The organism is Erythrobacter colymbi (assembly GCF_002155685.1).
Classification (GTDB): Bacteria; Pseudomonadota; Alphaproteobacteria; order Sphingomonadales; family Sphingomonadaceae; genus Erythrobacter; species Erythrobacter colymbi.
Genome location: NZ_MUYK01000006.1, coordinates 1 through 112731, shown reverse-complemented (window position 1 = coordinate 112731; position 112731 = coordinate 1). Strand labels below are relative to the sequence as shown.

103 protein-coding genes, 2 tRNA genes and 1 pseudogene (1 of these 106 only partly in view) are annotated in these 112731 nt (G+C 68.1%); 48 read left to right on the top strand and 58 right to left on the bottom strand.

From position 1 onward, the window contains the following. The 5 genes from acnA to BZF57_RS20815 form a co-directional block, all read left to right on the top strand. On the top strand, nt 1–1651 hold the 3' portion of the coding sequence (gene acnA / locus BZF57_RS13485; RefSeq protein WP_086738814.1) for an aconitate hydratase AcnA. The gene continues 1022 nt to the left of window position 1, outside the view; only the last 1651 of its 2673 coding nucleotides appear in the window; its start codon lies beyond the left edge, outside the window; its stop codon occupies nt 1649–1651. Nucleotides 1652–1659: 8 nt separating this feature from the next. Beyond that, on the top strand, nt 1660–2202 hold the full coding sequence (locus BZF57_RS13480; protein WP_086738812.1) for a rhodanese-like domain-containing protein: 543 nt from the start codon (nt 1660–1662) through the stop codon (nt 2200–2202). 93 nt (nt 2203–2295) lie between these two features. Further along, nucleotides 2296–2955 carry a hypothetical protein gene (locus tag BZF57_RS21540; RefSeq protein WP_206073265.1) on the top strand — a complete coding sequence of 220 codons (660 nt, stop codon included), beginning with the start codon at nt 2296–2298 and terminating at the stop codon, nt 2953–2955. A 147-nt stretch (nt 2956–3102) separates the two neighbouring features. Next, complete coding sequence (locus BZF57_RS21535) at nt 3103–3402, top strand: hypothetical protein (RefSeq protein ID WP_206073264.1); 300 nt, start codon at nt 3103–3105, stop codon at nt 3400–3402. A gap of 195 nt (nt 3403–3597) precedes the next feature. Further along, complete coding sequence (locus BZF57_RS20815) at nt 3598–3858, top strand: hypothetical protein (RefSeq protein ID WP_143738501.1); 261 nt, start codon at nt 3598–3600, stop codon at nt 3856–3858. A gap of 144 nt (nt 3859–4002) precedes the next feature. Here the strand turns inward: BZF57_RS20815 and ruvB are convergent, their stop codons facing one another. The 3 genes from ruvB to ruvA are packed head-to-tail and all read right to left on the bottom strand — an operon-like array spanning nt 4003 to nt 6094. Further along, a complete protein-coding gene (gene ruvB, locus BZF57_RS13465; protein ID WP_086738810.1) occupies nt 4003–5031 on the bottom strand; it encodes a Holliday junction branch migration DNA helicase RuvB in 1029 nt (342 codons plus the stop codon). Beyond that, nucleotides 5028–5486: a hypothetical protein gene (locus BZF57_RS13460; RefSeq protein WP_086738808.1), complete on the bottom strand. Its 459-nt coding sequence runs from the start codon at nt 5484–5486 to the stop codon at nt 5028–5030. Before BZF57_RS13460 ends, ruvB begins: the two co-directional genes overlap by 4 nt. Further along, complete coding sequence (gene ruvA, locus BZF57_RS13455; RefSeq protein ID WP_086738806.1) at nt 5486–6094, bottom strand: Holliday junction branch migration protein RuvA; 609 nt, start codon at nt 6092–6094, stop codon at nt 5486–5488. Before ruvA ends, BZF57_RS13460 begins: the two co-directional genes overlap by 1 nt. Before the next feature lie 79 nt (nt 6095–6173). Between ruvA and aroC the strand changes: the two genes are divergently transcribed. Continuing rightward, nucleotides 6174–7244 carry a chorismate synthase gene (gene aroC, locus BZF57_RS13450; RefSeq protein WP_086738803.1) on the top strand — a complete coding sequence of 357 codons (1071 nt, stop codon included), beginning with the start codon at nt 6174–6176 and terminating at the stop codon, nt 7242–7244. Nucleotides 7245–7247: 3 nt separating this feature from the next. Here the strand turns inward: aroC and BZF57_RS13445 are convergent, their stop codons facing one another. Further along, nucleotides 7248–8204: an NAD-dependent epimerase/dehydratase family protein gene (locus BZF57_RS13445; protein ID WP_086738801.1), complete on the bottom strand. Its 957-nt coding sequence runs from the start codon at nt 8202–8204 to the stop codon at nt 7248–7250. A gap of 63 nt (nt 8205–8267) precedes the next feature. Next, nucleotides 8268–8540: a hypothetical protein gene (locus BZF57_RS13440; RefSeq protein ID WP_086738799.1), complete on the bottom strand. Its 273-nt coding sequence runs from the start codon at nt 8538–8540 to the stop codon at nt 8268–8270. 436 nt (nt 8541–8976) lie between these two features. Here BZF57_RS13440 and ahpC point away from each other — a divergent pair, with 436 nt between their 5' ends. From ahpC to katG, 3 genes are all read left to right on the top strand, one after another. Further along, complete coding sequence (gene ahpC, locus BZF57_RS13435; protein ID WP_086738797.1) at nt 8977–9543, top strand: alkyl hydroperoxide reductase subunit C; 567 nt, start codon at nt 8977–8979, stop codon at nt 9541–9543. Nucleotides 9544–9781: 238 nt separating this feature from the next. Next, entirely contained in the window at nt 9782–11371 is a 1590-nt protein-coding gene (gene ahpF, locus BZF57_RS13430) for an alkyl hydroperoxide reductase subunit F (protein ID WP_086738795.1), read from the top strand. Between the two features lie 266 nt (nt 11372–11637). After that, the gene (katG, locus tag BZF57_RS13425; protein WP_086738792.1) at nt 11638–13857 is read left to right on the top strand and encodes a catalase/peroxidase HPI; all 2220 of its coding nucleotides are present in this window, start codon (nt 11638–11640) and stop codon (nt 13855–13857) included. Between the two features lie 64 nt (nt 13858–13921). On the opposite strand, the gene BZF57_RS13420 is transcribed toward katG, so the two are convergent. Continuing rightward, entirely contained in the window at nt 13922–14767 is an 846-nt protein-coding gene (locus tag BZF57_RS13420; RefSeq protein WP_086738790.1) for a LytTR family DNA-binding domain-containing protein, read from the bottom strand. Between the two features lie 166 nt (nt 14768–14933). On the opposite strand from BZF57_RS13420, the gene BZF57_RS13415 reads away from it, so the two are divergent. Beyond that, a complete protein-coding gene (locus tag BZF57_RS13415) occupies nt 14934–15473 on the top strand; it encodes a DUF2306 domain-containing protein (RefSeq protein ID WP_086738788.1) in 540 nt (179 codons plus the stop codon). 39 nt (nt 15474–15512) lie between these two features. After that, nucleotides 15513–17360, top strand: a complete 1848-nt coding sequence (locus BZF57_RS13410) for a gamma-glutamyltransferase family protein (protein WP_086738786.1) — start codon at nt 15513–15515, stop codon at nt 17358–17360. Nucleotides 17361–17626: 266 nt separating this feature from the next. Here BZF57_RS13410 and BZF57_RS13405 read toward each other — a convergent pair whose 3' ends face one another. After that, on the bottom strand, nt 17627–19585 hold the full coding sequence (locus BZF57_RS13405) for a hypothetical protein (RefSeq protein WP_086738783.1): 1959 nt from the start codon (nt 19583–19585) through the stop codon (nt 17627–17629). A 159-nt stretch (nt 19586–19744) separates the two neighbouring features. Between BZF57_RS13405 and BZF57_RS13400 the strand changes: the two genes are divergently transcribed. Continuing rightward, on the top strand, nt 19745–22174 hold the full coding sequence (locus BZF57_RS13400) for a trypsin-like serine protease (RefSeq protein ID WP_086738781.1): 2430 nt from the start codon (nt 19745–19747) through the stop codon (nt 22172–22174). Between the two features lie 133 nt (nt 22175–22307). On the opposite strand, the gene BZF57_RS13395 is transcribed toward BZF57_RS13400, so the two are convergent. Continuing rightward, nucleotides 22308–22544, bottom strand: coding sequence for a hypothetical protein (locus BZF57_RS13395; protein WP_086738779.1), 237 nt, complete (start codon nt 22542–22544; stop codon nt 22308–22310). Between the two features lie 49 nt (nt 22545–22593). Next, entirely contained in the window at nt 22594–24576 is a 1983-nt protein-coding gene (locus BZF57_RS13390; protein ID WP_162291015.1) for a TIR domain-containing protein, read from the bottom strand. A gap of 158 nt (nt 24577–24734) precedes the next feature. Here BZF57_RS13390 and BZF57_RS13385 point away from each other — a divergent pair, with 158 nt between their 5' ends. From BZF57_RS13385 to BZF57_RS13365, 5 genes are all read left to right on the top strand, one after another. Continuing rightward, entirely contained in the window at nt 24735–25640 is a 906-nt protein-coding gene (locus BZF57_RS13385) for an SPFH domain-containing protein (RefSeq protein ID WP_086738775.1), read from the top strand. 10 nt (nt 25641–25650) lie between these two features. Then, on the top strand, nt 25651–25866 hold the full coding sequence (locus BZF57_RS13380) for a type II toxin-antitoxin system antitoxin (protein ID WP_086738773.1): 216 nt from the start codon (nt 25651–25653) through the stop codon (nt 25864–25866). Beyond that, nucleotides 25859–26185 (top strand): hypothetical protein, encoded by a 327-nt coding sequence (locus BZF57_RS13375; RefSeq protein ID WP_086738771.1) that lies wholly within the window; start codon nt 25859–25861, stop codon nt 26183–26185. The genes BZF57_RS13380 and BZF57_RS13375 overlap by 8 nt, the downstream gene beginning before the upstream one ends. Nucleotides 26186–26329: 144 nt before the next feature. After that, entirely contained in the window at nt 26330–26707 is a 378-nt protein-coding gene (locus tag BZF57_RS21125; RefSeq protein WP_086738769.1) for a hypothetical protein, read from the top strand. Between the two features lie 104 nt (nt 26708–26811). Beyond that, the gene (locus BZF57_RS13365; protein WP_086738767.1) at nt 26812–27801 is read left to right on the top strand and encodes a hypothetical protein; all 990 of its coding nucleotides are present in this window, start codon (nt 26812–26814) and stop codon (nt 27799–27801) included. Between the two features lie 9 nt (nt 27802–27810). On the opposite strand, the gene bchJ is transcribed toward BZF57_RS13365, so the two are convergent. The 4 genes from bchJ to hppD all read right to left on the bottom strand — a co-directional run bounded on the left by bchJ (nt 27811) and on the right by hppD (nt 32105). Further along, nucleotides 27811–28416, bottom strand: a complete 606-nt coding sequence (bchJ, locus tag BZF57_RS13360) for a bacteriochlorophyll 4-vinyl reductase (protein ID WP_143738500.1) — start codon at nt 28414–28416, stop codon at nt 27811–27813. Beyond that, a complete protein-coding gene (gene bchE / locus BZF57_RS13355; protein WP_086738763.1) occupies nt 28406–30019 on the bottom strand; it encodes a magnesium-protoporphyrin IX monomethyl ester anaerobic oxidative cyclase in 1614 nt (537 codons plus the stop codon). Before bchE ends, bchJ begins: the two co-directional genes overlap by 11 nt. A 278-nt stretch (nt 30020–30297) precedes the next feature. Continuing rightward, nucleotides 30298–30858, bottom strand: coding sequence for a VOC family protein (locus BZF57_RS13350; protein WP_086738761.1), 561 nt, complete (start codon nt 30856–30858; stop codon nt 30298–30300). A 131-nt stretch (nt 30859–30989) separates the two neighbouring features. Beyond that, a complete protein-coding gene (gene hppD / locus BZF57_RS13345; protein ID WP_206073263.1) occupies nt 30990–32105 on the bottom strand; it encodes a 4-hydroxyphenylpyruvate dioxygenase in 1116 nt (371 codons plus the stop codon). Nucleotides 32106–32226: 121 nt separating this feature from the next. On the opposite strand from hppD, the gene BZF57_RS13340 reads away from it, so the two are divergent. Then, a complete protein-coding gene (locus BZF57_RS13340; RefSeq protein WP_086738759.1) occupies nt 32227–32769 on the top strand; it encodes a VOC family protein in 543 nt (180 codons plus the stop codon). Next, entirely contained in the window at nt 32769–33407 is a 639-nt protein-coding gene (locus BZF57_RS13335; RefSeq protein WP_086738756.1) for a carboxymuconolactone decarboxylase family protein, read from the top strand. The genes BZF57_RS13340 and BZF57_RS13335 overlap by 1 nt, the downstream gene beginning before the upstream one ends. 142 nt (nt 33408–33549) lie before the next feature. Here BZF57_RS13335 and BZF57_RS13330 read toward each other — a convergent pair whose 3' ends face one another. Both BZF57_RS13330 and BZF57_RS13325 read right to left on the bottom strand, forming a co-directional pair. Continuing rightward, nucleotides 33550–35076 (bottom strand): acetyl-CoA acetyltransferase, encoded by a 1527-nt coding sequence (locus BZF57_RS13330; RefSeq protein ID WP_086738754.1) that lies wholly within the window; start codon nt 35074–35076, stop codon nt 33550–33552. A gap of 10 nt (nt 35077–35086) precedes the next feature. Continuing rightward, a complete protein-coding gene (locus BZF57_RS13325) occupies nt 35087–36355 on the bottom strand; it encodes an acetyl-CoA C-acetyltransferase (RefSeq protein ID WP_086738752.1) in 1269 nt (422 codons plus the stop codon). A gap of 117 nt (nt 36356–36472) precedes the next feature. Here BZF57_RS13325 and BZF57_RS13320 point away from each other — a divergent pair, with 117 nt between their 5' ends. Together BZF57_RS13320 and BZF57_RS13315 are read left to right on the top strand one after the other, a co-directional pair. Continuing rightward, nucleotides 36473–37240 carry a crotonase/enoyl-CoA hydratase family protein gene (locus tag BZF57_RS13320; protein WP_086738749.1) on the top strand — a complete coding sequence of 256 codons (768 nt, stop codon included), beginning with the start codon at nt 36473–36475 and terminating at the stop codon, nt 37238–37240. 120 nt (nt 37241–37360) lie between these two features. After that, nucleotides 37361–38524, top strand: a complete 1164-nt coding sequence (locus BZF57_RS13315) for an acyl-CoA dehydrogenase family protein (RefSeq protein ID WP_086738747.1) — start codon at nt 37361–37363, stop codon at nt 38522–38524. 421 nt (nt 38525–38945) lie between these two features. Here the strand turns inward: BZF57_RS13315 and BZF57_RS13310 are convergent, their stop codons facing one another. Continuing rightward, the gene (locus tag BZF57_RS13310) at nt 38946–41540 is read right to left on the bottom strand and encodes a TonB-dependent receptor (protein WP_240505986.1); all 2595 of its coding nucleotides are present in this window, start codon (nt 41538–41540) and stop codon (nt 38946–38948) included. Between the two features lie 207 nt (nt 41541–41747). After that, nucleotides 41748–43790: a TonB-dependent receptor gene (locus tag BZF57_RS13305; RefSeq protein ID WP_086738745.1), complete on the bottom strand. Its 2043-nt coding sequence runs from the start codon at nt 43788–43790 to the stop codon at nt 41748–41750. Nucleotides 43791–43917: 127 nt separating this feature from the next. On the opposite strand from BZF57_RS13305, the gene BZF57_RS13300 reads away from it, so the two are divergent. From BZF57_RS13300 to BZF57_RS13285, 4 genes are all read left to right on the top strand, one after another. Further along, nucleotides 43918–45426, top strand: a complete 1509-nt coding sequence (locus tag BZF57_RS13300; protein WP_086738743.1) for a flavin-containing monooxygenase — start codon at nt 43918–43920, stop codon at nt 45424–45426. Nucleotides 45427–45604: 178 nt separating this feature from the next. Continuing rightward, complete coding sequence (locus BZF57_RS13295; RefSeq protein WP_086738741.1) at nt 45605–46366, top strand: competence/damage-inducible protein A; 762 nt, start codon at nt 45605–45607, stop codon at nt 46364–46366. A gap of 78 nt (nt 46367–46444) precedes the next feature. Further along, nucleotides 46445–47425 (top strand): polysaccharide deacetylase family protein, encoded by a 981-nt coding sequence (locus BZF57_RS13290; RefSeq protein WP_086738739.1) that lies wholly within the window; start codon nt 46445–46447, stop codon nt 47423–47425. A gap of 12 nt (nt 47426–47437) precedes the next feature. After that, nucleotides 47438–48340, top strand: a complete 903-nt coding sequence (locus BZF57_RS13285) for a GNAT family N-acetyltransferase (protein WP_086738737.1) — start codon at nt 47438–47440, stop codon at nt 48338–48340. Here the strand turns inward: BZF57_RS13285 and BZF57_RS13280 are convergent. The 3 genes from BZF57_RS13280 to rplK all read right to left on the bottom strand — a co-directional run bounded on the left by BZF57_RS13280 (nt 48299) and on the right by rplK (nt 49927). Next, entirely contained in the window at nt 48299–48604 is a 306-nt protein-coding gene (locus BZF57_RS13280) for a hypothetical protein (RefSeq protein ID WP_086738735.1), read from the bottom strand. The genes BZF57_RS13285 and BZF57_RS13280 overlap by 42 nt on opposite strands. Before the next feature lie 194 nt (nt 48605–48798). Continuing rightward, the gene (gene rplA / locus BZF57_RS13275; protein WP_086738733.1) at nt 48799–49491 is read right to left on the bottom strand and encodes a 50S ribosomal protein L1; all 693 of its coding nucleotides are present in this window, start codon (nt 49489–49491) and stop codon (nt 48799–48801) included. A 4-nt stretch (nt 49492–49495) separates the two neighbouring features. Then, nucleotides 49496–49927 (bottom strand): 50S ribosomal protein L11, encoded by a 432-nt coding sequence (gene rplK / locus BZF57_RS13270; RefSeq protein ID WP_086738731.1) that lies wholly within the window; start codon nt 49925–49927, stop codon nt 49496–49498. A 277-nt stretch (nt 49928–50204) separates the two neighbouring features. Here rplK and BZF57_RS13265 point away from each other — a divergent pair, with 277 nt between their 5' ends. After that, nucleotides 50205–50879 (top strand): PspA/IM30 family protein, encoded by a 675-nt coding sequence (locus BZF57_RS13265; RefSeq protein ID WP_086738729.1) that lies wholly within the window; start codon nt 50205–50207, stop codon nt 50877–50879. A 32-nt stretch (nt 50880–50911) separates the two neighbouring features. Here BZF57_RS13265 and BZF57_RS13260 read toward each other — a convergent pair whose 3' ends face one another. The 3 genes from BZF57_RS13260 to BZF57_RS13250 all read right to left on the bottom strand — a co-directional run bounded on the left by BZF57_RS13260 (nt 50912) and on the right by BZF57_RS13250 (nt 53791). Next, nucleotides 50912–51940, bottom strand: a complete 1029-nt coding sequence (locus BZF57_RS13260) for a patatin-like phospholipase family protein (protein WP_086738727.1) — start codon at nt 51938–51940, stop codon at nt 50912–50914. 94 nt (nt 51941–52034) lie between these two features. After that, the gene (locus BZF57_RS13255) at nt 52035–52241 is read right to left on the bottom strand and encodes a hypothetical protein (RefSeq protein WP_086738725.1); all 207 of its coding nucleotides are present in this window, start codon (nt 52239–52241) and stop codon (nt 52035–52037) included. Nucleotides 52242–52246: 5 nt separating this feature from the next. Next, entirely contained in the window at nt 52247–53791 is a 1545-nt protein-coding gene (locus BZF57_RS13250) for an alpha-L-fucosidase (protein WP_240505985.1), read from the bottom strand. A 121-nt stretch (nt 53792–53912) separates the two neighbouring features. On the opposite strand from BZF57_RS13250, the gene BZF57_RS13245 reads away from it, so the two are divergent. Next, nucleotides 53913–55538, top strand: a complete 1626-nt coding sequence (locus BZF57_RS13245; RefSeq protein WP_143738499.1) for a DUF5597 domain-containing protein — start codon at nt 53913–53915, stop codon at nt 55536–55538. Nucleotides 55539–55720: 182 nt separating this feature from the next. On the opposite strand, the gene nusG is transcribed toward BZF57_RS13245, so the two are convergent. The 3 genes from nusG to BZF57_RS21455 form a co-directional block, all read right to left on the bottom strand. Further along, nucleotides 55721–56257, bottom strand: a complete 537-nt coding sequence (gene nusG / locus BZF57_RS13240) for a transcription termination/antitermination protein NusG (protein WP_086738719.1) — start codon at nt 56255–56257, stop codon at nt 55721–55723. 49 nt (nt 56258–56306) lie between these two features. Next, the gene (gene secE, locus BZF57_RS13235; RefSeq protein WP_240505992.1) at nt 56307–56543 is read right to left on the bottom strand and encodes a preprotein translocase subunit SecE; all 237 of its coding nucleotides are present in this window, start codon (nt 56541–56543) and stop codon (nt 56307–56309) included. Nucleotides 56544–56746: 203 nt separating this feature from the next. Next, the gene (locus BZF57_RS21455) at nt 56747–56899 is read right to left on the bottom strand and encodes a hypothetical protein (RefSeq protein ID WP_169712971.1); all 153 of its coding nucleotides are present in this window, start codon (nt 56897–56899) and stop codon (nt 56747–56749) included. A 166-nt stretch (nt 56900–57065) separates the two neighbouring features. Between BZF57_RS21455 and BZF57_RS13230 the strand changes: the two genes are divergently transcribed. Next, nucleotides 57066–57788 (top strand): thermonuclease family protein, encoded by a 723-nt coding sequence (locus BZF57_RS13230; RefSeq protein ID WP_162291014.1) that lies wholly within the window; start codon nt 57066–57068, stop codon nt 57786–57788. Between the two features lie 54 nt (nt 57789–57842). On the opposite strand, the gene BZF57_RS13225 is transcribed toward BZF57_RS13230, so the two are convergent. Beyond that, nucleotides 57843–57918: transfer RNA gene (locus BZF57_RS13225), tRNA-Trp, on the bottom strand. Between the two features lie 130 nt (nt 57919–58048). On the opposite strand from BZF57_RS13225, the gene BZF57_RS13220 reads away from it, so the two are divergent. Continuing rightward, nucleotides 58049–58486 carry a hypothetical protein gene (locus BZF57_RS13220; protein WP_086738713.1) on the top strand — a complete coding sequence of 146 codons (438 nt, stop codon included), beginning with the start codon at nt 58049–58051 and terminating at the stop codon, nt 58484–58486. A gap of 5 nt (nt 58487–58491) precedes the next feature. Continuing rightward, complete coding sequence (gene aat / locus BZF57_RS13215; RefSeq protein ID WP_086738976.1) at nt 58492–59298, top strand: leucyl/phenylalanyl-tRNA--protein transferase; 807 nt, start codon at nt 58492–58494, stop codon at nt 59296–59298. A 35-nt stretch (nt 59299–59333) separates the two neighbouring features. Here aat and BZF57_RS13210 read toward each other — a convergent pair. The 4 genes and pseudogenes from BZF57_RS13210 to BZF57_RS13195 all read right to left on the bottom strand — a co-directional run. Further along, nucleotides 59334–59570, bottom strand: a pseudogene (locus BZF57_RS13210) (DUF2155 domain-containing protein); the annotation flags it as partial. 185 nt (nt 59571–59755) lie between these two features. Further along, a complete protein-coding gene (locus BZF57_RS13205; protein WP_086738711.1) occupies nt 59756–60184 on the bottom strand; it encodes an NADH:ubiquinone oxidoreductase subunit NDUFA12 in 429 nt (142 codons plus the stop codon). 307 nt (nt 60185–60491) lie between these two features. Continuing rightward, on the bottom strand, nt 60492–60992 hold the full coding sequence (locus BZF57_RS13200) for a DUF192 domain-containing protein (RefSeq protein ID WP_240505984.1): 501 nt from the start codon (nt 60990–60992) through the stop codon (nt 60492–60494). Then, nucleotides 60986–61564, bottom strand: a complete 579-nt coding sequence (locus BZF57_RS13195) for a regulatory protein RecX (RefSeq protein WP_240505983.1) — start codon at nt 61562–61564, stop codon at nt 60986–60988. The genes BZF57_RS13200 and BZF57_RS13195 overlap by 7 nt, the downstream gene beginning before the upstream one ends. A 225-nt stretch (nt 61565–61789) precedes the next feature. Between BZF57_RS13195 and BZF57_RS13190 the strand changes: the two genes are divergently transcribed. Then, entirely contained in the window at nt 61790–63523 is a 1734-nt protein-coding gene (locus BZF57_RS13190; protein ID WP_086738705.1) for a fatty acyl-AMP ligase, read from the top strand. A gap of 7 nt (nt 63524–63530) precedes the next feature. Here BZF57_RS13190 and BZF57_RS13185 read toward each other — a convergent pair whose 3' ends face one another. Together BZF57_RS13185 and BZF57_RS13180 are read right to left on the bottom strand one after the other, a co-directional pair. Then, nucleotides 63531–65090 carry an MFS transporter gene (locus BZF57_RS13185; protein ID WP_240505982.1) on the bottom strand — a complete coding sequence of 520 codons (1560 nt, stop codon included), beginning with the start codon at nt 65088–65090 and terminating at the stop codon, nt 63531–63533. 20 nt (nt 65091–65110) lie between these two features. Further along, the gene (locus BZF57_RS13180) at nt 65111–66697 is read right to left on the bottom strand and encodes a TIGR00341 family protein (protein ID WP_086738702.1); all 1587 of its coding nucleotides are present in this window, start codon (nt 66695–66697) and stop codon (nt 65111–65113) included. A 198-nt stretch (nt 66698–66895) separates the two neighbouring features. Between BZF57_RS13180 and BZF57_RS13175 the strand changes: the two genes are divergently transcribed. The 5 genes from BZF57_RS13175 to BZF57_RS13155 all read left to right on the top strand — a co-directional run bounded on the left by BZF57_RS13175 (nt 66896) and on the right by BZF57_RS13155 (nt 72531). Continuing rightward, a complete protein-coding gene (locus BZF57_RS13175) occupies nt 66896–68107 on the top strand; it encodes a toxic anion resistance protein (RefSeq protein ID WP_086738700.1) in 1212 nt (403 codons plus the stop codon). Beyond that, a complete protein-coding gene (locus BZF57_RS13170; RefSeq protein WP_086738698.1) occupies nt 68107–68925 on the top strand; it encodes a hypothetical protein in 819 nt (272 codons plus the stop codon). Before BZF57_RS13175 ends, BZF57_RS13170 begins: the two co-directional genes overlap by 1 nt. Before the next feature lie 3 nt (nt 68926–68928). Continuing rightward, nucleotides 68929–69228, top strand: a complete 300-nt coding sequence (locus BZF57_RS13165) for a polyhydroxyalkanoic acid system family protein (protein ID WP_086738696.1) — start codon at nt 68929–68931, stop codon at nt 69226–69228. Nucleotides 69229–69385: 157 nt separating this feature from the next. Continuing rightward, nucleotides 69386–69994: a biliverdin-producing heme oxygenase gene (locus tag BZF57_RS13160; RefSeq protein WP_143738498.1), complete on the top strand. Its 609-nt coding sequence runs from the start codon at nt 69386–69388 to the stop codon at nt 69992–69994. After that, on the top strand, nt 69991–72531 hold the full coding sequence (locus tag BZF57_RS13155) for an HWE histidine kinase domain-containing protein (RefSeq protein ID WP_086738692.1): 2541 nt from the start codon (nt 69991–69993) through the stop codon (nt 72529–72531). The genes BZF57_RS13160 and BZF57_RS13155 overlap by 4 nt, the downstream gene beginning before the upstream one ends. Before the next feature lie 92 nt (nt 72532–72623). On the opposite strand, the gene BZF57_RS13150 is transcribed toward BZF57_RS13155, so the two are convergent. The 3 genes from BZF57_RS13150 to BZF57_RS13140 form a co-directional block, all read right to left on the bottom strand. Next, entirely contained in the window at nt 72624–73397 is a 774-nt protein-coding gene (locus BZF57_RS13150; protein WP_086738971.1) for a class I mannose-6-phosphate isomerase, read from the bottom strand. A gap of 23 nt (nt 73398–73420) precedes the next feature. Then, on the bottom strand, nt 73421–74461 hold the full coding sequence (locus BZF57_RS13145; RefSeq protein ID WP_086738969.1) for a mannose-1-phosphate guanylyltransferase: 1041 nt from the start codon (nt 74459–74461) through the stop codon (nt 73421–73423). A 109-nt stretch (nt 74462–74570) separates the two neighbouring features. After that, nucleotides 74571–75350 carry an energy transducer TonB gene (locus BZF57_RS13140; RefSeq protein ID WP_240505981.1) on the bottom strand — a complete coding sequence of 260 codons (780 nt, stop codon included), beginning with the start codon at nt 75348–75350 and terminating at the stop codon, nt 74571–74573. A 324-nt stretch (nt 75351–75674) separates the two neighbouring features. Here BZF57_RS13140 and BZF57_RS13135 point away from each other — a divergent pair, with 324 nt between their 5' ends. After that, a complete protein-coding gene (locus BZF57_RS13135; protein WP_162291013.1) occupies nt 75675–78581 on the top strand; it encodes an ATP-binding protein in 2907 nt (968 codons plus the stop codon). Between the two features lie 116 nt (nt 78582–78697). Here BZF57_RS13135 and BZF57_RS13130 read toward each other — a convergent pair whose 3' ends face one another. The 3 genes from BZF57_RS13130 to BZF57_RS13120 all read right to left on the bottom strand — a co-directional run bounded on the left by BZF57_RS13130 (nt 78698) and on the right by BZF57_RS13120 (nt 84724). After that, the gene (locus BZF57_RS13130; RefSeq protein ID WP_086738685.1) at nt 78698–81997 is read right to left on the bottom strand and encodes a TonB-dependent receptor; all 3300 of its coding nucleotides are present in this window, start codon (nt 81995–81997) and stop codon (nt 78698–78700) included. Nucleotides 81998–82257: 260 nt separating this feature from the next. Then, nucleotides 82258–83187 (bottom strand): isopenicillin N synthase family dioxygenase, encoded by a 930-nt coding sequence (locus BZF57_RS13125; protein ID WP_086738683.1) that lies wholly within the window; start codon nt 83185–83187, stop codon nt 82258–82260. A gap of 55 nt (nt 83188–83242) precedes the next feature. Further along, on the bottom strand, nt 83243–84724 hold the full coding sequence (locus BZF57_RS13120; RefSeq protein ID WP_240505980.1) for a NupC/NupG family nucleoside CNT transporter: 1482 nt from the start codon (nt 84722–84724) through the stop codon (nt 83243–83245). A 214-nt stretch (nt 84725–84938) separates the two neighbouring features. Between BZF57_RS13120 and BZF57_RS13115 the strand changes: the two genes are divergently transcribed. Continuing rightward, on the top strand, nt 84939–85652 hold the full coding sequence (locus BZF57_RS13115) for a queuosine precursor transporter (protein WP_086738681.1): 714 nt from the start codon (nt 84939–84941) through the stop codon (nt 85650–85652). On the opposite strand, the gene BZF57_RS13110 is transcribed toward BZF57_RS13115, so the two are convergent. From BZF57_RS13110 to BZF57_RS13080, 7 genes are all read right to left on the bottom strand, one after another. Beyond that, a complete protein-coding gene (locus tag BZF57_RS13110) occupies nt 85649–86335 on the bottom strand; it encodes a hypothetical protein (protein WP_240505979.1) in 687 nt (228 codons plus the stop codon). The genes BZF57_RS13115 and BZF57_RS13110 overlap by 4 nt on opposite strands. Beyond that, nucleotides 86332–87141, bottom strand: coding sequence for a TerC family protein (locus tag BZF57_RS13105; RefSeq protein ID WP_086738678.1), 810 nt, complete (start codon nt 87139–87141; stop codon nt 86332–86334). The genes BZF57_RS13110 and BZF57_RS13105 overlap by 4 nt, the downstream gene beginning before the upstream one ends. A gap of 218 nt (nt 87142–87359) precedes the next feature. After that, nucleotides 87360–87435 (bottom strand) — tRNA-Lys (locus BZF57_RS13100). Between the two features lie 32 nt (nt 87436–87467). Next, the gene (folK, locus tag BZF57_RS13095) at nt 87468–87932 is read right to left on the bottom strand and encodes a 2-amino-4-hydroxy-6-hydroxymethyldihydropteridine diphosphokinase (protein WP_276206632.1); all 465 of its coding nucleotides are present in this window, start codon (nt 87930–87932) and stop codon (nt 87468–87470) included. Between the two features lie 26 nt (nt 87933–87958). Then, entirely contained in the window at nt 87959–88837 is an 879-nt protein-coding gene (gene aguB / locus BZF57_RS13090) for an N-carbamoylputrescine amidase (RefSeq protein WP_086738672.1), read from the bottom strand. A 9-nt stretch (nt 88838–88846) separates the two neighbouring features. Then, the gene (locus BZF57_RS13085) at nt 88847–89584 is read right to left on the bottom strand and encodes an SIMPL domain-containing protein (RefSeq protein ID WP_086738670.1); all 738 of its coding nucleotides are present in this window, start codon (nt 89582–89584) and stop codon (nt 88847–88849) included. Nucleotides 89585–89703: 119 nt separating this feature from the next. Continuing rightward, nucleotides 89704–90603 carry a class I SAM-dependent methyltransferase gene (locus BZF57_RS13080; protein ID WP_086738667.1) on the bottom strand — a complete coding sequence of 300 codons (900 nt, stop codon included), beginning with the start codon at nt 90601–90603 and terminating at the stop codon, nt 89704–89706. A gap of 101 nt (nt 90604–90704) precedes the next feature. On the opposite strand from BZF57_RS13080, the gene msrA reads away from it, so the two are divergent. Further along, entirely contained in the window at nt 90705–91256 is a 552-nt protein-coding gene (gene msrA / locus BZF57_RS13075; protein WP_086738664.1) for a peptide-methionine (S)-S-oxide reductase MsrA, read from the top strand. A 114-nt stretch (nt 91257–91370) separates the two neighbouring features. Here the strand turns inward: msrA and BZF57_RS13070 are convergent, their stop codons facing one another. Next, nucleotides 91371–92708: an RsmB/NOP family class I SAM-dependent RNA methyltransferase gene (locus tag BZF57_RS13070; protein WP_086738661.1), complete on the bottom strand. Its 1338-nt coding sequence runs from the start codon at nt 92706–92708 to the stop codon at nt 91371–91373. Between the two features lie 57 nt (nt 92709–92765). Here BZF57_RS13070 and BZF57_RS13065 point away from each other — a divergent pair, with 57 nt between their 5' ends. After that, entirely contained in the window at nt 92766–92924 is a 159-nt protein-coding gene (locus BZF57_RS13065) for a DUF1674 domain-containing protein (RefSeq protein ID WP_086738659.1), read from the top strand. 243 nt (nt 92925–93167) lie between these two features. Here the strand turns inward: BZF57_RS13065 and BZF57_RS13060 are convergent, their stop codons facing one another. From BZF57_RS13060 to BZF57_RS13045, 4 genes are all read right to left on the bottom strand, one after another. Next, the gene (locus tag BZF57_RS13060; protein ID WP_086738656.1) at nt 93168–94583 is read right to left on the bottom strand and encodes a cytochrome P450; all 1416 of its coding nucleotides are present in this window, start codon (nt 94581–94583) and stop codon (nt 93168–93170) included. A 78-nt stretch (nt 94584–94661) separates the two neighbouring features. Beyond that, nucleotides 94662–95696 carry a ferrochelatase gene (hemH, locus tag BZF57_RS13055; RefSeq protein ID WP_086738654.1) on the bottom strand — a complete coding sequence of 345 codons (1035 nt, stop codon included), beginning with the start codon at nt 95694–95696 and terminating at the stop codon, nt 94662–94664. A gap of 79 nt (nt 95697–95775) precedes the next feature. Next, entirely contained in the window at nt 95776–98061 is a 2286-nt protein-coding gene (locus BZF57_RS13050; RefSeq protein ID WP_086738652.1) for a xanthine dehydrogenase family protein molybdopterin-binding subunit, read from the bottom strand. Between the two features lie 4 nt (nt 98062–98065). Continuing rightward, the gene (locus BZF57_RS13045) at nt 98066–99073 is read right to left on the bottom strand and encodes an Mrp/NBP35 family ATP-binding protein (protein WP_206073262.1); all 1008 of its coding nucleotides are present in this window, start codon (nt 99071–99073) and stop codon (nt 98066–98068) included. A 75-nt stretch (nt 99074–99148) separates the two neighbouring features. On the opposite strand from BZF57_RS13045, the gene hflK reads away from it, so the two are divergent. The 3 genes from hflK to BZF57_RS13030 all read left to right on the top strand — a co-directional run bounded on the left by hflK (nt 99149) and on the right by BZF57_RS13030 (nt 102910). Beyond that, on the top strand, nt 99149–100324 hold the full coding sequence (hflK, locus tag BZF57_RS13040) for a protease modulator HflK (protein WP_420810208.1): 1176 nt from the start codon (nt 99149–99151) through the stop codon (nt 100322–100324). 4 nt (nt 100325–100328) lie between these two features. Then, a complete protein-coding gene (gene hflC, locus BZF57_RS13035; protein ID WP_086738649.1) occupies nt 100329–101174 on the top strand; it encodes a protease modulator HflC in 846 nt (281 codons plus the stop codon). Nucleotides 101175–101359: 185 nt separating this feature from the next. Next, the gene (locus BZF57_RS13030; RefSeq protein ID WP_086738647.1) at nt 101360–102910 is read left to right on the top strand and encodes a Do family serine endopeptidase; all 1551 of its coding nucleotides are present in this window, start codon (nt 101360–101362) and stop codon (nt 102908–102910) included. Nucleotides 102911–102994: 84 nt separating this feature from the next. Here BZF57_RS13030 and BZF57_RS13025 read toward each other — a convergent pair whose 3' ends face one another. From BZF57_RS13025 to BZF57_RS13010, 4 genes are all read right to left on the bottom strand, one after another. After that, nucleotides 102995–105139 carry a transglycosylase domain-containing protein gene (locus BZF57_RS13025; protein WP_240505977.1) on the bottom strand — a complete coding sequence of 715 codons (2145 nt, stop codon included), beginning with the start codon at nt 105137–105139 and terminating at the stop codon, nt 102995–102997. A 123-nt stretch (nt 105140–105262) separates the two neighbouring features. After that, a complete protein-coding gene (msrB, locus tag BZF57_RS13020; RefSeq protein WP_086738645.1) occupies nt 105263–105670 on the bottom strand; it encodes a peptide-methionine (R)-S-oxide reductase MsrB in 408 nt (135 codons plus the stop codon). A gap of 72 nt (nt 105671–105742) precedes the next feature. Next, entirely contained in the window at nt 105743–106411 is a 669-nt protein-coding gene (locus BZF57_RS13015; protein ID WP_086738958.1) for a glutathione S-transferase family protein, read from the bottom strand. A 78-nt stretch (nt 106412–106489) separates the two neighbouring features. Then, a complete protein-coding gene (locus BZF57_RS13010; RefSeq protein ID WP_086738643.1) occupies nt 106490–106888 on the bottom strand; it encodes a hypothetical protein in 399 nt (132 codons plus the stop codon). A gap of 109 nt (nt 106889–106997) precedes the next feature. Here BZF57_RS13010 and BZF57_RS13005 point away from each other — a divergent pair, with 109 nt between their 5' ends. Beyond that, complete coding sequence (locus BZF57_RS13005; protein WP_086738641.1) at nt 106998–107390, top strand: VOC family protein; 393 nt, start codon at nt 106998–107000, stop codon at nt 107388–107390. A 2-nt stretch (nt 107391–107392) separates the two neighbouring features. On the opposite strand, the gene metW is transcribed toward BZF57_RS13005, so the two are convergent. From metW to metX, 3 genes are read right to left on the bottom strand one after another with little or no spacing between them, the layout of a single operon-like run. Beyond that, nucleotides 107393–107983: a methionine biosynthesis protein MetW gene (gene metW / locus BZF57_RS13000; protein ID WP_086738639.1), complete on the bottom strand. Its 591-nt coding sequence runs from the start codon at nt 107981–107983 to the stop codon at nt 107393–107395. Then, on the bottom strand, nt 107980–108411 hold the full coding sequence (locus BZF57_RS12995) for a GNAT family N-acetyltransferase (RefSeq protein WP_086738636.1): 432 nt from the start codon (nt 108409–108411) through the stop codon (nt 107980–107982). The genes metW and BZF57_RS12995 overlap by 4 nt, the downstream gene beginning before the upstream one ends. Next, on the bottom strand, nt 108408–109508 hold the full coding sequence (metX, locus tag BZF57_RS12990; protein ID WP_086738634.1) for a homoserine O-acetyltransferase MetX: 1101 nt from the start codon (nt 109506–109508) through the stop codon (nt 108408–108410). The genes BZF57_RS12995 and metX overlap by 4 nt, the downstream gene beginning before the upstream one ends. A gap of 108 nt (nt 109509–109616) precedes the next feature. Between metX and hisC the strand changes: the two genes are divergently transcribed. From hisC to BZF57_RS12970, 4 genes are all read left to right on the top strand, one after another. Beyond that, complete coding sequence (gene hisC / locus BZF57_RS12985; RefSeq protein ID WP_086738632.1) at nt 109617–110714, top strand: histidinol-phosphate transaminase; 1098 nt, start codon at nt 109617–109619, stop codon at nt 110712–110714. Further along, nucleotides 110711–111619 carry a prephenate/arogenate dehydrogenase family protein gene (locus tag BZF57_RS12980; RefSeq protein WP_086738630.1) on the top strand — a complete coding sequence of 303 codons (909 nt, stop codon included), beginning with the start codon at nt 110711–110713 and terminating at the stop codon, nt 111617–111619. The genes hisC and BZF57_RS12980 overlap by 4 nt, the downstream gene beginning before the upstream one ends. Nucleotides 111620–112136: 517 nt before the next feature. Beyond that, the gene (locus BZF57_RS12975; RefSeq protein WP_086738628.1) at nt 112137–112379 is read left to right on the top strand and encodes a hypothetical protein; all 243 of its coding nucleotides are present in this window, start codon (nt 112137–112139) and stop codon (nt 112377–112379) included. A gap of 13 nt (nt 112380–112392) precedes the next feature. Continuing rightward, the coding region (locus tag BZF57_RS12970; protein ID WP_206073261.1) for a hypothetical protein at nt 112393–112731 on the top strand (339 nt) is incomplete at its 3' end.

Here is a 112731-nt window from a genome sequence, read left to right as displayed (position 1 = left end):
CGCGCTGGTCGAAGCCTATGCCAAGGCGCAGGGCATGTGGTTCGATCCCGCCAACGAGCCGGTCTTCACCAAGACCCTGTCGCTCGACATGGCGGCCGTCGTCCCCAGCCTCGCCGGCCCCAAGCGCCCGCAGGACAAGGTGATCCTCCAGGAGGTCGACGACCTGTTCAATTCCGACCTCACGAAGGTCTACGGCAAGAGCGCCCCGGCGCGTGTCGGCGTCGAGGGCAAGGACCACGACATCGGTGACGGCGACGTGGTGATCGCGGCGATCACTTCCTGCACCAACACCTCGAACCCCGACGTGCTGATCGCCGCCGGCCTCGTCGCCAAGAAGGCGAACGAGAAGGGTCTTAAGCCCAAGCCGTGGGTCAAGACCTCGCTGGCACCGGGCTCGCAGGTGGTGACCGACTACCTCGTGAAGTCGGGCCTGCAGGAGCACCTCGATGCGGTCGGCTTCGACCTCGTCGGCTATGGCTGCACCACCTGCATCGGCAACTCCGGGCCGCTGGCGGCACCGATCAGCGCCGCGATCAACGGCAATGACATCGTCGCCGCCTCGGTGCTCTCGGGCAACCGCAACTTCGAGGGCCGCGTCAGCCCCGACGTGCGCGCCAACTTCCTCGCCTCGCCGCCGCTGGTGGTAGCCTATGCGCTGAAAGGCACCGTGACCGAGGACATTACCACCACCCCGATCGGCCACGACCAGAACGGCGCGCCCGTCATGCTCGCCGACCTGTGGCCGACCAACGCGGAAATCGCCGAGCACCGCGCCGCCAATATCGACCGCTCGATGTTCGAAACCCGCTACGCCAACGTCTATGACGGGGACGAGCACTGGCAGGCGATCACCGTCGCCCCGTCGGACACCTACACCTGGCGCGCCGGTTCGACCTACGTCGCCAACCCGCCCTATTTCGAGGGCATGACCATGACCCCGGCGCCGATCACCGACATCGTCGATGCCAAGCCGTTGGCGATCCTCGGCGATTCGGTCACCACCGACCACATCTCGCCGGCCGGCTCGATCAAGGAAGACAGCCCCGCGGGCAAGTTCCTGATGAGCAATCAGGTCACCAAGAAGGACTTCAACTCCTACGGCTCGCGCCGTGGCCACCACGAAGTGATGATGCGCGGCACCTTCGCCAACATCCGCATCAAGAACGAGATGGTCCCGGGCGTCGAAGGCGGCTTCTCGACCTACGCGGGCGAGACCATGCCAATCTACGACGCGGCGATGAAGCACAAGGAAGACGGCACGCCGCTCGTGGTGATCGGCGGCAAGGAATACGGCACCGGCTCCTCGCGCGACTGGGCGGCCAAGGGAACGATCCTGCTCGGCGTGCGGATGGTGATCGTCGAAAGCTTCGAGCGCATCCACCGCTCGAACCTCGTCGGCATGGGCGTGCTGCCGCTGCAGTTCAAGGAAGGCGACACCCGCCAGACCCTCGGCCTTGCGGCGACCGACACCTTCTCGATCCGTGGTCTGGCTGACCTCGTGCCGGGTCAGGACGTCACCGTCGAAGTCACCCGCGAGGATGGCACGCAGTTCAGCTTCACCGCCCTGTGTCGCATCGATACCGCAAACGAAATGGAATATTACCGCCACGGCGGCATTCTCCATTACGTTCTGCGCAAACTTGCGGCATAAGGAGAGGCATGACGCGCGGTCGCACCGTATCTTCTTGGGCTCTTCTTCTGTCCCCCGCCCTGCCGCTGGCGCCGCTGCTGCTGGCGCTTTCGGCCTGCGGGGGCGAGCCGAGCGAGAATAGCGGCAAGCGTGATGCCCCTTCGGCCCCGCTCGGTTTCGAGCTGGCCTTTGCAGGCACGGCGGCGGATGGTTCGGCCGAACCCGCCGCCGATGCCGCCCCCGCCGAACCGCTGGTGCCGCTGACCCCCGAGGAACTCGCCGCGCGGATCAAGGCGGGCAATGTCCGCCTGATCGACGTGCGCACCGATGCCGAAGTGGCGGAGGGCACGATCCCGGGCGCAGAGCACATCGCGCTCGACCGCTTCAATGCCGAGAAGCTCGACCTGTCGGACGGGCGCGAGGTGGTGCTCTACTGCCGTTCGGGCCGCCGCTCGGCGATCGCGGCAGAGAAGCTCGCCGAAGTGACGGGCAAGCCGGTCGAGCATCTTGAGGGCGGGATCCTCGCCTGGGAAGCCGCGGGCCAGCCGGTCGACAAGCCGGACGCGAAGTAAGCCGCAAGGCAAATCATAGCGCGCAAACGAAAAGGGCGGCCCCGCAAGGCCGCCCTTTCGTTTTGCGCGTGGTGCCCTGCTCAGCCGACCAGCTTGCGGCGTCCGAGGATCGCAGCGGCGGCAAGGCCGAACAGGATCGTCATCGGCGGGGCCGGCACGTCGTGGCCACCCGAGGAGCCGCTGCTGCTGCTCGACGAGGAGGAGGAAGACGATGAGGACGACGAGCTGCTGCTGCCGCTCGACGAGCTCGATCCCGAAGACCCGCTGCTGCTGCCCGAGGAAGACGAGGAGCTGCTGCTCGACGACGACGAGGACGACGAGCCCGAGGTGCTGGTGCTGCTGGTCATGTCGCCCGACGAACCGCCGCTGGTCGCCCCGCCCGAGGACGAGGACGAGCTGCTGCCCGAGGAGGACGACGACGAGCTGCCGCTCGACGAACCCGAGGACGACGAACCCGATCCGCCCGAGCTGGTGCCCGGCTTGCCACTGCTCCCGCCCGACGAGGACGAGGAGGAGGAAGACGACGAGGACGAAGACGAACTCGACGAGGAAGACGAAGACGACGAGCCCGAGCTCGACACCGCGCCGGTCGACGAGCTGACATTGCCCGAGGAGCTCGACACATTGCCCGACGAGCTGACGTTACCCGACGAGGACGAGACCTGGCCGGTCGAGCTCGACACGTTGCCCGACGAGGACACCTGCCCGGTCGAGGACGAGACATTGCCCGACGAGCTGGTGCTCGACACCTGACCGGTGCTGCTGCTGACCGCGCCGGTGCTGCTGGTGCTCGACACCTGGCCGGTGCTGCTCGAGACCTGGCCCGTGCTGCTGGAAACCTGCCCGGTGCTGCTCGACACCTGACCGGTCGACGAGGTCACCACGCCCGAGGACGAGGTGGTGGTCGAGCTGAACTGGCCCGAGGACGAGGTCGTCGAGGTCGAATTGTCGATGTCGATATCGATCACCACGCCGCTCGAACCGCTGCTCGAACCGCTGGTGCTGCCCGAGGTCGAGGTGGTGGTGGAGACCGAAACGTCGCCCGAGGACGAACCGCCACCGCCGAAGAAGCCGCCGAAGAAGCCCCCGCCGAAGCCGAGACCGCCACCGAAGCCGCCGCCGAAACCGCCACCCCAGCCGCCGCCCGGGCCACCGCCGCCCGAAATCGGCGGAAGCGGCGGAAGCGGTGCGGGCATGTAGGCGATCTGCGCGAGCGGCGGGCACGCGGCCGCATCGTAATAGGCATTCACCGCGCCCGCAGGCAGGCTCGCAGCACCGCCCTGACCGGCCGGGCCGACCGGCTGGCATTCCACCGTGCGCTCGACGATGCGGCGGCGGCGCTCCTCCGGAACCGCGATCACCCGCTCGCGCGTCGTCTTGATGTAGCGCGCGCCGGTGACCGGATCGACCTGGATCAGCTTGCCGTCGATCTTGGTCGCGAAGTCGGGCTGGTCGGTGTTCATCGGCTCGGCCATGCGCACCGCGCCGCCTTGCAACAATGCGACACCCGCCGCAGCGGCGGACAGCTTCGCGATGGCCAGTTTGAGCGACATGGTCGTATACCCTGTTTGCCTGGGAGGGGCGCGGGGTGGCCGCAATTCCTCCAAATCCAGCTTTCTTTTGATGGCAGAAGCCGGACAGGGGCAATCGGGTTAACCAAGCAGCGGCCCGGGAAGTGGCCGGAATCGCCCCGGAATCGCGGGATTTCGGGCAGGCTGTCCCGAACTGGCACCGAAAAAGGGGGTGCCGTTAGCCGATTGGTTAACGCGCGGGGGCCGCCGATTGCCGGGCGGCGGCGACTCAGTCTTCGAACAGGCCGGACTGGGCCGGGGGTGATTCTCTGGGCGGGGTCATTTCGAGATGCGCCCATCCGGCATCGTTGAGAACGCGCCCCCTAGCCGTGCGCGCGACGAGGCCGAGCTGGATCAGATAGGGCTCGACCACCTCCTCGACCGTGTCGCGCGGCTCGGCGAGGCCAGCCGCCAGCGTCTCGATCCCCACCGGGCCGCCCTTGTAGGTGGTGGCGATCATGGTGAGGTAGCGGCGGTCCATCAGGTCGAGACCGAGGCGGTCGATCTCGAGCCGGGTGAGCGCCTCGTCGGCCACATGGCGGGTGACGGTGCTGCTGCCCGCAACATCGGCGAAGTCGCGCACACGGCGGAGCAGGCGTCCGGCCACACGCGGCGTCCCGCGCGAGCGGCGGGCGATCTCGTGCGCACCGTCGGGCGCGATGGCGAGGCCCATCAGCCCCGCCGCGCGGGTGACCACGCGCTCCAGCTCCTCGTGGGTGTAGAAGTTGAGCCTGACGGGAATGCCGAAGCGGTCGCGCAGCGGCGTGGTCAGCAGGCCTTGGCGCGTGGTCGCCCCGATCAGGGTGAAAGGCGGAAGGTCGATGCGTACAGAGCGCGCCGAGGGCCCCTCGCCGATGATGAGATCGAGCGCGCGGTCCTCCATCGCGGGATAGAGCACCTCCTCGACCACAGGCGAGAGGCGGTGGATCTCGTCGATGAACAGCACGTCATGCGGTTCGAGATTGGTCAGCAGCGCGGCGAGATCGCCCGCCTTGGCGATGACGGGGCCGGAGGTGGCGCGGAAACCGACGCCGAGCTCGCCCGCGATGATCTGCGCCAGCGTGGTCTTGCCGAGGCCGGGAGGGCCGAAGAACAAGGTATGGTCCATCGCCTCCCCCCGCGCGCGCGCGGCCGCGATGAAGACGGCGAGGTTCCCCTTGGCGGCTTCCTGCCCGACGAACTCGGCAAGGCGACGCGGGCGCAGGGCCGCGTCGGGGTCGCCGGGTTGGCGGGTGGGGGAGTGGAGGGGGTCAGTCAAGCGCTATACCCTACTGCATCCAACCGTGACCGTGCCGCATCCAGAGTAGTCTGCTCAAACTTGTCGGGAAACTTCAGCGCGACGGCCTCGAAAGAGAGGTCAAGCATATCTCGGTCGAGCAACATCTGGAATCCATCGGATGGTGGTCCGGTCACAAGGTCTGCGACACACCGGACTTCGCCATGCCGTGCGATTTTCTGGCGAGTTCGGGCGAGAAGAATGGTTTTCCCGCGCTCCTGCTTCAAAACGTCCTCGAGCGCGTAAATCGACTGCCAGACTGCGTGCTCAAGAGTACCGGGTTTCTCTGCGGGGAGCACCTCGTAAAGCCGAAGGCGCGCGGCCAAAGCCAGGGAAGGCTCGCCACCTGCCTCGGCGTTCTTGGCAATCTGCCTCAGCTTATCTGGTTCGGCACAGCGGGCGACAAACTCCATCATTTTGGAAACCTGATTATGCATCACCCAGCCGCCTTCTTCAGCGCCACGCGGATGAGATCGCCCTCGCTCGCACCCTCGCCCAACTCCTCCAAAGCCCGCGCCACGGCTTGCGCCGCCACCGCAGGCTTGAAGCCGAGGTTTTCGAGAGCGCTCGCCGCGTCCGCGCCTTTGCTACCTGCGGGGGCGGCGGCAGCCGAGACGGCAAACCCGCCCGAGCCGCCCGGCATCCCGCCGGCCTTGTCCTTGAGCTCGTTGACGATCCGGCCCGCCAGCTTCGGCCCCACGCCTTGCGCCCGCGCGACCATCGCCGCGTCGCCGCGCCCGCAGGCGTCGCGCAGTTCTCCGGTCGAGAGCGCGGAGAGGATTGCGAGGCCGACCTTGCTCCCCACCCCCTGCACGCCCGTAAGCAGGCGGAACCAGTCGCGCTCGGAAGCCTCCGCAAAGCCCAGCAGGCGCATGTCGTTCTCGCTCACCTGCAATTCGGTGTGGACGGTGCAGGCCTCGCCCACTTCGCCCAGCGCTGCCAGCGTGCGGCTGGAGCAATGGACGAGGTAGCCCACCCCGCCCACATCGACCACGGCCCAGTCCTCGCCGGTCGCATCCAGTCTGCCCGATAGCTTCGCGATCATGGTTTGTTCCTGCCCCAAGCCGCAAACGGCGTCCAGCCTTTATGGACAGATGCCCACACTTGCGCCAGATGGCACTCCCATGAGCTGGAACACCTTCGGGCGCGTGCTGCGCTTCACCACCTGGGGAGAGAGCCACGGGCCCGCATTGGGCGCGGTCGTCGACGGGTGCCCGCCGGGGCTCGCGATCAGCGAGGAGTTCATCCAGCCCTTCCTTGATGCGCGCAAGCCCGGCACCAGCCGCTTCACCACCCAGCGGCGCGAGGACGATCTGGTGCGGATCCTCTCCGGAGTGTTCGAGGGCAAGACCACCGGCACGCCGATCAGCCTGATGATCGAGAACACCGACCAGCGCAGCAAGGACTATAGCGAGATCGCCCAGCGCTATCGCCCGGGCCATGCCGACTACGCCTATGACGCCAAGTACGGCATCCGTGACTATCGCGGCGGCGGGCGCTCCTCGGCGCGCGAGACGGCGGCGCGGGTCGCGGCGGGCGCGGTGGCGCGGCTGGTGATCCCCGAGGTGACGATCACCGCCTATGTCTGCGAACTCGGCGGCGACCGGATCGACCCGGCCAACATCGACTACGCCGAGATCGCCAACAACCCCTTCTTCTGCCCCGACCCCGCTGCCGCCAAGCGCTGGGAGGAGAAGGTCGATGCCGCGCGCAAGGCCGGATCGTCATTGGGCGCGATCGTCGAATGCGTCGCCACCGGCGTCCCTGCCGGCTGGGGCGCGCCGATCTACGCCAAGCTCGACAGCGATCTGGCCGCCGCGATGATGAGCATCAACGCGGTCAAGGGCGTCGAAATCGGCGACGGTTTCGAGGCCGCGCGCCTCTCGGGCGAGGAAAACGCCGACCGGATGCGCCCCGGTGCGGACGGCAAGCCCGAATTCCTCGCCAACCATGCGGGCGGCACGGCAGGCGGCATCTCGACCGGGCAGCCGGTGGTGTGCCGCGTCGCCTTCAAGCCGACCTCCTCGATCCTGACGCCTGTGGAGTCGATCAACTCGGCAGGCGAGGCGGTGGAGGTTGTCACCAAGGGCCGCCACGACCCCTGCGTCGGCATCCGCGGCACCCCCGTCGTCGAGGCGATGATGGCGCTGGTGCTGGCCGACCACAAGCTGCTGCACCGCGCTCAGGTCGGCTGACGATCAGCGCCCCAGCTCCTTGGGCGGGACGTAAGCGGGATCGTGGGTGAAGGGCAGCGGGCCGCACGCCTTCAGCGCAGCCAGCACCGCCGCGAAGTCCGTCGAACAGCGGAAGCCGAGGTCGCGTTCGATGGCAGAAGGATCGTAGACCCGCCCGATGCTCTGCGGCAGCACCCGGCCGCGCGCGGCATAGAGGGCGGGGGCATCGGGGAAGCGCTCGGCGACAAGGCCCGCCGCATCCGTCTTGAGCCGTGCGGCGTCGGCGTTGGTGAAGGGGGGCGGGGCGCTCACGACATAGATGCCCCATCCCACCCGCGGCGCGGCCTCGAGCGCGGCGATGTGGGCGGCGGCGCAGTCCTCGACTGTCAGACGGCGGTTGAGGAACTCGTTCGCCTTGAGGTTCTCGCCCGCGGGGACGGCGTGGGTGTCGTCATCCTCGGGAAAGAAGCGCGCGACGCGCAGGGCGATAACCGGCAATCCGTGGAGGTCGTGCCACAAGCGGCACAGCTCCTCGGCCGAGCGCTTGGTGACGCCGTAGATGTTGCGCGGCGCCAGCGGCCCGGAGGTCTCGTCGAGCCACACCGCCGCATCGCCCGCCTCGGCGCGGATCGCGCGGGTGATCATCAGCGAGGTGGTGGAGGTGAAGACGAAGCGGTCCGCGCCGTGCCGCACCGCCGCCTCGAGCAGATTGAGCGTGCCAGTGACATTGACGTCGATGAAGGCCTGCGCGGGGTAGCGGACGATGTCGGGCTTGTGCAGCGCGCCGGCGTGGATCACGCCTTCGAAGCGGTGCGCGGCGAACAGGTGCCCGACCAGCGCGGCATCGGCGACGCTGCCGATCGTGTCGGTGTGCGCCCCCGGTGCGATGTCGAGCCCGTGAAGGTCATGCCCGGCGGCGCGCAGCATCGGCGCGAGGAAACGGCCGAGCCAGCCTGACGCGCCTGTCAGCAGAATTCGCATGGACAGCGGGATAGCAGCGAGCCCGCGACGGGCAAGGGGGCAGGCAAGCGCCTGCGCCGCGCGTCAGGCGCAGCAGGTGCAGCCCGCCTTGGCCGCACCGACGATCGCGGTGCGCAGGGCATGGGCGAGCTTTCCTTCGGAAACCTCGTCCATAACCGCGCGCTTGATCGCGACGATCTGCTCATTGGCGGGGCCGATTTCATTGAAGGCCGATTGCACGATACCCAGCACATCCATGCTCGATAAACCGATGGTATTCTGCCCCGCCTCGAGCCGCGAACCGTCGAAATCGAACGCGACCGGCGCAATGGCAGGCTTGGCATATTCCTCGGACATCCGGTTACTTTCGCATTTGTAAAGTTATTGGCCCCCGCCTTACGGACTTTCATTGCATATCGGGGCGTCAGTTGCAAATTTTACGATAGTTAGCCGATTGATAATATTACTTTTTGTTTTTCAATTCTTGGAATTATTGAAACAATATTATTGCGCAACCGTTTGCATGGCACCGCGCCTCTGACGCGATTACAGCGAGATCGCGATTTATGGCGCTTTCAGCACGCTTTGTCGCACACAAGAATAACATGGGTTAGATACCGGATGGCGCGGGCGGCTCGCCCATATTAGCGAAAATCCGATTGGTTCCCGCCCCACAGATTGAAAAAAGCGATTTTCGCAATCGCACAAATCCACTTTTGTGCAGCGCAAAACTTCCTATTTGGGCACCGTCAGTTTCAACCCTCTCAACCACCCGACAAAAGGACAAACTCCCATGGGTATCATCGGTTCGACCCTCAAGCCGTTCACCGCCACCGCCTTCCAGAAGGGCAAGGACTTCTTCACCGTCACCGACGCCGATCTCGCCGGCAAGTGGTCGGTGTTCTTCTTCTACCCGGCCGACTTCACCTTCGTGTGCCCGACCGAGCTGGAAGACATGGGCGAAAAGTACGGCACGCTGCAGGCGATGGGCGTGGAAGTCTATGCCGTCTCGACCGACACGCACTTCAGCCACAAGGCCTGGAGCGACACCTCGGACAAGATCGGCAAGCTGACCTTCCCGTTCCTGGGCGACCAGAACCACGTGCTGTCGAACAACTTCGGCGTGCTGCGTGAAGGCGTCGGCCTTGCCGACCGCGCGACCTTCGTGGTCGATCCGGACGGCGTGATCCAGATCATGGAAATCACCTGCGAAGGCGTCGGCCGCAATGCCAACGAACTGACCCGCAAGATCAAGGCCGCGCAGTACGTGCGCGCCAACCCCGGTCAGGTCTGCCCGGCGGCGTGGGAAGAAGGCGCGGAGACCCTCGCCCCCTCGCTCGACCTGGTCGGCAAGATCTAAGGCCACACGGCCACACCCTCGGCAGGCGCGGGAGCCTCTCCCCTCCCCCCAAGGCTCCGCGCCGGCCGCAAATCCCGAGAGCCATTCAAAGAGCCCTCGGGTCGTAGCCGGGACCGGATGTCCCCCGCCCCACCTCCCCCCTTTGCGGGCGGCGGCGGCATCCGGTCCCGCGTTACCCGATACCCGGATCACATCCCCATTGACCCGCGCGGCCTCTCCCCGCGCCCGGAGGACACCCATGCTCGACGCCGCCATGCAGGCCCAGCTCAAGACCTATCTCGGCAACCTTCGCGAAGGGATAGAACTGGTCGCCTCGCTGGATGACAGCGAGAAGTCGCGCCAGACCCGCCAGCTGATCGAACAGATCGCATCGCTCCACGACCTCGTCACCGCGCGCTTCGACGGCACCGACGCCCGCAAGCCCAGCTTCGTCATTCGCCGCGCGAGCGATGCGGAAAAATGGGTGCGTTTCGCCGGCCTGCCGATGGGCCACGAATTCACTTCGCTCGTCCTCGCCCTGCTGTGGGCCGGCGGCCACCCGCCCAAGGTCGATGCCGACCTGATCGAGCAGGTGCGCGCGCTGGAAGGCGACTACCACTTCGAGATGTTCTTCTCGCTGTCGTGCCACAACTGCCCCGACGTGGTGCAGGCGCTGACGCTGATGGCGCTCGAGAACCCGCGCATCACCGCGACCCTGATCGAGGGCGGCACCTTCCAGGAGGAAGTCGAGCGCCGCGACATCATGGCCGTGCCCGCGACCTTCCTCAACGGCGAGCCGTTCTACAACGGCAAGATGGAGCTGGCCGAGATCCTGTCGAAGCTCGACACCAATGCCGATGCGAAGCAGGCCGAAAAGCTCGCCGCCAAGGCGCCGTTCGAGGTGCTGGTGATCGGCGGCGGCCCGGCGGGCGCGGCGGCGGCGGTTTATACCGCGCGCAAGGGCTTCCGCACCGGCATCGCCGCCGAACGCTTCGGCGGGCAGCTGATGGACACGCTCGGGATCGAGAACCTCCCCGGCACACCCTATACCGAGGGCCCGAAGCTGACCGACAGCCTCAAGAAGCACGTCGGCGAGTATGACATCGACCTGATGGACCTCGCCCGCGCGGTGGAGCTGCGCGCGGCGAAGGACGTGGGCGGCTATCATGAAGTCGTGATGGCGAACGGCGCCACCCTCAAGGCGCGTTCGCTGATCCTCTCCACCGGCGCGCGCTGGCGCAATCTCGGCGTGCCGGGCGAGGCGGAGTATCGCAACAAGGGCGTGGCCTATTGCCCGCACTGCGATGGCCCCCTGTTCAAGGGCAAGCGCATCGCGGTGATCGGCGGCGGCAACTCCGGCGTCGAAGCGGCGATCGACCTTGCGATGATCGTCGGCCACGTCACCCTGATCGAGTTCGACACCAAGCTGCGCGCCGACGAGGTGCTCCAGCGCAAGCTGCGCTCGCTCCCGAATGTCGAGATCGTCACCAACGGCCAGACCACCGAAATCCTCGGCGCGAACGGCAAGGTCAGCGGCCTCGTGGTCAAGAACCGCGCCAATGGTGACGAGCGCCGGATCGATCTGGAGGGCGTGTTCGTCCAGATCGGCCTCGTCCCCAACACCGAATGGCTGCGCGAGACGGGTCTGGAGCTGTCGAAGTTCGGCGAGATCGTCACCGACGATCACGGCGCAACCAACATCCCCGGCATCTACGCCGCGGGCGACTGCACCACCGTGCCGCACAAGCAGATCGTCGTCGCGATGGGCGAAGGCGCGAAGGCGGGCCTGGGCGCGTTCGACTTCCTGATCCGGAATGAGCCGGTGGAGGAAGTCGCGCAGGCTGCGTAAGCTACATTCCCACCCCTAACCCCTCCCGCAAGCGGGAGGGGGACTGGTGGCGCTGATACTCCCCTCCCGCTTGCGGGAGGGGTTAGGGATGGGCCTGAAAAAGGCTCGTCCCTTTTTCATGACCGCCCCTCGATTAATCGCCCCGCTCAATCAAAAAACGCGCATTAATCGATTGGACGCACTATCCTGAAAGCGTCATTCTCTCCCCATAGGCTACGCGGCAGCGACGCGAGTCTGCATTTTCGCCATGTGAGAGGAGACACATCATGGACGCAAAAACCGGAGAGATGAGCGGGGGTTGCCCGTTCCACGGCGGCGTGGATCTGCGCAACCTGCTGGGCCGCACCAACCGCGACTGGTGGCCGCAGGCGCTGCAGGTCGACATTCTCAAGGAAGGCGGCAAGAGCGCCAATCCCTATGGCGAGGACTTCGACTACGCCGAAGCCTTCAATGCGCTCGATTACAACGCCCTCAAGGCCGATCTGACCGCGCTGATGACCGACAGCCAGCCCTGGTGGCCGGCGGACTATGGCCATTATGGCCCGTTCTTCATCCGCATGGCCTGGCACGCAGCGGGCACCTACCGCACCGGTGACGGGCGCGGCGGCGCCAACAGCGGGCAGCAGCGTTTCGCCCCGCTCAACTCGTGGCCTGACAACGGCAACCTCGACAAGGCGCGCCGGCTCCTTTGGCCGATCAAGCAGAAATACGGCAAGAACATCAGCTGGGCCGACCTCTTCATCCTCGCCGGCAATGTCGCGATCGAGAGCATGGGCGGCCCGGTGTTCGGCTTCGGCGGCGGCCGCGCCGACGTGTTCGAGCCCGAGAGCGTCTACTGGGGCACCGAGGAGCAGTGGGTCAACGAGGGCGTTCCCACCCGCATCCACCCCAAGGAAGGCCGCGCGCTCGAAAACCCGCTCGCCGCGATCCAGATGGGCCTCATCTACGTCAACCCCGAAGGGCCGCAGGGCAACCCGCATGACCCCGAGGGCATGGCCCGCGACATGCGCGAGACCTTCGCCCGCATGGCGATGAACGACGAGGAAACCGTCGCGCTCACCGCTGGCGGTCACGCCTTCGGCAAGGCCCACGGCGCGCACCCCGCTGACACCTTCGGCGGCGCTCCGGAGAGCGAGGACCTGCACCTGATGGGCTTCGGCTGGCTCAACGACGCCGACGAGATCGCGAAGGGCAACATCACCACCTCGGGGATCGAGGGCGCGTGGACGCCGAACCCGACCCAGTGGGGCAACGACTACTTCCGGCTGCTGTTCAAGTATGACTTCGAGCTGGTGAAGTCGCCCGCCGGTGCCCACCAGTGGCAGCCGATCAACCCCGATCCCGAAGACATGGCCCCCGACGCGCGCGACCCGTCGAAGAAGGTGCCGACCATGATGACCACCGCCGACATGGCGCTCAAGAACGATCCGGAATATCGCAAGATCTCCGAGCGGTTTCTGAACGATCAGGCGGCATTGGACGATGCCTTCGCCCGCGCGTGGTTCAAGCTGTGCCACCGCGACATGGGCCCCAAGATCCGCTACCTCGGGCCGGAAGTGCCGGAAGAGACGCTGATCTGGCAGGACCCGGTTCCGGCGGGCACCACGCCCTCGGACGCCGAAGTGGCGCGCTTCAAGGACGCGATCCTGAACTCGGGCCTGTCGGTGCGCGAGCTGGTCAAGGCGGCCTGGGCCTCGGCCTCGACCTATCGCAACTCCGACCACCGCGGCGGGGCCAACGGCGCGCGCATCCGGCTCGAGCCGCAGCGCTCGTGGGCGGTCAATGACCCGGCGGAGCTTTCGAAGGTGCTCGACACCATCGAAGCCCATCGCGGCTCGCTGAGCATGGCTGACGCGATCGTGCTGGCGGGTTCGGCCGCGGTCGAGAAGGCAGCGAAGGACGCGGGCTTCGATGTCACCGTGCCCTTCCTCGGCGGTCGCGGCGATGCGACCGAGGAGCACACGGATGCTGCGAGCTTCGAGCCGCTCGAGCCCTTCGCCGACGGCTTCCGCAACTACCTCAAGACCAAGGCGCAGGTCCGCACCGAGGAAATGCTGATCGACCGGGCACACCTGCTCGGCCTGTCGATCCCCGAGATGACCGTGCTGGTCGGCGGGATGCGGGCGCTGGGCGCGGTGAGCGATCACGCCCACCACGGCCACCGCATCGGCGTGCTGACCGAGACCCCGGGCAAGCTCACGCCCGACTTCTTCCGCAACCTGCTCGACATGGGGACCAAGTGGTCGCCGGTCGATGACAGTGGGGACGAGGAATATGTCGGCGTCGACCGCGCGACGGGCGAGGAAAAGTGGCGCGCGACCCGCACTGATCTCGTCTTCGGCTCCAACTCGATCCTGCGCGCGCAGGCCGAGGTCTATGCCGAGAGCGGGAACGAGGGCAAGTTCGTGTGCGACTTCATCTCGGCCTGGACCAAGGTGATGAACGCGGACCGCTTCGACGTGAGCTACGCCAAGTACCACGCCTGAGCGGTGACAGGCTGACGCAAAAGGGCCTCCGGTGGCGACACCGGGGGCCTTTTTCTTTGGCGCGCTAGATCCAGCGCGCGTCCTTCAGCGCCGCGACATTGGCGCGGGCGACGGGAGCCTCGATCCCGCGCGGCAGCTTCAGGCGGACATTGCGGCCCTCGCGCAGCACATCCTCGACCGCGGCGCGCGCGACCCACCAGCTGCGGTGGACCTGCATCCCCTCGATCTCCCCCACCAGCGCCATCGCATCGCGCAGCCGCATCAGCACCAGCGCCGATCCCAGCATCGTGTGGACGCGGACATAGTGGTCCTCCATCTCCAGTGCGACGATGGTGCTGCCGAGTTCGGCGGGGAGCTGGTCGAGCAGCGGATTGGCGGGCGGCGCCGCAGGGGGAGGCGGCGGAGGCGGCGCGGCAGGCTCGGGCTCCGGCGCGGGGGCCGGCATCGGCATCGGCACCGGGGCAATCTCGGACGCAGGCCGCCCCTGCACCAGATTGAACAGCGCCGTCACCGCGCCGCCGATCACCAGCACCGAGAAATAGGTGCCCGTCCAGACCTCGAGCCCCGGCCAGCTCCAGCGGCCCGTGCCAAGGCAGTTCACCGCGATCACCGCAAATGTCATCGGCACCGTGCCCACCAGCACCGCCGCCACCAGCACGCCCCAGCGCGGCAGCGCTAGCGCCCGCTCGCCCCAGGTGGCGATGCTCTGCATCGGGCGGTAGCAGGCATAGCCGAGCCACGCGAAGCCGAGCCAAGTCACCAGCCGCTCGGCAAAAGGCGCGGCGATGCTGCCGAAGGGGCCGAGGATCGCGAGGAACACCCCGATCACGGTCATCGCCGCCAGATCGACCACGATCCGGCGCGCCAGCGTGTGGCGGGGCGTGACCTGCGGGAGCTCTGCTTGCGACATGGCCCGCATTCCTGACCGCCCGTTCGCGCTTCGTAAAGTGGCAGGCCCCGCGATTTGCGGACATTTCACGCATGGCTGCGCCCGCCCGCGAAGGCGCGGTTGCCCGCAAGCGGCGCGGCGGCATTCCGGTTGCCAGACAGTGCCAACCGCCACCGGGAGTAACGCCATGACCACCCTCGCCCTGCCCTTCACCACCCGCGCCGCCAGTGCAAAGCCCGGCTTCGACATCGGCCCCGCCGCCCGCACCGCGATCAGCCTCGCCTGCTTCACCATGAGCTTCGCGATCATCTGGGCGCTGGGCCGCGCGGCGCTGGGGCTGGCGCCGGATGTCGGCTATTACGCCAAGCTCCCGATCGTCATCCACGTCGCCGCCGTGCTGCCGACCATTCCGCTGGGCGGATATCTGCTGCTGGCGAAGAAGGGCACCGCGTCGCACAAGCAGCTCGGCAAGCTCTGGATGGTGCTGATGCTGGTCACCGCCACCTCGGCGATCTTCATCAAGTCGAGCGGGAGCTTCAGCTGGATCCACCTCTTCGTGCCGCTGACCTTCCATGCCGCGTGGAAGGTGATGGCGACCGCGCGGGCGGGCGACCTCAAGGCGCACAAGAACCATCTGGCGCGCACCTATCTGACCGCGCTGATGCTGCCCGGCCTTGCCGCCTTCCTCGTCCCCGGCCGGTTGATGCAGGTGCTGGCCTTCGGCTGAGACTTGCGCGAGGGCGCGGCGCGATTAGGGTGCCGCGCCATGCTGAAACCCGCCATGATGCTCCTTGCCGGAGCCGCCGCTCTCGCCGCCACGCCGCTGATCGCGCAGGAGGCCGCAAGCCCCGCCCCCGCGCACGCCGACACCACGCCGCAAGCGACCCAGGGCATCGGCCCGGGCGCGCGGCCGGTGGGGGCGCAGTGGAGCCGCAGCCCCGTGATCGCCCCGCACGGCATGGCCGCGACCGCCCACCCGCTGGCAACGCAGATCGCGCTCGATATCCTCAAGGCGGGCGGTTCTGCGGTCGATGCGGCGATCGCCGCCAACGCGGCATTGGGCCTGATGGAGCCCACCGGCAACGGCATCGGCGGGGATCTGTTCGCGATCGTGCTCGATCCGAAGACGGGCGAGCTGGTGGGCCTCAACGGCTCGGGCCGCTCGCCATCGGGGCAGACGCTGGCGCAGCTCAAGGCCAAGCTCCCCGAGGGCGCAACCAATCTGCCGCCCGTCGGGCCGCTGCCCGTCACCATCCCCGGCACGGTCGATGCGTGGTTCGAGATGCACGCGCGCTACGGCAAGCTGCCGATGGAGCAGGTGCTCGCCCCCGCGATCCGCTATGCGCGCGAGGGCCATCCGGTGGCGCCGGTGATCGCGATGTATTTCGAGCGCAACCTGCAAAGCTTCGAGCGGTTGCAGAAGAGCGTCCCCTTCGACCTCGCCAACGCCCGCGCGACCTATTTCAAGGATGGCCGCGCGCCGAAGCCGGGCGCAATGTTCCGCAACCCCGACCTCGGCAATACGCTGGAGACGATTGCGAAAGGCGGGCGCGATGCCTTCTACAAGGGCCAGCTTGCAAAGGTGATGGTCGACTACCTCGGGCGGCAGGGCAGCGCCTTCACGCTCAAGGATTTTGCCGCGCACAAGAGCACGTGGGTGGACGTGGCCTGCGTCACCTATCGCAAGGGCTACGAGCTGTGCGAACTGCCGCCCAACTCGCAAGGCTTCGCGGCGCTGCAGATGGTCAACATTCTCAAGAACGTCGATCTGAGCCAGTGGGAGCGCGGTAGCCCGCAGGTGCTCCACTACATCACCGAGGCCAAGCGCCTCGCCTTCGAGGATGCGGCGCGCTTCTATGCCGATCCCGATTTCGCGAGGACTCCGGCGGAGCTGCTGACCGATGAATACGGCAAGCAGCGCTTCGCCCTGATCGATCCGGCCCGCGCAACCCCCGCCTTCTCCCCCGGCGCCCTCGTCGCCCCGAAGCTCGAGGGTGAGGGCGACACCACCTACATGACCGTCGCCGACAGCTCGGGCATGATGGTGAGCCTGATCCAGTCCAACTATCGCGGGATGGGGAGCGGGCTGGTGCCCGACGGGCTCGGCTTCATGTTCCAGGACCGCGGCGAGCTCTACAGCCTCGATCCCGCGCACCCCAACGCCTATGCGCCGGCAAAGCGGCCGTTCCAGACGATCATCCCGGCCTTCATCAAAAAGGACGGCAAGCCCTGGGCGAGCTTCGGGCTGATGGGCGGGGGGATGCAGCCGCAGGGGCATGTGCAGGTGCTGGTGAACCTCGTCGATTACGGGATGAACCTGCAGGAGGCGGGCGATGCCGCGCGGCTCCACCACGATGGCGGCCGCCAGCCGACCGATGCGCTCGCCGGCACCCCCGCCGACACCGCGCCGGTCGACATGCTCGGCGTGCTGCAGGTCGAGCCCGGGATTCCGGCGGCGACGGTCGAGGCCTTGAAGGCGATGGGCCACAAGGTCGAGGTCGAGAGCACCGGCATCCCCTTCGGCGGCTACCAGATCATCGCCCGCGATCCCGCGACCGGGGTCTACACGGGCGCGACGGAAATGCGGAAGGACGGGCAGGCGAGCGGGTATTAGAGCCTGTCTCGACGGGGTGGAAGCGTTCGCATCGCCTCAGGAAGTCCGCTGGACAGGAGTGGTGCGCAGCAGGGGCTGGTTGCCCCTGCAAGTGCCGCGACGAAGCCAGCGGACTTCCTGAGGCGACCCCGCAGGGGCGGGCCGATTTTGGCCCAGCGCAGCGTCGATCGTCGGTCACTATGCTTCGGCATGGCTCCCTCCTCTCTCCTCGCGCTGGGCCAAAATCGGCTCCGTGCCAATGCTTACACCCCGCCGAGACAGGCTCTTTAGGCGGGCAACGCGAGGTGCTTCGCGCCGAACACCGCCTGCCAGCTCGCGATCTCCTCGACCACGGCCTCGTCGAGCGCGTGGATCAGGTCGGCCGTCGCGGCGTAGGTGAGCGCGCTTTCGTTGCCTGACAGCAGCAGCTCGATCCGCTCGCTGATCGCCCACAGCTTCTCGGCCGCCACCCGCGAAATCGCGGCGAAGCGCTCGAAATCGCCGAAATAGCGGATGCCCGAAAGGTTCGCGCCCAGCGTCGGGAAGGCGACGCCGAAGAAGGTGAAGACCGGCGACAGCTCGCTCGCCAGATGCTTCGGCACCACGCCGGCGATCCCCAGCCCCTTGAGCGCGAGATAGGTCGCCACCGAAGCGACCGCGAGCGCGAAGCAGGCCTCGGCGACCTTGTCGATGCGGTGGTGGACGGTCTCGAGGTGCTCGGCCTTCAGGGTGTGATAGGCGGCCTGCGCGATCACGTGCGGCAGCACCACGCCGGCAAGGCCGCTGCGCAGATAGTCGCGCGTCACCGCCACCTGCGGCAGGCCGACATCGCGCAAGGCGTGGCGGGCGAAAAGCTCGGGCCATTCGGCGCGGTCGCTGCGGGGCCAGCGCCCGGTCGGCCGCGTCACCCCCAACAGCAGCAGCGAGGGGGAGTGGCGCAGATATTCCGACACCCGCCGCATCGCAAACCAGCGCCGGTGCCAGCCCAGCCGCGATCCCGCCGCGGTCATCACCAAGATCCCCGCAAGCAGCAACAGCTCGATCCCGGCGAAGACCCACTTGTAGTCGATCATCCCCGTCGGCAGGAACAGCACGCCCACCATCACCGCCAGCGCCGCCAGCGCGAAGTTGACCGTCATCCCGCTGCGATAGGCATCGGCGAGGCGGTTGGCGATGCCATCGGCCCAGGCGAACATCGGCAGCACATCCTCGGCCAGCTGGCGCGTGACCTGCGGATCGCCCCCCGGCATGGCGGCGGCGGCGGCCACCAGATCGGCCTCGCTGCCACTCGCGATCGCGCCGGGCGCTTCGTAATCGACCCTGAGCGAGCCAAACGCCGATCCCCCGTCGCCGAACACCCGCTCGATCCGGCGATAGAGCGTGAAGACGCGGCTGGAACGCGGGCGCCACTGCTCCTGCGCCAGCTGCGCGGGGCTCCAGCCATCCACCACCACGGCAGCGCGGATGATCGCCTCGAGCCGCTGCCAGTCGGGCGCGCCGCCGTCCCACGGCTGGGCGAGCTCCTCGGGCCGGCCGAGGATGCGCCACGTATCGGGCCGCGCGGGATCGATCAGCAGCACCGGCGCGCCCATCGCGAGGGCCGCGGTCACCGTGTGCCCCGTCCCGCCCGGCAGGTTGGCGACCTTCCCGTCCCACACCGCAATCACGAGATCGACCCGTTCGATCATCACGCGCCCCGCCAGCGCGACATTGTCCGACGCCAGCGCCTCGAAAGCGCGGGCCGCCGCGCGGTCATCGGGCGCGGCGAGGCTCGCGCGCCACAGCGCCTCGACCTCGGCATCGCGGTCGGCCAGCGCGAAGACGCTCGCGCGGGCGGTGATCGCGCGGATCGCGGCGGCCTTGGCCTCGACCGCAGGGTCCGCCGCCACGCGCCCCGCCAGCAGGGCATCGACATCGGCAAGGCCTTGCGGATGGGCGTTGATCGCGCAGTTGAGCGCAGCGCCGAAGGGCAGCGGCACCGCCACATCCCACCCCCGCGCCAGCGCGCGTTCGGCGGCGATCTGGTCCGTCCCGTCGACCAGCAGGCTGTGGAGCCGCACCGCCCCGCGCGTGCCCGGCAGTGCCGCCGTCATCGCGTCGATCCGCGCGAACAGCGCCTCAAGCGCCGCGCCGATCGCGGTGGCATGGGCCGAATAGGAGGGGTTGCTGGCGCGATGCCCGGTGATCCCGAGCGCCAGATGCGGCTGCCAGCTGTCGCGGACCGGAGCAGGCTGGCTGGCTGGCATCGCTGTCGTCTCTCCCCCGGCCGCGCCCCCCGCGAGCCATCACGTTTGCTTAGTCGCTCGCCCCGCCCGCTTACAAGCGCCAAGCGCGCGGGCGCCCTTCGCAATTGACCCTATGCTGCAAAAAGCGCATCTTTCCGGAGCGTTGGGGAGGCGCACGCCATGGGGAACACCGTCACGCGGCTGGCTGCCGCAGGTCTGGCCTTGCTGGGAGCGCTGCTGCTCCCCGCCGGGGCTGCGGCGCAGGATTATGGCGACCTGCCGCATGTCTATCCGGAGGCAGACGGCCGCTACAATCCGCCCGAGGAAATCCCCGCGGCCTACACCGAACATTACCGGCAGCAGGCCGATGCCGCCGCCGCCGCTTGCGAACAGGGCACCATGCCCGCCTGCACCGCGCTCGGCCTTGCCTTCCGCAACGGCGAGGGCCGCCCGCAGAACCGCCCGGTCGCCGAAGTGCTGCTGCGCCGCGCCTGCAATGCGGGTGAGGCCACCGCCTGCCACGAACTCGGCAAGCTGCTGCGGCTCACCGCCGATCCGCCCTACCCGCCCGACATCACCGATGTGACCCTGCGCGGCTGCCAGCTCGGCGCGGTCGAGGCCTGTCTCGACCATGCCAATTTCCTCGAAAGCAGCGTCGGCAAGCTCGGGGATGTGCAGGCTGCCGATGCGCTGCGGCGCGGTGCCTGCGGTGCGGGGATGACCGAGCTGTGCATCGCACTCGTCGATTCCCTGCTGAGGGGACGCCGCCTTCCCGCCGCGCGCGCCGAAGGGCTCGATCTGGCTGACCGCCTGTGCAATGCGGGCCACCAGCAGCCCTGCGAACAGGCAGCTGCCTACCGCCGCAAGATCGAGGAACAGGCGAACCCGCGCCTCCTCGCCGAGCAGGAACGCCTGTGCGGAGCCGGGGACGCCGGGGCCTGTGCGGCGCTCGGCGCGGCGGCGCTGCGCGCGGACAGCGACAATCTCGGCACCGGCGACGACCGTGCCCGGGCGCTCGCCTATTACGATAAAGCCTGCGCCGGATCGCCTGATTTCTGCCGGACGGCGGGTGCGCTGCGCAGCGAGTCGGAGGTCCTCGCGCGCTGCCGCAGCGGCGTGCTGGCATCGTGCAACAGCCTGCTTGCGGCCTATCAGAACACTGGCGGACTTTTCGCCGATTCCGAACGCGCGCTGATGGTGCAAAGCGCCCTATGCGAAACGCAGGCCGACCCTGCCGTGATCGTAGCGGCCTGTCGTGACGCGGCGGACGCGCTCTTCAATAACGCCGGAAGCGATGCGACCAGCGACCCGGCGCGGGCCGAAGCCTATCTGATGCGCGCCTGCCAGGCCGGGGTGGAGGGGCTTTCGGGCGAGATCTGTTACGAACTCGGAGTCCGACTGGTGCTCGGCGGGGACCTGAAGGCCGATATCCCGCGCGGCTACGAGATGCTCGACGCGCAGTGCGCCGGCCCGCCTGATGCGGGGCAGCAGATGGCCTGCGCGTGGCTCGTGGACCGTCTGGTCAAGGATCCCGCCGCGCCGCTGGCCGCCGCCAGCAGCGATCCCGAGCTTTCGGCCGACGATCTCGACGATGCGAGTTACGCCGCGCTGATCGAAGAGCCGCGCGATGCGCCCCCGTCCGAGGAGGCGGACGAAGCGCCGCAGGACGATCAGGACGAGGAAGAGGCACGCAAGCTCGCCTGCACCACGACCACCGTCAGCTTCGAGGGCCGCGAATATACCGACACGATCTGCCGGCGCGGCGTGAGCATTACGGCGGGCTCGGTCGTGAAAGGCGGCGATGCCCCCTGGCAGGCGCTGATCTGGCGACCCAGGAAGCTCGGCAAGGACCCCGTGCTGGCGCACCAGTTCGTGCTGTGCGGCGGAACCGTGATCCGCCGTGGCTGGGTGCTGACCGCGGCCCATTGCCTCAACGATCTGGGCTACGACATCCGCACCGCCGGACACCGCCTGCGGCTGGGGGTGAGCAATCCCAATGTGAACGAGGGCATCAGCTACCGCATCCTCCAAACCTGGCGGCACCCCGATTACACGGGGAAGGATGCCTATGCCTTCGACATCGCGCTGATCCGCTATGATCCGGCGAGCGGCGTCGTCGGTAGCAAGGTCTATGCGGTCCGGCCGATCGATACCGACCCCAAGCCCTTTACCAGCCGCAAGCTCGTAAATCGCACGCCGGCCTATACCTATGGCTGGGGCCGGACGCAGGTGGCCGAGGGGCCGATCCCGAAGACGCTGCTGAGCGGTCTGGTGCTGATGCGCGACACCACAAACTGCCAGGACACGATGAAATTCTCGGCCTACCGCAAGGACTCGGCAATCTGCGCGGATCGCGCCAAACTCCAACAGGCATGCAGCGGCGACAGCGGCGGTCCCTTGATCGTGCGCGAAGCGGGCCGGAACGGTCCGAATACGCCGGTGCAGATCGGGGTGGTCAGTCTGGGCAAGGAATGCGGCACAGCCGACCTGCCGAGCCTGTTCACCCGCATTTCGCATCCGGTGGTGAAGGCCTGGATCGACGAGGTGCTGACGGGCAGGCGGCAGGCGGATCCGATGCCGCGGCCTGCTCCGGCGCCGCGGGCGCGCTAGGTCCGGTCCAGAGCGGCCTAGATCGGGCTCAGACCCCCTCTAGCCCCCGCTTCGCGCGGGTTCGGCCCCGGTCAGACGCGCCCCCGCGCGGCGTTTCACGTGAAACAATCGCGCGGGGGGCAGCTTTGGCGGATTACTGGGTGGTGCCGGCGCCGGTCTTGGCCGGGCCGATCGGGTTGTTGGTCGGATCCATCTCATTGACCGGCGATCCGGTCTCGTCAGCCGCCGGGGTGGCGTCGGCTGCCGGAGCCATCATCTCGGGCTCGGCCGCGGTGGGCTCGGCCGCAGGGGCCTCCTCGGTCTTGCCGCCGCACGCGGCCAGGGCCAGCGCGCCGCCAGCAACCATCGCAAAGGTAACGATTTTCTTCATGGTGATAACCCCCTCGCTCGCGCCCCTATCGGACGCAGGCGAAGTGCTATCATGACCCGAGGCGCGAAAGCAATTCCTTGAACCGGGCCTCGCCCCGCAGCGGATCGAGCAGGGGGTCGTTGCGCAGCCACAGGAGCCCCGGATCGCGCTTGGCATAGGCGATCTCGAGCCACTTGAGCGCTTCGGCGGGGCGACCGATCTGGGCGTTCACCTCGGCCTGCTGGTAATGGCTGCCGTCGAAATCGCGCTGCATCGTCGCCAGCGCCGCCTCGGCCCCGGCGGTATCGCCCATGCGGTGCTTGGCAATGGCCGCAGCGGTGAGCGCGAAAGCCTTGGCCGGCTCCGCCTCGGCAGCCTTGAGCGCCCCGGCATTGTCGCCCTGCATGAGACGCGCGATCGCGATGCCGAACTGGGCGCTCGCGAGGCTGGGATTGAGGACGATCGCACGCTCCATGTGCTTGATAACCTGCGGATATTGGCGCGCGAAGATCGCGATGTAGCCGGCGCTGCGAAAGGCGCGGGCGTTGAGCGGGTCGAGTGCCAGAACCTCGTCGATCAGGGCCTGCGCGCGGGCCTGCTCGGCTCCGTAGATCAGGAAGCTCGCCACCGCACGCTTGATGTCGGAATCGCCCGCCGCATTCTTCTCGGCGGCGCGGTAATGCGGCATGGCAGCGGCGATATCGAGCCGCCCGTGGCTCAGCGCATAGCCAAGCGCGAGATGCGCGCGGGGCAGCCGGGGCTCGATCGCCAGCGCCCGCTCGGCCGCAGCGATGGCGTCATTGAAGATCGTGTCGTGCTCGCCCTCACCGCTGGCGAGATTGATCCCGATCGATGCCAGCATCGTCGAACGCATCGCGTGGGCGATGGCATAATTGGGGTCCGCGGCGATGGCCGCGTCGAACTGCGCCAGCGCGGCGCGGTCGCTTTCCGAGCCGGACGACAGGTCGTACAGCGCATGGCCGCGCAGGAAGGCCTCGTAAGCCGCGACCGAGGAGGTGCCGCCGATCTCCTTCTGCGCGGCGGCGGCCTGCTTGGCCTCACCCTCGGTGGCAATCGTGGCGACGAGGGACAGGGCGACGGTTTCGGCGATTTCCGATTGCAGGGCGAAGACGTCGGACAGCGTCCGGTCGAAATTATCGCTCCACGGGATGCCGCCGTCCTTGATCTGCACCAGTTCAGCCGAGACCCGCACCCGTTCGTTATCGCGCTGCACGTTGCCGCGCAGGATGTGCTCGACCCCGAGCTTGCGGCCGATGGCGAAGTCGTCCTCCCCCTCGATCGCCGAGGAAGAGGTGGGCGCGGCCACTTTGAGCCGCGGGTTGCGCGACAGGATCGAGCGCAATTCGCGCGAGAGCCCGTCGGAAAAATACTTCTTCTGGGGGTCGCCCGTGTCGTTGATGAAGGGCAGTACCACCATCGAGGTTGTCGCATTGGCCGCCGAGCCGAACAGGCCGAATTGCCACGCGCCAAGCAGCCCAGCCGCCCCTGCCACGCCCGCGCCGCCGATCACCAGCGTCCGGCGCGACAGGGCAGGGCCCGTTGGCTTGGGCCCAGGCAGCGGAGCGACCGTTACCGGAGCAGGGGCCACCGGCGCCGGCCCGTCACCCGTCAGCCGTGCCCGCACCGCCACCAGAATGCGCTGCGCATCCGTGCTCGCCGCCGACCCGTCCCAGCCGCTGATGTCGAGCAATTGAAACTGCCGGAAGCCGAGCGGCGCCATCGTCCCGTCGATCGTCAGCGGCACCAGGCACCCGCGCTCGCGCCCGCGCTGCGCCTCGTCGCGCACCCAGTGCGATGCCACGGAGGTCGCCGACCACAGCACCACCACGCAGGCTGCCGTCTCGAGCGCGGTCTCGGTGGTCTGGAGGTAGTTCTCCCCGCCCTCGAGGCGGCCGTCCCACCACACGTCGAAGCCCGCGGATTCGAGCAGGTCGATCACCGGACGGGCGCGGGGAAGATCGGTGCGCGAATAGCTGACGAACAGCAGCGGCCGGGCGTCGGAGCGCGTATCGTCGCCGCTTTCCACTGGCACTGTCCCCCCTTCCCCGAGCCGGTCCGTGTCTTTTGCTACAGCCAAACCCCCCCCCGCGCCAAGTGATCATGCACAAGGCGCAATCCGAATCCGCTTGACGATCCCCTGCGGTGCTATAAAAATGATATCACAATTATATCGGGAAATGGAGATTCGTCATGTCATCTGTTGATACCCCCGCCCTCAATCGCAGCCGCGAGACCGCGGCTTCGACGCAGAGCGGCTATGTCATGCTGCTGGTCAGCCTCGGCCTCGTGGTCGTGGCGGGCCTGCTGTTCTTCCAGGCGACCGCAGGCGAGGGCCCGCCGGTCGGCGCGCTGCTGATCCCCGCGATCATCGCCGGGGTCGCGGGCCTGTTCATCCTCACCGGGTTCTACATGATCAACCCCAACGAGGCCGCGGCGATCCAGCTGTTCGGCGCCTACAAGGGCACCGACCGCAACGAGGGTCTGCGCTGGGTGCTGCCCTGGCTCACCCGCAGCAAGATCGCGGTGCGCGCCAACAACGTCATCAGCGAGAAGATCAAGGTGAACGACGCGCGCGGCAACCCGATCGAAATGGCGGCGCAAGTGGTGTGGCGCGTGACGGACACGGCGCAGGCTCTCTACGACGTCGACGACTACCGCGAATTCGTCACCGCGCAGATCGAGGCGGCGGTGCGCGCCATCGGCTCGCGCTACCCCTATGACGACATCGAGCATCTCGAGGTCACGCTGCGCGGCAACCACGAGGAAGTCAGCGCCGAGCTGCGCCTTGCGCTGATCGAGCGGCTGTCGGTCGCCGGGATCACCGTCGACGAGTGCGGCCTCACCCATCTCGCCTATGCCCCCGAGATCGCCGGGGCGATGCTGCGCCGCCAGCAGGCCGAAGCGGTGATCGCCGCCCGCGCCAAGCTGGTCGAGGGTGCGGTGACGATGGTCGAACTGGCGCTGACCCAGCTCAGCGAGAAGGACGTCGTCCAGCTTGATGACGAGCGCAAGGCGGCGATGGCGTCGAACCTGATGGTGGTGCTGTGCTCCGAACGGGACACCACGCCGGTGGTCAACGCGGGCTCGCTCTACTGACGAGCCCGTCATGACGGCCAAGAAAGCCTTTGCCCTGCGCCTCGATCCGGCGCTTCACGATGCGGTCCAGCGGCTCGCCGATGCCGAGCTGCGCAGCGTGAACGCCGAGATCGAGGTCTTGCTGCGCGAAGCGCTGGGGCGGCGCGGGGTGAAGGTGGATCGCACCGCCCCAGCCCGTCGCGGCCGTCCGCCGGCGCAGGCCGATGAAGGAAGTGACGATGCGTGATGCCGACAAGCCCTTTGTCCTCGTCCGCCGGGGCCGGTTCCTGTTCAATATCCGACCGCGCAATGCCCTGGGCTGGATGCAGATGGGTATCTGGATGGCCCTGTTCGCCCCCGCTGCCTACCTGTTCCAGCGCTATGCCGCCGGCCTTGCAGCGGGCGGAGCGCTGACCCGGGCGACCGTGATCTTCCTGCTGTTCTCAACACTCTGGGCGGCCGGCGGAATCGCCTGGATGAAGGCGCGCGCCGAGGTGATCGACGCGGGTCCTCTGTTGCACCCCAGCGACCGCGCCACACCCCGGAACGGACGCCGCCGACGCTGAGGGTAACTACCTAGGTGATTAAAAAGAGGATATAATTCGCATTCTTCACTTAGGTTAGATGACGTTCGGAGGGCTTGGTGCTAGTCGGCGCCCATCGAGGTCGAGGACCTGCACCAAAAATAAGGCAGGCCGTAGGAGTTTGAGATGCCCGCGGGCGACAAGCCATTCGTCATGTATCGGCGTGGGCCGATGCACTTCACCATCGTTCCCCGCGGCCCAAAGGGCTGGGCGCAGTTCGCGGTGTGGCTGGCGCTGCTGGTTCCTCTGGTCCTGTGGTTCACCGGTTACGTCGACAATCCCGACCATGCGGAGGATTTCGGTTCGGCGGTGTTCCTGTTCCTGTTCGGTATCGCGGGCTGGCTGATCTGCGGGCTTTGGTGGATGGGCTCCCATGCCGAAACGGTCGACGTCGTGGTGCTGCGGCGCGAGCAGCAGGCCCAGCGGCGCAAGCGCGAACGCCAGCTCCGGCAGGCCCAGCAGGGCCAGAACCAGCAAGGCCAGAGCGGCGGACAGAACGGATAGCTGCGCGTTCCCAGGCACCGGCGGGAACCCCGGGCTTGCGCGGCGGTTGACGGGCGTGGATGACAGGCGCCGTTAAAGGCTCCGCGCCGAAGGAAACCCCCGCGATGCCAAGGCCTGCGGCCCTTGCCCTGTCGATGCTCCTGCCCGCAGCCGCGCTTGCGGGCGATGCGGCGGCGCAGGAGTCTGCTGCCCCCCTCTCGAACATCACCGTCACTGCCGAGCGGGCGGCTCCGGCGGAGGAACTGGTGCTCCCGCCCGATCACATCATCACCGTCACCATCGACGGCCTGCCGCTCCGGCTGCTGGTGACGGCCGAGGCCTCGGGCCCGGCGGCGGTCAATCCCGAGATCGCCGCGCAGCTCGGCTGGGCCGGGACCTTCCGCATGATGTGGGATTTCGGCGCGGGCGATCCGCTGCGCTCGGACGGATTGTGGAAGGACGTCGATTTCGGCGGCCAGCTGAAAGCGGTGCCGGTGATGTGGAGCAAGAACCCGGCGAGCAACGTGGCGGACGGGGTGATCGGCATCCATAACCTGCCCTACCGCCGCGTGGTCTTCCCGCTCGCCGAAGCATCGGGCGAGCAGCACGTGCAGCGCTTCCCGATCGCGCAGATCGGCAGCGACCGGGCGCGGACGCTCGGCACCGAAATCGACACGGGCGACCGCCGGATCCAGGTGTACTTCGTGCTCGAACGCCCCGAAAACCTCGTCACCGCGCCCACCGCCAACTACCTCGCCACGCGCTTCGACGGGGGCTTCGAGCCGGGGAGCGAGGGCAAGGTGACGGTCGGCTTCGGCGTCGAGCGCCGCACCCGCGCGATGCGCCTCGCCCGCCCGCTCGAACTCGGCGACATGATGATCGACCGGTTCGCGGTCCGCTACGACGATCACGGCAAGGCCAAGTCCGTGGGCGAGATCGCTCCGAACGACCCGCGCTTCAACCCGCAAGAGATCATCGTCTCGCGCCGCAAGAAGAAGGGCAAGGCCGACTTCCTCACCCGCATCGGGCGCGCGCAGATCGCGCATTGCTCCTCGCTGACCTACGATCTGGCGGCGGGAGAAATCCGCCTCGCCTGCGGCCCCGCGCCGCACTGATCCGCCGCGCTAGGCCCGCGTGATGGCGAAGGCGCGGGCCATGTCGCAGGGCACGTCGGGCTCGGTCACGGTGCAGCGGCAGTCGGGGGCGACCAGTTCGCGGTAGAGCCGGGTGAAGACCGCCGCATACCACGCGAACAGACTCTCGGACGGTGGAAGTCCGTCGCCTGCGGCAGAGCGGTCGATGGTGAAGCGCCACGCGCCCTGCGGGGTGAAGGCCCCCGCCCCCACGAAGGTCCAGGCGTGCTTCCTGATCGCAGCCATCAGCAGCGGCGCGGCGACGCGGGCGGGCAGGCGGCGCAGCAGCCAGCACGCCGCGCGCGGGATGCGGTGGGCGATGATGTAATCCGCCGTCCGCGCGCCCGCCTCCTCGGCGATCACCAGCGCCCCCATCGGGTCGTGCAGCGCCAGCCAGCGATGGAGCCGCAGCGCCTCGATCTCGGGGATCATGTGCTCGCCCGAGGGGAGCCGCGTGATCTGCGCATCGGCGAGGATGGCGGCGGTCTCGGCATGGCCCAGCCGCTCCTCCATCACTTCGACCGCCTTCAGCACCGCGTTCGGCCCGATCAGCGCCTCTGCCCGGCGCCGTCCGAGAATGCGCGCCTCAATCGACATCGATCCGGTCCCGCCGGCGGTCTGCACCCCGCTGCTTCATCTGGGCGCGGACGGCCTCGCGGCGCTCCTGCGCCTGTGCGGCCCGGTCGGCGGCGGTCTCCCAGTCGCCCGCGGCATCGATCGCCGCGGCGCGGCTTTCATCGAAGTGGAACTCGACTTTCTTCTTGGTCTGCGGCCCCCAGTACCCCGCCTTGCCGAGATCGTAGAACGTCCGCTTGAACCCCGCGCGCAGGAAGGCCCACAGGCACCCGAGCAGATAGCGCCGCCGGAAGCCCGTCCCGCGCCACGGGTAATGGAACAGCGCCTTCCGCATGTAGAACCGCCGGTAGTTCTTCATCACCCCGTCGAGCAGCTCCCCGCGCTCCATCGCGGCGGGTTTCATGATCGGGGTGACGAAGTTGTACTTGCTGAAATCATGGACCTCGACCTGGTCCTTCAGCGTCTCGAACAAGGGCGTGTAGGGCCAGGGCGTATACATCGCCCAGTTGGCGAGATCGGGCTGCCAGTCCCACGCCATCTGGAAGGTGTCCTCGAGCGTCTCGGGCGTCTCGTTGTCCAGCCCGACGATGAACTGCGCCTCGACGAAGATGTCGGCATCGCGCAGCAGCTTGATCGCCTGCTTGTTCTCCTCGACCTTGGTCTCCTTGTTGAACCGGTCGAGCTTCATCTGCGCCGCCGCCTCTGTGCCGAGGCTGACATGGACGAGGCCCGCCTTGCGGTAGAAGGGCAGCAGTTCCTTGTCGCGGTAGATATCGGTGACGCGGGTGTTGATCCCCCACTTTACCTTGTCGGGCAGGCCGCGGTCGATCAGCTCCTGACAGAACTTGATGAACGTCTTGCGGTTGATGGTCGGTTCCTCGTCCGCGAGGATGAAGAAGCCGACGCCGTGCTTTTCGTGGAGCTCCTCGATCTCGTCGACCACGTCCTTCGGATCGCGCACGCGGTAATCGCGCCAGAACTTCCATTGCGAGCAGAAGGAGCAGGTGAAGGGGCAGCCCCTCGCCAAGTTGGGGATGGCGACGCGGGTGCCTAGCGGGATGTAGGTGTACTGGTTCCAGTCGAGCACATCCCAATCGGGCTTGATCGAGGCCATGTCCTTGATGGTGTCGGCAGCCTCGGTGGCGACGACCTGCTCGCCCTCGCGGAAGGCGAGGCCCTTGATGCTGCGGGCGTCCTGCGGCCAGCGGCCTTCTTCGATCGCGGTGAACAGTTCGACCGCAATCTCCTCGCCCTCCCCGCGCACGATCACGTCGATATGCGGGGCCTCGGCGAGCACCTGCGCATACATGAATGTCGCATGGATCCCGCCCAGCACCCGCACCGCCTGCGGCACGTGGAGCGCGGCGATCTCCAGCACGCGCTCGGCGGCGTAGATCGAGGGGGTGATCGCGGTGGTGCCGACCACATCGGGCTGGAGCGCGGTCATGCGCTGGCGCAGCTCGTCGTCCGACAGACCCTCGGTCATCGCGTCGATGAAGGTGATGTCGGTGAACCCGGCGCGCTTCAGCGGGCCGGAGAGGTAGGCGACCCAGGCAGGCGGCCACGTCCCTGCAATCTCGGCCCCGCCCGAGCGGTAGTTGGGATGGACGAACAGAATGCGCATGGGCCGACTCCCCCTTTTGGACGGTGCCAAGGTGGGGGAGTTGCGGCGCGGGGGCTTTGCGCTGGATCAAATGTTGAGGCGAGGGCAGCGCGTGGGGTCGTTTCACGCAGAGGCGCAGAGGAAGCAGAGGCGCGAAGATGTCGTGCGTGCCGAAGGCAATTTCATCATCTCCATCTTTGGCACTTTCCGCACCGTTCGAGGAAAAATGCGGCTTCGCCGCGGGCGAAACCCCTCTGCGCCTCTGCTTACTCTGCGCCTCTGCGTGAAACCCTTAAGCCTTACTTCGCCGCGTGTTCAGCGCGGGCAATCTCGTGCAGCCAGTCGGCGTGGCGCGGGGCTTTCTTGGTCTGCGACCATTCCTCCAGCATCACCGGAGCGACGCGGGCAAGTTCGGCGTATTGCTCCGCCGTTCCGATATCGGCGGCGAGTTCCACGCGGTGGCCATTGGGATCGAAGAAGTAGATCGACTTGAAGATGCCGTGATGCGTCGGGCCGAGCACGTCGATCCCCTGCGCTTCGATATGCGCCTTGGCCGCCAGCAGCGCTTCCTCGGAAGGCACCTTCAGCGCCAGATGCTGCACCCACGCGGGCGTGTTCGGGTCCTTGCCCATCTCCGGCTGGTTCGGCAGCTCGAAGAAGGCGAGGATGTTGCCGTTCCCCGCATCGAGGAAGATGTGCATGTAGGGATCATACTCGCCGGTCGAAGGCACGTGATCCTCGGCAAAGGCGGTGGTGTAGGTCATGCCGAGCACGCGGGCGTACCACTCCACCATCTCCTTGGCGTCCTTGCAGCGGTACGCGGCGTGGTGGATGCCGGCGAGGTTCACGGGGTGGGTCATGCTTTCATTCCTCTCCACTCGTCATTGCGAGGAGCCGAAGGCGACGCGGCAATCCATGGCCTGAGGGTGCCTCTTGCCGCGAGGCCTGTCCATGGATTGCTTCGCCTGCGGCTCGCAATGACGAAGCTGAATTACTCCGCCGGTTCCTCGACGTTCAGCACGCCGCGGATGATCTGGTCGCGCTCCATGCTTTCGAACAGGGCCTTGAAGTTGCCCTCGCCGAAGCCCTCGTCGCCCTTGCGCTGGATGAATTCGAAGAACACCGGCCCGACCTGCGCCTGCGCGAAGATTTGCAGGAGGAGGCGGGGGCTGCCGCCCTCGGTGGTGCCGTCCAGCAGGATGCCGCGCATCCTGAGCGCGTCCACATCCTCGCCGTGGCCGGGGAGGCGTTCGGCGAGCATCTCGTAATAGGTCGCAGGCGGCGCGGTCATGAAGGGCACGCCGAGCTTTTGCAGGCGGTCCCAGCAGGCCACCAGATCGTCGCAGATCAGCGCGATGTGCTGGATGCCTTCGCCGTTGAAGGCGCGCAGGAATTCCTCGATCTGGCCCTTGCCGCCTTCGCCCTCCTCATTGAGCGGGATGCGGATCTTGCCGTCGGGCGCGGTCAGGGCCTTGCTGGTGAGGCCGGTATACTCGCCCTTGATGTCGAAGAAGCGGATTTCGCGGAAGTTGAACAGGGTCTCGTAATAGTCGGCCCAGTACTTCATCCGCCCGCCATAGACGTTGTGAGTGAGATGATCGATGGTGTGGAAGCCCGCGCCTTCGGGGCGACGCTCGACACCGGGCAGATATTCGAAGTCGATGTCGTAGATGGTAAGGCCGTTGCCGCCAGCCGCGCCCTCGTAGCGGTCGACCAGATAGAGGATCGCCCCGCCGATGCCGCGGATCGCGGGGATGCGCAGCTCCATCACGCCGGTCTGCACCGCGACGGGCTCGGCTCCCTTGGCGATGAGGTGGTCATAGGCCTTGGCGGCATCGCGCACGCGGAAGGCCATGCCGCAGGCCGAGGGGCCATGCTCGCGGGCGAAATACCATGCGGCCGAGCGCGGCTCGTAATTGGCGATGAGGTTGATGCCGCCCTGCCGCCACAGGTGCACGTCCTTCGAGCGGTGCTGCGCGACGCGGGTGAAGCCCATCGCCTCGAACACCGGCTCGAGCACGCCCTTCTCCGGCGCGCAGAATTCGACGAATTCGAACCCGTCGAGGCCGGCAGGGTTGTCGAAGAGGTCGTGTGTGGGCGCGTTCATCGGCAGGGTCCCCGCTGGCGAGATAGTTTCAATTGAAACCATCTACCCGAAATGGCCGATTCGCGCAAGCATTGCCAGCCGCGCGGGATCGGGGCAGTCTGGCGCAAAAGGGGAGAGCGAGATGGCAGGCGCAACCGGAATCCGGACGATCGGCATCAACCACATCGCGCTGGTGTGCCGCGACATGGCGGAGACGACGCGGTTCTACACCGAAGTGCTCGGGATGCCGCTGTTCAAGACGGTGGAGCTGCCCGACGGGGGCCAGCATTTCTTCTTCGATTGCGGCGGCGGCAATGCGGTCGCCTTCTTCTGGTGGAAGGACGCGCCGCCCGCCGCGCCGGGGATCGCCTCGGTGCGGAAGTTCCCGTTCGACGCCAAAACCGCGGTCGGCTCGATGAACCACCTCGCCTTCACGATGGAGGAGGCCGAGCTGGAGGCGGCGCTGGATCGCTTGCAGGCGGCGGGCGTGCCGCACACGCACATGGTGTTCAACCACGACGACAGCCCCTCGGGCTATGCGAAGGAGACGCATGAGGGCGTGTTCGTGCGCTCGGTCTATTTCACCGATCCCAACGGCATCATGCTGGAATTCGCCGCGACCACCCGTGCCTTCGGGCCGGAGGATGTGCGCCACGCGCCCGCCACTCTGGCGGAGGAAGCCTGATGCCGCGCCTTCGGGAAGTGCCGCTGGCCGAGGCCGACGCGAAGGTCGCCGCCCCGCTCTACGCCCAACTGTTCGGGGAGCGCGATCCCGTGGCCGAGCCAGGCACCGCCACCGGCACGCGCGGCGACTGGTGGACGGCGTTCGCGAACTCCCCCGACACGCTGCGCCACGCCGCGCAGGGCTTTGCCTATTACCGCTCGCCGGAGCGGAAGCTCGATCCGGTGATGCGCGAGCTGGGACAGACCTGGGCGGGGTGGGCGACGGGCAGCCAGTTCGTGTTCTCGCAGCACTGCAAGTCGTTGCGCGGGCTGGGGGTGAGCGAGGCGAAGATCGCGGCGCTTCCGGTGTGGCAGACGTCGGACGTGTTCGACGCGAAGGAGCGCCTTGTCCTCGCCTATGCCGACCGGCTGGTGTGCCACGGCGGGCGCGTGCCCGACGCGCTCTTCGCCGAGCTGAAGGCGGCGTTCAGCGACGAGGAAATCCTCGAGCTCACCTACATCACCTGCCTCTACCACATGCACGCCATCATGAGCCGCGCGCTGCGGACCGAGTTCGACGATCGCGACGATCCGGTGGTCGAGGTGGCAGCGCCCGAGGGCTTCGATGCGCTCGATTTTCTGGGCGGGGCCAGGCGCTAGCGTCTCCCCTCCCGCCTGCGGGAGGGGGCGGGGGTGGGGCGAGGCCAAAGGCCTCGCACGTGGCTTGGCGTAGGCCCACCCCGCTGCGACTAGGCGGCAAGCCGCCAAGTCTCGCTCCCCTCCCGCAAGCGGGAGGGGGAAACTAGGCGACCCGACCCACAGTCCTTCCCCGCTCGTCCTGCTTCAGCGACAAGCGCTTGCCGAAAGGCTCGCCGCTTTCGAAAGCTTCTGCCGTCGCCGTATCCGTAAGATCGGCATTGCCCACCACCCGCTCGCCCGCGTCCGAGCGGCCGATGAAGATCGCTTCGGCGCCTTTGGGGCCGCGGTTGATGGTGTAGGTCTCCACCGTGGCGCTATCCACCGGCCCCTTCGCCACCGGAACCTTGTCGGTCGCCTTGGGGAGCACGGCGAAGCGGTCGTTGCCGCTCCAGTCGGCGGGCTCGGTCGAGTAGATGCCGGTCGCATACTTGCTCATCCAGCCGCCATTCGCACCGACCAGCGCGTAGGAACCGCGATCTCCGCGCACCCGCTGCACCGCTTCGGCGATGGCGTGGGCCGAGTAGTTGTTCCCCGCCCCGCCGAAGAACGGCAGGCCGCCGGTGAGCGTCAGCCCGCGCGGGTCGTCCGCCGACAGGCCGAAGTGATCGCACTGGTTGAACACGGGGATCGCGAAGCACGAGTAGAAGTCGAGATAGGCCATGTCGCCAATCCCCTTGCCCGCGCGCGCCAGCGCCGCATCGACGGATGCGAGGCTCGCCGGGTTGCCCGCGAGGTCAGGCCGCTGCGAGAGCTTCAGCTCGGTCGCGGCGGTGACGGCGTGGATGTGGACCCACTTGTCCTCCGGCACGCCGAGTTCGCGCGCGAGGCCCGCCGAGGCGACGATCACCGCTGCTGCCTGATTCACCTGATCGCGCGCCACGGTCATGCGCGGATAGGGTTCGGCGACGATGCGGTTGCGGTCGGTGACGGTGGCGAGTTCCTCCGCCGTGCGCTCCACCGGAGCCGCCGAATGCGGGTTCGCCGCCGCAACGCGCGTGAAGGGCGCGAACAACCGGCCAATTTCGAGCCGGTATTCCTCCAGCCCCATGCCCAGCCGGTGCCGCCGCGCGTTCTCCGCGAGGGCATAGAGCGGGATCGCCCCGCTTGCGCCGTGCATGAACAGGGTCGGCTCCATGAGTTCCTCGACCCCGAAGCCCTGGTCCTCGAAATCGCCGGGCACATCTTCCGACCAGTCGGGGATCTCGCCCTTTGCCGTCAAAGCCAGCACGGTCGAGATCGCCTCGCTGCCGACGATAACCGCACACCGACTTTCGCCCGCAGCGATGGCGGACGCAAACTCGCCCACCAGCTGCTGGTTGGTCTGGCCGCCGGTGGTGGTGAGGATCGCGCGCTTGGGATCGGCCCCTACGCGCTTGGCAATCGCGCGCGGCACATTGCTTGCCGCCCCGAAAGGCGGCTTGCGATCGGGCCGCGACATTTCGAAGGCGCGGATCGCGGCGAGGGTGTCGATGGCGCCCGCCACCGACCCGCTCGCCCCTGAATCCGCAATCGCCGCCCCCAGCGCCCGTCCGGCGAGGTCCATATAGGAGAGGGCTTCGTAGCCGGGCTCGCCGACCCTCTCCGAATATTGCCCGACCCCGATGATGACGGGCGTGTTGTCAGCGATCATGTGTGCAGCCTCAGTCGACGAAGCCGTCCACGCGCTCGACGATGATCGCCGGGGCCATGCCGCCCGCCGCGCACATCGTCACGAGGCCATAGCGGCCGCCGCGACGCTCCAGCTCGTCCACCACGGTGCCGATCAGGATCGAGCCGGTCGCGCCGATGGGGTGGCCCAAGGCGATCGAACCGCCGTTGACGTTGACCTTGTCCCAACCCAGCCCGAGGTCGCGCATGAACTTGGCCGTCACCACCGCGAAGGCCTCGTTGATTTCGAACAGGTCGATATCGTCGACGGTCAGGCCTGCCTTTTCCAGCACCTTCTTCGCCGCCGGGACCGGGGCGTTGAGCATCAAGGTCGGGCAATCGCCCATGTTCGCGGTCGCCACGATCCGGGCGCGTGGGCGCAGACCGTTCTTCTCGGCATATTCCTTCGAGCACACCAGCACCGCCGCCGCGCCATCGACCACGCCCGAGGAATTGCCCGGCCCGTGGAAGTGCTTGATGTCGACATCGGGGTATTTCTGATTGACCATCTGGCGGAAGGTCGGCTGGCCTTCGCCCATCGACATGTCGGCCATCTTCTCGAACGAGGCGGGCAGCGTGCCGAGCACCTCCATGGTCGTGCCAGGCTTCGGGAATTCTTCCTTGTCGAGCACGACATTGCCATCATCGTCCAGCACCGGGACGAGCGACTTGTCGAACCGCCCTTCGGCAATCGCCTGGGCGGCGTTTTTCTGGCTCATGAAGGCGACCATATCGAGCTCTTCGCGGGTGAACCCCTCGATCGTCGCGATCGCATCGCCGCAGATACCCTGCTGCGATTGCGGGTGCACCTTCGCCAGCCGCTGATTGTGACTGCCCATCACGCGCGGCGGCAGGCCCAGATGCATACGTTCCTTCGCCATTTCGGTGGTCAGACTCATCATTTCGGTGCCGCCCGCGACCACGCAGTCTTCCATCCCGCTCATCACCAGCGCCGCGGCAAGATTGACCGCGGTGATCCCGCCGCCGCAGAAGCGATCGAGGGTCATGCCGCTCGACCTCACGTCGTAGCCCGCATCGAGCGCCGCCATCCGGCCCAGATCGCCGCCCTGCGCGCCTTCCTGGCTCGAGGTCGACCAGACCACATCGCCCACGGTCGAGGTGTCGAGATGATTGCGTTCGGCAATCGCCTTCAGCACGGTGGCGGCGAGGTGCTGCGGATGCATGTGGGCGAGCGCGCCCTTGCCGACCTTGCCGATCCCGCGCGGGGTGCGCACTGCGTCGATGATGTAAGCTTCGGCCATGGTGATCCTCTCTCGTTTCTAGCGAAATTGCGGTTGACGTGTCCGTAAACCGACTGCACCAGTGGCACAAGGATTGCGTTTCGAAACGTAATCACATTTTCGATAGGAGAGAGAGCTGTGAGCGATACCCCCGAGGTGCTGACCGAAGTGGAGGACGGCGTCCTCATCGTCACCATCAACCGTCCCGATGCCAAGAACGCCATGACCCGCGCCGCGGCCGAGGGAATCGCTGCGGCGATGGACCGGCTGGACGCGGAAGACGATCTGCGCGTCGGCATCCTGACCGGCGCGGGCGGGACGTTCTGCTCGGGGATGGACCTCAAGGGCTTCCTGCGCGGCGAGCGCCCGACGGTCGAAGGCCGCGGGTTCGGCGGCGTGGTCGAAGCGCCGCCCAAGAAGCCGCTGATCGCTGCGGTGGAGGGCTATGCGCTGGCGGGAGGCCTCGAGCTGATGATCGCCTGCGATCTCGTGGTCGCCAATGCGGGCGCGAAGTTCGGCATTCCCGAAGTGAAGCGCGGCCTTGTGGCGGCAGCGGGCGGCGTGATGATGCTTCCCGACCAGATCCCGCAGCGCGTGGCGATGGAGCTGGCGCTGACCGGCGACTTCATCGACGCGCCCCGCGCGTTCCAGCTCGGTCTGATCAACGAAGTGACCGAAGGCTCCGCGCTCGATGCGGCGAAGGCGCTCGCTGCGCGGATCGCGGCCAACGGGCCTCTGGCCGTCCGCGTGTCGAAGCAGATCGTCAAGGAATCGCGCGGCTGGGCGATGGATGAACGCTATGCCAAGCAGGGCCAGCTGATCGGCCCGGTCTTCGTCAGCCACGACGCGCGCGAGGGCGCCGCCGCCTTCGCCGAGAAGCGCAAGCCGAACTGGACCGGCAAGTAAGCCGGTCGTCGCGGGGGTCTCGCCCGGCACCAGACGGAGCCAGACCCCCTCCAGACCCCGGTCAGACCCCTTCAGACCCCCGTTGCTCGGGGGTTTCACGTGAAACATCAGGAGAGAGACATGTCCGTCCTCAACGTCCCGCAGCCCGCCTTCATGGAAGACGAGGAAATCGCGATTTTCGCCGACGCGGTCGGCAAGTTCTACCAGCAGCACGCTCCGCAGAAGCGCGTCGACAAGTGGCGCGAGGATGGCCAGGTCGAGCGCGAATTCTGGCGCGAGGCGGGCGAGGCCGGCCTGCTCGGCGTCTCGGTGCCGAGCGAATATGGCGGCCACGGCGGCGATTTCCGGCATGACCTCGTCGTCATCGACCAGCAGGCCAAGCACGGCGTTGATGGATTTGCCGCCTCGCTCCACAACACGGTGATCCTGCCCTACCTCGTGCGCCACGGCACCGAGGAACAGAAGCACAAGTACCTCCCCCGCCTCGTCTCGGGCGATCTCGTCAGCGCGATCGCCATGACCGAACCGGGCGTGGGCTCGGACCTCCAGTCTATCACCACGACCGCGGTGAAGGACGGCAACGGCTACCGCATCAGCGGCTCGAAGACCTATATCTCGAGCGGCCAGATCGCCGACTTCATCATCGTCGTCGCCAAGACCGATCCGAACGAGCGCGCCAAGGGTATCTCCTTGATGTTGCTGGAAACTGAGGGCGCCGAAGGCTTCCAGCGCGGACGCAAGCTCGACAAGATCGGGATGGACGCGGCCGATACCTCGGAGCTGTTCTTCGACAACGTGTTCGTGCCGGCCGAGAACGTGCTCGGCGGGGTCGAGGGCAAGGGCTTCTACCAGCTGATGGGCGAGCTGCCGCAGGAACGCCTGATCATCGCCGTGGGCGCGATCAACGGGATCGAGAAGGCGCTCGAGACCACGATGGACTATGTCAAGAACCGCAAGGCCTTCGGCCAGACGATCTGGGACTTCCAGAACACGCAGTTCGTGATGGCCGACCTCAAGGCCCGCAGCACCGCGGCGCGCGTCTTCGTCAACGACTGCATCGCGCGCCACCTCAAGGGCGAGCTCGACGTCGCGACCGCCTGCATGGCGAAGTACTGGGTGACCGAGCTGCAGGGCGAGGTCGTCGACAAGTGCCTGCAATTCCACGGCGGGGCCGGGTTCATCAACGACTACCCGATCGCGCGCATGTACCGCGACAGCCGCATCACCCGCATCTTCGGCGGCTCGAACGAAGTGATGAAGATGGTGATCGCGAGGGGTATGTAAGGGAGTCTATGTGAGCGCAGCCGCCTCCGCGGCTGCGTCCTCGCTAGACAGCCTTCGCTGCGCTACGGCCCCGCTGCGGGCGGCCGTTCGGCCTTGCGGTCGCTAGAGCGACCGGAACAGCGCGAAGATCGACTTTGGAAAAGGCGGCCCCGCAACGGGCCGCCTTTTTCGTGCCAGCCCTCACCTCACTGTAAGCGCTGGTTCGACGCCGAAGGCGTCGCGAGCGCACGCGCGCGAGCCGCAGGGGCCCGGAGCGCAGCGGAGGAAATCCGGCCTCAAGTAGCGAAGCGGTAGGCCGACAAAGACTCACCGAGGACGAACCCGCGGAGGCGGGTTCGAAAAACAAAAAAGAAAGGAGCGACCCGGTCGCCCGAGCCGCCCCCCTCTCCCGCTCCTTTGCGGAGCTAACTGTTCTGCGCGATCAGAACTTCGCGCGCAGCGTCACGCCGTACTGGCGCGGCGGCAGGGTGAAGGCCGAACGCGAGTTGGCCGCACCCGAGCCGCGCAGGGTGGTGTTGAAGGTCACCCCGCGCACCACTTCGTCGGTCAGGTTGTTGACCCAGCCTTCGATCGAATACTTGCCGTCGGCAAAGCGCAGGCCCGCACGCAGGTTCACGAAGGCCTTGCCGTCCTGGATGTCGGCGATGATCGGCGGGGCGGCATCGACCGCCTGCTGCACGCCGCCCGCAGCGGTGATCGCCGCGGCATCGGGGATGATGATCGCCTGGGTCGAGGTGCGCTGGTCGCCCTCCGCCCGGACCTGACCGGAGATGAAGAACTCGGTCGTGTCGTTGATCGGCTTCTCCCACATCGCACCGGCGAGCGCGATGATCCGCGGAGCGTTGGTGAGATCGTTGCCGCACAGCGCCACCACCTGGACCGAGGTCTGGGTGCCGGCGCAATTGCCTGGATAGCTCGCCTCGAGGAAGGTCGCGGCGAGGTTGATGGTCAAGCCATCGGTCGGGCGCAGCAGGCTTTCGATTTCCACACCGCGGGTGTTCGCCTTGGGCACGTTGAAGGTGGCAAAGGCGGTGCCGGTGAATTCGAGCACCTGGAAGTTGGTGAACTTCTCGATGAAGGCGGCGATGTTGACCGTCAGCGCGCGGTCGGGGGTCTGGCCCTTCACGCCGATTTCATAGGCGTCCACCTCTTCCGACAGGAAGGTCGGGTCCGCGCCGTTCACCCCTGCGGTGGTATCGAGGTTGATCCCGCCCGCCTTGTAGCCGTGGGTGAAGCTTGCATAGGTGCTGACGAAGGGGCTGAACTCGTAGCCGAGCTTGGCCGTGTAGATCAGCTCCTCGTCCTTGAAGCTGTCCTGGAAGGTGCGCGGCAGCAGCGCGCGGAAGGTCGCGCCGACCGCACCGTTGCCCGCGGCTGTCGCCTGCGGCAGATCCGCCGGTGCGGTGAAGCCGAAGCAGCCGAGCTGGGTCAGCGCGCCAACCAGCGCGCCGGGCACGAAGCCGCCCTGGATCGAGCCGATCACGGCCGGGCAGATCGTGTTGTTGACCGAGGTCTGGGTGAACCCGCCCGACTTGTCTTCCCACGAATAGCGCGCGCCCAGGGTCAGTTCGAGACCGTCGGTGACTTCGAACGAGTTGTGGGTGAACACCGCGTAGCTCTTCGCGTCCTGCTGGAAGCGGTTGACGTTGCGGCTGCCGGCCGGATCGCGGCCGGTGAAGACGGTCAGCGGGTTGGCGCCGAGCGCGCCGCCGGTCGGCACGAACAGCAGGGCACCGACGTTCTCGCCGTAATCCTGCCCGAGCGAGAAGCCGACCGACTGGTCGATGGTCTCGTCAGAGAAGAAGCCGCCGATCATGTAGTTGAGCTTGCCCTCGGCCGCTTCGCCCTGGAGCCGCAGTTCGGCCGTCCAGTTGTCGATCTCGAGGTTGAGCCCGTCGACGTTGAAGATGTCGAGGCCGGTGAAGTCCGAATCGTAAGCCTCGAAGCTCTTGTACTTGCGGTAGGAGCCGATGAAGATGATGTCGGCATTGTCCGAGACCGGGAATTCGAGCTCGCCGGTGACGCCATAGTTGTCGACGTCGGCGCGGGGCGCGAAGTTGGCCGAGACCACGCGGTTGTCGAGCGCGCGTTCGAAGGCGCGCTGGTCACGCGGGGCGGTGCTCACCGAAGGCTGGCCGTTGCCGCCATTCGCGCCGAGCCCGACCGCCGCATAGACATTGTTGGTCACCAGCGGCGACTGGTAGAGCTCGATCGCGCCGCAGCAGCTCGAGGTGCTCTTCGAATAGTCGGCGATGATGCGCCCGCGCAGGCCGCTTTCGGTGTCCCAGCCGATCTGGCCGCGCACCAGCCACTGGTCGACATTGTTGGTCTCGCCGACCTTGGTGCCGGCACGGTTCACGACATCGAGGAAGCCGTCACGCTCGCGCCAGGCACCGGTGAGGCGCACCGCGACCGTGTCCTTGACGATCGGCACGTTGATCGCGCCCTGGAGGCTCTTCTCGTCGAAATTGCCGTAGTCGGCGTTCACGAAGCCGCTGAACTCGGTCACGTCCGGGCGGACGTTGGTGATGTTGAGCGCGCCGGCCGAGGTGTTGCGGCCGAAGAGCGTGCCCTGCGGGCCGCGCAGCACTTCGACGCGCTCGACGTCGACGAATTCACTGAGCGCCACGCCCGGGCGGGCCTGGTAGGCGCCGTCGATGAAGATACCGACCGCGCTTTCGAAGCCGATGTTGTTCGAGGTCGTCCCCACGCCGCGGACGCGCAGCACCACCGAGCCCGAGGCGAGCTGCGCCTGCGAGGAGGTGAAGGAGGGCGCGAGCGCCGCGACTTGCTGGATGTTCACCACGCGCTGGGTTTCCAGCTGCTGCGGCGAGATCGCGGTCACCGCGAGCGGAATGTCCTGCACGTCCTGCGCACGGCGGGTCGCGGTCACGATGATGACGTTGTCATCCTTGGCGACCGGACCGCCCTCGGTGCTGTCCTGCGCGAAGGCGGGGGTGGTCAGGGCGCTGCATGCCATCAGGCCACAGGCAAAGGTAGCGAACTTGCGCGTCATGGGGTCCCTCTCTCCAGATGCCAGCCGGTCTTTTCTGCCGGACTTGGTAGCGGGGACGGAACCTATCAGCGTCGCGCGGCCTCACAAGAGTCTCAGGCCAAGTTAATGCAGGATTGTAGCATAAATGCCACATTGTTCGCTGCGACGCAGCATGACGTCGCCATACAGAGTGGCCGGGCAACATTATTGCCCTGCCAGCGATGATGTTCAGAAGCCGTAGCGTAAACCCAGCCACAGCGTCCGCGGAACGCCCAGATCGATCGACCCGCCCTGGTTGCGGGTGACGATCGTCTCGCCGCCGAGATTTTCGCCGCGCAGCACCAGCGACAGCCGTCCGGCGAGCGGCGCGGCCAGAAATGCGTCGATCGTGGTCGCCGGTGCGAGTCGGTCGGTCTGGCGGTCATCCTCGAATTGCGAGGACACATGGCGCAGCGTTCCGGCCACCCGCCAGCCCGGCGCGGGCTCCCACCCGAGCGTGAGGGTGGCAGCCAATTCGGGAGTCTGCGCGGGACGCTTGCCGTCGAGATCGGCGGAAAGCCCGCTGCCCTGCACTTCGGCATCGGTCCAGGCGAGCGCGCCGTCGAGGCTCACCTGCCCGAACTTCGCCGCCACATTGGCCTCGATCCCGCGCGCGTCGATCGCGGGCAGGTTCGCCCGGCGGCGAAGGTTGGGGCCGATGGTGACGTTGGCGATAGCGTTCTTCACCTTGTTGTCGAAGGCGGTGAGCGAGAGCACCACGGCATTGACCGGCTGCCAGTCGAGCCCGATCTCGAACCCGCGCAGCCGCTCGTTGCCGAGATCGGCGTTGGCCTCGGTGGTGACGGGGAACACCACGAAGGGGCGGTAGAGCTCGTTGAGGGTCGGCAGGCGCAGGCCGGTATAGGCCGCCGCGCGCAGATCGAGCCGGCGGGTGGCATAGACCTGCGCGCCCGCGCGCCAGCTCAGCGACCAGTCTGCGCGGTCGGCGGCGTTGACCTCTCCCACCACGGCCCCGGTGGTGGCCGAGACCGCGCGGTAGAAACCGCCGGTGATGCTGGAACGGTCAGCGCGCAGGCCGCCGTTCACCGTCAGCGGCCCGATCTGCCAGTCGTCTTCGAGGAAGATCCCGAGATTGGCGGTTGCGCCCCCGGCGCGGCGGCGCTCGGTGATGCGGCCGGTGACGGCGTTCAATGCCTCTTCCTGCAACTCCCCGTCGGCACGGCGATAGTCGGCGCCGATGCGGATGTCGTGCCCTTCGAGGATCGGCGGGCGCAGCTCGAACTTGCCGCCGATGCCGGTGGAGGGCGTACGGCGCTGGTCGAGCGTGGGGGTGAAGCGGGTCGAGGAGATGACGATGTTCGAGAAGTCGCGGCTCTGGACATAGGCGAGCGCGTCGAACTGCCAGGCCCCGCGCCCGACGAAGCGGATCGAGGCTTCCTCGCCTTCGCTGGTGGAATCCGCACCCCGGAAGCGCAGCGTGCGGGCATCGCGGAACACGGCGACGCGCGCCTGCACCTCGACCGTGTCGGTGAGCGGCGCGGCGGTACGCAGGGCGGCGTTCCAGCTGTCAAAGGCGGCGCGCGCGGTGGCGGGGACGCGCTGGCTGTCAGGCGTGGTGAAGAACCCCTGCCCCCGGTCCCAGCGCCCGCTCGCGACCGCGAACCCGCGCCCGAGCCTTTGCGTCAGCACCCCGCTCGCCTCGGTCTCGGCGCGGCTGTTGATCGCGGCGCTGCCGAGGAAGGCCTCGCCCGGCTCCGCGCTTTCGAGCTCGATCGTCCCCGCCAGCGCGCCCGCGCCGAACGGCCCCGACCCGCCGCCGCGCGTCACGCGGATCGTGCCGAGGGTCTCGGGGGCGATGGCCGAAAGGGGGATATAGCCGAAGAACGGATCGGCAATCGGCACCCCGTCCAATAGCACCAGCGCGCGGCTCGTGGCGTTGCCGCCCAGCGCCCGCAGCGTCACCCCTTGCGCGCTCGGGTTCGAGGAGCGGCTATCCGAGCGGCGGAACTGCTGGAAGCCCGCGACGCCGCGCAGCACATCCTCGATCCGGCCCGAGGGGCTGGCGATAATCGTCTCGCGCTCGAGCGTGGTGGTGGCGTAGATCCCGGTCGAAAGCGCGGCATCCAGGCCCCTGCCGGTGACGATGATCTCCTCGGGGGCGTCTTCAGGCAGCTGCCCCTCGGCCGCCCCGTCCCCTTCGTCCTGCGCGGCCAGCGGCGCGGCGAGGGGGAGCAGCAGAACGCAGGCGAGCAGGCGGGCACGGAAAGTCATGGCGCGGCCTTAGAGCCTGCACCGCCACGCGTCACCACAAAGTCAGTTGCAATTTGCCATTCGAGACTCGCTTTTGCGAAAGGGGTGTGGTTACATCGGTGTCAACAAGGGAGAGAGAGGCCCCGTCATGCTCGCAACACCGCCTGATTTCGACGTCCTGATCGTCGGTGCCGGCATTTCCGGCATCGGCATGGCCGCGCATATGGGGATGAAGGCCCCGCACCATTCCTATGCAATCGTCGAGCGGCGCGACAATCTCGGCGGGACGTGGGACCTGTTCCGCTATCCCGGCATCCGCTCGGACAGCGACATGCACACGCTGGGCTTCGATTTCGAGCCGTGGCGGCATGAAAAGTCCATCGCCGATGCGCCCGCGATCCTCGAATATCTCGACCGGATCGTCGACGAGCGCGGCATCCGCCAGCACATCCGCTTCGGCCACAAGGTCGTCAGCGCCGACTTCCACCACGATGACGCACGCTGGCATGTCGAAATGGAAAAGGCCGACGGCAGCCGCACGCATCTGACGGCCAACTTCCTGTACCTCGGCTCGGGCTATTACGATTACGACGAGCCCTATGATCCCGGCTTCGATTTCGGCGAGTTCGAAGGGCAGGTGCTGCACCCGCAGTTCTGGCCCGAAAACCTCGATTACAAGGACAAGCGCGTTGTCGTGATCGGCTCGGGCGCGACCGCGGTGACCATCGTCCCCTCGATGGCACGCGAGGCGGCGCATGTGACGATGCTCCAGCGCACCCCGACCTGGATGTTCACCCGCCCCGCCAAGGATGCGGTGGCGAACTTCCTGCGCGCGGTGCTGCCGGAAAAGCTCGCCTACCGGCTGACCCGGTTCAAGAACATCAAGATGCAGGACTTCAGCTTCAAGCTGGCGCGCGACAATCCGCAGAAGGTGAAGGACGCGCTCTACAAGAAGATCGAGAAGTCGCTCGGGCCGGATTACAACAAGGACGCCTTCACCCCGCCCTACAATCCGTGGGAACAGCGCCTGTGTCTGGTGCCCGACGAGGACTTGTTCCGCGCGATGAAGGCGGGCAAGGCCGATGTGGTCACCGGCCATATCGCCAAGTTCGAGAAGGGCGGCGTGCGTCTGACCGACGGCACCTTCCTTCCCGCCGACATCGTCGTCACGGCGACGGGCCTGAAGCTCGCGGTCGCCGGCAAGATCGACGTGCGCGTCGATGGCGAGGCGGTGAAGTTCCACGAGCGGTTCTACTACAAGGGCTGCATGTTCTCGAACCTGCCCAACCTTGCGGTGGTGTTCGGGTACTTGAACGCCAGCTGGACGCTGCGCGCCGACATCAACTCGGACTATGTCTGCCGCGTGCTTGAGCACATGCGCGCGACCGGCGCGACCATAGCCACGCCGGTGCTGACCCCGCAGGGCGAGGCCGCGATCACCGAGGACGACGTGTTCGATTTCTCGAGCGGCTATATCCAGCGCGGCAAGCACATCATGCCGCGCAACTCGGTCAGCTATCCGTGGCGCCTCAACCAGGAATATGTGGTCGACCGCAAGCGCATGAAGGACGACCCGCTGACCGACGGCATCCTGACCTTCACCAAGCCCGGCGCGAATGCGCGGGGGGCCGACGAGCAGCTGGAAGCGGCGGAGTAGCGCTGGTCCGCCCTCCTCTTCAGAGGAGGGCCGCGAGACTTGGCGGCTTGGCGCCTAGTCGCAGCGGGGTGGTGCAGGCCGCAAGGCGCGAGCCTCCGGCCCGCGCAACCACCCCCAACCCCCTCCTTTGAAAAGGAGGGGGCTAGTCGTTTCCCCCACCTTCGCCTAACCTCCACCCATGACCTCTCCCGACAAGATCTGGACCGCCGGGCTTATCGTCATCGGCGACGAAATCCTCTCCGGCCGCACGCAGGACAAGAACATCGCGCAGGTGGCATCCTGGCTGCAGGTGCAGGGCATTCGCCTGGCCGAAGTGCGGGTGGTGCCCGACGTCGAGGCGCGGATCGTCGAGGCGGTGAACGCGCTGCGGGCGGCCTACGACTACCTCTTCACCACCGGCGGGATCGGGCCGACGCATGACGACATCACCGTCGATGCCGTCGCCGCCGCGCTCGGCGTGCCGGTGGTCATCCACCCCGACGCCCGCGCGCTGCTGGAGCGCTATTACGCCACCCGCGGCGGGCTCAACGAAGGGCGCCTGCGCATGGCGCGCGTGCCCGAAGGCTCCGAGCTGATCCCCAACCGCATGTCCGGCGCGCCCGGCATCCGGCGCGGCAACCTGTTCCTGATGGCGGGCGTCCCGCACATCACCGCAGGCATGCTCGACGCGCTCACCGGCCAGCTCGAAGGCGGCGCGCCGCTCCTGTCGGAAACGCTCGGCGGATGGATCCCCGAAAGCGAGGTCGCCGATATCCTGCGCCAGACCGAGGCGGCTTACGACACCTGCCAGATCGGCTCCTACCCCTTCTTCCGCGAAGGCCGGGTGGGCGCGAATTTCGTGATCCGCTCGACCAGCGCGGATGACCTTGCGGCCTGCTCGGCGACGCTGGCCGAGGGGCTCGCCGCGCAGGGTTACGAGACGACGCCCGGCGGCATCTGACCGCGCCCGTCCCATTGCGGGGCAGGGCAAGAGATAACATCACCTCCCCTTAACCCTCTGGTGCTACAGGCGAGTCCCATGACCCGCGTGTTCATCACGATCGACACCGAGTATTCCTCCGGGCTCTACACCGGCCCGGGTGCCGCCGACCGGGCGGACAATTTCGCCCGCTCGATTTCCTGCGACACCCCCGAAGGCCCCGCCGGCGTCAGCCACAAGCTCGCCTTGCTGCGCGAGCACGGCCAGAAGGCGGTGTTCTTCGTCGACCCCATGCCCGCGCTGGTGTGGGGCGTGGCCGCGATCGAGGATGTGGTCGGCCCGATCGTCGAAGCCGGGCAGGACGTGCAGCTGCACTGCCACACCGAATGGCTGCGCCATGCCGGTCCGGCCAATCCGCTCGCCTCGAGGGCGACAGGGCAGAACCTCGCCGATTTCCCCTTCGAGGAGCAATGCGCGATCCTCGACTATGCCCGCACGACGCTGATCGCAGCGGGCGCCCCCGCGCCGGTCGCCTTCCGCGCGGGCAATTACGGTGCGAACGACGACACGTTGCGCGCGCTGGCGGCGATCGGGATCGATTACGATTCGAGCCACTGCCCCGCCCTCGTCGGCGCCAGCGCGTGCCGCATCGGGCTGGGCCGCGACGACCGCGATCCGGTGGGCCACATGGGCGTGCTCGAAGTGCCGGTCGGCACCATCGGCACCCTCGGCGGCGGCCTGCGCCACGCCCAGATCACCGCGCTGACCCTGCGCGAAATGCTCTGCGCGATCAGCCATGCGCGCGACAGCGGGCGCGGCAGCTTCACGCTGGTGAGCCACTCCTTCGAACTCATCAACCGCCGCAAGATGGCGGTGAACCACATCGTGCGCCGCCGCTTTACCGATCTCGTCAGAGCGCTGGCGACGATGCGCGGGGTCGAGACCGGCACCTATGCCGAAAGCCCGCCGACGCTGCGCCTGACCGGCGGGGCCTATCAGCCGCTTCCGGCGAACCCGGTGCGCACCGGACGCAGGCTGGCCGAGCAGCTGGTCTCCAACGCGCTCTACGGGGCGCTTTAGGAGCGGGCGGACGTGGGCAGGGCGGCGATCGATTTCACGCTGGGTTCGCGGCGGCTCGTGAGTGTGCCGCGCGCGCTGTCGACCTGGAGCTTCAATCTTGAGGATGTGCTCGCCGGCACCCTGCCCCCCGCTCCTCCAAGCGGGCCTGACGGGGTGCGCGTGCTTTCCGCCCCGGCCGAGCGGCTGGCCGAGGTCGCCGCGCGCTATCCCGGCGTCATCGCGGGCGGGCGGCAGGACTACCGCCGCCACTATATCGACATGGGGCAGTCCTTCGATGCCTACCTCGCGCGGTTCTCGGGCAAGACCCGCTCGACCCTGCGGCGCAAGGCGCGCAAGCTCGCAGACGAGGTGCCGGGCGGCTACACCGTCACTGAACACCGAACCCCGGCCGAGATCGAGGCCTTCCTCGCCGCAGCCCTCCCGCTCTCGGCCCGCACCTATCAGGCGCGGCTGCTCGATGCAGGACTGCCCGATACGCCCGAAGCCCGCCGCACGATGCTGGAGGCGGCCGAGGCCGACCGGATGCGCGCCTTCCTGCTCCACGCGGGCGGACAGGCGGTCGCCTATCTATCGCTGCCGGTCGAGGGGGAGACGCTGGTCTATGCCCATCTCGGTTACGATCCCGACTGGGCGCGGCTTTCGGTCGGCACGGTGCTCCAGATGGACGCGCTCGAACGCCTGTTCGCGGAAAGGCGCTACCGCTGGTTTGACTTCACCGAGGGCGAGGGCGCGCACAAGGCGATGTTCGGCACCCACAGCGCAACTTGCGCGAGCCTCGTGCTGCTCGAACCGACGCTTGCCAACCGCACCCTGCTGGGCGCGCGGGCCGGGTTCGATGCCGGGGTGGCCGGCGCGAAGGCGCTGGCGGCGCGGTCAGGGGCGCTCGGCCGGATCCGCGCCCTGCTCCGGGCCTGACAGCCGCTCAGCCTTGCGCCGGTTGGCGGCCTGCAGGCGCGAACGCTCCATCAGCGGCGAGCGCACCGAGGGCACCCCGCTCAATGATCCGAACCGCAGCGCGATATAGATCCACACCAACGCCACAACCGCGATCAGCACCGCCGCGGCAAGGCCGAGGCGCAGGTCGTAGTTGAGCAGCAACGCGTCCGCCACCAGAGCCACGCCCGAGACCAGCCACTTGGTCGAAAGCCAACCGGACAGGCGTTCGGAGGAAACGGGCATGAAGCGGACCTCTTTCTCGAAGCGCGGCGGGGTGGGGAGAGGGGCGCCGCGCACTACGCATATTCACATGGGTTAGGCCGCGCCGATGACAAGGGGGCGGATGACTTATCCCTGAAACGCAAAGCAAAAGGGGCCGGAAGCGCGATGCTTCCGACCCCTGAAATGCTGTCAGCTGGGCTGCTGGATAAAGGAGCTTACGCCCCTTCGACCTCGCTCAGGTCGACCTTGAGGCCCGGGCCCATCGACGAGGTCAGCGAGACCTTGCGGACGTACTTGCCCTTGGCACCCGAGGGCTTCGACTTCACAACCGCTTCGGTCAGCGCCTTGAAGTTCGCCTTCAGCGCGTCGTCCGAGAAGCTGAGCTTGCCGATGCCCGAGTGGATGATGCCCTGCTTTTCCACGCGGAACTCGACCTGGCCGGCCTTCGCGTCCTTCACCGCCTGGGCGACGTTCGGGGTCACGGTGCCGAGCTTCGGGTTCGGCATCAGGCCCTTGGGGCCGAGCACCTTGCCGAGGCGACCGACGATGCCCATCATGTCGGGCGAGGCGATCACGCGGTCATAGTCGAGGTTGCCGTTCTGCATGTCCTCGAGCAGGTCTTCGGCACCGACCTTGTCGGCACCGGCGGCCAGCGCCTTCTCGGCGTTGTCGCCGCGGGCGAACACGGCGACGCGCACGTCCTTGCCGGTGCCCGAGGGCAGCGAGACCATGCCGCGGACCATCTGGTCGGCGTGACGCGGATCGACGCCGAGGTTCATGGCGACTTCGACGGTCTCGTCGAACTTGCCCTTGAACTGGCGCAGCACGCCGAGCGCTTCATCAATGGTGTAGAGCTTTTCGCGGTCGAGCGAGGCCAGAACCTTCGCCTTCTTGGTGATCTTTGCCATGTGCTTAGCCCTCCACCACTTCGAGGCCCATCGAGCGGGCGCTGCCGGCGATGATCTTGATCGCCTGATCGATGTCGTTCGCGTTGAGATCGGCCATCTTGGCTTCGGCGATCTCGCGCAGCTGCGAAACCTTGATGGTTCCGGCCGACACCTTGCCCGGCTCCTTCGAGCCCGACTTGAGGTTGGCGGCCTTCTTGATGAAGTAGGTCGCCGGGGCGGTCTTGGTCACGAAGGTGAACGAGCGGTCGCCGTAAACCGTGATCACGGTCGGAATCGGCATGCCCTTTTCCATTTCCTGCGTGGCGGCGTTGAACGCCTTGCAGAATTCCATGATGTTCACGCCGCGCTGACCCAGCGCCGGGCCGATCGGCGGCGAGGGGGTGGCAGAGCCCGCGGGCACCTGCAGCTTGATATAGCCTTCGATTTTCTTGGCCATGAGGCCTTACTCCTGTCGCACTGTTGCCCGGCTGTTTCCAGCAAGGCTCATGTTAAGCGGTCCAGCGCCCCTGCTGCGTGCAATGCAGCGGCTCCCGCACGGAATCACCCGGGGCTGGCCCCGAGCGAAGGCGCGCAGGTAGTCGGGCGAGGAGGAAAAATCAAGCCGTAACCCGCCATGCGGCGGGCGGCGGAGCGAGGCGGATGGTTTTCGCAAACGACTTCAATCATTAACCCTCGCGTGATACGAGATCTCCAGCAGTCAGCGGGGACTTTCCATGATCACCATCGCCATCCGGGTGCGCGAGCTTGTCTCGAGCAATGTCGACAGCCTCGTCAGCAAGGCGGGCGAACCGCGCAAGATGCTGCGGCTGCTGCAATCGGAGATCGAGGAAACGCTGATCGCGCTGCACGGCGATGCCGCCAAGGCCAAACGTCAGCGCGAGCGGATGGAGGACAGCGCCACCCGCCTGTCCGCCGCCGCCGAGGAATGGACCGGCAAGGCCAAGATCGCGATCGACCACGGGCGCGAGGATCTTGCCCGGGCGGCGCTGCTCACCCGCGAGGCCGAGCGCGCCAAGGCTGCCGATGCCACCGCCGCAGCCGAGGCGCTGGGCAAGCAGATCGCGGATGCCGCCACCGTGATCGCCGATCTCGAAGCCAAGCGCACCGCCATCGCCTCGCGCATCGCCGAACTCGCCAAGGCCGAAATGGCCGCGCCCGCCGCAGCTCCGGCCGCCGACACCCATGTCGACCGCCGCATCGACCGCATCGAAGAGCTCGAACGCCGCGCCGGCTTTGCCGAGGGCGCCGCCGAGGCCCCCTCCCCCGCCTCGCTCGACGACGAGATCGCCAGCCTCCAGCAGGCCAGCGCGATCGAAGCCGAACTCGCCGCGCTCAAGGCCGCTGCACCGGCTCCGGCGAAGAAGGCAGCGGGTCGCAAGGGCAAGTAAGGCGGGGCCCCTCAGCACCCCGCCCCGGCCGGCTACTCGGTCGGATACCAGACGGACTGGGCCATGCTGACGATGTTCTGCCAGTCCGGGCTGTCGATATAGGCCGCGACGTCATTCTCGAGCTGCGCGATGTCCTTGTAATCGTCCATCGCATAGGGCTGGATCACAGGCTCCGCCCGCAGGAAGCGCGAGCCCGGCTGGTTGGGCGGGCCGAACATCGCGGCCGCCGCCGCCGTCGACAGCTCCTCGTTCATCGACAGCGCCAGTTCGAGCAGCGGCAGCGCCGGGCGCGGGCCTGACGCGAACAGATCGAGCCACAGGTTCGCGCCCCAGCTCATCGCGCCATAGTCATGGTTGACCACGTCATCGGGCGTGATTCCGAAGGAGCTCGTGGCGGTACCGATCGAAATCACGCGGATGTCCGAGGGGCTCACGCCCGTCGTTCCCAGCACCTCGGCCACGGCGTAGGCGAGCGGGTTGTTGGCCACCAGGCCGCCATCGACGTAATAGCTGTCGTAATCGCTACCGACCCCCTCGATCGGCACCGGCGGGAAATAGATCGGCGCGGCCGAGGTCGCCAGCGCCGCGTCTACCGGGTTGAGGCCGGTGTAGGGGTTGCCGCTCAGGCTGGAGAGGAAGCGGGGCATCCACGATCCCAGACCGGTGCCGAGCGCATTCTGGTCCCACAGCTGGGCCGAGACGACCGCGACATCGCGCGTGGCGGTCGCCAGCGATGCCATCGTCGGGTAGTTCGCGAGCCACGCCGTGGCCATCTGGTTGATGCCGTCGTTCTTGTACAGGACCGAGGTCGCGCCATCGTCGTCGGAATAGCCCTGGAAGATCACCGCGCCATCGTTCTTGTAGACATCGAGCACCTCGGTCACCGATTGCCCTGCCGCCAGCGACAGGCTGATGAGCCCGCCAGTGGAGGTGCCGACCAGCAGATTGGCGTCATCGACCAGGCCGGACATGCCCGGCTGGCCGACCAGATTGTCGAGCAGCATCGCGCTCACCAACCCGCGGATGCCGCCGCCGTCGAACGATAGAATTCTGTAGGTCATGATATCCCCCCAAAGGTTGTGGTCCCGGGGGAAGTATCACTCGATTCCCGTTTATTTTCAAGATGAAGCGCGTTAGGCGCGGGTCAGCCGGAGGTCAGTCGCCGGGATTTACGGGATCGGGCCTGCTGTTTGCGCCGCGCGGCACCCGCAGCCCCTTGGTGCGGCTGGTGAGGTGGAACTGCTTGCACAGCGCGCACTTGTAGGCGCGCAGGATAACGTCCGCTTGGAGGGCGGCAGCCTCGGCTGCCTCGCGGGTGGCATAGCGACGTTTGCGGTTGCAGATGCCGGGGCGGGTTTGCATCGCCGTCAGGCCTGCCCGGGCGCGGCGGTGCGGCCCGCGATGCGCAGCACCAGCGGCATGTCGCCGATATCGCCGCTCTCGAGCGTCACGGTCAGCCCGGCATCGTCTGCGGTGAAGGCGAGCGGTCGGCCATTGGCGAGCCGCACCGCCTCCACCCCGCCACCCGCCAGCGCCGCCAGCCGCAGCGGGCCAGCCTGCGGGGTCAGCACGATGGCATTGAGCAGCGCGTCCTTGCACGTGTAGCGCACGCTCTCGCCCTCACCGAAAACCCGCCACGGACGCGAGCCATAGATCGCCGCCTCGCCTTCGCGCGCCATCCAGCTGCCCAGCGCGTCGAGGATCGCGCGCTCCTGTCCGTCCAGTGTCCCGTCGCCGCGCACCGGCACCGACAGGAGCAGTGTGCCGTTCTTGGCGACCACATCGGCAAGCAGCGCCGCGATGCCCGCCGCGGGCACATAGCTGCGCTGCTGAAACCGCGCGCGGTTGTAGTGCCAGTCGCCGATGCAGGTGGCCGATTGCCAGGGCTCCGGCTCGATCCCCGCAGCGCCGCTGCGCTCCATCGTCACCAGCGTGCCCTGCCCGCGCGTGAAACCGGCCGTCATCACCCCCGAAAAGCTGCCGGTGCGGGCGATGGCCGCGTTGTAGAAATGCGCGGCCGCGATCCGCCCGATTGCGCCGAAGGGCAGACGGTGCCCGTCCTGATAGAGGAAATCGGGCTGGTAGCGCTCGACCAGCGCGGTCTGGCGCGCCAGCCAGCCCGCGGCGAAGGCGAAGTCGTCCGGCGGCACGTCCTCGCTCCACTGGCCGCTGGTGGCATCGTGCCAGGCGCGCATCGCCTCGGGGCTTTCGAGCCCGTCGGGGGGCACCATCCGCGCACCGGTGTAGAGCGCCTGCGGATCGAGCCCCTCCCACGGCTTACCGACCCCATCGGCGCGGGTCAGGCGGAAGGCATCGTAGCGCTCGCCCTTGCGCTGGCCGACCGTGTCATAGCCATAGGCGGTCTGCCACCAGTGCCAGGCATGACTGGCGTGGTTCGAAACCCCGAACGGCAGGCCCAGCTGGCGCGCGGCGGCGGCCCATCCGCCGACAATGTCGCGCCTGGGCCCGAGCCGCACGCTGTTCCATTCGTGGTGAGGGTTTGGAAACAGGTCGAAATTGTCGTGATGGCAGGCCATCGCCACCAGAAACCGCGCGCCTGCCGCCTTGTAGGCGCTGAACACCGCGAGCGGATCCCATGCCTCGGCCCGCCAGCCGGCGATGACATCGATGAAGCCTGTGTCCGCCGGGTGGCCGTAAAGCCGCCGGTGGATCGCCGATTGTTCCTCGGCCTCGAGATACATCCGCCGGCCGTACCAGTCGCCCGCCTCGGGCGCGCATTGCGGGCCCCAGTGCGCCCAAAGGCCGAGCTTGGCGTCGCGATACCAGTCGGGCACGGTGAAGGCATCGGCCAGCCCTTCGGCCGTCGGGGCAACCGGCCCGGCCCCGGCAGCGCGCAAGCGCTCCGGCAATGCGGCAAGGGCCGCCAGCCCCAGCATTTCCCTGCGCCGCATCGGTCCCTCTCTCCCCGCTCCCCCGGTCTCCTGCCGCACGCATGCGCGCGAAGAGTCGCGTTTGCAATTGCCGCTCGCCCTCCTATGGTAGCGCAAACATAGTTCTGGAGGGGGCGCGGGGATGGGCAGGTTCGGTGCGGCATTACTGGGCGCGCTGTTGCTAGTGCTGGCGGGCGCCGTGCGGGCCGAGGCCCCGCTCCCGCGCATCGCTGATGGCTCCGCCCGGCCGATGCTGCTGGTCGACGGCAAGCCCTTCGTGGCGCTGGCGGTGCAGGCCAATAACTCCTCGGGCTATCCCGCCGCGCTCGGCCAGGTCTGGCCCGCGGCCAAGGCAGTGCACGCGAACACGGTGATGCTCCCGCTCGGCTGGGAGCAGGTCGAACCCACCGAAGGCCAGTTAGACTTTGCCGATGTCGACGCGATGCTCGCGGGCGCGCGGGCGCACGATCTGCGGCTGGTGCTGCTGTGGTACGGAACGTGGAAGAACACCAGCGCGAGCTACACCCCGGCATGGGTCAAGCAGGACGGCAAGCGCTTCCCGCGGATGCGGCACCCCGATGGCCGTGCGCATGGCTCATTGAGCCCCCACGGCGCCGAGACCCTCAAGGCCGACGCGCGCGCCTTCGCCGCGCTGATGCGGCACCTGCGTGAGGCCGATCCGCAGCACACGGTCATCATGGTGCAGGTCGAGAACGAGGCGGGCAGCTGGGGCCTCGCCCGCGACCATACGCCCGAGGCCGAGGCGCTGTTCGAGGGGTTGGTGCCGTCCGAGCTGGCCCGCGCGCTCGGCATCCCGCGCCAGAGCTGGGAGGCGAGCTTCGGCCCGCGCGCCGAGCAGTTCTTCATGTCGTGGCACGTGGCGCGCTACATCGATCAGGTCGCGCGCGCGGGGCAGGCGGAGCTCGCCCTGCCGATGATCGCCAATGCGGCGCTCGGCAATGCCTTCACCGACGAGGGCGGCGATATCGGCCCCTCGGGCGGGCCGAACTGGAATGCCTTGCCGGTGTGGCGGGTGGCCGCGCCCTCGCTCGCGGCGATCGGCCCGGATATCTACACCCGCGATGCGGCGGCGGTGGTGCGCTATCTCGATCGTTATGCGGAAGGGCGCGCGCCGCTGATCGTGCCGGAGATCGGCAATGCGGCGGAATATGCGCGCTTCGCCTTCCCCGCATTCGGGCGCGGAGCGCTGCTCTATTCGCCCTTCGGGATCGATGCGACGGGCTATGTGAACTATCCGCTCGGCGCCAAGATGCTCGACAAGCCGACGCTCGAGGCCTTCGCGGCGCCCTATCGCCTGCTGGGGAGCGCGATGTCGGCCTGGCCGCAGATCGCGGCGGAAAAGCCGATCTGGGGCACGGCGCGCGGGAATGACGGGGCGGACCAGAGCACCACGATGGGCCGCTGGAGGCTCACCACCGCCTATGGACGCTGGGCATTCGGCGAGGACGAGTGGACATGGATCGCGCGCGACCCGCACCCGCTCGCCGATGTGCCGACCGGCGGGCTGGTGGCGGCGCAGCTCGATGCCGACACCTTCTTGGTCGGCGGCCAGAACGTGCGCCTGCGCCTCGCCCTCGCCACCCCCGCGAAAGGCGAGAGCGCACAGGTGATCGCGGCGGAGGAGGGCACCTTCGAGGGCGGCCAATGGGTGATGCGCCGCCGCTGGAACGGCGACCAGATCGACTACGGCTTCAGCTTCGGCACGGAGCCGGTGTGGCTGAAGATCACGATGGGCAGCTTCCGCTGACCCAAATGACTCTAAAGCCTGAAGGGAAGCGCAAGAACGGCCTCGCAGAGGCCGCGAGCGCACGCGCGCGAGCCGCAGGCGCCCCGTAGCGAAGCGAAGGAGGAATTCAGGCCTCAAGTAGCGAAGCGGTAGGCCGACAAAGACTCGCTGAGGATGCTCGCCCGGAGGGGCGAGCGAAAGACCTACTTCGACAATTCCACGTGCTCGAAATCGAGCTCCACCGGGGTCGCGCGGCCGAAGATCGAGACGCTGACCTTGACCTTCGCCTTGTCGAAATCGAGCTCTTCCACGATGCCGTTGAAGCTCGCGAAGGGCCCGTCGAGCACCTTGACCGAATCGCCGATCTCGTAATCGACGCTGATGTCGCGCTTGGGCGCGGCCTTGGCTTCTTCCACGCCGCCGAAATAGCGCGAGGCCTCACGCTCGGAGATCGGCTGCGGCTTGTTGCCCGAGCCGAGGAAGCCGGTCACCTTCGGGGTGTTCTTGACGAGGTGGTAGATGTCGTCGGTCATGTTCAGCTTGGCGAGCACGTAGCCGGGCATGAACTTGCGTTCGACCTGCACCTTCTTGCCGCGCTTCACTTCGGTCACAGTCTCGGTCGGGACCTGCACTTCCTCGACGCCTTCGCTGAGGCCGAGGCGCTCGGCTTCGGCGATGATCGCGTCGCGCACCTTGTTCTCGAAACCGGAGTAAGCGTGGATGATGTACCAGCGGGCCATGGGACGTCCTTGGGAAATAGGGATCTGTTAGGGCGACGGGCGTCGAGGGTTACTTGAGCAGGCCGATCAGCGCGTTGACGCTGAAGCCGAAGATGCCGTCGATGCCGAGGAAGAAGACCGACAGGATCAGCATGAAGATGAACACGAAGATCGCCGTGCGCACCGTCTCCTCGCGGGTCGGCCAGACGATCTTGTTCGTCTCGGCCTGCACCTGGCGCATGAACTCGCCGGGCGAGGTCTTGGGCTTCTTCGGTTCTGCCCCGTCCTTCGGGTTGGGGGCGATCATCTTGTCGGCCATGCCAGCCTTATCCTTCGCGTAATGCCGTCTCGTCTGTCCGGCCGGCTTTCAGGTAGGGCTCCGCGCCGCCCGGGACAAGGTCGCCGGAGGGGCTGGAGGATCTGCCGATGTCGGAAAGACGTTTGCGCCCTTACGCCGGGGGCAGCGCAAATGCAAGGGAGGCTTACGCGGCGTGAGTGCCGTGTGCGGCCTCAGCGCAGGCCGAGCAGGCGGGCGACAAGCCCGGGCTCGCGCGCCATCGGCTGCAAGGGCCCGTGGATCGCCGCCAGCCGCGCCGGATCGCGCGTGGGCCGCGGGCTGACCCAGTGGTCGGGACGCGAGGAACGGAAGGTGTAGGCGCTCATCCTTGGTCTCCTGTAGGGGTCGATGACTTCAACTCGTCGATAGGAATACACGGTTTGTCTTGCGGCAGGATGAATGGCCGCCCGCCCGCACCACACGGCGAGACGGTCAGAAGTTCTTAAGAACCTTGCGCAATGTAGGCAGGCAGCAATCTCGCAAGGACCGCCCATGCCCCTGCCCGCCGCATTCAGCCTCATCGCCGCAGCGCTCGCGCTCGGCCTTGCCCCCTCGGTCGCCTCGGCCAACATCATCGAAGGCCGCGCCGAAGTGATCGACGGGGATTCGCTCAAGGTCGGCGGGACGGAAGTGCGCCTGTTCGGGGTCGACGCGCCGGAATTCACCCAGACCTGCTCCAGCAACGGCACCCTGGTGGCCTGCGGAGCGATGGCGAAGGACGCTCTCGAGGGGCTGATCGCGGGCAGCACGCTGGTCTGCATCGCGCAGGACACCGACGGCTATGGCCGCACCATCGCGCGCTGCCAGACGGCGGGGATGGATGTCGCCCATGCGCTGGTCTCCTCCGGCTGGGCGACAGCCTTCCGGCGCTACGGCGACGATTACCTCGCCGCCGAATCGCAGGCGCGCGCGGCGCGGGCCGGAATCTGGCAATGGGATTTCCAGCGGCCCGAAGATTACCGGGCGAGCCAGCAGACGCTCGAGAAACCGGTCCGGGCCCATCGCACCGAGCGCGTCGCCGCATCAGCCGGCACGGCGCAGCGTAGCTTCGAAGGCGGCGGGATGTGCCTGATCAAGGGCAACCGTTCGCGTAGCGGCGAGTGGATCTACCACCTGCCCGGCATGCCCTACTACGACCAGACCCGCGCCGAGGACTATTTCTGCACCGAAGCGCAGGCCCAGGCCGCCGGATACCGCCGCTCGCGCGCACGCTGAGCGGCTGCCAGGTTGCGCCAGGCCTTGCGGGTCAATCCGTCGATAGGGAGGAAATGGCAGGGGTGACAGGATTCGAACCCGTGGCCCTCGGTTTTGGAGACCGATGCTCTACCAGCTGAGCTACACCCCTGCACTGGAAGAGCCGCGGCCTTTAACGGCACTGCCAGACTTAGGCAATCCTCTTTGCCTCGCAGGCTTTGCGCCTGTATCATCGCCCTAGCCATGCACGCGCCCGCCCGGGCGCCCCGCCCGAGGAGCCTATGCTGCCCGTCATCCTCCTGCCGCTCGCCGTGATGGCTCCGGGCACCGACCCGGCACACGTCGCCGACGGATGGGAGTTTGTCTGGGACAAGTGGTGCACCTTCGAGCAGGAGGCGAACGTGGGCGAGCCCGAGCCCTGCCGCGCCTTCGTGCGCCGGACAACAGCCAAGGCGGAGGACGGCACCGAGTATGCCGAAAGCGGATACATGTGGCACGCGAGGGATGGCCGCGAGGTTCGCTATGTCTCGAAAGTCGGCGCCGTCGGGATGAGCATCGCCACCATCGGCGTCGTCTCGGACAATCGCTACGAGGGCGGGGTGAGCTACGATCCGGCGGTCACCTATTCCCCGCATCGCAACAGCCTCATCATCGCCGTGCCCAATGAAGGCTATGAATTCGAGGTCTGCGACTTCGAACCGCGCAAGAAGGGGTGCTGAACGCCATGCACGCGCCCCATCGCCCTCCGATCCCGGTCGAGACCCTGCTGCTCGCCTATCGCAGCGGAATCTTCCCGATGGCGGACAAGCGCGAGGATACCGAGGTGTTCTGGGTCGAGCCGCGCGAGCGGGCGATCATTCCGCTCGACCGTTTGCACCTGTCGAAGTCGCTGAAGAAGGTGATCCGCGCCGACCGCTTCACGGTGACGGTCGACCGCGCCTTCGAGCAGGTGATCCGCGCCTGCGCCGAGCCGCGCCCCGATCATCCCGAAACCTGGATCAGCGAGCGGATCGTGCAGAGCTACCTCGGCCTGCACCGCGCAGGCCATGCCCATTCGGTCGAATGCTGGCAGACCGGCCCGGGCGGCTGGCCGCAGCTGGTGGGCGGGCTCTACGGGGTGAGCTTCGACCGGGTGTTCTGCGGCGAATCGATGTTCAGCCGGGTGCCGGATGCGAGCAAGGTCGCGCTCGCCTGGCTGGTGGCGCTGATGCGGCGGGCGGGGATGGTGCTGCTCGACTGCCAGTTCATGACCGAGCACCTGCGCTCGATGGGGGCGGCCGAGCTTGCGCAGGCGGATTATCGCCGGCTGCTCGAACGCGCGGCGGGCCAGCCGCGCTTCGGCCTCGGCATGGCGTGGCGCAGCTTCAGTTCGGGCTATGCCGCAGGCGCGGCGGGGGCTGCTGGCGTGGCGGCAGGCGCAGGCGCGGCCGAAGGAGCCGCAGACGGCTTCGCCGAGGGATCGGCCTTGGGCGCAGCCGGACCTTCTTCGCCCGGGAAGCGCATCGTGCAGTCCTTGACCCAGACATCGTAGACCGGGTGCTCGACCACATTGAGGCTCGGGCTTTCGAGGAACATCCAGCCCGAGAACACGCGGGTGTGCTGCGATGCCCCGCGCTCGCGGATGTCGACCTGGACGAAGGCCCCGGTCTGCTGCGGCAATTCCCAGGGCGCGGTGCGCTCGCAGGCCGAGACGCGGATGATGACGGGGCCGATCTCGCGCGATTCGCCCGGCTTCAGTCTGATCTCTTCCGAGACATTGTTGCGCTTGTTGAGGAGGCCGAGCACGGCGACGCGCTCGTTCATCGGGGTCGCGCCGTAATCACCCGCGGGCGAGGGGGCGGCGGCAGGCGCGGCAGCGGCCGGCGTGGCGTCGTCGATCGGCACCTTCACCGTCTCGGCCTTCTGCGGGGCGAAATAGTCGCAGCCCCCCAGCACCAGAGCGGCGGCGAGCGGGAGAGCAAGGCGCAAGGGGGCCTTCACGGCGCCCCTCAGTCCGCGCTGCCGGGCGTCCACGCCTCGTAATCGCCGACCGCGCGGGCCCGCTGGCCGCCGCGCTCCAGCGCGCCTTGCGGACGGTAGGCGGCGAGGGTGCCGGTGGCGTTGGGAGTGTAGTCGGCTTCCCAGATCTTCGCCGGGGGCAGGTGGCTTTCAGGCACCTCGTCATAGGTGCCGTGGAGCCAGCCGTGCCATTCGCTCGGCACGCGGCTCGCGTCGTTGGCGCCGTTGTAGATCACCCAGCGCTTCTCGCGGCTGGTGTAGGAGCCGTCATTGGCGGCGCGCGCCTTGGGCTTTTGGCGGTAGTACTTGTTGCCCGCCGCATCGGTGCCGACATGTTCGCCGCCCGCGCGGCTCGCCCACAGCTGGGTACCGAGCGTCGCGCCGTCCCACCAGGTGAAGATCTTCATCAGGAGTCCCATGGTCCACGCGCCTAGCCGAATTGGCGGGGAGGGAAAAGGGGGAGCGAGTCATTGTTTGCGTGCCCGCCTCCGCGGGCACGTCCTCGGCGCTGTTCCTCCACTTCGCTACGCTGCGTTCCGGGCACCTGCGGGCGGCCGTTCGGCCTTGCGGCCCGTCCGATGGCGGGCCGATCCAGCGCTTTCCTCTATGTGATGCGCTGACTTCGGTCGCGCCAGCGACCGCGAGCGCCCGACGCGTGCCGCAGGTGCTCAAGCCCGCAGGGCTTGAAACAGCACCGAGGACGAGGGCGCGGAGGCGCCCTCGCGATCAATAGGTCACCTTATCCCCCGGCACGATCCCCAGCGCCTTCGCCCGGCCCGCGCGCAGTTCCAGCACGCCGCTGGCGATGCCCTTGGAGCTCACCGAATCGAGCGAATAGGGCACGGTGTTGGCCGCGATGTTGAGGATGCGGCCGTCCACCCCGATGAAGATGATGTCGAGGCTGAGCGGGGTGTTCTTCATCCAGAAGCTGCGCGGCTGGGGGGTGTCGGAGGGGAAGATCATCCCCTCGTTGTCGCCTAGTTCGGTGCGGAACATCAGCCCGCGGGCCTGGGCTTCGGGGGTGTCGGCCACCTCGACGCGGAAGGGCAGCTTCTTGCCCCCGCTCTCGACGGTGAGGTCGATCACCCGGAGGCCCGAGACCGGGTGCGTCGCCGCCTGTGCGGCCGCCGCCGGGGCCGCAGTCTGCGCGGTCGCGCTCTCGCCGGAAGAGCAGGCCGTGAGCAGCCCCAGCACCAGTCCCGCGCCTGCCAGCATGTGCCTTACCATTGTCCGTCCGTCCCTTCCTCGTCCGCCGCCTCGGCGACCCACTCCTCGACATCATCGGCGTGGCCCGCGCCGAGGATGAATTTCACATGCTCGTACTGGTGGCCTGCGCGCAGCATTGCTGCAACGGCTTTTTCGTGGGCCTTGCGCGCCGCGAGTGGATCGGCCTCGGCGTCCCGTGCGCCGAACGGGCCGAGCCGGCGCTTGGCCGCCATCAGCGCGGCGGCGCGGCGGCCTGCGGCCTCGCCCGGAGCGTGCTGGCGGCGCAGGCCCTCGCCCACGCCGGCATGGCGCAGGCTCTCGTCGACCCGCCTTGCACCATAGCCGCGCCCGCCCAGATCGCGCGCGCGCATCCGGGCATAGGCGTCGTCATCGACATAGCCCAGCTCCACCAGCCGGGCGACGAGCGCGGGGACGTCGATCTCCACCGTCAGCCCCTCGGCATCCTCGGCGATCCCGCGTTCCCTGATCTTGCGCAAAAGATAGGCCTCGACCCGCGCGGCGGTGGTGGCAAAGCGGGCGGCATAATGCAGCGCAAGGTCGCGCAACTGCGCTTCGCCCAGCGGCGGTTTCACGCGGCTTTTCTCGCGCCGCCTGTCGCGGCGATCCTCCCCGTCGCCATGACCGGGGGATGACGAATTCGCTTTACGTGAAACCATTTCGCCTTATTCGTGCCACTTTCCTTATCAAATGCGCAACTCACGAAGCCGCCGGCAGGCCCGGTGACACGGGGTTACGCCAGAGCGCGAACGGGAGCATACCATGTATCGCGCCGCAAGTGACGGGTATCGCTGAAACTTATGACCGACGACGCTCTGACGCCGACGCCGAACGATTGCGATCTGCCGCGAATCCGTGCGCAATTTGCAACTTTCAACGAAGCGATCGACTACGCCGCGAAGAGCCGCAAGGGGCTTAACTTCCACGACATGCGCGGCGAGCTGGCGCGGGTCTATCCCTATTCCGAGATGCGCGCCGATGCGCTGGTGATGGCGCGGCGGCTGACTGGGGCGGGCATCGGGCGCGAGGACCGCGTGGCGCTGATCGCCGAGACCGGCCCCGATTTCGCCGCGCTGTTCTGCGCCTGTGTCTATGTCGGCGCATGGCCGGTGCCGCTGCCGCTGCCGACCACCTTCGGCGGCAAGGACAATTTCATCGACCAGCTGGCGATCCAGCTGATGAGCTCGGACCCCAAGATCCTGCTCTACCCCGAGGAAATCGCCGAAATGGCCGCCGCCGCCGCCGCGCGGCAGGGTTGTGCGGCGGAAAGCTGGCAGGACTTCGGCCAGCGCCCCGCTCCCGATTGCGAGCTGCCGCAGGCGAGCCCGGACGATATCTGCTACCTGCAATATTCCTCAGGCTCGACCCGCTTCCCGACCGGGGTTGCGGTGACGCACTCGGCGCTGCTCCACAATCTCTACGGCCACGCGACCACCATGAACCTCGGCGCGAACGACCGCTGCGTCAGCTGGCTGCCGTGGTATCACGACATGGGTCTGGTCGGCTGCCTGCTGTCGCTGATCGCCAACCAGGTCTCGGGCGATTACCTCAAGCCCGATGCCTTCGCGCGTCGCCCGCTGGCGTGGCTCGACATGATCAGCCGCAACCCGGGCAACACGCTCAGCTACTCGCCGACCTTCGGCTACGACATCTGCGCGCGCCGCATCTCGAGCCAGAGCCACGTGGCCGAGCGGTTCGACCTCTCGCGCTGGCGCATCGCGGGCAACGGCGCGGACATGATCCGCCCGGACGTGATGCAGAACTTCGTCAACGCCTTTGCCGAAGCAGGCTTCAAGGCCTCGAGCTTCACGCCCTCCTACGGCCTTGCGGAGGCGGTGCTGGCCGTCACCGTGATGCCGCCGGGCGAGGGCATCCGCGTCGAACTGGTCGAGGAAGAGCGCCTCTCGGGCGCCCCGCGCGATCTTTCGCGTCCGGCCCGCTACCGCGCGATCGTCAACTGCGGCAAGGCCCTGCCCGACATGGAAGTCGCGATCCGCGGCGAGAACGGCGAGACCCGCGGCGATCACCAGATCGGCAAGGTGTGGTGCCGCGGGCCTTCCGTGATGCATTCCTACTTCCGCAACGAGGAAGCCACGAACGACTGTCTGGTCGACGGCTGGCTCGACACCGGGGACATGGGCTACACGGCCAAGGGCTATCTGTTCATCGTCGGCCGGGCGAAGGACATGATCATCATCAACGGCAAGAACCACTGGCCGCAGGATATCGAGTGGGCGGTGGAGCAGCTCCCCGGCTTCAACCACGGCGACATCGCGGCCTTCTCGATCGAGATGGAAAACGGCGAGGAAGCGCCCGCGGTGCTGGTGCACTGCAAGGTCTCCGACCCCGAAGAGCGCGTGCGCCTGCGTGACCAGATCGCCGACAAGGTCCGCTCGGTCACCGGCATGAGCTGCATCGTCGAGCTGGTGCCCCCGCGCACCCTGCCGCGCACCTCCTCGGGCAAGCTCTCCCGCGCCAAGGCGAAGAAGCTCTACCTCGCGGGCGAGATCGTGCCGATCGATCTGGCGGCCTGAGACCGCGTTACTGCGCTTCGAGATCGCGCAGGCTGCGGCCTTGCGTCTCGCGGCCGAACCACGCGATCAGCCCCGCCGAGACGACTGTCGGCACCAGTAGCGTGACCGCCGCGCCCACCAGCGTCGGCGCGAAACCCGCGAGCGCGGCGACCTGCACCGCCACCCCGCCGAACTTGCTGCTTCCCGCCACCAGCCCCGTCGCCCGCCCGCGCGTGCCGAGCGGGTAGTTTTCGGCCGTATAGGGCAGCAGCACCGCGATCGTCCCGTTGGTGCCCACGATCAGCACCGCGATCACGGCGACCAGCAGCGGCTCCCAGCTCAGCACCGCAGGCGGCAGCAGCGCACCGACGAGGCCGAGGACGGTGAGGCCGACCGTCCCCACCAGCGTCCACTTGCTGCTCTGGCGCGCATAGAAATAGGCGGCCAGCAGGATCGTGGGCAGGGCGAGCAGCGAGGACTTGGCGAGGATCCCGCTTGCCACCGCGGCGCTGTAGCCGCGCGCCTGCAGGTCCGAGGGCAGCCACAGCAGCAGTCCGAAATTGACGAAGCTCCAGCACAGCGCGGTCGTCACCAGCGCGGCGGTGATACGGCTGTGATCGGCGGCGGCGGGGGCGCCCAAATCCGCAGGGGCAGGCGCGGATTGCGGCCGCGGCTTGGGCACCAGCCCGAAGCGCTGCTGCATCCGTTCGAGTTCGGCCACGCGCCCCCGCTCGGCCAGAAAGCGCGGGGTTTCGGGAATGAAGCGCCCGAGGGCCAGCAGCAGCAGACCGCTCGGGAAACCCTGCAACCACAGCGCCCGCCAGCCATAGACCGGCTCGAGCACATAGGCAGCGCCGCTCGCCGCAAGGTAGCCGCCCACCAGACCCGTGCCGCCGACCAGCACCAGCACCCAGCTGCGATGGCGCGGCGGCATGACCTCGGCGAGCAGGGTGTAGATCACCGGCAACATTCCCCCTGCGGATATGCCCATCAGGAAGCACATCACGAGGTTCCAGACGAAGGCCGGCATCGCGCCGCAGATTGCGGTCGAGACGAACAGGATGGTCGAAAGCAGGATCGACACGCGCCGGCCATAGACGTCGGCGAGCCAGCCCCACAGGAAGGATCCCACGGTCGTCCCCGTCAGCGCGACCAGCGGCAGTAGCGCGGCCTCGGACTTGGCGATGCCGTATTCGGCGGACAGGCCCGGCAGCACGAAGCCGAGCGTGGCGGGCTTCATCACGTCGATCACGAGGCCGAGCGTCAGCACCGCCAGCGTCGCCGCGTGCCAGCGGCCGAGCGGGGTGCTGTCGGGCGCCTCGTAATCGGTTCCGGCGTCGGCGCCGTGCTGGCCGCGCCCCTTGGGCAGCGCGCCGAAGCAGGCGAGCGGTACCCCGATCGCGATCAGCGCCATACCCAGCCACATCCCGCCGTCCATCGGCATGCCCTTGAGCTGGTTGCCCATCGCATGGGCCATCGCCAGCATCGGCAGGTGCAGCAGCACGCCGGCGCTGATCGCCGCGCACCCCGCCCAGAAGAACGGCGCGCGCTCGCCGACGATCGAAATCCTTGCCCCTGCTGTCGTCATGGCTCCGGCCTAGGGGGAAGCTACCGGTCGGGCAAGCCGCCCTCGTCCGCCCAGCCCGCCCGCAGCGGCGCTCCGCCCGCACTGACCTCGACCGTCACGCCGCCTTCGCGCAAGACCTCCGCCGCCGCTTCCGCCTCGCCCTCCGGCCCGGTGAGCAGCACACCGCGGTCCAGCCGCTGCGCGGCCCACTGCACCAGCGCGAGGGCCGCCTTGTCCGGTTCGCCATCCCTCGCGGCAATCGTCACCGCAAGCGGGGCCGACGGCGGGACGAGTTCGATCCGCCAATCGGGCTCGCTCGCCGCGATCCGCGCTTCGAGCGCGCGGTAGGTTGCGAGGCTCGCCCCCGGCAGCGGCTTGGCGCGCACCAGCGCGCGGCTGCGGGGCTCGTCGATCAGCACCTCGTTCTCGGACGTGCCTGCGGCGAGAGCCAGCCGCACCGCCAGCGCCGCCGCGCGGCCCGATGCGGCGCGCTCGCCCTGTTCGCGCGCGGCGGAAAGCTGGGCGCGTTCGGCAGCGGTCGCGGCGGTGCCGACCTCGTATTGCACCAGATCGAGCTTCACCGCCTCGCCCAGCCGCTCGGAGAGAGCGCGCGCGAGGCCTGCTTCGACCTCGGGCCTCAGCACGGGGGTGAAGACCACCGCCTCGATCCCCACCGGCTGCGCGGCGAAATCGATCTCGAGGGTGTCGAGCTTCGATCCCGCATCGAACTGCGCGCGGATCTCGCCGCGCACGATGCGCTGGGCGTTGGCTTCCCACGCGATCCGCTGGAGCGTGAAACCGAGCGGCACCGCGAGCGCAACCAGCACCAGCGCGATCATCGCCGTCTGGAACCGCGATTGCCCGCGCGAAAGGTTCGCCCGGAAGCCGTAGAGCCGCGCCATGCCGAAAGCGGTCAGCGCGATGGTGAGGAAGTTGGTCACGAACAGCAGCAGCGCGCCCGAGAATACCGTCCAGTTCCAGGTCGCAAGGCCGAAGCCCACCACCGCGAGCGGCGGCATCAGCGCGGTGGCGATGGCGACGCCGACGATCGCGCCCTCCTTGCCGCGGATCATGGCGTAGGCCCCGGCGAGCGCCGAGAACAGCGCCACGAACAGATCGAACAGATTGGGCCGGGTGCGCGCGGCGATCTCGCTGGTGATGCTCTGGATCGGGGAGACGAAGACGAGGCAGGCGCACAGCAGCACTGCCATCGCGCTGCCCAGCAGGAGCGTGCGGAAGCTCGCCTTGAGCCAGTCCCAGTCGCCGATCGCGAGCGCGAAGCCCAGCCCCATGATCGGGCCCATCAGCGGCGAAAGCAGCATCGCCCCGATCACCACGGCGGGCGAGGAGAGTAGCAGGCCGAGCACCGCGATCCCGCCGCTCATCGCGGTCATGAACAGGTAGTGCTCCGACAGGCGGCTGTCCTCGCGCCGGCGCTCGGTCACCTCGGCCTGATCGACCGCGCCGCTGACGTGCACCTTCCACCACTGGCGAACCTGTTCCCACACACCTTCCGGCGGGGCCGGCGAGGCAGGCGCAGGCGCGTCCCCGGCAGCCGGGCTGCCGCCGGTCGCTTCGGCTGCAATCGCGGCCTCGGGCGAGGCGGCAGGGGTGGGATCGTCTGTCATGTCTCGCCTTCTGGCCGCTGCGTGCTGCCCGAGCGATAGCCCGACCCCGCCCGGAAAGCCAAGATCGCGCGCGCGGTGGACGCGGCGCGGGTTTCCGGCTTACGATATGCAGGCCCGCTTGAAAGGCGTGTCTTAGATCACTAATACAGTGGGGAGCGCGCGCGCGAGCTGCGGGCGAAAGGGAGCACGAGAGACGGCATGAGCACCGAGACGCAGACCGCCACCGCCACCGAATTCACCCTGACCCCGCCCGATCCGGTGCCGGTGGTCGCGCCCGAGAAGGCGGCGGGGCTGGTGCCGGTCACGACCGAGCAGAAGTCCAAGCTCGACACCAAGGTCGATGCCTTCGTCGAGGAGCTGGTCGCGGTCGATGCCAATTCGCCGCAGTTCGGCGAGAAGGTCGACCAGATCACCCGCATGGGGCAGGAACAGATCCGCGCGGCGGCCGCGATGTCGAACCGCTTCCTCGACCGGCCGGTGCGGGCGATGGATGCCGACGGGAGCGTGGGCAAGGACCTCGCCGAACTGCGCCGCACGGTCGAGGACCTCGATCCGGGCAAGCAGGGCAAGCTGTCGGGGCCGCGCAAGATCCTCGGGATCATTCCTTTCGGCAACAAGATCAAGAACTACTTCGACAGCTATACATCCGCGCAGGGGCATATCAGCGCGATCCTCAAGCGGCTGGAAAGCGGCAAGAAGGAGCTGCATCTCGATAACGCCGCGATCGATACCGAGCGCCAGAAGCTGTGGGCGGCGATGGGCGAGCTGGAGCAGATGATCCACATCGCCAAGACCCTCGACGAGCGGCTGGAAGCCAAGGCGCTCGAACTCGACAGCTCGGACCCGGAAAAGGCCAAGGCGCTGCGGGAATCGGCGCTGTTCTATGTCCGCCAGCGCACGCAGGACCTGCTGACGCAGATGGCGGTGAGCGTGCAGGGCTACCTCGCGCTCGATCTCGTGAAGAAGAACAATGTCGAGCTGGTGAAGGGCGTCGACCGCGCGTCGACCACCACGGTGGGCGCGCTGCGCACCGCGGTGACGGTGGCGCAGGCGATGACCAACCAGCGCCTCGTGCTCGGGCAAATCACGGCCTTGAACAAGACCACCAGCGACATCATCGATTCGACCAGCACGCTGCTGCGCGAACAGACCGCGCAGATCCACGAGCAGGCCGCCGCGAGCACGATCCCGCTCGAAACCCTCCAGCGCGCTTTCCAGAACATCTACGACACGATGGACGAGGTCGACGCCTTCAAGGTGCGCGCGCTCGATTCGATGAAGCAGACGGTCAACGTGCTGACCAGCGAGGTCGAGAAGTCCAAGGGCTACATCGCCCGCGCGGAAGGGCAGGCGCAGGCGCAGGCCAAGGTCGCCGCGCAGACACCGTCGCTGCTCGCACTGGATAAGTGATGGCAGACAGCACCCGCGAATCCGACCGCATCCTGCGCGAGGCGAAGCGGAGCCTCGTCACCCAGCGCGATGGCGGCACCCACCGCCCCGCGCCGCGCGGGGCAAGCATCGGCAAGGCCTCGGCCGAGCTCAAGATGAAGAGCTTGCTGAAGCGGGTGCGCAATGTCGCGCTGGCGATCGTCGCGATCTGGATCGGCGCGGGAATCTTCAGCGCGGTTGTCGGCCCACTGCTGTTCTGGGGCTTCATGGCGACCCTCGTCGCGACCGTGGTGGCGGTCGGCGTTTTCGCCATGACAGGCAAGGTCAAGGTCCCCCAGCGCGCCGAACTCAAGCAGGGCAATCCGCACCAGATGGTCGCGCGCACCGAGATCTGGCTGGAGGCCCAGCGCCCCGCTTTGCCCCCGGCCGCGCAGGCGCTGGTCGACAAGCTGGGCGTGCAGCTCGATGCGCTCGGGCTGCAACTGAAGGGCCTCGGCGAGGACGAACCGGCGATGGCCGAAGTGCGCGAGCTGGTCGGCGAATATATCCCCGAGACGATCGACAACTACCGCAAGATCCCCGCACACCTGCGCGCGGAGGAATATGCCGGCAAGACCGCCGACGCGCGCCTTGTCGAAAGCCTCGAGAAGCTCTCGGGCGAGGTCGACCGCGTGACGCGGCGGCTGGCCGAAGGCGCGCTTGACGATCTGGCGATCAAGAGCCGCTATCTCGAATACCGCTATGGCGGAGCGGAGGCCCTCGAAGACGCCTCGGGCATGCCCGACACCGGCGTGCCGCTGCCCGATTTCTCGGCGATCCCCGCAAAGCAGGAGCGCTGAGCCATGCGCGTGACCCTTCCCCACACCCTCGGCAAGGAGGAAGTGCGCCGCCGGATGCACAAGCACGCCGACGAGATCGGCAGCTTCTTCCCCGCCGGCCTCGCCCGCGTCACCACCGCCTGGCCCAGCGAAGACCGCATGAGCATCACCGCCGAGGTGATGGGCCAGTCGATCCCCGGCTGGGTCGAGGTGCGCGAGAACGAGGTGGTGATCGAGATGGACCTGCCGCTGCTGCTCAGCGTGATGAAGGGCCCGCTCGAAGCGGCGGTGAAGAAGGAAGCCGGACGCCTGCTCGCCCCCTGAGCCGCGCCCGCACCGGCCTGCCCCCCATCGGCCGATTGCCCCTATCCAAAGTTTGTGTCATAGAAATCTGACACAATATTTTGCCTAAATTGCCTTACACTCGGGATCATGCGGCAGTTCGGCAGTCACGCCGATTCGGGCGGGAAGGACGGGCGGTATGGCGTCGGCCAGCAGACGGGCGGCCAGTGCGAGGGCAGAGCCGGGCGAAAGCCTGCGGGAGCAGTTGCGCGCCGCGACGATGGCCGCGCATGAGCTGCTCGACCATGCCATGCAGGCCGCAAGCGGCTGGCAGACCCGCGCCGACTACGCCCGCTTCCTCAGCCTGCAACACGCCGCGCGCGTCCCGCTGGAGGCATGGCTCGCCGACAACGCCCCGACTGACCTCGAACCCCCGCGCCAGACCGCGCTGGTCGCGAGCGACCTCGCCGCTCTGGGCCTCAGCCTTCCCGCCGCCAGCCCCGCCTTCGCGCCCTCGAACTACCGCGATCCCGGCGCGGCGCTTGGCGCGGCCTGGGTGCTGGCCGGATCGGCGCTTGGCAACAAGCACACCGCCAAGCAGGTCGAGCGCATCGGCGGCGGGGCATGGCCGGCCGCCTTCCTCGGCGACGCGGCGATGATGGCCTTCTGGCAGGGTCTGCGCGCGCGGATCGAGCAGCCCGCCGACCCGGCCGAGGCCGAAGGCGCAACCCGCGCCGCCGAAGCCGTCTTCGCCCATTTCCTCGGCGTGGCAGAGGCCGCCCGGACGCCCGAGAGCCTTCCCGCATGAACCTCCACCAGCGGCCCGACGCGCTGACCGAGTGCGACCGCGAGGCGATCCACCACATCGCCGCGGTGCAGAGCTTTGGCGGCCTCATCGCCGCAGACCGCGACGGGCGCCTCGCGCACGTCTCGGCCAACGTCGCCGCGCTGCTCGCCCTCGCCGAACTGCCCACCACCGGAACGCCGCTCGCCGCTTTCATCGCCGCGCCGGCGCTTGCCACCATCACCGATGCGCTGGCGAACCTTGCGGGGGTCGACACGCTCGAACGCCGCTTCGGGCTCGATCTGGCGGGCACGGGGCAGATGTTCGACTGCGCCGTCCACAAGAGCTGCGGGCTTTCGATCATCGAGTTCGAGCCCCACGCCCGCAACGATTTCGCCGACCATGTCAGCATGATCGTGCCCGTGATCGCGCAGCTCGAAGCGGCGGGCACGCTGGCCACGCTGTGCGACACCGCCGCGCGGCTGGTGCGGCAGATGACCGGCTATGACCGCGTGATGGTCTACCGCTTCCACCCCGACGAAAGCGGGGAGGTGATCGCCGAGGACCGTCACGCCGAGCTCGAACCCTTCAAGGGCCTGCGCTACCCCGCCGCCGACATTCCGCAACAGGCGCGCGAGCTGTTCCGCCGCAACCGCTTCCGCATCATCGCAGACATGCAGTCCGAAGCCGTGCCGATCATCCCCGCGCTCGGCCCGGAGGACGATCCGCTCGACCTCTCCATGTCGATGCTGCGCTCGCACTCGAAGATGCACCTCGCCTATATGCGCAACATGGGCGTCGGTGCCTCGCTGGCCATCGCGATTGTGCGGCATGACCGGCTGTGGGGCATGATCTCGTGCCACCACCGCGAGGCGCGCCTGCCACCCTATTCGCTGCGCACCGTCGCCGAATTGCTGAGCCAGACCTTTTCGCTGATGCTCGACCGTATTCTGGTGGCGCAGGCCGAATCCCTGCGGGAACGCGCGCGGCAATTGAACGACCGGCTGCTGCTGCGCCTCGCGGGAGGCGTTACCCTCGCCGACAGCCTGCCGATGATCGAAGAGCTGCTGCGCGGCACGATCCAGCATGACGGCATCTCGCTCTTCGCCGATGGCGAATACCGCGCCAGCGGCGAGGCGCCCGAGGAAAGCGAGTTCCGTGCGCTCGCCCCGCTGCTGTCGAGCACGCTGGGCGGGGCGACCCACTCGACCACGCGGCTTGCGGACCAGATCGCCGAAGCCGCACCCTTCGCCGCCCGCGCCGCCGGGGCGCTGGTGCTGCCGCTGTCACGCGGCACGCGGGATTCGCTGGTGCTGTGGCGCCGCCCGCTCGAACGCACCGTCACATGGGCGGGCGACCCGCAGAAGGCGACCGCAGCGCCGGGCGAAATGCTCCAGCCGCGCGCCAGCTTTGCCGCGTGGCAGGAAACGGTGCGCGGCCACTCGGCCGACTGGAGCCCCGAGGAATGCGAGATCGCCGCGCGCCTGCGCCGCACGCTGATCGAGGTGATCCTGCGCATGAGCGAGGACCTCACCCGCGAGCGCACCCGCGCGGCCGAACAGCAGGACCTGCTGATCGCCGAGCTCAATCACCGCGTGCGCAACATCCTCGGGCTGATCCGCGCGCTGGTGTCGCAATCGCAGGCCGAGGCGCTCTCGGTGCCGGGCTTTGCCGCGATCATAGGCGGGCGCATCGCGGCGCTGGCGGCGGCGCATGACAATATCACGGCGAAGAACTGGGGCCCGGCGAGCCTCGCGCGGCTGATCGAGGCCGAGCTTGCCCCCTATGGCGATGCCAACCGCGCGCGCTTCCGCCTGTCGGGCGAGGATGTGCTGGTAACGCCCGAGGCCTACACCATCCTCGCGCTGGTGGTGCACGAGCTGGCGACCAACTCGGCCAAGTACGGCAGCCTGTCGGCGCGCGCGGGGACGGTCGAGGTGGCGCTGGCGCGCACCGCCTTCGGCGATCTGGCGCTGCGCTGGCGCGAGGTCGGCGGCCCGCCGGTGACCGCGCCGAGCCGCCACGGTTTCGGATCGACCATCATCACCCGCTCGATCCCGCACGATCTCCAGGGCGAGGCCGACGTGCGCTACAAGCTGGCCGGGGTGGAGGCGGAGTTCCTGATCCCCGGCCGCTATCTCGCCACGCCCGAGGCCGGTGCGCGCCGCATCGCGCCGCCCGCGCCCGAGCCGCTGCGCGCGGCGACCGGCGCGGTGCATCCGGCGCGGGTGCTGGTGGTCGAGGACAGCATCATCATCGCGCTCGACACCGAGGAGAACCTGAAGCGGCTCGGCGTGGCGGAGGTGCGGCTGGAAAGCTCGGTCACCGGCGCGCTGGCCGCGATCGGGGAGATGCGCTGGGACTTCGCGATCATCGACTTCAACCTCGGCGGCGAAAGCAGCGAACCCATCGCCGAGGCGCTGCGGGCGGCCGGGGTGCGCTTCGTGCTGGCGACGGGCTATGCCGAGGGAGCGAGCAGCTTCGACCGGCTGGGTGCGGAAGCGGTGCTGCGCAAGCCCTATGGCATGACCGAGATCGAGCGGCTGCTGGTGGGCGCCTGAGCGGCTCCAGCGCGGCCCAGACCCCCGCCAGCGCGGGCCAGACCCCGTCTCGCGGCGGCATTTTGCGCTGTTTCACGTGAAACAGCGGCGCTTCAGGAGCTGCGGGTGAGAAGGGTGATCCCGGCCGCGCTGAAATCGAGGGTATCGAGCCCGCCTGCCACCAGACACTCGCCCGCGCTTGCCTTGGCCGAGCCGTCCTTGGCGGCAACCTCGCCCTCCAGCGGCAGCACCAGCAGCGCGCCGGGATAGGCGGCACAGGTGGCGGCATCGGGCGCGCCCGCGATCCGGTCGAGCCGGAAGTGCGGGCCATCGACGAGGGTCTGCCCGTCGGCGACGGTGCGCTTGTGCCGCGCGGCGTAGGGAACACCCTCGGCCACTTCCAACCCGCGCTCCAGATGCAGCTCGCGCGGGCGGCCGTAGTCGTAGAGGCGGAATGTGGTCTCGCTGGTCTGCTGCACCTCGACCAGCGACAGGCCCGGCCCGATGGCGTGGACCGTCCCGGCGGGGAGGTAGAACAGGTCACCGGCCTTGGCGGGGTGCCAGGTGAGCAGGCTCTCGATGGTGCCGTCCCGCGCCGCCGCCGCGATCTCCCCGGGCGTCACCACGCGCTCGAACCCGATGGCGAGCCGCGCATCGGGTTCGGCATCGAGCACCAGCCAGCACTCCTCCTTCCCCGCCTCGCCCGCCTGTGCGGTGTCGTCGGACGGGTGCACCTGCACCGACAATTTCTCGCTCGTAAACAGGTACTTGACCAGCACGTCCGGGACTTCGGGCGGCGGCTCGAACCAGATCTCGCCGATCCTCTCGCCCTCCGGCGCGGCGAAGGGAGGGGGCAGCACATCGCGCCCCCAGACCTTGGCGACCATCTTCGTAGGAAGCTGGCGCGCCGTCACTGGTTGGCGGCTCCGGGCAGCGTGCCGACCGCCTGCGCCCCGTCGCGCGAGGTGACCAGCACCTCGTCACCGCTGACGATGATCGTCACCCCCTCGAGGCCCACGGCGGAGATGCGCGGGCCATCGCTCCAGGCGAAGACGTCGCGGCAGTGGGCAAGGTCGGCGCGGCCACGGGCGATGTTGCCGTCGCTATCGGCCTCGCCGCCCAGAGCCTCGGCGAGCGCGGCCCAGTTGCCGATGTCGGACCAGCCCATGTCGGCAGGCACCATCGCGGCGCGGGCGGTGTTCTCCATCACGGCATAGTCGATGGAATCGCCTTCGATGGCGGCGAAAGGCCCGGCGGCGGGGAGGAACTGCGCGCCCTCGGTGCGCCCGCCCGCCACAGCCTCGGCGACCAGCCGCGCCATGTTTGGGCGGTGCGCGGCAAGCTCGGCCAGCAGATGCCCGGCGCGGAAGGCGAAGATCCCGCCGTTCCACGAATAGTCGCCGCTGGCGAGATATTCCTGCGCGCGGGCGAGATCGGGCTTCTCGACGAAGCGCCTGATTGCAAACCCGCCGGGCAGCGGCTCGCCGCGCTGGAGATAGCCGTAGCCGGTCTCGGGGCGGTCGGCAGCGATGCCGAAGCTGACGAGGTAATCCTCGCGCGCCAGCGCTGCGGCGGCAAGCGCGGCGGAGCGGAAGGCGGCGCTGTCGGCGATGTGGTGGTCGCTCGGGCAGACCAGCATCACGTCGTCCGCGGGCAGCAGCGCGGCGGCGAGCGCGATGGCCGGGGCGGTGTTCTTCGCCATCGGCTCGATCACCAGCCGCGCGCCGTCGCTCTGCCCGAGCTGTGCCATGATGAGCCCGGCATGATCCGCGCCCGCGATCACCAGCGGCGGGGCGAAACGGTCATCGCCCGCCACGCGGCGCACCGCCTGCTCGAACAGCGTCTCCTCGCCCACAAGCGGGAGGAACGGCTTGGGCATGGCCTTGCGGCTGACAGGCCACAGCCGCGTGCCGCTGCCGCCGCACAGGATTACGGGATGGATTACCGACACGTTGCGCAAAGCCCCCAGTTCGCTTGGCCGAGGTATATCAGCCGCGCTCCGGGATGCTACTGCGATCTCGCCCGTCCGGCGCACGTCGCGCGCGGCCTGACGCGGCGGATCAGAACCATTGCTGGCGCCAGTAGAACGGCGCGGCGACCGGATTGCCGTTCGCATCCATTGCGGGGCGGAAACCGAGGCGGCCCTCGACCAGCTCGCAGGTGATGCGGTCGGCCTGCGGATCGGGACTGGGGCGGACGACCGCGCAATTGCGCGCGCGGCCATCGGTGCCGACGATCACCCGCACGATCACCTGCGTACCGATGCGCGCCTCGCGCCCGCCGGGGGGCACGGGGAAATCGCGCGCATTGTCGATCTTGCCCGAGATGTGGACGGGCTTCGTAACCGCCACCCCGCCGCGCCCGTTGCCGCCATTGCCGCTGCCGGTGCCCTCGCCACTGCCCGCCGCGCCCGTGCCATCGCCCGCTGCGGCCGCGCCTGCGCGCGGGGCCGTGCCGGTGGAGGAGGCCTTGGGCAGCGCCGCATCGTTCTTCACCCGCACCTTGGGCGGCTGCGCGGTGACGGGCTTGGCCACCGCATCGCGCCCTGGGTCGCCCTGTGCGCCCTCGTCGGGGACGGGCTGGTTCTCGGGCGGCGGCGGATCGGCGGGGGCGGTGATGGTGACGGTGAAGACCGAGGCCACCTGCTCCTCGACCGCCGCGGTGATATCGGGCGCGAAGACGCGGGCGAGGCCGTAGAGCCCGGCGATATGCAGCAGCACCAGCCCGGCGACCAGCGGCCAGCTGAGCCGCCGCTTCTGCGTGCTGTAAGGTCCCTCGCTCGCCATTCCCGCCTGCCCGCTCCCGAGATTGCTCCATTCCGGAGACAGTTGTCCCGGCATTACGCCCCAGACCCTCTATACCAGCCCAGCACAAATTGGCGATGGAGCGCAGCGATCGAGCGCGCACTGGATCACGATCGGCACGGCGGAGACGATCCGGCCGATGCCGCCGCCGACAGCGCTCCCAAGGGGGCGGTGCCCTCGCACGCGCTTGGCGCGGATGCGGGCGCGAGTGCGGGTGCGACCTCTACCTCAGGCAGAAAGCCTCAAGCGCGTCTGCGCGGGTTCGCGCGGGCCGCGACCGGGGGCGGAGGGACGGGCACAGCCCCGCCGGGTTCCGCCTTCTCCGCCGCAGGGCAGACCGCGCCCGTCCGCGGCGCAGGCTTGCAGCACTGGCTCGGCCGCATCGGGATCGCCACCGGGATGATCGACCGCGCCAGCCTCGCCGCCGCGCTGATCGGCGGGGCTGGCTATGTCGTGGTCGCCTGCCTCAGCCTGCTGCTCGCCCATGCGGGGGAGACCGTCAGCCCGATCTGGCTGCCCAATGCCTGCGCGGTCGCCTTCCTGCTGCGCCGCCGGCTGGGCAACGAACTGCCCTTCCTCGCCGCCTGCTTCGCCGCCAGCCTCGCCGCCAATGTCGTGGTGCAGCTGCCCGACCGCGTGGCGCTGGTGTTCTCGCTCGCCAACGTGGTCGAGATCGTTGCGGTCGTTGCGCTCACCCGCGTCGCCGGACGCAGCCTGCCCGACATGAATCGTCTCGCCGATCTCGCCCGCTTCGTCTGGGCGGGCGGGTTGATCGGCCCCGTGCTCTCGGCGCTGGTCGTGGTGCCGGTGATGGGCGACAGCCTCGAAGCGCTGCGCGCCGGCGGGGTCGCGTGGTTCCTGACCGACAGCATGGCGATGCTGCTGATCGTGCCGACGGCGCTGCTGCTGGTCGATCGCTGGCGCGGACGCCTGCCGCCCGCTCCCGCGCGCCCGCTGGAAAGCACGATCCTGCTGGCAGGGGGGATGGTCAGCGCCTTCCTCGTCTTCAACCAGACGCATTATCCGCTGATGTTCCTGATCCAGCCGATCACGCTGCTGCACGCCTTCCGGCTCGGCAGCCTCGGCTCGGCGCTCAATATCGGCGGCGTGGCGGTGGTGGCCGGCGTGATGACCTTCCTCGGCCACGGTCCGATCGCCGGGGCGAGCGCGGGCGGCATCGCGCAGCTCCACCTGCTCCAGGCCTTCGTCGCGGCCAATTTTCTCACCGGGCTTCCCGTAGCCGCGATTCTCGCCGGGCGCGACCGGATGCTCAAGCGGCTCGAGATCGGCAAGCGCGAGGTCGATCTGCTGGCCGAGAACATCAGCGACGCGATCCTGTGCTATGATCTGGCAGGGGTGTGCACCTATGCCTCGCCCTCGGTGACCGAGGTGATGGGGGCCCCGCGCGAGACCTATCTCGGCCGCCATGCCAGCGCGCGGCTCCACCCCGAATCGCACGATCGCACCACCCAGGCCCTCTCCCGCCTGATCGACGGCAGTTCCGAGCGCGAGCGGGTGACCTACCGCCGCTTCGCCGACGCTGCCGATGGCTCGCCCGTCTTTCTCGAGGCCGATTGCGCGCTGGTGCGCAATCCCGATACCGGCGCGCCAGAAGGCGTGGTGGTCGCCGCGCGCGACGTGACCGAGCGGGTCGAGCTCGAGCTGCTGCTCACCCGCGCACGCCGCCACGCCGAGAACGCGGCGCGCGCCAAATCGGAATTCCTCGCCAACATGAGCCACGAGATCCGCACCCCGATGAACGGCGTGCTGGGCTTTGCCGAGCTGATGCTGCAAGGCGATCTCGAGGAAGACCAGCGCCGCTTTGCCGAGCTGATCGTGCAGTCGGGCCGCTCGATGATGATGCTCCTCAACGACGTGCTCGACCTCTCCAAGATCGAGAGCGGGCAATTCGCGATCGACCGTGCGCCGGTGGATCTGGGCGCGAGCATCGCCGAATGCGCCGCGCTCCACCGCCCCGCCGCGGCGCGCAAGGGGCTGGCGCTGACGCTGGAAGGCGAGGGCAACGCGGGCGAGAGCGCGCCGTGGCTGCTGACCGACGGCCTGCGGCTGCGGCAGATCCTGCTCAACCTGATCGGCAATGCCGTGAAGTTCACCGAGGCCGGGCATATCCGCGTCAGCTACCGCGTCAGCCGGCAGGACGTGCGGATCACCGTGGCGGACAGCGGCATCGGCATCAGCCCGCTCCAGCTGGAGACGATCTTCCACCCCTTCACCCAGGCCGAGGCCAGCACCGCGCGGCGGTTCGGCGGGACGGGACTGGGCCTTTCGATCAGCCGCCAGCTCGCGGTGCTGCTCGGCGGGCGGATCGAGGTCGAGAGCACGCCGGGCGAAGGCTCGCGCTTCACGCTGGTGCTGCCCGCCGCCTTCGCCCCGCCGATGCCCGCGCCCGACGCGCTGCCCGATGCCGCCATCGCCGCGCCGCTGCCCACGCCGGACCTGCCCCCTGCCGCGCTGGCGCCCGCACGCATCCTGCTCGCCGAGGATCACGACATCAACCGCGAGCTGATGACCGAGATGCTCACCCGCTGCGGGCAGGAGGTCGATGTCGCGCATGACGGCAACGAGGCAATCGCGATGGTGATCGATTCGATCATGCGCGGGCGGCCCTATGATCTGGTGCTGATGGACGTGCAGATGCCCGATTGCGACGGGCTCGCCGCGACCCGCGCGATCCGGTCTGAAGGGATCGGCCCGGGCCTGCTCCCCGTGATCGCGCTGACCGCCAACGCCTATCCCGAGGATGTTGCCGCGGCGCGGGCGGCGGGGATGCAGGGGCACCTCGCCAAGCCGGTCGTCTTCACCCAGCTCGCCCGCGCGCTCCAGCGCTGGCTACCAACCCGGATCGTCGAGGCCGAGCAGGCCGGGCCGCTGCCCTGGTCGCCCGCCCGCCTGCCCGCAGCCGAACGCGCCTCGGCCCTCGCCCGCTCGCCGCGCCTGATCGCGCGCTGGCAGACGCGGCGGCGCGAGACGCTGGCGGCGGTCGCGGCGGGGCTGGCAGGCGGCACGCTGACGGCACGGCCCGCGAACGACGATGCGGCCGATGCAGCCGGCGATCTCGCACGGCTGCTGCACAAGCTGGCGGGCACGGCGGCGATGTTCGGCGAACCCGCGCTGGGCCGCTCCGCCGGAGCGCTCGAACGGGCGCTGGTCACGGGCGAGAGCGGGGCAACCTGCATCGCGCTGGCGCGGGCGCTGCTCGATGCGGCGCAGGCCCACGACGCGCTCTCGCCCGCCCCGCAGGGCTGACAGCGCCCGCCGGGCAAAGCTCCGCTACGCGTCCTCCCGCCGCTGCATCCCCCAAAGCAAAAGGGCGGCCCGTTGCCGGACCGCCCTTTCGTGTTTCAGCCGAAGCTCGCGCGAGATCAGAACTTCACGCGGACCCCGAAGCGGACGCCCCAGTACGAGGCCGCCGACGGCGGCGGCAGGGTCGGCTGCTGGAAGGTCGAGCCCGAGCGGTTGGAGTAGAGATACTGCACGCACGGCTGGGCCAGGGTGGCAACCGCCGTGGGATCGTCGGCGGTACGCAGGCAGGTCACGTTGACCAGCGGCACGTTGCCGGTGAGCTGACGCAGCGAGCCCCAGTCCTTGTCGATGAAGTTGAGGACGTTCTCCATTTCAGCCGACAGTTCGATCTTGCCACCGAGCACGAAGGGCACTTCCTGACGCAGCGCGAAGTCGACCTTGTGGAACCACGGGCTCTTCGCGATGTTCTTGTCCGCGACTTCGCCCTGATAGTCCTTCAGCTCCGAATTCAGCACGAACTTCTGGAAGTTGGTGAAGTCGAAGTTGGCGGCATAGATCACGTTCGGATCGGCGGTGCGGCTGCTGACATCCGGCACGTACAGCAGGTAGCGCGAGTTGGTGCCGAGCACACCGAACACGGTCGAGCGCACGTTGTTGCCGGCCGGCTGGTCCGCGAAGGTGTAGCTGTAGCGACGACCCGAACGACCGTTGTAGAACAGTTCGATACGGGTGTTATTGTCGCCGAACAGTTCGCTGTCGTAGCCCAGGTTCAGACGGAACGAGTGGTCACGCTGGAAGTCCGACGTACCGATGGCCGAGAAGTTCGGATCGAGGTTCTGGCTGCCGGTGTAGTTCGAGAAGGCCACCGACGACGTGCCCGGGTTACCGTCGGTCACGCGCGAGTAGGTGTAGGCGCCGTTCAGGAAGAAGCCCGAATCCCACCGCTTCGAGAAGCGGGCCACCGCGTTCCAGCTGTCGCCGGCGCTGGTGTTGGTCAGCAGCATGTCGAAGTTGTTGCTGGCCTGCACCCCGGGGAGCAGATCGTAGCGGGTACGACCATCCGGCAGTTCGCCATTCGGCACGCTGCGCAGATCGGTCCATTCCAGACCGTTGCGAACGTTCGAGTAGATCACGTCCGCGCCGAAGTTCCAGCCATCGCCGAGGAAGCCGAGGTCGGCTTCGTAGTCGATCGAGCCCGACAGACGCCACTGCGACAGCGGCTCGAAGTTCGGATCGAGCGCGTTGGTGCGGGCGTTCGACGCGCCGCCCGACGCAAGGCCGGCCCGCACGTCGTTCGGGATGCCGGTGCCGCCCGACACGTTGTTGAGCGTGGCAGCACCCAGCGACTGCACCTGTGCGGGGGTAAGGCCGCTCAGGCCGGTCAGGGTGAACGTGCCGTTCGCCAGGCGGGTCGCCACGGCGCTGCCGAGCAGCGGGCCGGGGTTCGAATAGTTGTTCGAAATCCAGACCAGCGGGCTACCGCCGCCGAAGATGCCCGCCGAACCGCGGATCTGCAGACGGTCGGTCGGCTTCCAGTTCACGCCGAAGCGCGGCTGGAACAGGTCGCGGCCGTTGAGGGTCGCCGTGTTGGCAAAGCCGTAACGGTTGAAGAAGTCCTGGTTGAAGAACGGACGGTCCGGCGTGTCGAACAGGTCGTAACGCATCCCGGCCACGACGGTCAGGTTATCGGTCACGTCGATCGTGTCCATGATGCCGAAGGTCCAGCTGTTGTTCTGGAAGTCGGCAGTCACGGTTTCGATCCCGCCGCGCAGCGGCGAGGCCACGGTGACCTGGTTGGCGCGGCGCGCCTGCAGGTCGGCGACCGAGTCGAAGTAGAAGGTGCCCGAAACGCCCTGCGCGAACAGGTTGCGGACGTCCTGACGGCGACGCTCGGCGATGAACTTGACCGAGTGGTTGTTGAGCTTCAGCGTCGCGGCAAATTCGATCGCCAGCGACTGGCTGTCGAGCTCGTTGGCCTGACGGCTGAAGTCCGGGCCGAAACGCAGCTGGCGCGTGCCCGGGGTACAGGCCGTGGTCGAACCGGCCGAGGTCGGGTCGAGGCAGACCAGGAACTCGCCGAAGTCGCGGTTGCCGCCCACCGGCACCTGCAGACGCACGTAATCGGCATAGGAGACGCGCAGCTGGGTCGAGAAGCTGTCCGACCACTGGTTGTTCGACTGGATGATGCCGAAGTGGTTCTTGGCACCCAGCGTGTAGTTGTTCGACAGCAGGAAGAAGGTCGGGTTGGTGGCCGTGATCTGGCCGGTCCCGGTCTGGCCGGCGAGGGCCGAGCTTTCGTTCCAGATGTAGGTCGCGGTCAGGCGGTGGCCGTCGGCGATGTTCCAGTCGAGCTTGGTGACCAGCTTGTCGTCGCTCTCGACGACGTCGGTCGGAACGCCGCCAGTGTCGAAGTTGTAGACGTTCTTGGCGATGTCGTTGATCTGGGTCAGCTGGGCATCGGTGATGTTGAGCTGCGAGGGCGCAACGTCGGCCGGGACGGTGTCACGGGTCCGCTCGTAGGTGACCGAGAAGAACAGCTTGTCCTTGATGATCGGGCCGGTGACCTGCGCGGTGTAGATCTGTGATTCGAACGCGCCGACGCGGTTGAAGTTGCGCGACTTGGTGCCGCGCAGGCTGTCATCCTGGTAGAAGGCCGCGCCGAGGAAGGTGAAGCGGTTGCCGCCCGACTTCAGCTGCGCGTTGATCGCGCCGCCAGCGAAGAAGCCCTGCTGGATGTCGACCGGAGCGGTTTCGACCGAGAATTCGCCGATCGCGTCGATCGGGATCGGGCCACGGCCCGAAACCAGGCCGCCCGCTTCGAGACCGAAGGGATCGCCGAAGGCCACACCATCGACGGTGAAGCGGTTGAAGCGGTTGTTCTGGCCGGCGATGCTGATCGAGTTGTTGGTCGGATCGATGCTGACCAGCGGATCGCGCGCGGCGAGGTTGCGGATGTCGCGGTTGACGTTCGCGATGCCGGCGATGTCGCGGGCATTCAGAGTGGTGGCAGCACCGGTCGACAGGGTGATGGCCGAGCGGGTGCGGGTGCCGGTGACGACGATGGTCTGGCCTTCTTCGGCCAGCGCGACGCTGATGCGCTGTGCCTGACCGGCGGTCAGGAAGCCGATTTCCTGCGTCACGGTCTCGAAGCCCGGGGCGCTCACTTCAACGGTGAAGGGGCCGCCTAGACGCAGGCCGGCCGCGTTGAAGCCGCCTTCGCCGTCAGTGGTCTGGGTCGACGTGGTGCCCGAGGGCACGTGGGTGACGACGACGGTGGCGCCGATGACCGGGTTGCCGCTCTGGTCGACAACATCACCGCGGACCGAAGAGGTGGTTTCCTGCGCGAAAGCCGGAGTGGCGATGGTGGTGGTCGCAGCAAGGCTGACGATGCTCGCCGCAAGGAGATACTTAAGCTTCATGGTTGAAAGCCCCTGGGTATTGGAGAGACGAAAACTCGAACTATGGGCCTGCGCTAGGCCCGAAGGCTTGCGGCAAAGCGACTGTTCTGTGACAGTTTGATGAAATGCCCTGCCCCTGCGGGCCGTTTCCTTAGTCAGAGTCGCGTGGAACGCTAGAAAAGTCTCGGAAACGCGCGCGTTCGCCGAGCGGGTGTTGCAATGCAGCAACGCCGCTCGGACAAACCCGACAGACCTTCAAAAATGCGACGAGCCGAGTGGCCTCAGGCGAGGTTGATCTCGCGCAGGCGCTGCATGAGGTAATCATGCGCGGTGATCGCCGGAAGCGGGGGATTCGCATCGGCCGGATCGACGCATTCCGGCAGCGGCTCGATCAGGAAATCGGGCCGGAAATGCAGGAAGAACGGCATCGAATAGCGCGCCCGCCGCGCCGCATCGCCGCGCGGGTTGACCACGCGGTGCGTGGTCGAGCGCAGTCGCCCGTTGGTCTGGCGCTGGAGCATATCGCCGACATTGATCACCAGCGCCCCCTCGGCCGCGGGGATCGGCAGCCATTCGCCGTTCTTGGCGAGCAGCTCGAGCCCGGCCTCCTCCGCGCCCAGCAGCAAGGTGATGGTGTTGATGTCCTCGTGCGCGGCGGCGCGAATCGCCCCCTCCGGCGCGCCTTCGGCCAGCGGCGGGTAATGGAGCAGGCGCATCACCGAATTGCCGTTCTCCACGCTGCCGGCGAAGAAGTCGCGCGGGCGGCCGAGATGCAGGGCGATCGCCTCGAGCACGCGCCCCCCGGCGACCTCGAAGGCGCTGAACAGCGCGCTCATGGTCTCGCGGAAGCCTTCGACCTCGGTCGGCCAGACGTTGGGAGCCATGAACTCGGCAAGCGGGTGGCCTTCGGGCAGATCGCGGCCGACGTGCCAGAATTCCTTGAGATCGAAGATTTCGGCGTCCTTGGCCTTTTCGGTGCCGAACGGCGTGTAGCCGCGCGCGCCGCCGCCGCCTTCGATCTTGTAGGCGCGCTTCACCTCTGCCGGGAGCGCGAAGAAGGCCTTGGAGACAGCCTCCGCCTCGTCGATCAGCGCCTGCGGGATGCCGTGATCGCGCACCACGGCAAAGCCGTATTCACTGAAGCTGCGGCCCAGTTCGTCGGCGATGGTTTCAAGCGGCTGGGCGAGGCTGACGGAAGCGATGTTGATCATGCCCGCGCCCTTACACCCGCCCGCGCGGCCCTGCCAAGGGCCTAGCGGCGAGTGGTCAGTACGGCAGGAACAGACTGGCGAGCGCCGCGCTCATCAGGTTGGCGAGGCTGCCTGCCGCAAGCGCCTTCAGCCCCAGCTTCGCGATCACCGGGCGCTGGTTGGGGGCAAGGCCGCCCGTCACCGCCATCTGGATCGCGATCGAGGAGAAATTGGCAAACCCGCACAGCGCGAAGGTGACGATCGCGCGGCTGCGCTCGGTCAGCTCGCCCCCCTGCATCTTGCCCAGATCGATGAAGGCGACGAATTCGTTGAGCACGATCTTGGTGCCGAACAGCCCGCCCGCGATCTGGGCCTGGTTCCAGTCGGAAATACCGATCAGGAACATCACCGGCGCGAACAGGTAGCCGAGCAGCTGCTGGAAGCTGATGCCAGAAAGCCATGCCGCGGTTTCGGGGGCGAAGGGCGTGCCCGCGCGGGCGGCCAGTTCCACGACCCCGCCGCCGATGCCGGCCAGCATGCCGTTCGCCAGCGCGACCAGCGCGACGAACACCATCACCATCGCGCCGACCGCCACTGCCAGCTTGACGCCGGTCTGCGTGCCTTGCGCGGCGGCCTCGATGATGTTGGCGGGGCGCTGGCCTTCTTCGAAAGTCTCGGCCGCGCTCACCTCGTCGGCCTTGCCGCCGCCCTCGACCAGCGCCGCCGGGCCGACCGCGCTGATGCGCGCCTGGGGGAGTTCGACCTCCTCGCCGTTCTCGTCATACATGACCACGCGGGTCGCCTCGGTCAGGGTGCGCGATTTGCCGCGCACGCGCGACAGCGCGGCAGTGGCGATCGATCCGTCATAGGCGGGGGCCTTCTGCGGATCGTCGGGCATCATGATCTTGGCCATCAGGATTCCGCCGGGCGCCGACATGAAGGCCGCCGCGAGCAGGAAGGGCACCGCGTCGGGGCCGATGAAGCTGGCATAGGCGGCAAGGATCGTCCCCGCCACGCCCGCCATCCCCACCGCCATCAGCGTGAACAGGCCCGAGGGGCTGAGGCCCGCCAGATAGGGCCGCACAACCAGCGGGCTCTCCGACTGGCCGACGAAGATATTGGCCGCCGCGCCCAGCGCCTCGACCTTGCTGATCCCCGTGATCCAGCCGATCGCCCCGCCGACCCAGCGCACCAGCCGCTGCATGATGCCGAGGTGATAGAGGATCGAGACGATCGCGGCGAAGAACACGATCACCGGCAGCGCGGCGATGACGAAGGTGTTGGCGAAGGGATTGGTCTCCATCGGGCCGAACACCGAGGTTATGCCGATCTTGGAGAAATCGAGCAGCGCGATCACGCCCGAGGACAGCCCGCCGATCACCGCCACGCCCGCATCGGTGCGCAGCACGATCAGCGCGGTCACCGCCTGAAGCGCGAAGGCCGAGCCGACCACCCTGAGGTTGATCCTGCGCCGCGCGGAAGACAGCGCGACGGCGATGGAGAGAATGGCGAGGATCCCCGCAAGGCTCAGCAAGGTGGACGTGAGACTTCCGTTCACGGCAGCGACTATTCCTTCGATGCTTGAAATGCGACCCGATCCCCCGCGCGCCAACCATCCCGTCCTGCGCGCAGCACGTTCGGGCGTGGCAGTTTGCGCGGCCAGTTGCAAGCCGGTTGCGACGGTGCGCCCCCACAAGCTTGCGGGAAACCGCCGGTGACAGGCGGCGCGCTGCCGCTTTTCTTTTGCCCCCGCGCTGGCTAGCACCCGTGCGATGGATACGCCCGCTCCCCCCACCGCCCCCTTCGCCGTGACCACCGCGCCTGCCGGCGTGTCGATGCCGCTGGGGATGTTCGTCTACACGCTGCTCTATGGCGGGATGACGGTGCTGGCGGGCGTGCTCGCCTACAAGCAGGTGCAGCTGTGGCCGACGAGCCTCGCGGTCGAGAGCGGGATCTTCCCCTTCCTGCTGCTGGTGGTGATCTCAAGCACGCTGTCGCAGCTCTACGGGCGCGAGGCGGCCAAGCGGATCGTGTGGTGGGGCTTCCTGCCGCTGGGGCTCTCGGCGCTGCTGATGCAGCTGGTGCTGACGCTGCCCGCCTCGTCCGAGATGATCGCCTTCCGCCCCGATGACCTCGCCGCCTTCGAGCGGGTCCACGCCTCGACCTGGCGCGTGTGGATGGCGGGCCCGGCGAGCTACATCACCTCGCTGCTGCTCAACATCTGGATCTTCGACCGGCTGCGCGGTTCGGGTGAGGGCGAATCGACCATCGGCCTGATGGTGCGCGGGGCGATCGCCTCGGCGCTGTCGCAGGCGGTCGATTCGGTGATCTTCATCACGCTCGCCTTCTACGGCGAATTCGACATCACCGATCTGATGATCGGACAAGTGCTCGCCAAGGTGTTCCTGAGCCTCGTGCTGGTGCCGTTCCTGATCACCTTCGGGGTGCGCGCGGCGCACTGGCTCGACGCGAAGAAGGCGGCCTAGATCGCCGCCTCCCACAGTGCGCGGACGAGCGCGGAGAGGGCGAGCCAGGTGGTGAACATCACGGCATAGGTCCAGCGCCGCGGCCACAGGCGGGTGACGAACATCGTCGCCGCCGCCGTCCCCGCGAGCGCGACCAGCGCTACCCCCGCGACCGGCGCGAGGGTGCCATCTAGCGCCGCTTGCAACGCGATCGTCGCCCATTGCGCTGGGAGCAGCGCGAGCAGCCACACGGGCCACGCGCCGGGCATGGCTATGGCGGTCAGCAGCACCGCCGCCTCCCCCGCGACCACGGCGAGCGCCACCCACCAGCCGCGCGGTGCGGCCGATCGGGCGAACAGGCTCCCGCGCGCGGCAAAGCTGATGCTGGCGACGATTGCGGCAAAGACGGCTTCAGCCGGATCGGAGAAACCCGGCAGGCCGAGAGCGCGCACCAGCAGCACCAGCAGCGCCGCGTTGACGAGCGCCAGCGCGGCCCCCACCCACTGCCGCCCCGATACCGCTGCAGCGATCATGCCCGTGCCCATCATCCCCAGCGCGAGGACAGGCCCTGCAATCCGCGCATCGCCGTTCGCTACGAGCAGCGCGGCCGCAGGCGCGATGCTCCCGGCAATCGCGGCGGCAATCCACCCCGCGAGCGGCGCGGTGACGGCGTGATCCTCGGGCGGGATGCCTTGCAGCCTCACCCGCCCGCTGCGGCCAGCCGCTGGCGGCGACGGCGCTGGATGATGTTGAGCAGCTCCACCCCGACCGAAAAGCCCATCGCGGCGTAGATATAGCCCTTGGGCACGTGGAAGCCGAAGCCGTCGGCGATCAGCACCAGCCCGATCATCACCAGGAACGCCAGCGCCAGCATCACCAGCGTCGGGTTGTGCTCGATGAAGTTCGCCAGCGGCGTGGCGGCGAAGAGCATGATGCCGACCGTGATCACCACCGCGGCGACCATGATCGGGATATCGTCGGTCATGCCCACCGCGGTCAGGATCGAATCCACCGAGAAGACGAGGTCGATGGCGATGATCTGCGCGATCACCGCGCCGAAGCTGGCGGTCGCCGCGGCGGCGACGCCCGGGGTCTTGTCGAGCAGGTCGCCCGACGCATCCTCGGGCTCCATCGAGTGGTGAATTTCCTTGGTCGCCTTCCACAGCAGGAACAGCCCGCCCGCCAGCAGGATCAGGTCGCGGCCCGAGAAGGCGGTCTCGAAGCTGGGCTTGCTGGTGCCCTCGAGCGGCGGGCCGGTGATGCCGAGATCGAACAGCGGGTTCTGGAGCGTGACGATCCAGCCGATCAGAAGCAGCAGGCCGATGCGCATCCCCAGTGCGAGCAGCAGACCCAGCCGGCGCGCGCGCTCCTGCTGGTGCTCGGGCAGCTTGTTGGAGAGGATGGCGATGAAGATGAGATTATCGACCCCCAGCACCACCTCGAGCGCGACAAGCGTGAGCAGCGCCAGCCAGGCGGCAGGATCGGAGAGGAGAGCGATGATGGTGTCCATGCCCCAAGCTTAGCGATATGATGTATCGCGGTGCAAGCAGGTCGCACCTCGGGACAGGCCAGATTGGCGATGGCATCGGTCGCAAAGCGACCGCAAGGCCATACGGCCGCCCGCAGCGGGCTCGAAGCGAAGCGGAGAGCGTCTAGCGAGGACGAACCCGCGGAGGCGGGTTCGCAAACAAGACCGTCCTCAAGCAGCGAAGCGGTAGGACGCAAAAATGGTGAGCCCGACAGGATTCGAACCTGTGACCCGCTGATTAAAAGTCAGCTGCTCTACCTACTGAGCTACGGGCCCACTTGGGTGCCGCGTGGAGGCGGCAGGCGCGCTCACCTAGGCAGGGGGCGCGGGCGGGTCAAGCGGGCTTGATGCTGGGCGAGGCTCAGGCCGTGCGGGGGCGTGCGCCAGTCGGGGGCGATGGCGCAGGCGGGATCGAGCACGAAGCGCCGTGCCGCGAAGGCTGCGTGGGGGATGGTGAGGCCGTCCGAGCGCCACGCGCCGCCGCTCCACAGCACGATGTCGAGATCCAGCACCCGGTCGCCCCAGCGCTGGCCCGGGCGGCGGCCGAATTCGCGCTCGGTGCGCTTGAGGGCGGCGAGCAGCGCGGGGGGATCGAGCTCGCTTGCCAGCACCAGCGCGGCATTGGCAAAGCGGCGCTGCGCCGCGCCCATTGCGGGGGTGGCAATCACCGGGGAACGCGCGGTGACGGTCCCGAAGGCGGCGCATTCCTCCATCGCCGCGCGCACCACGCCTGCGGGCGCGCCATAGCGGTGGTGCCGCCGGTTGCTCCCCAGCGCGACGAGGTAGGTGCTGGACAGGCTCAGATGTCCTGCGAAATGCGCCCGTAGAGCTGCGGGCGGCGGTCGCGGAAGAAGCCCATGCCGGCGCGGTGCTTGGCCGCACGGGCGAGGTCGAGCCGCGCCACCAGCACACCGGTCTCCTCCTTGCCGAACAGGGCGAGGTCGTCACCCCATTCGTCGGTGATGAAGGAGTGGCCGTAGAAGCTCTGCGCGCGGTCCTCGGGCCCTTCGTGGCCGATGCGGTTGGCGGCGACCACCGGCATGCAGTTCGACACCGAATGCCCGATCATCGCGCGGCGCCACATCCGGCTGGTGTCGAGGTCCGCGTCATAGGGCTCCGAGCCGATCGCGGTGGGATAGAGCAGCAGCTCCGCGCCGAGCAGCGCCATGACGCGCGCGCATTCGGGATACCACTGGTCCCAGCAGATGCCGACGCCGACCTTCACGATTGCGCCGCCTTCGCCCGGCACGTCCCACACCTTGAAGCCGTCGTTCCCGGGGCGGAAGTAGTACTTCTCCTCGTAACCCGGGCCGTCGGGAATGTGGCTCTTGCGATAGGTGCCCATGATCTGCCCGTCCGGGCCGATCATGGCGAGGGTGTTGTAGTAGTGGTGCCCGTCACGCTCGAAGAAGCTGGTGGGGATCGTCACCTTCAGCTTCGCGGCGAGCGCCTGCATGGCGACGACACTCGGGTGCTCGGCAGTCGGGCGCGCGAGGGCGAACAGCGCCTCGTCTTCCTCGCGGCAGAAATAGGGGCCGGAGAACAGCTCGGGCGGCAGGATCAGCTGCGCGCCGCTCGCGGCGGCCTCCTCCACCAGCGCCGATACGGCAGCGATGTTGGCGGCTTCGTCTTCGGAACCGAGCGGGAGCTGAAGGGCGGCGACGGTGATGGCGGTCATGCGGGCCGATTACTTGGGCCGCAGGGCAAAGTCCACTTGCACGCTGACCGTGCTGGTCGTCTGGCCGGGCTGGATGATCGAAGCGGCGTCGGCACCCACGTCGGCGGCCTCGCGTTCCATCGCCATCGGCGCGATCGCTTCGGCGAGATAGCGGTCGCCCTGCATCCCGCCGCCATCGCGGATGGTGAGGACGCGCGAAATCTCCATGCCGGCTGCATCGGCATAGGTCTCGGCACGCTTGCGGGCATTGCGATAGGCGGCGGCATAGGCGGAGTTGGCGGCGGCCTCGGGATCGGACATGCGCAGGTCCGGCCCGCTCATCACATTCGCGCCCGCGCCCGTCGCTGCGGCCACTGCCGCGTCAGCCTTGGCAATGTCGCGCACGGTCACCGCGACGATATTGCTCGCCTGATACTGCCCCTCGCGGTCGCCCCATTCGACGCGCTGGATGTTGACCGCGCGGGTCTGGATGTCCTTCTCCGGCACTCCGGCCTGCTTGAGCGCGGCCAGCAGAGCGGCGATATCCGCGCGGTTGGCGGTGCTCGCCGCTTCACCGGTGGGGCCGAAATTCTCGACGCCAACCTGGAAGAAGGCCTGATCGGGGCGGGCATCGGCCTCGCCGCTGGCGCTGACGGAGAGCAGGGTTTCCTTGTGGTCGACCCCGCGCGGGTCGGGCGGGCCGCTGCCGCAAGCGGCGAGCGCGGTGGAGGCGAGGGCGGCGAGGATCAGGGCATGGGTGCGCGGCATAAGGCATCTCTCCCGAGGCGCCGGACCCGCTGTGGTCCGGCGATGCCTTATTTTTGCCACAAACTCGCCGCGGGGTGAAGCGCCTTCACGCCGGCACCCCGCCCCGCGGCGGGACGTGCTTACTTCGCCTTCTTGAACAGCAGGGTCATGCGGTCGCTCTCGCCCAGACCCTTGAGGTCCTCGCGCTTGGTCTGGAGCGTCGGGGGCATTTCCCACACGCCGCCCTTGTGATCGGCGGTGTCCTTGGGGTTGGCGTTGATCTCGCTCGCGGCGACCAGTTCGAAGCCGTTGATGCGCATGATGTCGATCACGTCTTCCTGCCGCAGATAGCCCATCGAGCCATTGGCATAGGCCCAGGGCGCGTCGGGCTTGGCACGGTGCTGTTCGACACCGATGAGGCCGTCATCCTTGAGCAGTTCGCGCATGGCGCGCAGTTCGGTGTCGAGGATGCCCATGCGCAGCGGGTTGTGCAGTGCGCGCATCAGGAGAATGCGGTCGAAGGTGCCCTTCTGGCCCTCGATATTGTCGAGCGTGATGCCGCTGAAGTGCTCGGCCGGCAGCCCGGTGTAGCCTGCCACTTCCTTGCCGAAGCCCGCCGCCTGATCGCGGATGCGCTGCTGGCGCGCGGGATCGGAGGTCGCGAGAACGGGGTTGATGTAGATGCCCACCAGCTGCCCCTCGCCGCCCAGATAGTGGCCGAGCAGGCGGGTGTACCAGCCGCCGCCGGGCGAATATTCGCCGACCTTCATTTCGGGGCCGACATGGAAGAAGGCGAGGGTTTCGGCGGGGTGGCGGAACTGGTCGCGGGCCTTGTCCTCGGCGCGGGTCGGGTGGTTTATCGCGCCTGACAGCGCCTCGCCGTGCATCTTGAGGAAGTGCGCGGTGTCCTTGATGTGCGCCTCGTCGATGTCGCCCGGTGCGGTGGCGGCGTGTCCGGCGTGACCGGCGTGCTGCGCGAGCACGGGCGCGGCTAGGGCAAGGCCGCTCGCGGAGGCGACGGCGAGGATCAGCTTGTTCATGGTGTAACTCTCTCCCGGGGGATTTGCGAAAGAAGCATGCTTGCCACAGTGGCAATCCCGGTTTGCTAGCCTATCTGTGCCAGAAACCAACGGAGAATTCGATGAGCGATCAAGACACGGCGATCATTGCAGGCGGGTGCTTCTGGTGCACCGAGGCGGTGTTCCGCGACGTCATCGGGGTGAAAAGCGTCGAGAGCGGCTATATCGGCGGCACCAAGGCGAACCCGACCTACAAGGAAGTCTGCACCGGTAACACCGGCCATGCGGAAGGCATTCGTGTGACCTTCGATCCGGCGGTGATCAGCCTGCCCGAAATCTACGACGTGTTCCTCGGCACGCATGATCCGACGCAGCTCAACCGGCAGGGCAACGACATCGGCACCCAGTACCGCTCGGCGATCTTCCCGCTCTCCGACGCGCAAGGCGCCGAAGCCGAAGCCGCGATCGCGCGCTGGAATGCCGAGAACGGCAAGCAGGCCGTGACCACGATCGAGGGCCTCTCGGGCGGCGAGCAGACGGCGACGTGGTATCCGGCCGAGGACTACCACCAGGAATACTGGGACGGCGAAGGCCAGCGGAACCCCTATTGCCTCGCGGTGATCCCGCCCAAGCTGATGAAGCTGAGGAAGAGCTTCCAAAAGTATGTGAAATAGGGGGTAGCCCTCCAAATCATCGTCACCCCGTGCTTGACACGGGGCTAGGCTTTTCTTTTCCCGGCTCAGGAAGGAAGCCGAGCCCCGGATCAAGTCCGGGGTGACGAGGTTGGCCTATTTGCGCACCCATCGCGCCACAAAGAACCCGTCGAGCCCGCCCTCGTCAGCCAGCATCCCGGGATGGGTGCGCAGCCAGCCCTCGGGGGTGGGGGCCAGCCCCGCAGGCAGTTCCTCCGCCGTGATCGGGGCGGGCGTCAGGCCCAGTTCGGCGTCGATCCACGCCGCCTGTTCCTCGCCCTCTTCCACCTCCAGCGAGCACACGGCATAGACCAGCCGGCCTCCGGGGTTCAGCCATTCGGCCGCCTTCGCCGCGAGGGCGCGTTGGAGTTCCACCATCTCCGCCACCTGCCCCTTGCCGATGCGGTGGAGCACGTCGGGGTGACGGCGGCAGGTGCCGGTTGCGGTGCAGGGCGCGTCGATCAGGATCGCGTCGAAACGGTGCTTCGGCCCCCACGTCAGCGCATCGGCGCGCACGGGGCTCGCCTTCAATCCGGTGCGCTTGAGGTTGTCCTTGAGGAGGTCGAGGCGGCGCTTTGACATGTCGAGCGCGGTCACCTTCCACCCGGCGGCGGCCAGTTGCATGGTCTTGCCGCCGGGCGCAGCGCAGAGGTCGAGCGCCGAGCGCCCCTCTCCCGCCCCGAGCAACCGCGCAGGCAGCGAGGCGGCGAGGTCCTGCACCCACCATGCGCCGTCCTTGAAGTCGGCAAGGCTCTCCACCGCCGCGCCGCGCGGCAGGCGAATGTGGCCGGGGGCGAGGCTGACCCCGCCCATCTGCACGGCGCGGGTCGCGGTTTCGGACGGATCGCGCAGCGCGAGGTCGAGCTCGGGCGGAAAGGCGAGGCCGGGGGCGATGGCAGCGGCCTTCTGAGCACCCCAGCGGGCGACCACACGCTCGGGCAGGGTGGGGGCAGGCGGCAAAAGCCCCTCCCGCTCGCGGGAGGGGTTGGGGTGGGCCTGTGACGCGTGCCCACCCCCACCCCCAGCCCCTCCCGCAGGCGGGAGGGGAGGATCAGCGCGCTTCACCAGCGCCGAGAACACCCCGTGCGCCAGCCGACGCGGCCCGCCCTCGAGCAGCGCGAGGCCGGTCGCGATCACCGCGTGCGGCGGGGTCTCCAGCCGCAGGGTCTGGGCGAGCATCAGCCGCAGCACCATCCGCGCCTTGGCATCATCGGGCAGGCGCTGCTTCGTGGCGGAATCGATCAGCGCATCGAGATCGGTCAGCCAGCGCAGCGTCTCCCCCGCAATCGCGCGGGCCAGCGCGCGGTCGGGCGCCTTGCGGATATCGCCGAGCGCGGTGCCCTCGGCCTGCTCCAGGGTCTCGCCCCGCCGCAGCACGGCATCGAGCAGGCGGAGCGCGGCGCGGCGCACGGGAAGTCCGGGGGGTTGAGCCATCGCGGCGGCCCCTAGCCGCTATTGAAACCAAGCGCCAGCATGGGCATTTGGACAGGCATGACCAAGCAAAAGTCGGAAGCCGCCAAGGCGTTCAAGAAGCCCGCCCACTGGACCAACGATCCGGTGCCCGCGCCCAAGCCGGTCGAGAATGACGAGACGCTCTCCCCCACCCGCTACGGCGACTGGGAGAAGGACGGTATCGCGGTCGATTTCTGAGGAGGATCGGCGCGTTCCAGACCCGCCCAGACCACCTCTAGACCCCACTTAGACCCGCACCAGGCTCTCTTTGCCCCGTGTTCGGGACTGTTCCACGTGAAACATCAGAGCCTGTCGGCGGCGCGGCCGCCGCAAGGCCGAACGGCCGCCCGCAGCGGAAGCGAAGCTGAACCGTCGAAGGCGGGACACCCGCCCGCAGGGCGTGAGAGCGAGGATTTCGCAGCGCGGATGCGCTGCGGACAATCAAAGCGGCGTGAAGGTCACCTTGAGCCCGTCCTTGGGCTGCGGGATCGGCCAGTCCTGCCACTGCGGCTTGTAGCCCTCGGCCGCCTCGATCCGGTAGCGCTGGAGCAGCTGGGCGAGCAGGATCTTGACCTGCATATAGGCAAAGTGGAGCCCGAGGCACATGTGCGCCCCGCCGCCGAAGGGCACCCAGGCATACTTGTGCCGCGCCTTCACCTTGTCGGGCGTGAAGCGCATCGGATCGAACGCCTCGGGATTGTCCCAGTATTCCTCGGAATGGTGCGTCCAGTGGATGTTGATGCCCACCATCGCGCCCGCCGGAATGTGGTAACCGCCATACTCGAACTCGCGCAGCGCACGGCGCGGCATCGAGGGAACGGGCGGCACCAGCCGCAGCGATTCCTTGAAAGCCATCTCAGTCAGGTCGAGCTTGGCGAGGTCGTCATAGTCGAGCGGGCGCGGGTTGCCTTCCCCGTCCGGGCCGCCGGTAACCGCCCAGATTTCCTCGCGAATCTTCTCCTGCCATTCCGGGTTGGTGGCGAGGTGATAGATCAGCGAGGTCGCCGAGGAGGTGATGGTGTCATGCGCCGCCATCATCAGGAAGTTCATGTGATCGACCACCTCGTCGACCGGCAGCAGCGAGCCATCCTCGCGCGTGGCGGTGGCGAACTGGCTGAACATGTCCTGCCCGCCGCCTTCCTTGCGCCGGCGCAGGGTTTCCTTGGTGAAGTAGTCGACCAGATAAGCGCGCCCATCGACGCCCTTCTTCATCTTGGTGAAGGGCAGCGGCTTGCGCACCGGCGCGACCGAGGCCTGCACCATGTCGACGAAGGCCTCGTTGATCTTGTCAGCTTCCGGCCCCCAGGGCAGGCCGATGAAGCTGTCGGCGGCCAGATCGAGGGTGAGCTTCTTGATCGCCGGGTAGAAGGTCATCGGCCCGGCCCAACCCGCCACTTCGCGCGCGATCCCGCGATTGAGCGCGCCCGAATAGTGCCGCATCGGCTCGGGCTTGAAGGCGATCGAGAGCGCGCGGCGGTCGATGCGGTGATGCTCGAAATCGATCAGCATCAGGCCCCGCGGGAAGAGCTGGTCGAGCACCGGGCCCCAGCCCTGTTCCGAGGAGAAGATCTTGTCCTTGTTGAACAAAAGCAACTCGTTCGCCTCCGCCCCGATCAGCGCGACCTGCCAGCCGCCGAAAGCGCGGTTCTTGTAGACCTTGCCGTGGGTCTTGATCATCCGTTCGGCAAAGGCGTGGGGGTCGGCGAGCATGGTGAAGGTGTTGCCCACCACCGGCCAGCCCGCCTCGCCCGGGATATGGGCAAGGTCGGCCTCGGTCAGCCGCATCTCGCCCCAGTGGCGGGGCGCGTCGGCAGGGGCGGTGTCGGCGGGACGCGGGGCTTCGGCAAGGGTGGCCATGTCTTTCCAGATGCTCCGTTTATCGGGTTCGAATTCGCAACTTACCCCAGTGAAAGTTTCACGCAAGTTGCCGAGGCATCAAATCCAGCCGGAAAGCTCGCGGCGCAGCATCGTCTCGATCATGGCAAGGCCGTGGTCCGAGGTGTTGAGGCAATCGAGCACGGCGTAATCCTCGCCGCCCGCTTCGAGGAATTCCTCGCGCCCCTCGATCGCCAGTTCCTCGAGCGTCTCGACGCAGTCGGCGGCAAAGCCCGGGGCGGCGACCACGAGGCGCTTGGTGCCCTTGCCGCCTTCCGCGATCAGCGTCGCATCGGTCGAGGGTTCGAGCCAGGCGGCAGGGCCGAAGCGCGACTGGAAAGTCGTCTCGAACCGCACGCCCTCGAATTCCGGGCGCGTCGCCAGCTCCTCGCGCAGCAGGCGCGCGGTCTTGGAGCAGTGGCAGTAATAGGGATCGCCCTTCTCGAGCGTCTGCTGCGGCATCCCGTGGAAGCTGAGCAGCATGACCTCGGGCTTGAAGGTCAGTGCGCGCACCTGCCGGGTCAGATCCTCCGCCAGCGCGCCGAGATAGTTGGGATCGTCATGATAGGGCGGGATGAAGCGCAGCGCGGGCTGCCAGCGCATCGTCTTCATCACCCGCGCGATCTCGTCGAACACGGTCGCGGTCGTGGCGGCGCAATATTGCGGATACATCGGCGCGATCAGAATGCGGTCGCAGCCGTCCGCCATCATCGCCGAGAGGCGGCTCTCGATCGAGGGATTGCCGTAACGCATCGCCCAGTCGACCTGCACAGCCTCGCCGAATTTGCCGACCATCGCCTCGGCCTGGCGCGCGGTGATGTCGGCCAGTGGCGAGCCGCGCTCGGTCCAGATCTTCTGGTAGGCCTTGGCGCTCTTCTGCGGGCGGGTGTTGAGGATGATGCCGCGCAGGATCAGCTGCCACGCGATCGGCGGAATCTCCACGACGCGCGTGTCCGAGAGGAACTGCTTGAGGTAGCGCTTCACCGATTCCGGATCGGGGCCATCGGGCGTGCCGAGGTTGATCAGCAGCACGCCGATGCGGCCGCTCTTCGCAGGAGGATGGTCGCCCGGAAGGCGCTGGGTCTGCCAGGTCATATGCCGCCCAACGGTCGGCAGGCGTTTCGTTTCCGCGACAAGGAAAATCCTTGCGCGCGCTGTGGCAAATATGTCGGGGTCATATGCCGTCCGAAAGTAGGGGGAGGCGGCGCAGGCGCAAGCCCGTGGCCGAATAGAGTGCGTTGGCGATAGCGGGCGGGGCGATCACCGCACCCAGCTCGCCCGGGTCGGCGGGGGGCGCCTCGCTGGCGATGAATTCGATCCGCATCTCGGGGCAATCGCCCACGGCGGGTAGGCCGAAAGCGGTGTCGTCAGGCAGTTCGGGGATGCCGTTGCGCAGCTGGACGGTGTTGCCGAGTGCGATGCCGATGCCGAACACCAGTCCGCCCTCGATCTGCTGGCGGGCGATGTCGTGATTGACGATGCGGCCGATATCGGCGGCGACCGAAAGGCGCACCACGCGCACCCCGCCCTCGCCCTGCCGTGCGGTGGCGACGCAGGCGATGCGCGGCGCGTCCGGCCCGTCGCCGAGCCGCGCGCAGGCGAGGCCCTGCCCGCTCTGGTCGACGCCGCCGTCCCATCCGGCGAGCTGCGCGGCGCGCTGGAGGCAGGCGGCAAGGCGCACATCTCCGCCCAGCATCGACATGCGGAACGAGAACGGCTCGCGCTTCGCCTTGGCGGCGATCTCGTCGATGAAGCTCTCGATCGCGAAGATCGTCGGGCCATAGGCATTGCCGCGCACCCGGCCGACCGGCAGGCCGATCTCGACCGGCACGTGCTCGACCATCAGCGCGGGCAGCTGGTAGGGCGGCACTGCCCCCTCGCAGGCGAGCGGATCGGGCTCGCCCGCCGTCTCGCGGATCGCGGCGGCGGGGGTGAGGTTGGCGAACAGCCGCTTGCCGAATTCGCGCGCGGCGGGCGGCGTGGCGATGCGGATGCGCAGCGCCTCAATCGCCCCGGCAGTTCCCCCCGGCGCGGGCTTGGCAAGCTGTGCGCCCAGCAGCATCCAGGCCGGCGCCCGCGGGCGGGCCCGCAGCAGCTCGTCCCGGCGCGACCAGGTGAGCTGCACGGGGCGGTCGAGTTCGCGCGCGATCAGGGCGATCTCGATCGCATGGTCATGTTCGAGCCGCGCGTCGAAACTGCCCCCTGCGGGCATGGCGTAGAGCGCGACGTCCTCGGGCGAGATGCCGATCGCGCGGGCGGCGGCGATCCGGGTGTGCTCGGGCGCTTGCGTCGCGATCCACAGGTCGAGCCGCCCGTCGGCAAAGCGCGCGGTGGCGGTGGCGGTCTCGTTGGGCGCGGCATAAGTTGCCTCGACCTCGTAGCGGCGGCCGATGTCGACCCGCCGGAGCGCGTCCCCGCCGCCGCCGCTTTCGGCAATCACGTGGGCTTCCCCTGCGGTCAGCACCGCTTCGAGCCGCGCGGCGATATCGGCGCTGTTGACCGGGGCGGCGGTGGTGAAGCGCGGCTTCATTTTGGAGAGCGCGGTCTCGGCGCTCCACCAGGTGTCGGCCGCAACCGCCAGCCAGCGCTTGCTCTCGACGATCCCGGCGAGGCCCCGGATGCCGGCGGCGGCCTTGGTATCGTATCCGGCGAGCTGCGCGCCCTCGACCGGGCCGTGGCGGATCGAGGCGAACACCATCCCCGGCAGGCGCACGTCGCCGGCAAAGCGGTAGGAGCCGTCGACCTTGGAGGGCAGGTCGATCCGCGGGTAGGCGGGCGCGGCGTCGACATCGGCAGGCAGCGGCTTTTCGCGCGGGGGCTCGGGCCGCAGCGGGGGCGGATCGGGCGGGGTGTATTCGGCCGCCGCCTCGGCCAGTTCGCCGAAGGTCGCGCGATTGGCGGCGTGGGTGACGATGCCGTTCTCGACCTCGCACTCCTCCCACGCGACGCCCCAGCGCGAGGCGGCCTCCTGCGCCAGCATCGCCCGCGCGGCGGCGGCAGCCTCGCGGCAGGGCATCTCGTAGGCGGCGAGCGAGGTGCCCGCGGCGGTAGCGTTGAAGCGCAGCGACTGGGCAAAGCGCTTGGCGACCAGATCATCGGTCGCAGGCGAGATGCCCGTAAAGGTCGAATCCCACAGCGCCGCCCACTGCTTGGCGAGCGGAATATTGGCATAGGCGCCCGAGAGCGGGGCGGGTTCGACCGCCACCTGCCGCCAGTCCGCACCCAGTTCATATGCGACGATCTGCGGCAGGATGGTGGTGATCCCCTGCCCCATTTCCAGCTGCGGGACGGCGACCGTCACCACGCCGTCGCTCGCGATCTTGAGCCACGCGCCGAACACGTGCTCGCCGCGCGCGGCCACCAGAGGGGAGCGGTAGGTGCGCGGCATCAGCCACCAGGCGACCACGAGCCCCCCGCCCGCCGCCGCGCCTGCCAGCATCCCCCTCCGCGTCAGCTGCATGGCCCTAAAGCTTCCCCGTATCGAGCCAGCGGGCGAGCTTTTCGGCGATGGCGCGGAAGGGCTCGGCCGTCTCGTCCTCGCCCGCCGCCGGAGGCTCGCCGTTGTCGCCCGCCATGCGGGTCGCAAGGGTCAGCGGCACGCGGCCGAGGAAGGGGATTTCGAGCGCGGCGGCAAACCGCTCCACACCGCCGCTGCCGAAGGGATCGCTGACCTCGCCGCAATGCGGGCAGGCATAGCCCGCCATGTTCTCGACCAAACCGATGATCGGCACCTCGCCCTGCTCGAACAGCTGTCCGGCGCGCGCGGCGTCGATCAGCGCGAGATCCTGCGGGGTCGAGACCAGCACCGCGCCATCGGGCTTGTGCGCCGAGAGCATCGAAAGCTGCACGTCGCCGGTGCCCGGCGGCAGATCGACCAGCAGCAGATCGGTCTCGCCCCAGTCGGCGTCGACAAGCTGGGTGAGGGCCTTGCCCGTCATCGGCCCGCGCCACGCCAGCGCCTTGCCGGGGGCGACGATGTGCCCCATCGAGAGCACCTTGACGCCGTAGGGGCTGTCGATCGCCACCAGCTGCGAACCATCGGGGGTGGCGGCGGGCTTCTGCCCCTCGGTCTTCAGGAGCTTGGGCTGCGAGGGGCCGTAGATGTCGCCATCGATCACGCCGACGCGGCGGCCCATCTTCGCCAGTGCCACCGCGAGGTTGGTGGTCAGCGTCGACTTGCCGACCCCGCCCTTGCCGCTCCCCACCGCGATCAGGCGGCGGCGGCGGCGTTCGCCGGTGAGAGCGATGCGCACCTCGCCGATTTCGGGCAGGGCCGAGAGCGCGGCGGTGATCTCGGCTTCGAGGGCGCTGCGGCCCGCATCAGGCAGGTCGCCCGCCTCGGCGACGATCACCGCGCGGCCGTTCACGATCCGCGCCGAGCGCAGGCGGTGGTTGATTTCAGGGGTGAGCGCAGCCCGGATCAGCGCCTCTTCGGCCTCGGGCTGGCGGGGTGGAACGTCTGAGTTGTTCATGACGCGTCGCCTCTAACACCAAATTCACGCAGCGAACCCCTGTTTTTCGCCGGAACCCGTGCCTATAAACAGCCTATGCAGAGAATGGACGGCTGGAGAGAACGTCTTGGCGCGGGCCTGAAGGGCCTTGCCATGGCAGGCAAGAACAACCCCTGGGGCGGCGGCAGCAATGGCGGCGGCGACGAGCCGGGCGAGGATGGTTCTTCCGCAGGCGATGGCGGCAGCAGCAGCGGCGGCGAGGCCGGCGGTCCGCGCAATCCCTGGCTCCCCGGCGGGGGCGAGCCCGGCAAGCGCCGCTCGGCCAGCATCGAGGACATCTTCAAGAGCCGCGGCCCCGAAGGCCCGCGCCGCTCGGGCGGCGGCGGTGGTGGCGGCGGCTCGGGCTTCCGCCTGCCCGAACGACCCAACGGCAAGAGCTGGGTTCCCGTCATCATCGGCGGCGTCGCGCTGGTGTGGGTGGGGGTGACCAGCTTCCACTTCGTCCAGCCGGGCGAAGAGGCCGTGGTGACGTGGTTTGGCGGCAAATATTCGGGCACGCTCGATTCCGGCATGAAGTTCACCGCCCCCTGGCCGATCCAGATGGTGGAGAAGGACAACGTGACCGCGGTCCGCGCCGAACAGGTGCCGGGCACCACGGGCGAGAATCTCATCCTCACCGCCGACCAGAACCTCGTCGATCTGTCCTACCAGATCCGCTGGAACATCTCGGACCTCACGCTCTACAAGTACCAGCTCAGCGATCCGCGCAACGCCCTGCTCGAAATCGGCGAGGCGGCGATGCGCGCGGCCGTGGCGCGGCAGGATCTTGATGCGGTGCTGACCGGCGCGGGCCGGGCCGAGATCGAACAGGAGGTGCGCACAGCCCTCCAGGCGCGGCTCGATGCCTATCGCGCCGGGATCAGCGTGCAGGGGATCGAAATCAACAAGGTCGATCCGCCCGCGCGGGTGGAGGACGCCTTCAAGGACGTCTCCAGCGCCCAGCAGGACGCCGACGCCGCGATCAACCGCGCCCGCAAGTTCGCCGAGCAGCAGCTGGCCCGTGCGCAGGGCGATGCGAGCGAGTTCAACGACATCTACGAAGAATACAAGCTCGCCCCCGAAGTGACGCGGCGGCGGCTCTATTACGAGACCATGGAGCAGATTCTGGCCAAGACCGACAAGACCATCGTCGAATCCGGCAATGTCACGCCGTACCTGCCGCTTCCCGAGCTGAAGCGCCGTGCGCAGGCCCAGCCGCAGCAGGGGCAGTAAGGCCATGAACGCTATTCTCCAGAACCCCCGCAACCTCGTGATCGCGGCCGTGCTGGCCGTGGTCGCCGCGGCCGCGAGCCTTGTTATCGTTCCCGAGACGCATCAGGCGGTGGTGATCCGCACCGGTGAGCCCGTGCGCACCATCAACCAGTTCCGCCCGGACGTGCCCTACGGCTCGACCGGCGCGGGGATTGCGCCGCGCTGGCCCTTCATCGAGGAAGTGCGCCTGATCGACCGCCGCGTGCTCGATCTCGACATGGAGCGCACGCAGGTGCTCTCCAACGACCAGCAGCGGCTCCAGGTCGATGCCTATGCGCGCTACCGCATCATCGATCCGGTCAAGCTGGTCGAGAAGGCGGGCAACGAGAAGCAATTGGAAGCGCAGCTGCTGCCGATCCTCACCTCGGTGCTGCGGCAGGAGCTGGGGCGGCGGCCGTTCGCGGCGCTGATCAATGCCGAGCGCGGGACCGCGATGGCCAACATCACCGCCACGCTCGACAAGCAGGCGCGCAATTACGGCGCGCAGGTGCTCGATGTGCGGATCAAGGCGGCCGACCTTCCCGAAGGCAGCCCGCTCGATGCGGCGTTCACCCGGATGGAGACCGATCGTCAGGCGCAGGCCGCCACGATCCGCGCCGCCGGGCAGCGCGATGCGCAGATCATCCAGGCCGAAGCCAGCGCCCAGGCCGCGAAGATCTATGCCGAGGCTTATGGAAAAGACCCGAAGTTCTACGACTTCTACCGTGCGATGCAGAGCTACAGGCAGACGTTCCTCGCCGGCGAGGGGCAGAGCACCATGGTTCTGTCGGACGACAGCGAGTATTTCCGGCAGTTCAAGGGGCAGAATTGAGCATTCGACCAAGCGTCGATGCGCGGCGATGGGCGGCAGGCACGGCGCCGGACGTTCAATCGGCGTTCAGCCCCGGAAGCGGCATTTGAGGCGCGGCGACCTGCCCCTGCGACAGGCTCCGCCAAGCGATTGAGGAACGCGTCAGGACCCCTGCGCATTCCGTACAGGATAAGGACCAAGAGGACGTGAACAACGTGCGCTACGTATACGGACTGTCGAGCGCGCTGCTGGTGGGCGGCGCTGCGATCTCGCTGATCACCGGCTCGCCGCTCGGCGCGCAGGTCGCGCAGAACGACGATGCGGTGATGAACCGCGTGGTCCCGGTGGCAGGTGCGCCGGCGAGCTTCGCCGACCTCACCGCGCAGCTTCAGCCTGCGGTGGTCAATATCGCCACCCGCCAGCGGGTCGAGGTGCAGAACAACCCCTTCGCGGGCACGCCCTTTGCCGAGCTGTTCAACCGCCGCGGCGGTGGCGGCGGGCAGGCCCAGCCGCAGACGCAGGAAGCCCAGTCGCTGGGTTCGGGCTTCATCATCTCGGCGGACGGGATCGTGGTGACGAACAATCACGTGATCAGCCCCCCCGATACCCGCGCCAAGCTCGAATCGATCACGATCACCCTTGCCGACGGCACCGAATACGAAGCCGACGTGATCGGCGCTGATGCCGCGTCCGACCTCGCGGTGCTCAAGATCCGCGCCAACAAGACCTTCCCCTTCGTGAAGTTCGGCGATTCGGCCGCGACCCGCGTGGGCGACTGGGTGGTCGCGATCGGCAACCCCTTCGGCCTCGGCGGCACGGTGACGGCGGGGATCATCTCGGCGGTGTACCGCAACACCGGTCAGGGCGGTGCCTATGACCGCTATCTCCAGACTGACGCGAGCATCAACCGCGGCAACTCGGGCGGTCCGCTGTTCGACATGCGCGGCAACGTGATCGGCATCAACAACGCGATCTTCTCGCCCTCGGGCGGCAGCGTCGGGATCGGCTTTGCCATCCCCGCCGAAATCGCCGCCCCGATCGTCGAGAAGCTGCGCTCGGGCCAGGAAATCCAGCGCGGCTACCTCGGCGTGCGGCTCCAGCCGGTGGACGAGGATCTGGCGGCCTCGCTGGGCGTGCCCAAGCGCCGCGGCGAGCTCGTGCAGATGGTCGAGGACACCAGCCCCGCCGGCAAGGCCGGGCTCAAGTCGGGCGACATCGTCACCAAGGTCAACGGCAAGGACGTGACCGCCGAGCAGACCGTCTCCTTCCTCGTCGCCAACCTCCAGCCGGGCGCCACCATCCCCGTGGAGATCCTGCGTGACGGCAAGCGCTCGACCGTCAACGTGACCCTCGGCAAGCGCCCGAGCGAGCAGGAACTGGCCGCGCAGGCGCAGAACTTCGATCCCGATGCCGAAGAGCCGATGGCACCCGGTACCTCGGACCAGACGATCGAGCAGAAGCTCGGCATGCAGGTCATGCCGATGAGCGCGGCCGTGGCCCGCTCGCTCGGCGTGCCTGCCGATACTCAGGGCGTGGTGATCGCGGCGGTCGACCCCAACGGCGATGCCGCCCGCAAGGGTCTGCGCCGCGGGGACATCATCCTCTCGGCCAACTACCAGCCGACCGCGACGGTCGATGCGCTGCTGGCGCAGGTCAATGCGGCCATCGCCGAGAAGCGCGAGGCGATCCTGCTGCGCATCCAGCGCCGCACCACCCCGCCGGCCTTCGTTGCGATCCGCCTCAACACCGCCAAGTAAGCGGTCCGCCCGAGAGGCGGGTGACATCAAAAAAGGCGCCGGGAGCGATCCCGGCGCCTTTTTGCTTGCCCCTTCGCTGGGCCGCTATTGCTCCGGCTTGGTCGCCGGCTGCTGCGCGGGCCGGCGCGGCTCACGCGGGGGACGCTGGTTCTGCGGCAGCGTGCCGCCGGTGGCTTCCTCGAGGAAGTCCTCGCTCGCCGCCAGGGGCGCGTTGGGATCGATCGGGCTCTGCGAGGGATCGCGCTTGGTCGGGTCGACCACATTGCCCTGCTCGTCGATGTAGTAATAATCGTCCGGAGAGCCGAACAGCGCCTCCTCGTCGGGCTCCAGCTGCCACTCGGGCAGCTCCAGCGTGACGTCGAACTGCTCCACGGGGCGATCCTTGACCGCATAGCGCATATAGGCCGCGAAGGCCTGCGCCGGGGCGCGACCGCCCTGAAGGCCGGGCACGGCCTTGGCATCGTCGCGGCCCATCCACACGCCGGTGGTGATCCCGCTGGAGAAGCCGATGAACCAGCCGTCCTTGTTCGACGAGGTGGTGCCGGTCTTGCCCGCCACCGGCCGGCCGATATCGGCCGCGCGGCCCGTGCCGGTCTGCACCGCAGCCTGAAGCAGATCGGTGATGCCCTTCACCACATGATCGGGCACCGCGGGCGACTGGCGCTGCGCCTCGCGCTTGTAGAGCACCTCGCCGCTCGCGCCCGTCACCTTGGTGATGCCATAGGGCTCCACCGGCACGCCCTTCGCTGAAATGCCGGCGAAGGCCTGGGTCATCTCGATCACCCGCATCTCCGAGGAACCGAGCACCATCGAGGGGAAGGTGTCGATCTTCGAATTGACCCCGAAGCGCCGCGCCATCGAGGCGACCGTACCGAAACCGACCTCGTTGCCGAGCTGGGCGGCGACGGTGTTGATCGAATAGGCAAAGGCGGTGCGCAGATCGGTCTCGCCAACGTTCCTGCCGTTGGAATTGCGCGGGCTCCAGCCGTCGATGGTGACGGGGGTGTCGACCACCTTGTCCTCGGGGGTGTAGCCCGCCTCGAGCGCGGCGAGGTAGACGAACAACTTCCACGCCGAGCCCGGCTGGCGCAGGGCGGAGGTGGCGCGGTTGTAGTTGCTGGCGACGTAATCCGTGCCGCCCACCATCGCGAGGATCGCCCCGTCACGGTCGAGGCTGACCAGCGCGCCCTGTGCGCCCTTGGGGGTATTGGCCTCGATCGAGGCGGTCGCGGCGCGCTGCATCCCGATGTCGAGCGTGGTCCACACCTCGATCGGCTCGTAGGTCTCGGGCAGGATGATATCGAGTTGCGGCAGCACCCAGTCGGTGAAGTAGCGGACCGAGTTCTGCCCGGCGTCCTGCTTGAGCTGCACCGCGCTGACATCGACCTGCGCCTGATCGGCGGTGATGTAGCCCTGATCGCGCATCAGCCCCAGCACGACCTTGGCACGGTCGACGGCCGCCTGCACATCGGCGGTGGGGGAATACTGGCTCGGCGCCTTCACCAGCCCCGCGATGATCGCGGCCTCGCCGACGCTGAGCTCGTTCGCGGGGTGGCTGAAGAACTTGCGGCTGGCGGAATCGATCCCGTAGGCGCCGCCGCCGAAATAGACCTTGTTGAGATAGAGCTCGAGGATCTGCTCCTTCGAGAACTTCCATTCGAGCGCCATCGCCACCACCGCCTCGCGCGCCTTGCGGTCAAGCGAGCGGTTGTTGTTGAGGAACAGGTTGCGGGCGAGCTGCTGGGTGATGGTCGAAGTGCCGCCCAACCGCGCGCGCGATCCGGTGATGCCCTCGATCAGCGCGCCGGTCAGACGCACCGGATCGACGCCGAGGTGCGAATAGAAGCGCTTGTCTTCCACCGCGACCATCGCGTTCTTCATGTTGGCGGGGATGTCGTCATAGGCGACCCATTCGCCGAAACTCGGCCCGATCTCGACCAGCTCGCGCCCGTCGCGGGCGCGCACAAGGATGGTCTGGCCGGGCTGGGTCGCCTTCAAGGTGGCGTAGTCGGGGATCGAGGAGGCCGCAAAGCCGACCGCGAAGGCGAGGAACAGCAGGCCGAGAGCCGCCAGCCCGCCGCCCCAGACCAGCGTGCGCTTCAGCCACAGCCGCCAGCGCGGGGGCGGGGTGCCGCCGGGGCCTGCGCTCGGAGTGCTCGCACGCTCGGCCGAAGCCCGGCGCTTTCCGCGCGCGCCCTTGTTCTGCAACTGCTCACCCCTTCTCGACATGACCTGCGCCCATCTGATGCCGCGCCACGTGAAGAGCGCGAAGCGGCCCCCTGCATAGGCAAGTTGTAACCGGGGGTGAACCCGGGTTTACGCAGGCATCCCCCGCAGCGCGGGCGTCCTGTCTCAATCCGCGTGCGGAGTGAAGACCAGCGCGGCCGAATTGATGCAGTAGCGCAGGCCTCCCTGCTCGGGCGGACCGTCGGGAAAGACATGGCCGAGATGCCCGCCGCACTTGCCGCAGCGGACCTCGGTGCGGACCATGCCGTAGCTGGTGTCGCGGTGCTCCTCGATCACCTCGTCGGTCGAGGGACGGGTGAAGGCGGGCCAGCCGCAGCCGCTGTTATACTTGGCCGTGCTGTAGAACAGTTGCGTGCCGCAGGCGGCGCAGTGGTATTCGCCGTCGTCGTAGAACTTGTCGTATTCGCCGGTGAAGGCGCGCTCGGTGCCGGCCTCGCGCAGGATGTGGTACTGCATCGGCGTGAGCTTCTCGCGCCATTCGGCGTCGGTCAGGCTGCGGGGATCGTCGGTCATGGGGTTACCTCTCTCGTTGTCGCCAATATCGGCGCGAGAGTGGCATTTCGCAAGCAAACCGTCTTTCGTTACCTAGCCATCCAGCAGCGCGTAATGCGCGGGCGGCTTGATCACGTCCATGCGCTCCGTGAGCAGCGGCCGGAAGCTCGGGCGGCTCTTGAACACCGCGTACCAGCCGCGGGTCTGCTCGTGCCCGGTCCAGTCGATCCCGCCGAGATAGTCCGCGACCGAGATTTGCGCCGCCGCCGCGAGATCGGCAAGGCTCATGGTCGAGCCCGCCACCCACGGACGATTGTCGATCAGCCAGTCGAGATAATCGAGATGCCCGTGCGCCATCTTCATCGCATTGCGCAGCGCGCCGCTATCGGGGGGCTGGCGCAGGATGCGCTTCTTCATCCGCTCGGACAATAGCGGCGCGGTGACATCGGCGTAGAAGTTCTCGTCGAACAGCGCGACCAGCCGGCGGATCTCGGCGCGCTGGGTGGCGGTGCCGTTGATCATCGGGTTGCGATCGACCGTCTCCTCGAAATACTCCGCAATCGCGCGGCTATCGGGAATGACGACGTTCTTGTCCTGATGGACGATCACCGGTGTGCGCCCGGCGGGATTGAGGTTGAAGAAGTGGTCGGAGGCGGCCCAGGGGTCCTCGCGCACCAGATCGAAGGGGATGTTCTTCTCGCTCAGAAGCAGCCGGATCTTGCGGCTGAAGGGGCAGAGCGGGAATTGGTAGAGCAGCCACATGGTGCGCTGCGTCATGCCTTGTTTGGCGCGGCAAATCCAGCGCGAGGCGCAGCCGGGTCGGGGGATATGTCGGCGGATTTACAAGCCTGCGGCGGTTTTCATCAATTCGCAGGCGGGCATCATCGCCTTGATCCGCGCCGCGCCCTCGGGCGTCTCGTAATCCGCCAGCGCGCGGGTCGAGAGCGTAACGATATCCTCCCGGCCGAGCCCGGTGTCTTCCATCAGCTTGGCCATCACCCGCACGAAGAACTCGCGCCCGCCGGAGGCCTCGATGTCGGAATAGTCGTTCCCACGCGCATCCCCGGTCTTCTGCCAGCGGCTGATCGTGGCAAAGGCAATCGCGCAGCGCGCGCCAGCCGCCTGCTCGATCGGGAGGAGATCGATGGTGACGATTTCATTCGTCGCGGGGACGGCCGGAGCCGGGCTTTCGGGGGCGGCCTGGGCTGCAAGCGCGACGGCGAGGAGGGGCGTGAGCATGGTTCCTCCTATGCTCCGCAAGATGAACCCGTGGCTACCGGAATCGACATTGCAGGCGCACTCGATCCGTCCTAATCCGCAACCCACCTTACCAAAGGAGAGGCAAGACATGTTCAGCCACATCATGCTCGGCACGAGCAATTTCGACGCGGCCAAGGAATTCTACGACAAGGTGCTCGCCACGCTTGGCGCTGGCCCCGGAATGATCAACGTCGCCGCCACCGGCCACAAGCGCGCCTTCTGGATGCACAATGGCGGGATGTTCTCGATCAGCGAGCCGATCAACGACGAGGAAGCGACCTGCTCGAACGGCTCGACCGTCGGCTTTGCCTGCGACAGCCTCGAGCAGGTGCAGGCCTTCCACGACGCGGCGGTGGCCGCGGGCGGCACCTCGATCGAAGACCCGCCGGGCCCGCGCGTCGGGCCGATGGGCACGCTCAACCTCGGCTATGTGCGCGACCTCGACGGCCACAAGCTGTGCATGCTGCACCGCGCAGGCTGATCTCACCGACTCAATTCAAACACCGCAAACTCGGCGCGCCAGTTAGCTGCTGGCGCGCCGATCTGCTTTTCGTTCGAGAAGAACCACGCACGCTCCACCTTGGCGCCCTTGAGCCGCGCAAGCTCGCGGAAATCCTCGACTGTCACGTGGTGGATGTTCTCGGTTTCGTACCAGCTCACCGGCAGCGCGCGCGTCACCGGCATCCGCCCGCCGAACATCAGCGCGGCACGGGTGCGCCAGTGGGCGAAGTTGGGGAACGAGACGAACGCGCGCCGCCCCACCCGCAGCAGCTCGTCGAGCATCAGATCGGGCCGCGTCGCGGTCTGGAGCGTCTGGCTGAGGATGGCGTAATCGAACGCCTTGTCGGGGTAGTTGGCAAGGTCGAGGTTCGCATCGCCCTGCACCACGCTGAGGCCGCGCGCGACGCAGCGCTCGACCAGCGCGCCATCGAGCTCCATCCCGCGCGCATCGCAGCCGCTGACGCTTTCGAGCTCCGCCATCAACGCGCCATCGCCGCAGCCGATGTCGAGCACCCGGCTGCCGGGCGCGACATGGGCGGCGATCGCGGCGAGGTCGGGGCGCAAGCTGCTCATGCGTAGGCCGCCGGGTTGTGGCGCTCCATCGCCAGCGCCGGATCGGCGAGCGGGGTCCAGCCGAACTGCGCGTAAAGGCCATGCGCGTCGCGAGTCATCAGCATCCAGCGGCGCAGGCCCTGAAGATCGGGATGGGCATGGAACCACGCGACCATCGCCTTCGACAGCCCTTTCCCGCGGTGCGCATCCAGAACATAGACGTCCGCCAGATAGGCGAAGGTCGCGCGGTCGGTGATCGCCCGCGCCATCGCCACCTGCTGCCCTTCGTGCCGCACAGCGACACACAGGCTGCCCGCCACCGCGCGCTGCACGGTCTCGAGCGGGATGCCGGGAGACCAGTAGCTGGTGGTGAGATAGGCATGCGCGGCCAAAGCATCGATCGCGCTCTGGTCGGTGACCAGTTCGTAGCCCTCGGGAAGCGCGCTCATTCGACGAACCCCTTCACCACCCGGTCGAGCTGGTCGTGTTCGAGCAGGAAGCTGTCATGCCCGTGCGGCGCGGAGAGCTCGACGAAGCTCACCTTCGCGCCGGCCGCGTTAAGCGCGTGGACCACGTGGCGGCTTTCGCTGGTCGGGTAGAGCCAGTCGGTATCGAAGCTGACGATGCAGAACCGCGCCTCGGTGCCGCGGAAGGCATTGGCAAGCTTGCCGCCGTGCTCCTCGGCGATGTCGAAATAGTCCATCGCGCGGGTGATGTAGAGGTAGCTGTTCGCGTCGAACCGCCGGGTGAAGCCGGTGCCCTGATACCTCAGGTAGCTTTCCACCTGGAACTCGGCGTCGAAGTTGAACCCCTTGGCCTCGCGGTCCTGCAAGCGGCGGCCGAATTTCTCGGTCAGGCCCGCTTCGGAGAGGTAGGTGATGTGCGCCGCCATCCGCGCGACAGCGAGGCCGTTATCGGGCTTGGCGTCGCTGGCGTAATAATGACCCTCGGCCCAAGCCGGATCGGCCATGATCGCCTGCCGTCCGACCTCGTGGAAGGCGATGTTCTGCGCCGAGTGGCGCGCGGTCGAGGCGATCACCAGCACCCGCGCGGCGCGCTCGGGCCAGCTGGCGGCAAGGCTCAGCGCCTGCATCCCGCCCATCGACCCGCCGACCACGGCGTGGAGCTTCTCCACCCCGAGCCCGTCGAGCAGCGCCACCAATCCCCTCACCATGTCGCGGATGGTGATGACGGGGAAGCGCATCGCATAAGGCTGGCCATCGGGCGCGAGGCTCGCGGGGCCGCTCGATCCCATGCAGCTGCCGATGACGTTGGCGCAGATGACGAAATGCCGGTCGGTGTCGATCGGCTTGCCCGGTCCGACCATCCGCTCCCACCACCCCGGCTTGCCGGTGATCGGGTGGGGGCTGGCGAGATACTGGTCGCCGGTCAGCGCATGGCAGACGAGCACCGCGTTCGACGCGTCGGGGGCGAGGGTGCCGTAAGTCTCGTAAGCGATCTCGCAGCCCTCCAGCACCTGTCCGCTGTCGAGCGGCAGGGGGTGGGGCACCTTGTAGACCGGAGACAAAGGCGGCGCGGCGTTCATTGGCCGTGCGACTTGGGGTAGCCCCCCGCCCGTGTCAATCGGAGGCGCGGGCGACTGCGTGTTTTCGCGCTCGATTCGGCAAGCCAAACTGGCTATCGCGGCGCTCCCATGTCGAGACCCGAGCCCAAACCCTGGATCGCCGAGATCCACGCCTACGTCCCCGGCAAGTCGAAGTCGGCGAGCGGCAAGCCGTTGACCAAGCTTTCCGCGAACGAGAACCCGCTCGGCTCCAGCCCCGCGGCGCTGGCGGCGCTGGCGGAGGGTCACGTCGCGGCCGACTACCCCGATCCCGACGCCCGCGCCCTGCGCGAGGCCATCGCCGCGGTTCACGGGCTCGACCCCGAGCGGATCGTCTGCGGCACCGGTTCGGGCGAGTTGCTGCACTGCGCGGTGCAGGCGCTGTGCGGACCGGGGGACGAAGTTCTCATGTCGCGCTACTCCTTCTCGCTCTATCCGCTGCTGGCCCAGAAGGTCGGCGCGACCCCCGTCTTCGCCGAGCCCGAGGGCTACGGCGCGAGCGTCGACAAGCTTCTCGCCGCAGTCACCGGGCGCACCCGGGTGGTGCTGCTCGACAACCCCAACAACCCTGTCGGCACCTTCCTGCCCCCCGCCGAGGTCGCCCGCCTCCACGCAGGGCTCCCCGCCGATGTGCTGCTGGTGATCGACGAGGCCTATGGCGAATATGTCGATCCCGCCTTCCAGGCTCAGGCCTTCGCCCTCGCCAAAGCGCACGAGAACGTGCTGGTCAGCCGCACTTTCTCCAAGGCCTATGGCCTTGCCTCGGAGCGGGTCGGCTGGGTCACCGGCTCGGCCCACCTCGTCGATCTCGTCAACCGCCTGCGGGGCGCGTTCAACGTCTCGGTGAGCGGGCAGAAGGCCGCCACCGCCGCGCTCTCCGACCAGAGCTTCGTTGCCGCCTCCCGCGAACACAACGCCCGCGAACGCGCCCGGCTCGCCGAGGCCATCGCGGCCCTCGGCAACCACGGCATCTCCGCTTCCCCGAGCGAAGCCAACTTCCTCCTCGTCCACTTCGAGGGCAGCGTCACTGCCGCCGCCGCACTCGAGGCCCTGTCCGAGGCCGGATACGCCGTGCGCCACCTGCCGAGCCAAGGCCTGCCGAACGCGCTGCGCATCACCATCGGCACGGCGCAAGCGACCAGCGACGTGATCGCCACGCTCCGCAAGCTGTGCGGAGAGGCCGCATGACGATCCAACGCCTCGCCATCATCGGTCTCGGCCTGCTCGGCGGCTCGATCGGGCTCGCCACCAAGGCCCGCGGGCTACCCGTGACCACCGCCGGCTGGGACCGCGACCCCGCCGTCCGCGCGCGCGCCGCCGAGCGGGGCCTCGTCGAGACCGTCCACGACACCGCCGAGGCGGCTGTTGCGGGCGCCGACCTCGTGATCCTCTGCGTCCCTGTCGGCGCGATGGGTGATGCCGCGCGCGCCATCGCCCCCGGCCTCGCGCCCCACGCCATCGTCAGCGACGTCGGCTCCTCGAAGGAGGCCGTCGCCACCGCGCTTGCCGAGGCGCTTCCCGGCGCCACCGTCATCCCCGCGCACCCCGTCGCCGGGACCGAGCAGTCCGGGCCCGATGCGGGCTTCGCCACCCTCTTCGCCGGGCGCTGGTGCATCATCACCCCGCCCGAGAGCGCCGACCCCGCCGCGGTCGAGGCGCTGTCGGACTTCTGGACCGCGCTCGGCTCCAAGGTCGAGCTGATGGATGCAGCCCACCACGATCTCGTCCTCGCGGTCACCAGCCACATCCCGCACCTCATCGCCTACACCATCGTCGGCACCGCCAGCGATCTCGAGGACGTGACCCAGAGCGAGGTCATCAAGTACTCCGCGGGCGGTTTTCGCGACTTCACCCGCATCGCCGCCTCCGACCCCGTGATGTGGCGCGACGTGTTCCTCACCAACCGGCAGGCGGTGCTCGAGATGCTCGGGCGCTTCACCGAGGACCTGACCGCGCTCCAGCGCGCGATCCGCTCGGGCGACGGCGACACGCTGTTCGACCTCTTCACCCGCACCCGCGCCATCCGCCGCGCGGTAATCGAGCAGGGCCAGGACGACGAACGCCCCGACTTCGGCCGCGAACACGGGGCGTAAGCCGGAGCGCAGCGCGGACAGCGGTTCCGAAGCGGACAAAGCGGACACCGTGTCCGCTTCGGGATTTGTGATATTTCTTCAATATTTCAACGATTTGTATAAGGTCGTCGCAGCCGGACGGACACGGGGGCGCAGGCGAAAAGCGCGCCTCGGGTGGCAAACCGCCTCGCAGGCGGGCACAACAATGGGAAAGAGCCTGCCGCATCGTAGCGGCTGGCGGGCGAGTAGGAAAACAATGCGGGTCACTTCCCGATCGTCGCCCCGTGCTTAACACGGGGCTAGGCTGCATTTCCTTCGGAGGGCGAGGAAGAAAAGCCTAACCCCGTGTCAGGCACGGGGCGACGATTAAGGGGATGGCGGCTTCGGTCTTGTTTCGACCATAACGTGACGTTCAGCTACCGACCCCATAGCTGCCGTCCCCGTCACCCCGGACTTGATCCGGGGTCCGGCTTCTTCTCCACCGTCAAATCTATGGTTAGGGTGCGTGCGGAACTGCCTGATGCTGAGGGGATGTTCGATGCGCTCTGATATTGCGGCTGCCGTGCTGTCACTGGCGTGCTTCGGCTTTCTGGCTCTGATGGCGTGGACTGGGAAGCTGGCGGGGATCGACAGCACCAAGGTGCGACTGTTCGCGTGGATCGTCGAGGATGTCGGCGTCGGCCAATTCGGCCGCGCCGGAGCGACCGTGCTGTTCGCCGGCCTCGGGCTGGCATCGGTGCCGGCGGTGCTGTGGGTGCGGCGCCGGTGGTATTTCGGGTGAGAGGGATGGGGTGGTGATCTTTGGCAAGCGGCAAAGCGTTCCGCAGGAGGGGAAGGCGGGAATGTCGGGGGAAAGCATGAGCGGCGGCGCTTGGATGAGCGATGTGTTCGGCAATTACGAGATCGGGTTCAAGCTCGGTCTCCGCCGGAAACAATTCGGGAAAGACTGGGATCCCGCGGCGCATGCCCCGCCCCCTGTTGGGCCGATCGTCGTCCAGTCGATCAATCGCTACACGCGCGGCGAGCCTCTTGCCCGTGAAGAATTTCCGGAGGCCGCCGCAGTCTGGGATGAAAAGAGCTTCAGGCGCGCGAAGGACCTCTTCTCGGTCGGCGGCTTTTATTGCGTCAAGGGC

Bases quoted from the DNA above. Each gene is read 5' to 3' on its own strand.
- BZF57_RS13480 (WP_086738812.1), top strand. From the start codon at position 1,660: ATGACGCGCGGTCGCACCGTATCTTCTTGGGCTCTTCTTCTGTCCCCC.
- BZF57_RS13460 (WP_086738808.1), bottom strand. From the start codon at position 5,486: ATGCATAATCAGGTTTCCAAAATGATGGAGTTTGTCGCCCGCTGTGCC.
- ruvA (WP_086738806.1), bottom strand. From the start codon at position 6,094: ATGATCGCGAAGCTATCGGGCAGACTGGATGCGACCGGCGAGGACTGG.
- aroC (WP_086738803.1), top strand. From the start codon at position 6,174: ATGAGCTGGAACACCTTCGGGCGCGTGCTGCGCTTCACCACCTGGGGA.
- BZF57_RS13445 (WP_086738801.1), bottom strand. From the start codon at position 8,204: ATGCGAATTCTGCTGACAGGCGCGTCAGGCTGGCTCGGCCGTTTCCTC.
- BZF57_RS13440 (WP_086738799.1), bottom strand. From the start codon at position 8,540: ATGTCCGAGGAATATGCCAAGCCTGCCATTGCGCCGGTCGCGTTCGAT.
- ahpC (WP_086738797.1), top strand. From the start codon at position 8,977: ATGGGTATCATCGGTTCGACCCTCAAGCCGTTCACCGCCACCGCCTTC.
- ahpF (WP_086738795.1), top strand. From the start codon at position 9,782: ATGCTCGACGCCGCCATGCAGGCCCAGCTCAAGACCTATCTCGGCAAC.
- katG (WP_086738792.1), top strand. From the start codon at position 11,638: ATGGACGCAAAAACCGGAGAGATGAGCGGGGGTTGCCCGTTCCACGGC.
- BZF57_RS13420 (WP_086738790.1), bottom strand. From the start codon at position 14,767: ATGTCGCAAGCAGAGCTCCCGCAGGTCACGCCCCGCCACACGCTGGCG.
- BZF57_RS13415 (WP_086738788.1), top strand. From the start codon at position 14,934: ATGACCACCCTCGCCCTGCCCTTCACCACCCGCGCCGCCAGTGCAAAG.
- BZF57_RS13410 (WP_086738786.1), top strand. From the start codon at position 15,513: ATGCTGAAACCCGCCATGATGCTCCTTGCCGGAGCCGCCGCTCTCGCC.
- BZF57_RS13405 (WP_086738783.1), bottom strand. From the start codon at position 19,585: ATGCCAGCCAGCCAGCCTGCTCCGGTCCGCGACAGCTGGCAGCCGCAT.
- BZF57_RS13400 (WP_086738781.1), top strand. From the start codon at position 19,745: ATGGGGAACACCGTCACGCGGCTGGCTGCCGCAGGTCTGGCCTTGCTG.
- BZF57_RS13395 (WP_086738779.1), bottom strand. From the start codon at position 22,544: ATGAAGAAAATCGTTACCTTTGCGATGGTTGCTGGCGGCGCGCTGGCC.
- BZF57_RS13385 (WP_086738775.1), top strand. From the start codon at position 24,735: ATGTCATCTGTTGATACCCCCGCCCTCAATCGCAGCCGCGAGACCGCG.
- BZF57_RS13380 (WP_086738773.1), top strand. From the start codon at position 25,651: ATGACGGCCAAGAAAGCCTTTGCCCTGCGCCTCGATCCGGCGCTTCAC.
- BZF57_RS13375 (WP_086738771.1), top strand. From the start codon at position 25,859: ATGCGTGATGCCGACAAGCCCTTTGTCCTCGTCCGCCGGGGCCGGTTC.
- BZF57_RS21125 (WP_086738769.1), top strand. From the start codon at position 26,330: ATGCCCGCGGGCGACAAGCCATTCGTCATGTATCGGCGTGGGCCGATG.
- BZF57_RS13365 (WP_086738767.1), top strand. From the start codon at position 26,812: ATGCCAAGGCCTGCGGCCCTTGCCCTGTCGATGCTCCTGCCCGCAGCC.
- bchJ (WP_143738500.1), bottom strand. From the start codon at position 28,416: ATGTCGATTGAGGCGCGCATTCTCGGACGGCGCCGGGCAGAGGCGCTG.
- bchE (WP_086738763.1), bottom strand. From the start codon at position 30,019: ATGCGCATTCTGTTCGTCCATCCCAACTACCGCTCGGGCGGGGCCGAG.
- BZF57_RS13350 (WP_086738761.1), bottom strand. From the start codon at position 30,858: ATGACCCACCCCGTGAACCTCGCCGGCATCCACCACGCCGCGTACCGC.
- hppD (WP_206073263.1), bottom strand. From the start codon at position 32,105: ATGAACGCGCCCACACACGACCTCTTCGACAACCCTGCCGGCCTCGAC.
- BZF57_RS13340 (WP_086738759.1), top strand. From the start codon at position 32,227: ATGGCAGGCGCAACCGGAATCCGGACGATCGGCATCAACCACATCGCG.
- BZF57_RS13335 (WP_086738756.1), top strand. From the start codon at position 32,769: ATGCCGCGCCTTCGGGAAGTGCCGCTGGCCGAGGCCGACGCGAAGGTC.
- BZF57_RS13330 (WP_086738754.1), bottom strand. From the start codon at position 35,076: ATGATCGCTGACAACACGCCCGTCATCATCGGGGTCGGGCAATATTCG.
- BZF57_RS13325 (WP_086738752.1), bottom strand. From the start codon at position 36,355: ATGGCCGAAGCTTACATCATCGACGCAGTGCGCACCCCGCGCGGGATC.
- BZF57_RS13315 (WP_086738747.1), top strand. From the start codon at position 37,361: ATGTCCGTCCTCAACGTCCCGCAGCCCGCCTTCATGGAAGACGAGGAA.
- BZF57_RS13310 (WP_240505986.1), bottom strand. From the start codon at position 41,540: ATGACGCGCAAGTTCGCTACCTTTGCCTGTGGCCTGATGGCATGCAGC.
- BZF57_RS13305 (WP_086738745.1), bottom strand. From the start codon at position 43,790: ATGACTTTCCGTGCCCGCCTGCTCGCCTGCGTTCTGCTGCTCCCCCTC.
- BZF57_RS13300 (WP_086738743.1), top strand. From the start codon at position 43,918: ATGCTCGCAACACCGCCTGATTTCGACGTCCTGATCGTCGGTGCCGGC.
- BZF57_RS13295 (WP_086738741.1), top strand. From the start codon at position 45,605: ATGACCTCTCCCGACAAGATCTGGACCGCCGGGCTTATCGTCATCGGC.
- BZF57_RS13290 (WP_086738739.1), top strand. From the start codon at position 46,445: ATGACCCGCGTGTTCATCACGATCGACACCGAGTATTCCTCCGGGCTC.
- BZF57_RS13280 (WP_086738735.1), bottom strand. From the start codon at position 48,604: ATGCCCGTTTCCTCCGAACGCCTGTCCGGTTGGCTTTCGACCAAGTGG.
- rplA (WP_086738733.1), bottom strand. From the start codon at position 49,491: ATGGCAAAGATCACCAAGAAGGCGAAGGTTCTGGCCTCGCTCGACCGC.
- rplK (WP_086738731.1), bottom strand. From the start codon at position 49,927: ATGGCCAAGAAAATCGAAGGCTATATCAAGCTGCAGGTGCCCGCGGGC.
- BZF57_RS13265 (WP_086738729.1), top strand. From the start codon at position 50,205: ATGATCACCATCGCCATCCGGGTGCGCGAGCTTGTCTCGAGCAATGTC.
- BZF57_RS13260 (WP_086738727.1), bottom strand. From the start codon at position 51,940: ATGACCTACAGAATTCTATCGTTCGACGGCGGCGGCATCCGCGGGTTG.
- BZF57_RS13255 (WP_086738725.1), bottom strand. From the start codon at position 52,241: ATGCAAACCCGCCCCGGCATCTGCAACCGCAAACGTCGCTATGCCACC.
- BZF57_RS13250 (WP_240505985.1), bottom strand. From the start codon at position 53,791: ATGCGGCGCAGGGAAATGCTGGGGCTGGCGGCCCTTGCCGCATTGCCG.
- BZF57_RS13245 (WP_143738499.1), top strand. From the start codon at position 53,913: ATGGGCAGGTTCGGTGCGGCATTACTGGGCGCGCTGTTGCTAGTGCTG.
- nusG (WP_086738719.1), bottom strand. From the start codon at position 56,257: ATGGCCCGCTGGTACATCATCCACGCTTACTCCGGTTTCGAGAACAAG.
- secE (WP_240505992.1), bottom strand. From the start codon at position 56,543: ATGATCGCCCCCAACCCGAAGGACGGGGCAGAACCGAAGAAGCCCAAG.
- BZF57_RS21455 (WP_169712971.1), bottom strand. From the start codon at position 56,899: ATGAGCGCCTACACCTTCCGTTCCTCGCGTCCCGACCACTGGGTCAGC.
- BZF57_RS13230 (WP_162291014.1), top strand. From the start codon at position 57,066: ATGCCCCTGCCCGCCGCATTCAGCCTCATCGCCGCAGCGCTCGCGCTC.
- BZF57_RS13220 (WP_086738713.1), top strand. From the start codon at position 58,049: ATGCTGCCCGTCATCCTCCTGCCGCTCGCCGTGATGGCTCCGGGCACC.
- aat (WP_086738976.1), top strand. From the start codon at position 58,492: ATGCACGCGCCCCATCGCCCTCCGATCCCGGTCGAGACCCTGCTGCTC.
- BZF57_RS13205 (WP_086738711.1), bottom strand. From the start codon at position 60,184: ATGGGACTCCTGATGAAGATCTTCACCTGGTGGGACGGCGCGACGCTC.
- BZF57_RS13200 (WP_240505984.1), bottom strand. From the start codon at position 60,992: ATGGTAAGGCACATGCTGGCAGGCGCGGGACTGGTGCTGGGGCTGCTC.
- BZF57_RS13190 (WP_086738705.1), top strand. From the start codon at position 61,790: ATGACCGACGACGCTCTGACGCCGACGCCGAACGATTGCGATCTGCCG.
- BZF57_RS13185 (WP_240505982.1), bottom strand. From the start codon at position 65,090: ATGACGACAGCAGGGGCAAGGATTTCGATCGTCGGCGAGCGCGCGCCG.
- BZF57_RS13180 (WP_086738702.1), bottom strand. From the start codon at position 66,697: ATGACAGACGATCCCACCCCTGCCGCCTCGCCCGAGGCCGCGATTGCA.
- BZF57_RS13175 (WP_086738700.1), top strand. From the start codon at position 66,896: ATGAGCACCGAGACGCAGACCGCCACCGCCACCGAATTCACCCTGACC.
- BZF57_RS13170 (WP_086738698.1), top strand. From the start codon at position 68,107: ATGGCAGACAGCACCCGCGAATCCGACCGCATCCTGCGCGAGGCGAAG.
- BZF57_RS13165 (WP_086738696.1), top strand. From the start codon at position 68,929: ATGCGCGTGACCCTTCCCCACACCCTCGGCAAGGAGGAAGTGCGCCGC.
- BZF57_RS13160 (WP_143738498.1), top strand. From the start codon at position 69,386: ATGGCGTCGGCCAGCAGACGGGCGGCCAGTGCGAGGGCAGAGCCGGGC.
- BZF57_RS13155 (WP_086738692.1), top strand. From the start codon at position 69,991: ATGAACCTCCACCAGCGGCCCGACGCGCTGACCGAGTGCGACCGCGAG.
- BZF57_RS13150 (WP_086738971.1), bottom strand. From the start codon at position 73,397: ATGGTCGCCAAGGTCTGGGGGCGCGATGTGCTGCCCCCTCCCTTCGCC.
- BZF57_RS13140 (WP_240505981.1), bottom strand. From the start codon at position 75,350: ATGCCGGGACAACTGTCTCCGGAATGGAGCAATCTCGGGAGCGGGCAG.
- BZF57_RS13130 (WP_086738685.1), bottom strand. From the start codon at position 81,997: ATGAAGCTTAAGTATCTCCTTGCGGCGAGCATCGTCAGCCTTGCTGCG.
- BZF57_RS13125 (WP_086738683.1), bottom strand. From the start codon at position 83,187: ATGATCAACATCGCTTCCGTCAGCCTCGCCCAGCCGCTTGAAACCATC.
- BZF57_RS13115 (WP_086738681.1), top strand. From the start codon at position 84,939: ATGGATACGCCCGCTCCCCCCACCGCCCCCTTCGCCGTGACCACCGCG.
- BZF57_RS13105 (WP_086738678.1), bottom strand. From the start codon at position 87,141: ATGGACACCATCATCGCTCTCCTCTCCGATCCTGCCGCCTGGCTGGCG.
- aguB (WP_086738672.1), bottom strand. From the start codon at position 88,837: ATGACCGCCATCACCGTCGCCGCCCTTCAGCTCCCGCTCGGTTCCGAA.
- BZF57_RS13085 (WP_086738670.1), bottom strand. From the start codon at position 89,584: ATGCCGCGCACCCATGCCCTGATCCTCGCCGCCCTCGCCTCCACCGCG.
- BZF57_RS13080 (WP_086738667.1), bottom strand. From the start codon at position 90,603: ATGAACAAGCTGATCCTCGCCGTCGCCTCCGCGAGCGGCCTTGCCCTA.
- msrA (WP_086738664.1), top strand. From the start codon at position 90,705: ATGAGCGATCAAGACACGGCGATCATTGCAGGCGGGTGCTTCTGGTGC.
- BZF57_RS13070 (WP_086738661.1), bottom strand. From the start codon at position 92,708: ATGGCTCAACCCCCCGGACTTCCCGTGCGCCGCGCCGCGCTCCGCCTG.
- BZF57_RS13065 (WP_086738659.1), top strand. From the start codon at position 92,766: ATGACCAAGCAAAAGTCGGAAGCCGCCAAGGCGTTCAAGAAGCCCGCC.
- BZF57_RS13060 (WP_086738656.1), bottom strand. From the start codon at position 94,583: ATGGCCACCCTTGCCGAAGCCCCGCGTCCCGCCGACACCGCCCCTGCC.
- hemH (WP_086738654.1), bottom strand. From the start codon at position 95,696: ATGACCTGGCAGACCCAGCGCCTTCCGGGCGACCATCCTCCTGCGAAG.
- BZF57_RS13050 (WP_086738652.1), bottom strand. From the start codon at position 98,061: ATGCAGCTGACGCGGAGGGGGATGCTGGCAGGCGCGGCGGCGGGCGGG.
- BZF57_RS13045 (WP_206073262.1), bottom strand. From the start codon at position 99,073: ATGAACAACTCAGACGTTCCACCCCGCCAGCCCGAGGCCGAAGAGGCG.
- hflK (WP_420810208.1), top strand. From the start codon at position 99,149: ATGCAGAGAATGGACGGCTGGAGAGAACGTCTTGGCGCGGGCCTGAAG.
- hflC (WP_086738649.1), top strand. From the start codon at position 100,329: ATGAACGCTATTCTCCAGAACCCCCGCAACCTCGTGATCGCGGCCGTG.
- BZF57_RS13025 (WP_240505977.1), bottom strand. From the start codon at position 105,139: ATGTCGAGAAGGGGTGAGCAGTTGCAGAACAAGGGCGCGCGCGGAAAG.
- msrB (WP_086738645.1), bottom strand. From the start codon at position 105,670: ATGACCGACGATCCCCGCAGCCTGACCGACGCCGAATGGCGCGAGAAG.
- BZF57_RS13015 (WP_086738958.1), bottom strand. From the start codon at position 106,411: ATGTGGCTGCTCTACCAATTCCCGCTCTGCCCCTTCAGCCGCAAGATC.
- BZF57_RS13010 (WP_086738643.1), bottom strand. From the start codon at position 106,888: ATGCTCACGCCCCTCCTCGCCGTCGCGCTTGCAGCCCAGGCCGCCCCC.
- BZF57_RS13005 (WP_086738641.1), top strand. From the start codon at position 106,998: ATGTTCAGCCACATCATGCTCGGCACGAGCAATTTCGACGCGGCCAAG.
- metW (WP_086738639.1), bottom strand. From the start codon at position 107,983: ATGAGCAGCTTGCGCCCCGACCTCGCCGCGATCGCCGCCCATGTCGCG.
- BZF57_RS12995 (WP_086738636.1), bottom strand. From the start codon at position 108,411: ATGAGCGCGCTTCCCGAGGGCTACGAACTGGTCACCGACCAGAGCGCG.
- metX (WP_086738634.1), bottom strand. From the start codon at position 109,508: ATGAACGCCGCGCCGCCTTTGTCTCCGGTCTACAAGGTGCCCCACCCC.
- hisC (WP_086738632.1), top strand. From the start codon at position 109,617: ATGTCGAGACCCGAGCCCAAACCCTGGATCGCCGAGATCCACGCCTAC.
- BZF57_RS12980 (WP_086738630.1), top strand. From the start codon at position 110,711: ATGACGATCCAACGCCTCGCCATCATCGGTCTCGGCCTGCTCGGCGGC.
- BZF57_RS12975 (WP_086738628.1), top strand. From the start codon at position 112,137: ATGCGCTCTGATATTGCGGCTGCCGTGCTGTCACTGGCGTGCTTCGGC.